Genomic DNA, 115,343 nt, shown 5'->3' on the forward strand with positions numbered 1-115,343 from the left:
GTTTTACCTCCTAAGAAACTTAAATAATATTGGTACTTCAAAGTATTTTGATTTTTATAGAAAGATGACAAAATACCCCTCAACTTATAAAGTGAAATTTGTCCTCTTTGGTAACCAGAATTTTTATTTTTTTATAGTATTTTTGAGTTTTAATGATTCATTTGAACATAAAAAGAGGACTTACGCTATTAAGCATAAATCCTCAAAAATAAAAAAATATTATAAAGTTTATATTATGGAGTATTCAAAAAAATACTATTCATAACTTCTCGTTTTTCTTGCGTGTTTATCATATGTCCCTCTTCTAATTTACTAATGTATGCATTTTCATAAATAAGTGAAATCAATCACTTTATCACAAACTGACTCTAAAAACTCAACATCATGGGATATTATTAAAATTAACTTATCTTCTTCTTTTACTTTCTTTATGTTTTTAGCTACTATTTTCATATTTCTATAGTCCAATCCACTAGTTGGTTCATCAAAAAATAGAATTTTCTTGTCTGATAGTAAAGCGGATAAGATAATTACTCTCTGTTTTTGTCCTCCTGACAAGGTGTGAGGATTACTATCACTGATATTTTTTAACTCCATATCTTTTAACCAAGTATCTAAAGCATTATCATCTTTAATATTTGATGTTAATACTATTTCATCTTTGACAGTGTCTGTGAATAACTGACAGTTCACTTCCTGCATAATAAGCAGGCTCTCACTTAGCCTACTTTTTATATTTAAATTCTCATCATCTTTTAAAATTTTGCCTTTATTTGCTTTGTATAAGCCACATATGATTTTTGCTAATGTAGACTTCCCAATTCCATTTTCTCCAACAATCCCAATAATATTCCCATAGCAAAATTTAAGATCCTCAATGGACAAAATTATTTTGGTATTTCTTTTGAAAATCAGATTTTTTAACTCTAATAAAGTCCCTTTATTTGAAGTTTCAAAATCATCAAATCTTTCAATAGCTTTATAATCAGAATGCCTAAGTCCTGTTCTCATTCGTTCATCTTCACTTAGATTTTCAATTTCGTCCATACTATATTCTCTGATGATTTTTCCATCCTCTAAGTATATTGCTCTATCAACAATGTCTTTTAAATACCACAACCTGTGTTCTGCAATAATAATAGTTTTTCCTAAAGATTTAAGCTTTTTTATTGTAAGCGATAGTTCTTTCATGGACTTTATGTCTAAGCTTGAAGATGGTTCATCAAGAATAAATATCTCAGGGTTTAATGCGTAAATGCTTGCTATAGCAATCTTCTGCTTTTCTCCTCCAGAAAGATTGAATATATTTTTATTCACCAAGTTTTCAAGATGAAGCTCTTTTTCAACTTCTTCAATCCTTTTGTTAATTACTTCTCTTTCTATGCCGTAATTTTCTAAACCAAAAGCAATTTCATCGGTTGTATTGGTTGTATAAAATTGTGTTTTGGGATTTTGAAAAACCGAGCCTACATTATTAGATAATTTATAAATTGGTGTGGTAAATGTATTCATACCATTGACCATAACGCTGCCAGAAATGTCCCCATCATAAAACTCAGGTATTATACCGTTCATAAGCTTTAATAGAGTCGACTTTCCGCAACCGCTCCTACCACACAGAAGAATGCATTCCCCTTTTTTGATTTTCAAATTTATATCTTTTAATGAGTAATCAGATCCTCCCTTATACTTAAAACTTAATTCTCTAATTTCAATCATAAGTCCCACCCTGATACTTTCATAAATATTACTATTGATAAAATTAAAATCATAATAATTAGAACACCAATATCATTTTTTCTAAACTTAATTAGGTGTCTACTTGTTTTGTTAACAGGAGCATCGAGTCCCCTTATAATGGCTGATTGAGAGAGCTCATCCCCAATTTCTATCACACTTACGAACAATGGCACAAAAAAATATTCCATAATTAATGTTGGTCTTATTGTTAAATTGATTAAGTTAAAATTAATTCCTCGAGTTTTCATCGCCATATTTATATGACTCCATTCGTCTTTAATAGTAGGCAAATATCTAAATATTACAGAAATCATTATGAGCGAGTCTTTTGAAAGTTTTAATTTTTGTAAAGTTGCCACTGCACTGGAAACAGATGTTGAATTTAAAATCCATTTACCCACGATAATACATGGCAGAAATTTTCTTCCAATTGCCAAGATAAATAAAATTAATTTCAAAAGAAAATTCATACTAAAATAGGCTAAAGATTTTTCCAATACTACACTTATTGCAAAAAATAAAATATACTTTATAGCGGATTTTTTATAACCATCGCTAATAATGATGACAAGGAAAAATAATGTAATAAGGCTTTGATAGATCCAATCAAACCCTAAAAAAATTAAAATATTCGCACCTATAAGTAAGATAAGTTTTGTTCTGAGGTCATATTTTGACCCCAGAACAAACTTTGAATTTTCCATTATAAAACTCCTGCGGATTCCAACTTTTTATTTAGTATTTTCTTTGTAAAATAAGAACCAATCAAAGAGAATATAAATGTTCCAATAATCATTACTGGTAACATCCATATTGGTGTCCATGCTCTTACTGTGTTACAAAAGCTTTGATCTAATTTACCTTTTATTAAACTTTCAAAAAATGCTTCTCTCATAAGCCAAATTGGTAAAAATCCTCCAAATAAGTTTAGAGAAAAAAACATATGACTAATTGTATTTTTCTTAAAGTCTGTATAATTCCCACCTTTTGCTATGAACATAGCAATTATTCCGGCAGGCACTGCCACTAATGGTGCAATTGGAATATGTCCAGTTGCAACTAATAAAATACTTGGTAAGATAGCTGCGATTACAATAGCAGTGGCTGACTTTGTCTTTGCAAGAAGCATATGGTAGGTTGGTGCAGCAAGTAGTGCTACAAGCATAGGCATTAGTAAAAACAAAACAGGGACAGGCATAGATATTACCCCAATAACTGCATATGTTACAAAGTAAAGTGCAATTAAAACACCGGCTGTAACTGCATTTTTTGATGATTTCTTTTGTGTTTTCATAAATTTCCTCCTTTAAAATTGATTGTCACTGTACAATCTTCCATTCTTTAGACTTTTCTTGATAATTCCATAAGTCTTTATATAGTCCTTCATTTTTTATAAGTTCTTCATGCTTCCCAACTTCCTCTACCTTTCCTTTGTTTAAAACAACAATTTTATCAGCTCCCATTACGCTCCTTAATTTATGAGCTACAACCACAACTGTTTTATTTTTAATTAAATTTGATATTGCTTCCTGTATAATAAGTTCATTTTCAGGATCAAGTGAAGATGTTGCTTCATCAAGCAGTATTATTGGGGCGTTTTTTAATATTGCTCTCGCTATTGATATTCTTTGTTTCTCACCTCCAGACAGAGTCGCACCTCCTTGTCCAATCATAGTGTCAAATCCATCATCTTTATTGACTATAAAGTCATAAGCTCCTGCCATTTTTGCAGCATTCATAATTTCATCTTTACTTGCATCTTCATTTCCAAATTTTATATTGTTATAAATTGTGTCTTTAAAAAGATACACATCTTGAAAAACAACAGAAAATTTATCCATTAATTTATCAGGGTCGGCTGTTAGCAAATCTACTCCACCAATTTTAATTGTCCCTTCATTAGGATCATAAAATCTGGAAATTAATTTAATTAGTGTAGATTTTCCAGAACCAGAGTAACCAACAAAAGCAGTTAATTCGTTTTCATTAATGTCTAATGAAACATTATCGATAACCTTAGATTCCTTGTAAGAAAATGAAACATCACAGATTTCAATTTTGTTACTATCGTTTAAATCGCAATTTCCTGACATAGGTTTAGCGTTAAGTAAGTTAATGATTCTCTCTCCTGAAACTGATGCCATTTGTAGACCTGTATAATTTACAAGTGCAAGCTCCAAGGGATCAAAAATCCTTGTGCCTACAAATAAGAACATTAAAAATGTATCAATTTCCAAAGATCCATTTATAAATAAATAGGAACCAACTAAACTCATCAAAGGAAGTCCTATTCTTAAAATCATACTTGCTATAGTAGTTAATGAACCAACCCCTTTCTCACTCTTAATATTTGCATTTCTTGAGTTATCTATATCTTCTTCAAGCTTTGTTAATGTATCATCTAAGCTGTTATAAGCTTTTAGAGTCTTAATAGCATCCAAATATTCGTTTATATCTTCTTCCTCTTTTATCCTAATTTTCTTTGTTTTCAAATAAATTTTTTTCTGAAAGTTTTTCATGAGTGTAAGAAGTAGAACAGAAATCGACAATCCAATAAGTGTTGCTATTCCCATTTTTACATTAATTATCAAAAATAATATTGAGCAAAGAACCGCTACACATATGCCGCTGAAAAATTGAGGTAATTGATGCGTTACTGCCGTTTCAACTTTGAAAAAATCATTCATTAATGTATCTAAGATCTCTGCTGAGCTTTTCCCTGAAATATAACCTATTGGCAGCTTTCTTATGTGGTCTGCAAGCTCTATTCTTCCATCTGCACTTGTCTTGTATCCAAGTTCATAGGTATATTTTGTGGCTAAATTTTCCAATAAGAATGTTACAAAGAAAAATATTGCCATTATCCCAAAATACTTCCATAAAAGGCTCGTATCTATATTATCTGCACCTCTATTTAAAAATAGTTTTTCTACAATTTTCGCCAAAGCAATAAATGGTATAAGGTTGGAAATAGATGCCAAAACATTTAAAATAATTGATTTTCTTATATTATTCATCTTTCCTAATGTAATATTTCTTATCATTCATTCTCACTCCCTTCTATATCCATTAGCCAAATATTTGTCTTCTTATAAATATCAAAGAGTCGCTTATATATTCCATCTGCAAGGATTAAATCTTCATGCTTACCTCTTTCTGCAATTTTTCCATCAGATATTACTAAAATTTGATTTGCATGCTCTATGGTATTTAACCTATGAGCAATCATGATAACCGTCTTATCTTTAACCAATTCAGATAAAGCTTCTTGCATAAGATATTCATTTTCAGAGTCTGCAAAACTTGTTGCCTCGTCTAATACTAATATTGGTGCATCCTTTAAAATCGCTCTTGCTACTGCAATACGTTGTTTCTCTCCGCCGGATAAATAAGTTCCTTTACCCAAAACAGTATTGTATCCATCAGGAAGTTTTACAATAAAATCATGACATCTTGCCTTTTTACAAGCTTTTATGACATCTTCTTTTGTAGAACCTGTCTTTGCCATAGCAACATTATTGAAGACTGTATCTGTGATAAGATCACTGTCTTGAAAAACAAATGCTATCTTGTCCATTAAGGCGTTTATCGGAATATTTTTTATATTAACTCCACCGATTTTAATAGAACCTTCTGAAGGATCGTAAAATCTCGGTATTAGCGTTCCAATAGTAGATTTACCTGCTCCCGAATATCCAACTAATGCTGTAACTTCTCCTTGTTTAGCACAGAAGCTTATATTCTTTAAAACCTCTTCATTTCCATAAGAAAAGCTTACATTCTCAAATTCAAGATCATGACCTTTTATCTCTTCCTCACTATTTTCAATTGCAAATTCTTTTTGATCTATAATTTCGTAGATTCTCAAAACAACTTCATTTAGTAAATTCATTCCTTCTGCAAAATCTCTCAGTTTTAATGCAGGTACGCTAATGGCAGGTGCAAGAATCAAATAGAAAATAAAGACTGTAGCAAAATCCAAGTTATTATTTCGTGACATTAAAAGTATTCCTACTGGAACTATGAATGTAGCAACAGATAGAATAAACATTCTAAATGAGACAAATCCTGGTCTTATCATTGATGTCATCGAACTTGTAAAATCTCTATATTCTCCTACTGACTTTGAAAAAGTTTTAAATGATTTTATTCCCGTTCCAAATATTTTCACTTCCGGCATACCTTTAACGTATTCAGTAGTTGCTGAATTTATTTGATCCAGAATTGCAAAGTTCTTCTCAAGTCCACCCGACTTTATAATCTTTGCCATGATTGCAATCTGAATTCCTAAACCAACAAATATAATTAACAAAGTCGTAAGACCTAATATTAAATTTATCTTCAACATAACAATTATCATTGCTAAAATTAGTACTAAAGTTGAAATTAAATTTGGTAATTGATGAGAAAAATATCCCTCAATTTGATTCATGTCCGATCCTAATACTTGCCTTATTTTTGACTTGTTGTCTCCGGTAAAAAACCCTAAAGGAAGATTTCCAATATGAAATAATATTTTCTTTTTTAAGTTAGCTATTAAAACATATGAAAACTTATGGCATAAAATACCTCCAATGTAAGTTAAGCAATATGACAATACCACTGCTGCAAGTCCATAGATGCAGAACTGTATTGTACTTTGTTCTAATTTTCCATATAAAAATAGAGATTTTATGACTTTGTATATCACCAAAATTGGACAAATACTTAATAGCATCCCAAGACTAACAAATAATATCCCTCCTACAAGTTGTCCTTTTTTTATTTCACTGTAGGAAATAATATCTTTGATTGATTTCTTCTTTTTCATCTAAAACATACCTCCTTACCGAACGAGTTCGTTCATTTGCCTTAAAACTAATACAAGGAAAACACCATTGATGTTTCCCTTGTAAAATACTTATATTTTATTTTTTTCTAATGAGGTCTTTGAAATAGTTCGCTTATTATTCCAAAGGCTTCACTTGAATTTGTTTTGTTTTCTCCCTTAATAATATAGTCATTATATATTGTTCCAACAGCTCCGTATAAAATAAAAGCTGCGAAACTTCTCACATTTTCTCTGTTTATTCCCATATTATTTTCTATTTTTTTATTTTCAATTCCTTCCATTATAAACTCTGAATAGACATCTATAAATTTCCCAATGTAATGAATCAATTCCCATAGCCTGTACGAGTTATCTGTAATTGAATTCTCTTTTGAAAAATTATATCTAGTCGTGAACTGACCGATATCTTTTACTATAAGTTCTCTTAGAATTTTTATTCTTTCTTCGTAATCTATTTCCTTGTTTTGAAGGATACCTAACTTATTTTTTAATTTTTCATCAAAGTAAGTTTCCATACACTCCAAGAAAATATCTTCTTTTGATTTGAAATAATAATAAAACATTCCCGGCGCTCCATTAACTTCTGCGAGAATATCTCTAACAGAAACTTTCTCATACCCATACTTTTCAAAAAGTCTGGATGCTATGTTTATAAGCTCCTGTTTTCTTTCTTCTGGATCTTTTACATTTCTCTTTGCCAAAACCTCACCACCTATTGACCGACACTCGTTCTTTAATAAAGATTATCATTTTCTTATACTTTTGTCAATAGTGCTCTGAATTTACATTCTGAGTATGGTATAATTTTATATACTATGAATAAAACGCTTAACGCTTATATATTTAATAGCAAGCACAGTAAGTGTACGGACACTTACGAAAAAATTAATGGAGCAGCCCTTTACGGAATGCTCCATTTTTTTAATTTTTACCTTGTTAGGGAGAACCCTAAGACCCCGAAATATATTTTATAAAGGAGAATAAAATGGCAAATAGATTTAGAAATGAAAGAATAGAAATAAAACTAACTAAAGAAGAAAAAGAAATTTTTTGAAAAGAAAATGAGACTTGCTAATTGCAAAACTATGTCCCACTTTCTTAGAAAATGTGTATTGGAAAAAGAGATTTATGTTGTAGATTTAGAACCATTTAGAAACCTACAATGGCTACTTTCAAATGCAACAAATAACATAAATCAGATTGCAAAAGCTACTAATACAACGGGTGTTATTTACAAAAAAGATATTGACTATATGAGAGAAAAAATAGAAAAATTGGCAAAAGAAATATGGCAGATCCATTCCCTGCTTCTTAATAAATCAAAAGAAAGTTCTGATGATTAGTATGGCAATTACAAAAATACATCATATTAGGATGGCTGATACACAAAACTTTTCACAGACCCACTACCAATTTGATCTTCTATAAAAGAAGATACAAGACCTTTTAGTCTTATGTATCTTCTTTTAATTTTATTATACTATAATTCACTCGCTGATTTTATAATAATCTCTTCTGATATCACTTTAAGTAATGGTATTTCCTTTAATAAGGCTTTAGAGTCTTTAAAAGGTTTATAAATTCCTCTTTCATTCAATCTAACTTCATTTGACTTGCTGTGAACAAGTGAATTTCTAGTTTTATATACTCTATTAGCCAACTTCTTAAATATATGTTTTTTGTCTCCTATTAAATCTATTGCATCTCCATTTGAAAAATTAACCTTATTGTTTTTATAGTATTCTATAATATCTTCATCAATTTCATTCAATTTTTCTATTATCTTTTCAATATCTATATACTTTCTTAATGTTAATTCCAGTGCTTCCAATTCACTTCCTGCTGTACTTTCAGTTCTCTTTTTATTAATTAAATCTACAAGTTTCATTATATCTTTTTTTCTTTTTGTAGAAAATCCCGGATCTAACAATATTTCCTTAACATTATTAATAACACCTTCTTTATATATTTCTTCATAAAAATATTCCATAATGTGATAAAATCCTATGAATTGTACAAACGGATCTTCTGAAGAAACCGCCATATGGTACTGTTCTGTTAAATCTTGTTTATATAATAATCTTGGTGCATCTAACTCTTCGCTTTTGTAAGAGCTATTTTTATTCCTATACCTAATATTTAATAATTCATCTAAGCTATTCATAATCCTGAAGGAATATCCATAGTTATAGCAAAAGTTAAATAAAAATGAATTAATATAATCATTAAGTTTATTTTTATCAATATCTTTTTTATATGAAACAATTAGTGAATAAGGATTTCTAAAACAAACTCTTAATAAATTAAATAAATTTTCGCCTTCATCTCCTCGCAATCTAGGAGGAAAAATCATAAAAGTTCTTTTTAAACTTTCCAAGTCTATTTCTTTAATAATATTCCATACCATTACATCTGATATTTCTTGAAATTTATATTCAATATTATTCATGGAGTCTTTAATATTAGTAGATACTATTCGTTCCTCAAGTTTATATGGCAATAGTCTTCGAACCATTTTATTTGTTTGATAAATAATAACTTCATAGCTATTATTAGTTAAAACTGTAAATTGCGACAAATCCGATTCCATTGCATCATTGGTAATATTATTATAGTCAGATTTACTAAATTCATAACTTTTTTCACCCACAGTATAGCTAATACTATCTTCGCTATAATCTATATTAAATTCTTTATTAAATCTTCTTAATATAAATTTTACTTTATCAATAAATTCATCCCATTCCATATTTACTCGTCTCCTTAAAAATTTGTATATTCTTATAATGTTGAATTTTTATTGCTTCTTCGTCCTTGATATTAGAATCATCTTACTTTATATAGGTTTAAACCACTTCTTTTATATAGTTTTCAATCACTAATAAAATTTTTTCTTTGCGGACTTTCCTTGTGCAATATATGATAGCTCCATTTTCAAACTCTTTGGTTTTTTCTGCTAATTTAATGCATCTACTACAAACGTTATAATGTTAATTCTTTTATGTGTCTCAATAAGATTTTGTTCATCTCCTTCAATACAACCTTTGAAAATTAAATCTTCGATAATACCTCCATATATTTCCTAATTTCATCTTCTATTTTAAATAGTCTACTGTATTTTATGAGTCGTCTTAGATTTTTATTTTGTGATTTAAAGTATCTTTTTATGGCTTCTGTAAAAATTTGCTTATCTATTTTTTCTCTGTCGATTATGATGTCACAAATTGTTCGATCTATATCGTAAACTGGAATAAGGTTGCCTTGTGGTGATTTTATTTCTGTCTTTCCAATTTCGTATAGGTCTTTTTTTACATAGTGAACTTGTAGATCTTCATATCTTTTCTTGATATGACTTGCATTGTAGCCTTGGGGAACAGATATATGAAATACATTTGGGGTCCTAACGGATAGGTCGTGGAGATATAGGGCTGTTTGATGGGAAAATATAATTCGATTACTATTAGATGATATTAAAATAAAATCGTCTATTACTTTTCCTTTTAATTGATATAGACCTGGTCTTAATCTTTCTAATTGTCCGATTTTGGTTAATTCTGATAGATTATGCCTAGTATATCCAAGTTCTTCTGCTTCTTTGTTGGTTATCACTAAATTTTCTTGTATATATTCTTGAAGTGTATTCATAGTCTACCTCCGCTCATATTCGCTTTTATTATATGTTATAAAAGCGAATATGTAAAGTTGTCTTGTGAGTGTTTTCTATTTTTAAAAAGGATGTAACGAATCCTTACACCCTTTCTAAAATTATTCTTTCTTAACTCAATATTCTAATTTAGTATATATCTCTAGTAATATGTGTTTACGGTTTTACATACTTCAACTTCTATTCTACTTATTTATTTCCAACTATACTGTCTACTTAATATTCTAATCTATTGTTCACATAAAATGTTCTGCTCCTGTATTTTGGTATAAGTTCTATATGGTATATACAATTCCTACATTGTATCAAGTATTACATACATATTTTCTACAATATAAAAGAGTAAGAAATTCTTACTCTTTTATACTATTATTCAATTTTAAATAATTTATCAGTTTGTGATAATTCCACAATAATATTCACTTTACTCAATAGATCTTCAGGCAACTTATCTTTCAATATTGAAATTACCAATTGAATGTCTTTTTTAATAACAAAATCCGAAACTTTCAACAATTGATTATCATGCATCAATTCTTTTTTATCATTTAATAAAAAATGCAAAGAGGATATTCCTTCTTCATCTGCAAACATTATATATGCCAAATCAAAACATAGAATTTCTCCTTGTTTTTTGCCTGAACTCATATTTGAGTTAAATGTACTAAATTTATATACTGGCTTATTTGTCTTTTTATTATTAATAATATCATATGTCAGAGCATATTTTTCTCCATATAACTCATATGATACCGAAGAAAAATATCTATTAAATTTCGTTATTTGTTTCTTAAGTTTTTCTTGAAAATCAGAAGAATATAAATATTGATCAATGTTTTTAAGTTCATTCTCTGTTGTTTCGAGAATTGAATCTACCTCGTTTATTTGTGAAATTGTATTTTCATACTCGCCTTTTAATCTATATTTTTCATTTATTTCAGAAATAATATTTTCTAAATCATTAAATGAATCACTCTTGGAAATTTTTATAGATAATTTTTTTTCATCATTTAACAATTCTTTTAAAGTTCTCTTCTCATTTTTAATTCTATCATTTAAAACAGGTAATTCTTTTGTTATAAATGAAATCTTCTCCACTATCATTTTATTGTGATATACAACTAAATCTTCAAATGTTTTATGCAAATTAGGGATATATTCTTTTGATTCACTATACAACAATCTTAATTGATCTAAATCAATTGTAGACACATCTTTTTCCATCTCATTTTTGGCTTCAATGATCATGTCCCTTCTTATTTCTAGTTTAGTAATAAGTGAACTTAAACTATTTATTTTATATTTTATTTCATTTAATTTATTTAAATCCTCTTCAAAATTTTCATTTATATTTAATAAAGATTTTTTGTTATTTAACTCAACTATTTCATCTTCAATTATAGCTAATGCAACCTCATATGAATTTTTCTTTTGTTTTTTTTCAAGCCTCTCTTTATATGCATTTTCCTGCTTTATCTTATTAGTAAGTGCTTGTTTATTGGCTCCACTATCAAATCCACATCCTAAAAGATATAAGTATAGAGTTTCATATTCAACATCAGTAGTAAAAGAATTTAATGTTTTTAATGTCTTATTAATACTATTGTCCTTATATCTAATATTATGAGATATTATTTGCTTAAAAGAAGGTTTTTCATTTTTATGTTCTGGAAATATTTTTGCTAATAGTTCATTTTCAAAATCTTTTTTCGATATCGATTTACCATTTATTTTCCTTATAGCATTTTTCCCTGATAGAAAATTACGCTCAATAACTAATCGTTCTTTTTCTTGCATGTTAAATCCATTTATAAGGGTTAATGTTATTAACACTTCCTGATTTATTAAAAAACTTTTGACCTCTTCATATACCTTATTTTTATTTTCTTCATCTGTGTAAATATCCTTACCTTCTCCTCCCAGGCAAAAATAAATTAATTTTAAAACTGTTGTTTTACCTACATTATTCCCTGTTGATTTTAAGTCATCTGTTAAAGGGGTGTCATCAATTATTAAATTCATACCTGTATGAAATTTCATCTCTCGAATTGTTTCATATTTAGTAGAAATTTTCAGTTTTTCTATAAACATTTTCTTACTACCCCCTTCTCACTTATTTGAGCTAATTGTATTAAATATAACCAGTCAAGACTCAATACGAACACGGAAAATGACATGTTATTTGACTTTTTTACATTATAGTATAATTCTAAAAGCATTTGTTCTGTTTTCTTCTCAAGCTCTGTTAAAATAACATAACCATTATAATAAATACTAAGTTCAGGATGAATATTATCTGGTAATAACATGATTATATCCCTCCGGATTATTAAATATTTTACATCTAATAAAAGCATCTACAACCAGTATATCCGTACACAATTGTAGTTCTTCCATCGGTATTTCTATATAATTACTACTTCCAATTATAACTTTCATAACACAATTAATTATTTCATAAAAAATGTCTGTAGGAGTATAATTTAATCTATTTAATTCTATATACCGCCTTCTAATCTCCTGTAATACAGAAAAACTTTTATTTTTACCCTCTCTATCAAACTCACTGTATATTTCATCAAGTCTGTGATAAAAAATTTTATACTCATCAATTATGTCTTTAGCATCTTCTAAATCATTAAATAAAATTTTATCCTCTATAGCAAAAGAGTTGATTTCTGGAGAACCAGCGTTAATATCAAGTGTTTCCTCTGCTAAAATGTTAATAACTTTGGCTAAATTTGACTCAATTTTAACGCAATCAACATCCTGCCCTAACTCAGCTTTTATAAAATCATATAAACACCTTTGCTTAGAAACTGTTTGATTTAAAGTTTTTTTAAGAAGTAACCCAATATCCCATATATCTTGTTTTGGATTAAATTGCATACTATATGGATTTTGAAAAGTTTTATTTTTTAGAGAAGAAGGTGCATTCTTAGAAATAGACATAAACTTGTAGTTATAATCTTTGTATTTAGTATATATGTTTTTGCTTAGAGAATTTTCAATTTTTGTTTTTGTACAGGTTGAAGAAACTTGAACAACAACTTTATTTTTATGATCTATTAAATCTATACCATCTATATTTTGGTATGAGAAATTTAAATTTTCTAATTCTAAACCAAAAATAATATTACACAAATTGGCGAAAAAATTTTCAGAATGGATATTAAGTTCCAAAAGGTTTAGTTTACTTCTCACTTCTATTCTATATGCTAGCGTATTTAATTTTTCTTCTATGTAATTAAAATAATTTGTCCTATTCACTTAATACCATCCTATTTCTTACTATTTATTCCTTAAATAATAAATATGGTTCTATATCTAAAGCATCAGCTATTTTTTGTACATTATCCAACGCAATGCTTCTTTTTTTACACTCTAATGCACTTATATATGTTCTATGCAATCCGGATTTTTCAGCAAAAGCTTCTTGTGATAAACCCATTTCATTTCGATATTTTTTAACGTTTTTAGAAAAAACTTCTATGATATCCATTATACACTACCTCTATTCTTTTAAAATTTTATCATTGTTGAATACAATTAGTCAACATACAATGAGTAACATGTTCTTACATAAGCAATCAAATTTTAAAATACTATCGTTCCTAATTTTCTCTTCAATCTCTTATTTCTTAATTTCTATATAGTTACATAATCAAGAAAATTATATAATTTAAACCTATAATGCTTAAATAATTTTATTAGACTTTTTTATTAAATTATATTAATGCATTTCTGACAGTTCTTATTTATCAAGTCTTTTTTCTTTATCACTATTTTATCTCATTTGAATGTGATAATCTCTTTATATGATTAAACCATATAAATCTCTTATTATTTTTCCGATAATACGCAAGTTCATTTTAAAATGTAGGTCTTTTTTCATCATTAAAATATAAACATAAAGTCCTGATCCAACCTTTGGTATTCTAATTGCAAAAAGAGCAGCCTTTTAAGCTACTCTTGTAGAAAGTACAAAATGAGTTAATTATATTTTTTGTGTTTCCTCATACCAGTTGCAAAACAACTCTTACATCCATGTAGTTTTTTTGAGTCTTTTTGATGTATCCTTCTTCATCTTTATCGAAGACAAAATGCTTATAAAACTGCTTAAAATGCAGGATTTCTAAATTTACATCTTTTGTATCAACGCTATAGCTTCCACGTGGTTCGTCCTTGGGAATTGGTCGACGCCATGGACGGATCTTTCCATATATCCGCATTCTCTAAATGTTTTGATATCTTCTACAAATGTCACTGGGTTGCAGGAGATATAGAGGATATTTTCTACGCCGAATTCTGTGATTTTTTCGATTGCTTTTTTCCCTATTCCTGCTCTTGGTGGGTCTACGACGATGATGTCGTATTTATTTTCCAATTCTTTTACTACTTCGTAGACGTCTCCTGGGATGAATTTTATATTTTTTAGTCCGTTTAGTTCTACATTTTCTCTTGCTGAGTCCACTGCTTCTTCTACGATTTCTACTCCTAGGGCTTCTTTTCTATTTTTGCCGAGGATGGATGTGATGGTTCCTGTTCCGCAGAATAGATCCAATAGGTAATCGCCTTTGTCTTTTAGGATTTTTTCTGCTTCTGTATACAGTACTTCTGCTGAGTAGGTGTTGGTTTGGAAGAATGAGAATGGTCCTATTTTAAATTCCATGTCCATTAATTTTTCCACTACGTAGTCTCTTCCATATAGTATGTGTAGTTCGTCTTTTACTACTGCGTCGGACATCCTATCGTTTATGGTGTGGAGGATTCCTTTGATTTCACTTTCGAGGTCTAGTTCTAGCATCGCTTTTACATAGTTTTCTGTGTCTATTTCTTCTTGGGACGATGTGACTAGGTTGATGAGCATTTCTCCTGATATGGTGCGTCTTAGGCTTAAATGTCTTAGGACTCCTTCATGGGTTTTTCTATTGTAAAATGAGGTTCCTTGGAAGTATTCTCGAGTTTTTATTCTTACTTTGTCAAAGTCTGGATGGACGATTAAACATTTATCCATGTCTACGACTTCATGGAAGTATCCTTTTTTGTGCAGTCCTAGCGCCAATGGTCCGTCTTTTTCTTCGTCGCCAAAGGTGTACTCCATTTTGTTTCTGTATTCTTTGTACTTTGGGCTTTTGATTAGGTAGAAGTCTTCTGCGTCGATGTCGTTTTCTCTTAGCAGTTTCTTTAGCATTTCTTCTTTGTAGGCTATTTCGTCTTCGTAACTGAAGTTTTGGTATGTGCAGCCGCCGCAGACTCCTTGGTACTTACAGTTTTCTTCTGTTTCTAGTGGCGATAGTTTCTCTACGTTTTTATATATTAATTTTCTTCTGTTTTTTTTGTAGAGTTTTACAACTTGTCCTAGTAGTCCGCCTTTAAATTTAAATTTTTTACCTTCTATCTCTACTGTAGATCTATTTGGGAAATCTACTTCTGTTATCTTTGCTATTATTTCTTTATTCATATTCACTCCTGTTCTTATTCTATCACATCGGGGCTTATGTTTTGAATGTTGAATCTTCTAGTTTTTATGTATATAATTTACTTGGTGATATTATGAAAAAGTTTATTATTATTGTATTTTTGGCTCTTCTTTCTGGGCTTTTATTTTTATATAGTTATGTGTTTATTCATAAGGTTTCATATGGTGATATCCCCATCTTGACCTACCACGGTATCGACAAAATGGACAATGAGTACTACTTGGATCCCGACAAATTCGAAGAGATGATTGCGGAGCTTAAGAAAAATGATTTTACTTTCATTACTGCGCAGGATCTCTACAAAATCTACAATAAGGAGATGACTCTGCCTGATAAACCTGTCATGATTACTCTTGACGATGGTTATAGGGACAATTATACCAACGCGTATAGAATTTTAAAGAAGTACGATGCAAAGGCGACGATTTTTCTTATCGGTGCTTTTGTCGATTCTAGTGATCAATTCTTGACTTGGAAAATGGTAGAGGAGATGGCAAACAGCGGCCTTGTGGATTTTGAAAGCCACACTTACAATTCTCATGATCTAAGGCTCGATGGTCCGCATAAAGGCAAGACTACTTTTTCCACTCCGTCTCCTGGTGAAAGCGACGAAGATTATTACAAGAGAATCTACGAGGATCTTGTGTGGAACAATAATCTCATCTATTCCCACTCTTCTGTTTTTCCTGTGGCTATTGCCTATCCTGGAGGTATGGCTGGGGACGAAATAGTATCTAAAGCGGTGAAAGAAAGTGGTCTGAAACTTGGTTTCTTAGGTGCGAAGAAAAATGCAAGCTCTATCTTTGATCTAGATCCTTACAAAATCAACAGGTTCAATATTAAAAAGAGCACTGATCCTAAACATTTCGTGAAACTTATCACGCCTAAAGATAAATAATATAAAACCAGAGACTTTTCTCTGGTTTTTTGCTTTGAATTTATAAGTGCAACAAAAAAGGGAGGTCTTGCCTCCCATTATTTTTATTCTGCTTCTGGAACTTTTCCTTCTTTTACTGCCTTTGCCATCATCTTTCCAAGATTTATTAAGTCTTCAAAGTCTTTTTCTGAGCCTGCTCCCATCACTTCTGGCATTAGTGGTAGCACGTTTAGTTTTTCGCCTTCAACAAATTCTTTTAATCCTTTCAGTCCGCCGCCGTTCCATGAATAGCTGCCTGCTATACCCCAGATGTTGTTCTTCATCTTTTGATGTTTTAGTTCGCTTGTTAAGAATGACATCGGTGGGAATAGTGCTTTGTCATATGAACATGAGATTAGGATAATTCCCTTGTATCTCCAGCAATCTGCTAGTAGGTAAGACTGTGGTGTCTTGGCTACGTCGTGCATCCTTATATTTGTAAGTCCTTCTTCTGCTACTCCCTTTGCAATAAGTTGTGCCATTCTTTCTGTGTTGCCGTAGATGCTTCCGAAGATGATAGCAACTCCGTCTTCAGTCTTTTGGTTTGCTAGGTCTGTGTAGATTTGGATTACTTTTTCTGTATTATTTCTCCAGATTGGACCGTGGTCTGGGCAGATCATCTTGATGTCTAGTCCGCCAAGTTTTCCAAGTGCTTTTAGCGCTTGTCCTGAATATTTACCAACGATGTTTATATAGTATCTAGACATTTCTTCTAGGTAGTATCTATCGAATTCTACTTCGTCATCATAGATTGCTCCGTCAAGAGTTCCGAATGCTCCGAAGATATCTTGTGAGAATAGTGTGCCTGTTTCTTCTTCAAATGATACCATTGATTCTGGCCAGTGTACCATTGGTGTGTGGTAGAATGTTAGTTTTGTGTCGCCAAGTTCTAGTGTTTCGCCATCGTCTACTATGATTAATTCGTCTTCTTTTATTCCATAGTAACTTTCAAGCATTTTAACCGCTCTCTTGTTGGCGATTAGTTTACAGTTTGGATATTTTAAAAGTAGGGTTGGGATTCCTGATGAATGGTCAGGTTCCATATGATGTACGATTATATAGTGAAGCTCTTCCCCTTCTAGTACTTCGTCTAATTTTCTTATACATTCCTCGATAGTTGTAGATTTAACTGAGTCAAGTAGTATGTTTTTTGAACCTTTGATTATATATGAATTATATGCTACTCCGTCTGGAAGTGGCCACATATTTTCAAACATCTCTGTGATTCTGTCGTTGGCACCGATGTAGTAGAGTTTATCGGTAATCTTTTGACTAAATTGTCTCATTTTCTCCTCCTATAAATTTAATTCCACGCTTACTGGACAGTGGTCTGATCCCATAATATTTTGGTGAATGGATGCTTCCACTATCTTATATTCTAAAACTTTTGAAACTACAAAGTAATCGATTCTCCATCCTATGTTTCTATCTCTTGCTTGTCTAAAATAACTCCACCAGGAGTATTCGTCTTCTTTGTCCGGATATAGGTATCTAAATGTGTCCGTATATCCCGCTTCCAATAGTTTTGTAAATTTATCTCTTTCTTCATCCGAAAATCCAGCGTTTTTTCTGTTGGATTCTGGGTTTTTAAGATCTATTTCATTGTGAGCAACGTTTAAATCTCCGCAGAGAACTATCGGTTTAACTTCATTTAATCTATTTAGATATTCTAAAAAAGCCTCTTCCCATTCCATTCTGTAATCGAGTCTAGCAAGACCTCTTTGTGAATTCGGGGTGTAGCAGGTGATGAAGTAGTAATCTGGATATTCTAGAGTAATAACCCTGCCTTCCTTGTCATGTTCTTCGATTCCAATACCATAACTTACGCTTAGAGGTTCCTCTCTTGTGAAGACTGCAGTGCCTGAGTAGCCCTTCTTCTCTGCGTAGTTCCAATACATATGGTATCCAGGAATTTCTAAATCAAGTTGACCTTCAGATAGTTTTATCTCTTGAAGTCCAATTATATCAGGATTTAATTCTTCAAAAGATTCCATAAATCCTTTTTTTAAAGCTGCTCTAATTCCGTTTACATTCCACGAAACAAATTTCTTAGTCATCATATCTCTCCAAAAATGAATGCTTGCCTAAATTATCTTTGAATCCTAAAATCGCACCCATGTTTACATTCTCCGTTGCACGCATGATATTTATGCCGACAACTTCGTTTTCTTTCTTAAGTTCTTTGATCAGTTGTTTTACATAGTCCCTCTTGGAACCGCCAGATTTCTTAGAAGTAACTGTGCATGCGCAATCCATTGCAGTAAGCCCAGTTGATTTCATAAATCTTATAATAGATTCCTCTTCAATTAGGTACATCGGTCTTATAAGTTCCATGTTTTCAAAATTTTGTGCCTTAAGTTTTGGCATCATGGTTTTGAAATCTCCTGCGAAGATGATATTTAACATGACAGTTTCTATGACATCGTCGAAGTGATGTCCGAGGGCAAGCTTGTTGCAACCAAGCTCCTGAGCCTTGGCATAGAGATTTCCCCTACGCATACGAGCACACATGTAGCAAGGATTCTCTCCCGCAATTCTCTCTGAAACTTCGAAAATATCTGACTGGTGAACCTTGACCGGAATTCCAAGTTTTTCGCAGTTGTAAAGCATCTGATCCAACTTTTCCTTCTTGTAACCTGGATCCATAGCAATAAATTCCAAATCAAAATCAAATTTCTTGTGTTTTTTTAGCTCTTGGAATAGTTTTGCAAGAGTTAGCGAATCCTTGCCTCCCGAGATGGCTACCGCAATCTTGTCTCCCTTTTCCACAAGCTCATATTCCTTTATTGCTCTAATAAATTTGGTCCAAATTCTCTTTTTATAAGTCTTAATAAGTGATCTTTCTATTTCTAATTGTGATTTTACCATTTTTTCTCCCATATAGATTTATTTTATCATATAGGTAGTTTTTATTCTATAATGCGTCACCACAAATAATTATTTTAGTTTGGATTATTTTTTTGTTTTGGGTGTAGCGGAAGCATTTTGCTTCCATAGCCGATAGGCTCTATTGAGAAAGTCTTAAGGAAGACAGTCACCCTGAGCGAAGACGGTGAAGCAAAGCGAAACCGTCGGAGTCGAATGGGTATAACCCTGGTGGGGTCAAACATTGTTTATTGATCTCAAATGCTATCTCGATATCATAAACAAAATCATTATTATTTCACTTGCCAAAACTAACTTAAATAGAGCTTATACCCGTTCGACTCACTTCGTTCGCTCAGGGTGACTGTAGTTGGGATGTTTTTTTCTGTAGAGATCCTTCGACTTCGACGGCAAGCCGTCTTCGCTCAGGATGACAAATTGGGAAAGTTTTTGCTCGATATTTATAAGTTATTTGCATAGTTTTGAGACTTCACGCCTTCGGCTGTGGAACCTGGAAGGTTCCGCTACGAGGATGAATTGAAATAAAGTTTGTCGTACGGGTTAAAGCCCTAGCCGAAATCTTTGATTTCGTAGCAGGTCTTATGCAAAGAGTTCCAAAGAAGCCGAATGAAATGAAGGCTGATTTGCAGAACTCGACTGCTCGGCTGAGGGAAAATAATTTAGTATCAAATTTAATGGAAGCTGGTTGCTTCCGCTACAGAAATGAATAATAAAAAGCTGAATTCGATTGAAGAAGAATTCAGCTTTTCTCTATGGATAGTATTTGTTTTTTGATAAATTTGCCGCAGACTCTTGCTATGGAGCTTGCCTTATCTATTTTTATAAAATCCGATCTGTAGATTTCTTTAGCGTTGTCAGTATGTCTGCCACTTATTATTGCGGCAATTTTTAGTCCTTTTTTCCTAAGGTCATTTATATTTTTCTTGGCATCTTCAACTCCAACTTCGTCTTGGTAAGGCTTGTTAAAGCTAAAGCCTTTGGTGATTAGTGGCTTTAAATCTTGTGGGTTTGCATCTGTTAAAATTAAGCTTAAGGTATTTTCTATGTCTTTATTCAGTATCGCCCTATAGGCACGAAAAACTAGCCCGTCTCTATTCCAGCCCATGGTTTTGAAACGAAAGATTTTCTTGATTTCAGCCTTCTCATCATAGTCTTTCAAAATGGTTAAAATTGTAAAATCTCCTACTGTTTGAAATGAAATTACTCTAACTAAGATAGAGTTGTTTTCTAGAGATTTAGAAAGGATATAGGCTTCGATGGCGACTTCTGATTCCTTATCAAGCAGAGATGCAGATCCGTCGATTAAAAGGTCCACCTTCATGGAAGGGTCAGTTACAAGATTTTTCTTTTTAAAAATCTTTGCCCTATCCGATATTTCTGCTTTGTAGGCAAGGCGGGGTACGAGTTTTCCCCTTGCACTTATATCTTCATCAAAGGAAGAAGTAAGATTAATTTTTAGTTTTATTTCCTTGGACAAAAGACTAATGGCTCTCATATATGATGCCTGGTTTGCCTTAAATTTCAAGAGGTGTCTTTCAATCGCTTTTTTATTTAAATCTTGGTCGAGGTACTTATCATTTTCTGTGATTCCTCTCGTATAAAAAAGTCTAGATTTTTTGTGTCCACCGGTGCACAGGTCTCTTTCTATTCCCAGTCTTATTTTTTCATCAAATAGCGATCTGCCAAAGGTTTTTTCTATGTAGTCTAGGCTTTCCCTTCTTTTTTTTATTTTAAAATTCAAGATAAATGCTCTTAAACCATGAGATTTTTGATTTTTGCCTGCAAAGCTTGCCGGCATAATTGACCTTTCAAGGCTTACCCTGCCTGCACTTTCAAAAAAGGAAAATTTAATGAATGGAATTCTACTAATAATGTCATTTTCCTTATAACCAAGATAGGTTTTAAAAAGATCAAGGACTCTTTCTTCTAAATTAGTCCTGTCTGTATCTTCTGGTAATCTTAGATTTTTATAGCGTTCTAAGTCTTTTTTAGAAATTCTCCCAGGTTTAACTCCTAAGATTTCTTTCATCCTGAGCATTTCAAGCCTATACATTTGATTTTGCCTTATGGCAAGGCTTCTCCTTTGGAGGTCGTACTTGTCGGCGAGAAATTTTTCTGCAAAATATTTTCTCAAAGACTCTAAAACTGGTCTTTTACCTAATTCTTTATTATATGCAAAGTCTTCAAGCATATAGATTAGACCAAGGTCATACTTCTCACGCCTTGGGTTATCGGTCCAAGAGTTAATGAGATTTTCAATTTCTCTATGTCCCAAGTATTTTACAGCAATGCCAATGATTAGGTTTAGATAAAAATCAGGATTGCCATCGATATTTTCGCCTATGATAAAATTATCAAAGTCATAACTCGTGGCTCCTGCCCATTGTAGGTTAAATATTCGATTTTCATAAATTTTATCTTGATCTTTATTCATTTGAAATGTCTTTTTGGTAAATATTTTCTGGGAAACGTGCCTTTAATAGGTCTTCGATTAGGTCAGCTTCATAATCATCGAAAATCTTATTTACCAGGCAAAGTCTCATAGCTTCCTTAAATTCAAGGCCTTCTTTTATTAAGTCCAGCCCGTCAAAAATACCCCTAAGATCTGGAGCTGAGTCAGAAATTTCATGGGCCAAAGCCTTATCTTTTAGGTCTTTAAAAAAGTTTGCAATGTCATTTATATAAGTTTCCTTAAGTTCTGGGTGATGAGTTTTGATTAAGTGTTTAAGGTCACTATCGGAAATTCTTGGCATTTTAATAATAGCAAATCTTGATAAAAGTGCTTCATTAAGATCGCGAGTGCCTTCGTAGCCATAGTTCATAGTTGCTATGAAGCGTGTGGCCGGATGAACATTTATTAATTTGTATCCAGGTATATCAATCCTTCTCCTGTAGTCAAGAACTGAGTGGAGTACTGCCATTGCTTCATTTTTTGCCATATTTATTTCATCAAGGACAGCAAAACCGCCATGGTTACTTGCAAGAGAAATTGGTCCTTCCCTAAAAATTACGTTGCCTGATTTTAAGGTGTCATCACCAATTAGACTTGATGCGTCGACACTTACGTGAAAGGAAATATTCCACATTGGGCGGGCAAAAAGATATGCCAAATGTTCTGCTAGGACATTTTTCCCGGTGGACTTATCTCCAACTAAGAGGATATTTTTGCCGGCAAGGATTGCAGCTATAGCCTCTTCTAAGATTGCATCTCCCATGTATAAGAACTTCGGATCTGGAATTCTGTTTTCAAATTCCTTTTCAATGGGATATTTATTTTTAAATTCATCTATTTTTTCATACAATTTTTTCATCTTATCTCTCGCCTTTTTTATTTCATTTACTATATAGGTTTTTAAAGACATCAATGCCTGATGTATTACTACTTTGTTTTATAGATACATTGTATCAGAAAAAGACGAGGATGTTTAGTTTCCTCGTCTTTTTTATATTGGGACTTTTAATATCCCTTATCTTAAATTTTTTATTTTAAATATCGATTTTATGGATTGAGCCTCTAGATACGATTACGTCTTCTCCTGTTAGTTCAAAGATCCAGTTACTGATGTATGGTTCGTGGGAGATTAGAATGTAGCATTTTTTTCTGCTAAGTTCTAGTCTATACATAAGTTCCTTGGTGGTGCATCCTCCTAGGTACTGTTTTATTGAGTATGGTTCTCCCAAGTATTCTGACAATATTTCTGCCGTTTCCATTGATCTTTGATAGGTGGAGCAGAATATTCTATAGTCGGTGATTCCTTCTTTTTTGAACTTTTTTGCAAATTTTGAGAATGTATCTTCTAGCTTCATCCTGCCTTCGAAGGTCAGCCCTCTCCTCTTGTCGTCACTTGCAAATGCTTCTGCGATTCCGTGTCTTATAAAGTATATTCTCATCTGAGATTGTAAAATGCTTCTTTGCCTGCATAAATTGCAGAGTCAAATAGCATATCCTCGATTCTTAGAAGTTCGTTGTATTTTGCAATACGTTCAGATCTTGCTGGTGCTCCGGTCTTTATAAATCCCGCATTTGTTGCCACCGCTAAATCTGCTATGGTTGTGTCTTCTGTTTCTCCTGATCTGTGGGAGATTATCGCAGTCATGTTGTGTCTTTTTGCAAGTTCGATTGCATCCATGGTTTCTGTTACGGTTCCTATTTGGTTTAGCTTGATTAGGATTGAGTTGCTTACTTTTTCTTTTATTCCTCTTTCAAGTCTTTTGGTGTTGGTTACGAATAGGTCGTCTCCTACTAGCATTATTCTCTTGCCTAGTCTTTCTGTTAGGAATTTCCATCCTTCCCAATCGTCTTCTGCTAGTCCGTCTTCTATGGATACTATTGGATATTTAGATACTAAATCTTCGTAGAAGTATACTAGTTCTTCTGATGTGAACTCTTTGTCTTCTGCGTTTAGGTAGTATGTTTTTTCTTCTGCGTTGTAGAACTCTGATGCTGCTACGTCCATTGCTAGTACTACATCTTCTCCTGGTACGTAGCCTGCTCTTTCGATGGATTCTACTATTACATTTAGGGCTTCTTCGTTGGATTTTAAATCTGGTGCGAATCCACCTTCGTCTCCTACTCCTGTTCCTAGTCCCTTTTCTTTCAATACATTTTTAAGACTGTGGTATACTTCTGATCCCATTCTAAGTGCTTCTTTAAAGGTAGGTGCTCCTACTGGAAGAATCATAAATTCTTGGATATCCACGTTGTTATCAGCGTGTTCACCACCATTTAGAATGTTCATCATTGGAACTGGTAGCACCTTGCCATTGGTTCCGCCAAGGTATTGGTAATAAGGAATGTTTAGTTCATCTGCTGCTGCACGGCTAACTGCGATGGAGATTCCAAGGATTGCATTTGCTCCTAGGTTCTTTTTATTTTCTGAACCGTCTTCTTTTATAAGGAATCTGTCTATTGATACTTGGTCCCTTACATCGAAGTAAGATAGTTTTTCAGATAGTTTATTTACATTTTCAACCGCTTTTAAAACGCCCTTGCCTAGGTATCTAGATTTGTCGTTGTCTCTTAATTCTACTGCTTCGTGTGCCCCTGTTGATGCTCCACTTGGCACAATTGCACGACCAAATCCGCCTGCTTCTGTAAGTACTTCTACTTCAACTGTTGGATTTCCTCTAGAGTCTAGCACTTCTCTAGCGTATACATTGGATATAAAACTCATATTTCTCCTCTATAATTAACTAATTTTACAAAATCTTCCACCTTTAGGGATGCTCCTCCCACCAGGCTTCCGTCAATATTTTCCATACTCATAAGTCCAGAAATGTTCGAAGGTTTAACTGATCCTCCGTACAATATTCTGATCTCATCTGCCGCGTGACCCATTTCTTTTAAAGTTTCTCGGATGTTTTTGCACATGGCTTCTGCATCTTCTGGGCTACAGGTCTTACCCGTTCCAATTGCCCAAATAGGTTCGTATGCCACAATAAACTCTCCCTTTAAATTTTCTGTGGAGTCTTTTAGCATTTTATTTACAAATTCATTTTGGCGACCCTCTTCTCTTACCTCCAAAGATTCTCCCACGCAGACTATAGGCACAAGTCCAAATTCGATTGCCTTTTCTGCCTTTAATCTTACTATTTCGGAACTTTCTTTGAAGTAGTCCCTTCTTTCTGAGTGACCTACAATTACATAGTCGCAGCCGAGATCTACGAGCATTTCTGCAGATATTTCTCCAGTCACCGCTCCTTCTTCTCTTTCAGAAAGATTTTGAGCTCCAAGTTTTATTTTGTCGCCAATAGTTTTTTTAAATCTATCTATTGCTGTAAATGGAGGACAGATCAGCGCTTCTACTTGATCGTCCAGGTTAATTTCCAATATTTCATTGGCAAATTCTTCTGCAAGTAGGGCAGATTTATTCATCTTCCAATTTCCAGCGATAAGTGGTTTTCTCATTCCGCATCCTCGATACAATCTATTCCAGGAAGAACCTTGCCTTCTAGAAGTTCAAGGCTTGCTCCTCCTCCAGTGGAAATGTGGGTCATCTTGTCTTTTAATCCCGCTTTTTCAATGGCTGCCACAGAATCTCCGCCGCCGATGATAGTGGTTGCTCCTTCAAGATTAGCTAGAGTCTTTGCAACTTCAAAGGTTCCATTTGCAAATTCTGGAATTTCAAATACTCCGCAAGGTCCATTCCAAACTACGCACCTTGCAGGTTCAAGTTTTTCTTTTATATTTGCAATAGTCTTAGGTCCGATGTCGAGACCCATGTATCCTTCTTCCATCTTGTCTCTATCGACAGTCTTGGTTTCTACTCCGGCTTTTAGTTCCTTAGCCATGACTACATCATCAGGAAGGACAAAGTTAACATGGTTTGTAACTGCCTTTGCCATAAGTTCACGAGCAAGATCTAGCTTGTCATCTTCAACGATTGAGTCTCCAATTTCAAGTCCCATGGATTTAAAGAATGTATAAGCCATTCCTCCCACCACGATTAGAGTGTCCACCTTTTCAAGCAAATTGTCTATTACATTTATCTTGTCTGAAACTTTTTTGCCGCCTAGGATTGCTACGAATGGTCTGTCTGGATTTTGTACCGCACCTTCTAGGTATTCAACTTCTTTTTCAAGTAAGAAGCCCATAGCTGATGGAAGGTACTTGGCAACTCCCACGTTTGAAGCGTGAGCTCTGTGGGATGTGCCGAAGGCGTCATTTACATATACATCTGCAAGGGATGCGAGGTCTTTTGCAAAATCATAGTCCAGTTTTTCTTCGCCTTTTACAAATCTTGTATTTTCAAGAAGGGCAACTTCGCCAGCTTTTAATTTTTTAATTTCCGATTTAACTTCGTCGTCTATGACTACCTTGCTCGCTACAAATTTTACATCCTTCTTAAGAAGTTCGCTTAGCTTTTTCGCAACGGGAGCGAGAGAAAATTCCTCTTTGTACTCTCCCTTCGGTCTTCCCAAGTGACTCATAAGCACAACGGATGCGCCATTTTCAAGCAGGTAGTTAATAGTTGGAAGAGATGCTTCGATTCTTGTGGTGTCTGTGATTAAATCTCCGTCCATTGGTACGTTGAAATCAACTCTTACAAGCACCTTTTTCCCAGCTACATCTATATCTCTTAATGTCTTTTTCATTATAGTGATTTCGCCACCATTTCTGTAAGGTCAAGCACTCTTAGTGTGTAACCCCATTCGTTGTCATACCAAGAAATAACTTTAACCATATTGCCCATTACGTGGGTTAGTTTTGCATCAAAGATTGAAGAGTGTGGATCTTGGATTATATCTGAAGAAACTAGATCTTCTTCTTGGTAGTCAAGGATTCCCTTCATTGTTGTTTCAGATGCTTCTTTTATTGCGTTATTTATTTCTTCTACTGTTGCTTCTTTTTCAATTTCAAAGGTTGCATCTACTAGAGAACCAGTAGGTACTGGAACTCTGATTGCGATACCTGTCATGATTCCGTTTAATTCTGGAATAACTTTTCCAACTGCTTTAGCTGCACCGGTGGTAGTAGGGATGATGTTTTCAGCTCCCATTCTTGCACGTCTCATATCTTTTTTGTGGATTGCATCGTGAATCATTTGGTCATTTGTATAAGCGTGAACTGTAGTCATAAGTCCTCTCTTGATTCCGAATTTATCTAAAATTACCTTTGCAACTGGAGCTAGACAGTTAGTTGTACATGATGCGTTTGAAATGATATTGTGTTTCTTAGGATCGTATAGTTCGCAGTTAACTCCCATTACTATGGTTATATCTTCGTTCTTACCAGGAGAAGTAAGGATTACCTTCTTCGCTCCCGCTTCGATATTTCCTTCAGCTTTTTCACGAGAAGTAAATGCTCCACTTGAGTCTACAACTATATCTACGCCAAGTTTTCCCCATTCCATTTCAGCTGGAGTCTTAGATTCGATAAATTCGATTTTGTGTCCGTCAACGTTTAAAATATTTCCGTCGAGTTCACATTTGCCAGGGTACTTTCTATAGATTGTGTCGTATTTAAATAGGTGAGCTCTTTGAGCTACGGTAGTTTCACAGTTTCTAACTGCAATATGAGTAATTTCAAAATCTTTTTCTTCTTTAAGAGCCCATGCTCTTAGAAAATCTCTACCAATTCTTCCAAATCCCATAATAGCTACTTTTGTCATTTAATTCCTCCTAATAATTTCCTTTGCCAACTCCCTATCAATTATAAGAGTTAGATCTTTTCTTAAACTGCAAATAGCCATGGTTGCCTCGGCTTTTTCCGCGCCACTTGCAACGGCTATAACTGAACCAATGTTTTTGTAATCAGAAAGGGATAGTCCTAAGCTTTTCTTTTTATAGACTATACCTCCTGTGGCAGAAAAATAATTGCCAAAGGCTTCTCCAACTGCACCGTCACGCAGAATTTTCTTCGTGACTATATCATCAAGTCCTCGCCTCTTCGCCATTACATCCGCCCTGCCAATTCCAAATATAAGTAGGTCTATCGATTTAAACTTATCCAGAAGCTCCTTGTATTCCGCGGAGTCCTTGATTGAGGATAGTAAATCTCTATTTGCAAAGTCTGGAACAGGCACTATGTAGGATTCCGATCCCGTCTTCTGAGCAAACTTAATCGCAACTGTGTTTGCTTGAAACTCAGATTTTATTCCTATGGAACCTCTTGCAGGAACGATCTTCAAATTCTTTTTGTCCGTTTCAATACTGTCTATGACCTTTGAAACAGTCTCTCCTCCCGTGACTCCGATGTGAAAATCATCTTCTATATAATCTCTTATAATCTTAGAAGCAAACTTCGCAAGTTCATCCTTGCCGCTGGAGTTTGAAATGTAGATATCTGAAATTCCCGCCACTTTCTTCACAGAATCCACCAGGTCTTCGTCAGAAGATTTAGAGGTAAGACTTAAGTACAAATCTTTAAAATCTTCTACATATTTAATACCCAATTTGGAAATCGAGATACCTCTACTGGTTACTTCGCAAAGACCATCATCTCTAAAAAAATCGACAGTGTCCCTTACGAATCTCTCAGACAAATTTAAATCTTTAGTTATGTTTCTTCTACCGACAGTAGATTTTTCTGAAATGTAAGAGAGCAAACTGTATTTTTTTAAGAAAATATCCTTTGCTTCATATACAAAATCTAAAAAATAATGTAGTTCCATGTTCACCTCTGGGAATAATTTGAACCCATATAATTTTGTTCCCGCTAACTATAATTTTAACATAAGTTAAAAATCGTCTCAATATATTCCTAAGCTTTTATAAGATTTAAATATTTTAAATATTAATTTGTGGTAAAGAAAAATATTTCTAGCTTCATAACATTTTAATTTCAAACAAAAAGCAGGTCACCCTGCTTTATATTAGATTTATTATTAAACTATACATTGTAATCGAAATTTTCTATCGACTTCTTTCTGTCGAGATCTTCTTCTGCTAAGAACTCCATCTTTTTAATACTATTAGCCTTTGCAACTATAGAGGTTGGAAATGACACAATCTCTTGATTTAGTATGCTGATATTGCCATTTACGATTCTCTTTGCCGCCGCCAATTTTTCATTTTCATCGTCGATTTCATCTTGCAAGCGTAGAAACTCTGCAGAAGATTTGAGCTCCGGATAAGCTTCTGCAAGGGCAAAGATTTCTTTAATCGCATCGTTTTGATGCTTAATTGCATCGTTTGATGATGAGATAGTGCCTTCCTGTCTAAGTTTAACGATGTTTGTAAACGCGTCTGTCTCATGCTTTGCAAAAGATTTTGCCACCTTGATCATTTCGGAGATGGTGTCATACCGCTTTGCCAGTGCAATATCCAAATTCCTCTTGGACTCATCTATCTTTACTAGATATTTTTTGAGTCTGTTTGAAGCGGAGATAAAATTTGATATGCATACTAAAACCGCTAAAATAGCTATCGTATATAAGTATTTCATAAATCCCCCTCTAAAATTTTTCTACTATAACATCCATAAGCGTATAAAAGTCTGAGAGTTTTTTTCTTATCTTTTCATACTCACCAGAAAGTGAAATCTCATTTACTCCACCTGGAGTATATGGCAAGGAAAATAGAAGACTATTCGACTCAAAAGCGATGGATACATATTCTTCATTCATGTAGATGGAAACATTCATTCTTTTCCCAATATCATTTAAAAGTTCAATAATCTTTGTATCCAAAATAAACTTGGCATTTAAATCATCTGTAGAAAAAATAGTGTATAAATCGTTGAATTCGATGGACTCGGTTTCCATTCTCTCTTCGCCATCTCTAATTTCTCCATAAGGTCTGTGGGAACCACCTTTACTAATCGGTGCCACTCTAATATGACCATTTATTCCCGTTTCTATAGGAGCAAAAAATACTTGTCCCATGAAGTCAGTCTCGTTTATTTCTCTTCCTTTTTTGTCTCTTCTATAATGATTTGCTTTTAAATTGCAAAACTCAGTCTTGTATTCGTCACCAAAAATTATGTGACAATTGGATTCATAGAATTCTGAATTTCTAACTAAATTTTTAAGAATATATAGATCCATGGTTCCAAAATAATCTATCTCTGTACCTGGTAAGATCTCTTTTAACACCGGCTCTAAAAAATTATTTGCGTATGTATTTCCAATATAAGATTTATTCGTCTGTGAATATTGGTACCAGTATTTATAGAGGAAAAAGCAGACAATTAGTCCATATATTTCAAAAAGATAGTATATAAAAAGCCCCGCTGCAAGAAGGATAAATCCAAGTATATAGGGTTTACTCACCCGATCTTGTAAATCTCTTTTCACATCGTCAAGCCTCTTCTTGGTCTCCGGCAAATTTTCGATTCTTTTAATCTCTTCGATAATGGATGAATCCGAAAATCTCTCCCTGGATTTCATTTAAAAGGACCTCCTTTAATTTTAATAAATAATTTCAATATTATTTTATCAAAAAATTTTTTTAGAAGGTATATTTTTTTGAAATTATATATCACTTAAAGAAGGGGGGTAATTTTAATAAAATATTTGCTATAAAAAACACCGGAGAATATTACCCCGGTGTTTTTATATGCATATGCTTATTTAAAAACCAGAAATTATTTGGATTTTTAAATTTCATTTTGATTTTATTTACCTGGTTCTATTGGTACTTCTTTTCCATTCATACAAAACTTTCCATCTATTATTTCGTATTTGTCGCCTTCATATAGTTTGTACCAATAACAGTTTACAAATGAAAATCTCTTTTTTTCGATTTTTACTGGATAAGTTACCTCTTTATCAGACTCGTCATATGTGGATGCTGTTACAGTTTTACCGTCTTTGCTAAATTTAAAGAAGACCAATCCGATATTTTCCATTACTGAAGTTTCTAGATTTAACTCTCCTACAGATCCAACGTATTTTATATCAGGTGCATCTGGGAATGGTTCTGTAAGTTTTTCTATATTAAGAGTTAATCCATTACAAGCATTTAAATATATTCCTTCGAATTTGATGTCTCCTGCTTTTGTTTCTTTCTTTTGTTCTTTCTTTTGTTCCTTTTTTTCTTCTTTCTTTGCTGGAGCCGCTTTACCGATTACTTCTTCTTTGAATTTTTTGGCATCGTATTTAGATGCGTCGCCTATTAGAACTACTCTGTTTTCTTTATCCCAGCCTACTTCTGTTCCTAGTGATTCACTTATAAATCTAACTGGTATAAAGGTTCTTCCATTTACTATTTTCGCTGCTGCGTCTAGTTTTTCTTCTTTTACATTTTCGTCTTTGTCATATAGTTTTGCAATGTCTGAACCGATTATAAGTTCAACCTTTTTTATTTCTGTGCCTTCTTTTTTGGTAGTGATGACTACTTTCTTTTCTTCTTTGAACCAATCAACTATGCTATCTAAGTTTTCTGAGATAAATCTGACTGGTACGAGTGTTCTTCCACTTTCGATAAATGGATCTGCATCTGTCTTTATGTATTCTCCATTTACTACAAGGTATGTCTTTTGACTTGCGTAGGTATTTAGGCTTAGTACTAATGCAAATACACTTATAATTACCATAATTTTACTTATTTTTTTCATTTTCTCACCTCTTAGTCTATCTTATAGTCTTATATCTTTTGTGTCAATATAGTATTGAAATAAATCAAAACAATAAAAAAGCGTAGTCACCTACGCTAAATTATTTTATATCTGATTTTACTACTAGAACTGATATTTTAGATGTGTTGATTACTTTATTGGATACGGAGCCTAATAGTGTTCTTGAGAATGCTCCCAAGCCTCTGTTGCCTACGATTATTAGGCTACATCCTCTTTCTTCTGCCACGTTTACTATTTGTTCTGCGGCATTTCCCATTGTGTGGAAGAGTTCTACTTTGTATGGATAGTCTTTTAAGGTTTCTTCCGCTTCTTTAAGTACATATTCTGCTCTTTCCACATTTGCCTTGTCTATTTCCAAGGAGTATGGAAAGTTGGTTGGATATTGTTCGAAGATGGATGTTTCGGATATTACTGTTAGGATTAGGAGTTCTGCTCCTAGTTTCTTGCCTATATCTTTTGCCACTTCTACTGATTTATTTGAACTCTTTGAGCCGTCTACTGGTACTAATATTTTCATACTCTACCTCCTAGTACATTTGTACCCAATTTTTTAACTTTAATTCAATGATGTGGTTATATAAAAAGAAGTGTCTCTTTTGAAACACTTCTCTATTTTTTATACCATCTTTCTTGGATCTACTATTTCGTCGAATTCTTTTTCTGTTAAATATCCAAGTTTTAATGTTGCTTCTTTTAATGTGGTTCCTTCTTTGTGGGCAAGCTTTGCAATTTCTGCTGCTTTTTCATAACCGATATGTGGGTTAAGTGCCGTTACTAGCATTAGTGATTTGTTTAGATTTTCTTCTATCTTTTCCATGTTTGGTTTTATTCCTACTGCGCAATTCTTGTTAAATGATATCATTGCATCTGATAGTAGTCTTGCTGATTGTAGGAAATTATATGCTATTAGTGGAAGGAATACATTTAGTTCAAAATTTCCTTGTGATGCTGCAAATCCTATGGCTGCATCGTTACCCATTACTTGCACTGCTACCATGGTTAGTGCTTCTGCTTGGGTTGGGTTTACTTTTCCTGGCATTATTGATGAGCCTGGTTCGTTTTCTGGTATGATTAATTCTCCAATTCCGCATCTTGGTCCTGATGCTAGTAGTCTTACGTCGTTTGCTATTTTTAATAGGTCTGCCGCAAGAGCTTTCATAGCTCCGTGAACAAATACGATTTCGTCCCTACTGGTTAGGGCGTGGAATTTATTTTCTGCAGTTACGAATTTATGTCCAGATTTTTTAGAGATTTCTTCTGCTACTTTAACTGCATAGTCCTTGTGGGTGTTAAGTCCTGTTCCTACTGCTGTTCCTCCAAGGGCGATTTCTCTAAGTGATTCTTTGGCTGTGGAGATGTAGTCTCTAGATCTTTCTAAGGATTTTCTCCATCCGCTTATTTCTTGTCCAAGGGTTATAGGCACTGCGTCTTGTAGGTGAGTTCTTCCTGTCTTGACTATGTCCTTGTATTCTTCTTCTAATTTTTTAAATGTTTCTATAAGTGTGTCTACTGCAGGGATTACCTTGTCTTCAACCGCTATTAATGATGCGATATGAAGCGCTGTTGGGTAGGTGTCGTTTGAACTTTGTGATTTATTTACGTCGTCGTTTGGATGTAGAAGGTGTTCTTTTGCGATTTCGTTTCCTCTGTTGGCTACAACTTCATTTACGTTCATGTTGGATTGGGTTCCTGAACCTGTTTGCCATACTACAAGTGGGAAATGTTCTTCTAGTTTTCCTTCTAATATTTCGTCGCAAACTTCTGTTATCAAGTCTTTTTTGTTGTCTGGTAGAAGTCCAAGGGCATTATTTGCTACTGCTGCAGAGTATTTAAGAATTCCAAATGCCTTTATTATTTCCTTTGGCATTTTTTCGTCGCCGATTACAAAATTTTGGTGAGATCTTTGAGTCTGTGCTCCCCAGTACTTGTCTATCGGTACTTGAAGTTCCCCAAAGGTATCATGTTCTATTTTGTACTTCATATTCTAGCAACTCCATCTTTTCTAGCTGCTTCTGCTACTGCTTCTGCTACTTTCTTAGATACGCTTAGATCGAATGCGTGTGGAAGTATATTGTCTTCGTCTAGAGTTTCAACTGAATCTGCAATTGCACGAGCTGCTGCAAGTTTCATGTTGTCAGTGATTTTCTTTGCTCTTACATCAAGTGCTCCTCTGAATAGTCCTGGGAATACTGATACGTTGTTTACTTGGTTAGGGAAGTCTGATCTTCCTGTTCCAACTACTCTAGCTCCTGCACGTTTAGCTTCGTCTGGATAGATTTCTGGAACTGGGTTTGCCATAGCTAGTACTATCGCATCCTTGTTCATGTTTCTTACCATTTCTTCAGTTACGATTCCAGGTCCTGATACTCCGATGAAGATGTCTGCTCCGTTTAGTGCTTCTGCCATTCCACCTTCGATTTTATGTGGGTTACATTCTTTTAAGATGTTCTTTCTGTATTCGTCTTCGTAGTAGTCAGCTCCGATGATTCCCTTTCTTCCTACGAAGATAACGTCCTTTGCACCTTCAAGTACAAGTAGGTTTCTGATTGCCATACCTGCTGCTCCTGCACCAGACATAACTATTCTTACGTCTTCCATCTTCTTGCCTACAAGTTTAAGAGCGTTTAAAACTCCTGCTAGAACTACGATTGCTGTTCCGTGTTGGTCATCGTGGAAAACTGGTATATCTAATTCTTCTGAAAGTCTATTTTCAATTTCAAAACATTTTGGTGCTGCAATATCTTCTAGGTTGATTCCACCAAATGTTGGTTCTAAGTACTTAACTGTTTTTATGATTTCTTCTGTATCTTTTGTGTTTAAACAGATTGGGAAAGCGTCTACATCTCCAAAGTTTTTAAATAGGATTGATTTACCTTCCATAACTGGCATACCTGCTTGGCCGCCTATGTCTCCTAATCCTAGTACTGCTGTTCCATCTGTAACTACTGCTACAAAATTCCATTTTCTAGTTAGGTTGTATGCTTCCTCAGGATTGTCCTTTATAGCTAAGCAAGCTTCTGCAACTCCTGGTGTATAAGCAAGTGCTAAATCTTCTGCAGTTTCTGTAGCTGCTCTAGATTTAATTTCTAATTTTCCTCTCCATTCTCTGTGGCATTTCATAGCTTTTTCTTTGTTATCCATTATTATCACCTCAGCTAACATTATAGCATAGTTTTTATGCAAATGTTTCTTCTATATATTCTTTTTTAAAATTTTAAGTGTCGATATAAATTAGGTGAAATCTTGATTTGCTTGACTTAATATAAAAAAAACAATAAACTTATATTATTAAATTTAATTGGTGATACATTGAAAATAAAATTTAAATATTTTACGATTTTAATACTTCTTCTCTTCCTCGTTGGGTGCAAGGGAAACTACTTAAAAGAAGCGAAGCTCTCCATGACTGAAAGGGTATATTCATTCTACACCTACGAGAGTACAGAGGATAAACTCCACAGCTTAGTGGAAAGCCTTGGCTATGACGATATAAATTTAAAACTTATAGACAAAACTATGAAGATCTTTGGATCAAAGGAATACATCGACGAACACGATGCGGCAATCTTTGAGATTTCCACCATCATCATGTACCTAAATCCTCAGCTAGATGAGATCTTAATCTGCGAAGATGACGGAGATTCCTTCGCCCTATCCAGAAATGTTTTTGAAGAACTCTTCTATGAGTTCGACAGAATAAGCGCGAAAAATCTGGAGTCACTTTTTAGATCCATAAGTCTTACCAGCAGATCAAAGATTGAACTTACTCTTGCAAAGTCAAAACTAAATTCTTCCTTTGAAAAGTACAAGTACTTGGAGGGTGACTGCGACTATTCTGCCCTTAGCTACAGCGTGGTGGGATTTATAAAGGAAAGCGGAATCTACAATTTCTATGTCTACTACAGATTTTCAAAATTTGATTTCACACCTTCTATATATGAGAAGAATCCTAGGGAGGCTCTCGTTAAGATCGGCATCAAATCCGACAGTCTTCTAAACTACGAAGAAGTTTCAAATGTGGTAATTTCAGAGAGGGACATGGAAAAGGAAATCACAAACACCACAGATTTAAACACCATCTCCAAGGAACTTACCAAGAAGAATCGAGATGCCGCTTACCAAGAATATAAGAGAATACATTCAAAAAATAATTAAACCTATGGTGCACTGCATCATAGGTTTTTATTTCTTCTTACATTTTTAAAAAATTTGCTTATAAGTTTGCTGCATTCATCTCCGTAAATGGAATATTCCACATTTACCTTGTGGTTTAAGCCTTCTCTATCTAAGATGTTTAGGTTTGATCCGGCAGCTCCCATGCGAGGACTCTTCGCCCCGATTATGAGTTTATCTATACGAAAGAGTATCATTGCTCCTGCACACATGGCACAGGGTTCAAGGGTTGTATACATCTTTGTCCCTTCCAAATGGTAGGTGCCAAGAGTTTTCGCAGCCATCTTTAAGGCGCGAAGTTCTGCATGCTCCGTGGCGTCGTTTAATGTTTCTTTTAAATTGTATCCATAGCCTACCACCTTGCCATGTAAAACTACCACTGCTCCCACAGGTATCTCTCCTCGCCTATAGGATTTCTTCGCCAGGTGTAGGGCGAGTTTCATGTACTTACTCGTATCTAAACTATTTCTTTCCAAGGTCTACCACCTCTTTTAGTACGTCTATTCCTCTCATCATCTTCTTTATATTTTTTACATCTAGAATAATTATCTCTTCTCTTTGAAGTTTCTCCTTCGATTCATCTGTCATAAGGGATGTATTTATAAATAGAACTGGAATTATGGTTTTGTAAATATTTGAAAACTCCCTTACCAATCTGTCTATTTCTTTTTGAGATAGAACTTCCACATTTTTGTACTTCTTCACCTCTACTGCAAACCTGCGTCTTCCTTTTTTGGCATAGAAATCGAATCCCATCTCAGTGTGGTCATAGGAATCGTCAAAGTCTTCCACCACATAATCGCACCTCAGTAGAGCCTTCTTCGCAAGCTCTTCCTCGGTCACTTCTTCGTTTAAAATTCTAAGGGATTTTAAAAGATTCTTCGGATATATTTTAAAGATGGCGGTACATTCTTCGTCTGTGTACTTGGTAGTTTTAAAATCAAAACCTATTAGCATCCCCTCAACCAAGGTGAAATAGCCATGGGCAATTGCGTTTCTAATGTGCCTAAGGAGACTGTTGGTGGTGGATTCGTCCTTGTACTTCGTGATAATTATCTTTTGAAAGTTTGGATCTACTTCATTTTTATAAAAATCGACCACCGATTTTGGAATATAATCAAGCACTGCCACATCTTCGTGACCAAGCTGCATATTCTTCTTCACCAGTTCGAAGGCAAATTCATCGAAGTCAAGAGACAGCGCCATATCATTCTTAGGCGACTGAATTGAGTCGATGTTTGGCACATACCAAAGGAGAGTTTCTACTATCGTATGCATCTCTTCTGTCATCTTAGGTGGATATTCTCTATGTAGAATCGAGTATTTAACTGGATTCTTTATTTTTTCAAACTTAAATACTGTGAATGATAGATCTGGTAAACCCATATTCCCTCCTTAAATTTAATTATAGCATATCGAAATTTAGATATCCTTTTCATTATTGATTTAATCGGGAATTTTTGCATTTTTTGAAATTTTTGATAAAATAAAACATGGAGGATTTATGAGAAAGAGAAAACCCAATATGTTCCTAAGAAGATTGGTATCACTTACCATACTTGGAATCCTTATTATGATGATTCCTGCCATGCTTCTAAACAATGGAACAGACACCATTGAACTAAAAGAAAATTACATAGAATCCACCAAGCCTTTGGCAATCAGTGTAGCGAAGAAGCACGGTCTCTTCCCGTCGGTTACCTTAGCCCAGTCGGCGCTGGAGAGTAACTTCGGAAGGAGCGAACTGTCTACTACATACAACAATTACTTTGGAATAAAAGCCAAAAGCGGTGGAGTTGAAATGGAGACGAAGGAATACGAAAACGGAGTGGAGAAGTCCGTCCTTGAGCCTTTTAAAAAATACGATTCGAAGAAGGCGAGTTTTAAAGATTACGGCAGACTTATCTCTACTGCTGCTCGTTACGAAAAGGTAAGAGATGCCAAGGACTACAAAGAGGCGATCACCCTTATTCAGTCCTGCGGCTATGCGACGGACCCTAACTACGCAAAAAAGGTCATCGATATTATTGAAAAATATAATTTGATGGAGCTTGATAATGAATAGAAATCTTGGTTTCAAAGTAAGAATTATGCTCCTTATGATTGCAAGCGGGATTTCAAACGCCTACTGTGTTATGAATTTCAAAACGCCTGTAACTCACCACACTGGTAACGCCACAGCCATTGCACTTTCCATAAGCGACAGTAAGAGGTTCATATTTCTTCTTGCCATCTTTGGACTATTTTTTCTAGGCTCTGTGGTGGGAACATATACTACCTATGAGGAGAATTTCCGCCGAGGCTTTCTATGTTTGGCGGTCCTTGCCATAATTTCTACCTTAATAGGAGAATACGCGGTGTACCTACTTACATTTATTTTTGGATTTCAAAATTCCCTTTTTTTAAAGTACGAAGGTGCCCTTATAAGGAGCACACATATTACTGGATACTTGACAGATAGCGCCACCATCATAGGCAAGTACTTAAGAACCAAGGATAGCTCCAGACTTCATGTGAGCATATTTTTTCTAATATCTATTGGATTTTTTATTCTAGGTGGTATATTATATTTTTATGTAAAAAGTTTTAGCCAAATCTTGGTAGCATTAATCTACCTTATCTTGGCTTGTATATGGAGGTAATTATGGTAGTTTGTGAACTAACACTAGTTCCAATAGGAACAGAAACCACATCAGTTTCAAAATATGTTGCAGGTGCTTTAGATAGCATAGCAGACATGAAAAATATTACATTTGCACTTAACCCAATGGGAACAGTTATAGAAGCTCCCGATTTAGATACTATGTACGAAGCAATCAAAAGGATGCAAGAATCCGTATTTCTAAATGGAGCAAACAGAGTCTACTCTGTTGTTAAGATCGATGACAGACGCGACAAAGAAAGATCCTTTATGGAAAAGATAGACTCAGTAGAAAGTAAAAGGAAGAAATGAGAAGATTTACAAGTCTAATCCTTGCATTAGTCATTTTATTTTCTCCTAGCGTATCTTTTGCAACGGAGAATGTTTCACAGAAAAAAACAGAAGTTTCTGAGCCTCAAGAGATTAGAAACCAAAACATCTTCGTACCAACTTCTCACGGAGTGGATAGGGCAACCTACGAAGAAGCAATTCTAGTAGCTGAGCTAGAAAAAAAATCTACCAACGAACTTGCAAAGACCTTTCTAATCGGAGACTATGCAACGGGAGAAATCTTAGAATTTAACGATATAGATGAAGTGGTAGCCATGGCTTCAACTTCTAAACTCGTGTCCGTATATGTGGTCCTAGACCAAATCAAAGCAGGCAAGTTGAAGCTAGACGATTTGGTGACAATTCCCCATGAAGCAGAAGTCCTACCAGGTTCTTCCTACAAAATAAAAGAGGGAGATACAAAGACTGTAAAAGAACTTCTAACAGCGGCGCTAGTCATATCTGGAAATGACGCCATCACTTCCCTTGCAATAAAGGTGGCAGGATCTACCCAAGCTTTCGTTGACATGATGAACAAGAAGTGTAAAGATCTAGGTCTTACAAACGCCCACATGATAAATCCAACAGGGCTAACAGATTATTCAATAGAAGATTATAATAAGATGACCACAAGAGAGATGTTTCTCCTTGCAAGATATATAATGAAGGAACATCCAGAAATCTTAGAATATACAAAGATGCCTGCCATCGTTGAAGCAGATAGAGAGTTTACAGCTTACTCAACCAATCCCATCTTAGGAGTAATTCCTGAGGTCCAAGGACTTAAAACGGGATACACTGGTGCGGCAGGAAGATGTCTTATAGCAACGGAACTAAAACCAGGAGATGGCAAGACCACCAAAGATCTAAGGCTTATCACAATCACCACCGGATCGAAATCCGATTGGTCAAGGTATGTAGTTTCGAAAAGAGTTGCAAATATTGCTCTAACCAAGTATGAAAATAGAATACTAGGAAACACTACTTCTCCTGTTACGACTATCGAAGCAGAAAATTCTCAAGAACCAAACTACAATGTATATCAAGAATCGGAAATAGCTTCTCTAGTACATCCAGAATCAAAGGTAGAAAGCGAAGTTCATCTCAATGAAATCGCAGCTCCTCTACCTAAGGACACTGTGGTGGGTTCAATCACCTACAAAGTAGATGGCAAAGAAGTGGGAGAATCAAAATTAATAATCAAAGAAGATATCCGCGAAAGGGGAATAATCAACAAGATTATGTCCATTTACAGAGAAATCTTCAAAAATATCGATAAAGATGCAGCATAAAAAATCCTTCAATCGAAGAAATAACTTTGATTGAAGGATTATTTTTTTGTATTTTCATTTTGAAGAAATTTCGACGAGTCTTATAATATCAAACTCGCGAATTTAATAAATTAATTTTTCTTTTTATTTAACAGATCTTCTATAAATTCAATGGCAAAATTTTCATTTACCACATATCTTTCGAAACCTTCCATCTTGTCCCCAAACTGTTCTTCAAGTTCCCTGTAGCCTTCTTCTCTAAAGTCGTAGTGGTACTCCTTAAGATCCTTGTCAATTACCACGATTATAGGTTTGTTTTCGTAGATATCGTAGAACATTCTGATGATTTCCATATTTTCTCTCTCGTTAATCTGAAGAATGAGAAGTGATTTATAGAGTTCCATGATTCTGTCGTCGTAGCCGCCCTTGAAAATTAATATTTTTTCTCTAAGTTCAACTAAGTCCACCACCACTCTCACCCTCGGAGGGTCAATCTTCATAAGTTCTTGGAATTTTTTGAAATCATTATTATAAAATTCGTCCAGAGTCTTTATCTCTTCCTCTACATTGCTCGGGTCTGTTAGGTAGATCATCGTGCCTTCCGGCTCCATGTGGTAGAGCATGTCGTAGATTACCTTTACCTTTTCTCCGCAGTGGGGACAGGTGTACTCAAATACATCGTAGTTTAGAACCTTCAGCTCCATCTCAGGATCCACCCGAGTGTTGATACTGGTGTAGATTTCTACGTCAAAGGGCTTGTTACAATGTCCGCATATCGCTTTTTCAGTTAGTTTTTCTGTCATTTGTCACCTCTATAAGCATCTTTTCAATCCTCTTCGCAAGATTTGCCCAGGATTTTCCATCGATTATATACATGATATCTTTGCCGATTTCTTCCTTCTTCTCAACCTTTTTTAGTTGAATTTCTATATTTTTCGCTAGCCTTTCCACATAGGCAGGCACTTCTTCTTCGCAAGGATTGTCCAAATCGTAGATGGTTGGAAGTTCTGTGTAGAGAATGAGTCCAGATTCATTTACCTTGTCACCAAGTTCTGCCCTCAAGCCTTCGATTTCAGATGTTACTGCGTAAAGTCCTGTCGCCATAGCCTCAATTGCAATAAGTCCCAATGCTTCGTAGTAAGAAGGTAGGACAAATACATCGCACTTCTTCAAATGTTTCGCCATGGTCACCTGATCTTCAGCGTCATAGACCTTGAAGCCTTCTAAATTTTCTGCCAAGTCGTATAGTCTTCTCTTTTCTTCATCAGAAGTTGCACCGATGATATGGTACTCTAGATTATCTATATTTTTCTTAACTAGAGGAAAACTTCTAGCGAGTTCGTAAACACCCTTAGATCTTGAAAGTTTACCCGCGTAGCAAACCCTAAGGATGCCGTCGTCTAACTTTTCATAATTTCTGTTGAAGATATTTTGGTTAAAACCACCGCCGACAAGTTTTATTTTGTCCCTGTCGTAGGAGAAAATTTCATGTATCTTTTCCGATTCATTTGGAGAAACGGTGAAAATCATGTCGAGATCCTTGATACTTCCGCATCTTTCTAAAAATCTTGGAAATCTTTCAAGTTGTCTAAGGTCGGTTCCGTGACAGAAAGAAACCACAGGAGTGTCCTTAAATACTTCTCTAACAAGAGATGAAAGGAAGAAGAGATGGTGAGTTATTACAAGGTCCACACCTTCAGTATCTCTAATCTTTTCCAAAACCTCTCTAAATACGCTAAGTTCTAGATCGATCATGTCCTCAGTCATCTCTGAATAGATGGTACTCTCGTAGGGCATGATGTCGCTCATCCCAGCGATTGGAAATGGAATCTTCTCAGATTTAAATTCCACTGGATAGTGCTTGCCTTCCACATCCACAGAGTATGGTGCCTGTACACCATAGAGCAGAATATTTTCGTGGCCTTTGGCATTTAATTCTTCAACCAAGTTTGAAAAATATACTCCGCTTCCCGTCTTCATCGGAAGTTGAGCCAAAACATTTAAAATCTTCATAGTTTCTCCTTCTTTATATCAATATTTATCTCATCATCTATCTTTAAATCCTCTGCGTTCATTGTAATTGCGGTTAAAATTCCAAATTCCGTATCCAAAATAACTTCTGTAAATGAACCTTTGAAGATAATATTTTTTATCTTTGCCTTGGTGCTTCCAGAGTTAATTGTGATGTCTTCGGGTCTTGCGTATCCTCCATCGAAAGTATTGGAACTACCGATAAAGTCGAGGACAAATTCATTTGCCGGATGCTCGTAGATCTCCTTCGCCTTACCAACCTGCATGATCTCTCCTTCATTTAGAAGAATGATCTTATCTGCAATTTCGAAGGCTTCCTCCTGGTTGTGGGTTACGAAGATGGTGGTGATGTCGAACTTCTTTTGAAAGTCTCTAATCTCCTGCCTCATAGATTTTTGAAGCTTCGCATCTAGACTTGACAGAGGCTCGTCAAGTAGGAGTAGCTCCGGTCCAACTATCATGGATCTTCCCAGGGCAACCCTCTGTCTTTGACCTCCAGAAAGTTCGTTAATCATCCTCTTTCCCAAACCTTCAAGACCGAGGGTCTTAAGCATTTCTTCTGCCATATCGTTTCTCTTACTTTTCGGAGCGCCGTTAAATTTAAGGCCGTACTTTATATTTTCAAGGACATTCATGTGTGGGAAAAGTCCCAATGATTGAAACACCGTTGCCACACCACGTTTTTCCGGTGGAGTGTGGGTGATGTCCTTTCCATTTAAAATAATATTTCCATCAACTTCTATAAATCCTCCGATGCTTTTTAAAATGGTGGACTTCCCACAGCCGGAAGGTCCGAGTAAACATAGGAGTTCTCCCTTTTCCAAGGAGAAATTTATATCTCTTATGGCATAGAAGTCGCCGTATTTTTTCGTTAAATTTTTTATTTCAAGAAACATTTTTCCCTCCAAAGAACATGTATCCGAGAGCGTTTATAGCTAGACATATAAGTATGATTATAAGGGCGATTACAGATCCAATATTGTATTTTCCCGATTGAATTACATCAAACATGACAAGGGTTAGGACCTTTCTTCCAGGATAGACTAGAAAAATTATGGAGCCTATGGTGGTCATAGTGGTGGTAAATCCATTGATAAATGAAACTTTGAGCCCTTCCTTGCTAAGAGGTAACACCACGTCGTAGAGGGCGTTCATATTATTTCCTCCGAGAGATTTAACCGAGTCCAAGGTCTCCCTGTCGATGGATTCCATTTGGCTGCTGCCGACTCTTGCCGAGAATGGTAGCTGTTTAAATACCACGTTTAACACTACAACTGCCGCCGTTCCAGTGATGGCTATCGGCGGATTCTTAAAGAATAGTAGGTATCCAAGACCGAAGAATGTTCCAGGAATTATATATGGAAGGTTGGCGATAAAATCCACCGCCTTCATAGCTTTTAGTTTTCTAATTTGTAAATAATATCCGATTAGTAGACCTATTATTGAACCGCCTACCGCAGAGATTAAGCTGTAGACTATACTTCTTATCATCGCACCGGTGATATATGGCTTCGTGTCGATTAAATTTTGTAGCGTAAATGTAAGTGAGCCGTCCTTCATGCGGGTAAATGCGGAAAATATTATGGTTACATATAGAACCGTCAGTGCAGAGATCAAAAGTAGCGAAATCACAGAAAAAATATAGTAGATAATTCCATTTCTCTTTATCTCCAGCTCAACCCTGTCAAAGCCAGAAGTTTCCGCCATGGCACTTAGATTGTTTTGGTAAAAAATAAAGATTAAGATTGACGGAATAAGTATCAAAATATTCATAGCAGAAGCCTTGGCAAGATTTCCTTCAGCAATTACTGCAAAGTAGGATTCCAGTGCGAGGACATTGAACTTCCCTCCGATGATGGCAGGCGTTCCAAAGTCTGCTATGGCCCTAAAGAATGAAAGAAGTATGACAGCCTTTAGACCAGCCTTAGCCTTTGGAAAGATAATATCCACTATAATATTGTCCGTCTTTGCTCCTAGGTTTCTCGCAGAATTTATGATATCTGGACTAAGAGTCTTTAGAAATCCGTAGATAAGTAGCACGTTTAATGAAAGGTGGGAGATGGTCTGCATCACTGCGATTCCCCACATTCCGTATACATTTAGTGAAAGTCCAAGAAGTCCATAGGTTATAAATCCCCTCCTACCAAATAGATTGATATAGGAAAGAGAAGTTACGAATGGCGGACTTATAAGCGTTATAAATAAAATTGCAAGAAGGATGCTCCTTCTTCTCTTCGGTGAAAGGTAGAGATAGATTGAAACGATTAGGCTTGCTGCAGAAGAAAGAATGGTAGACACAACACCTAAAACCAGTGTGTTCTTTATAAGTATTCTTCTCTTCGTAAGCAGGTATGTAAAGTTTTCAAGGGAGAGCCTTCCATCTACGAAGAAACTCTCTTTGAAAACAAAAATAAAAGGAAGTAGTATGAAGAGAATGGTCATAGCAAATAAACTCCCGATTATTAAATAGTCGATTATCTTACCAATATTTATTCTCTTCATAGCACTCCCCTAAAAATTATTATAATTATTGTTCAGCTTTGTCTTGAGCTATTTCTTTGAATTTGTTAAGCACTTCTTCTCTCATGCTCCCAAAAGTAGTTAGATCTTCTTTTATAAGCTTGTCCTTTGGAAGGCCAAGTGAAAGTCCTTCAACTCCTGGCACTACGATTTGAGCGCTGTCTTTTCCATCTACTTCTGCTATTATAGCTTGAGCTTCTGGAGTAAGCATAAAGTCAACGAAAGCCTTAGCAACATCTACGTTTTCAGAATCTTTAAAAATTGCAACTCCTTCTGGAACCCATGGAATCATATCAGGGTACACAACAGTAAGACCATTGTCTTTTGCAACTTCAAAAGCACCGTTGTCAACAGGGATAATTCCTATAGCAAATTCACCTTGAACAGTCTTTTCTTGAGGATCTTTACCTCTCTTAGAATAGAATTCAATGTTTTCGTTAAGAGCCTTTAGGTATTCCCATCCAGCTTCTTCTCCCTTAGCGTCAAGAAGTCCCTTTACAACAGCGTAGTTAGTTCCTGAAACAGCAGGGTTTGACATAATAACTAGACCTTTGTATTCTGGTTTAGTAAGATCATCCCAAGTCATAGGAACTTCAAGACCTTTTTCTTCAAGAATCTTGTTGTTTACTAAGAAACCTGCAACGGTAAGACCTTTTGCAATCCATGCTCCGTTTTCATCCTTGTAAGCAGGATCAACGTCTTTTGAGTTGTCACTTACATAGTGTTCTAGAAGTCCGTCAGCATCAGCTGCTAAAAAAGCGTCAAGTCCGCCACCAAACCATAGATCAGCCATAGGTTTTCCTTCAGCCTTAGTTCTAGAAATAACTTCTCCAGAACTCATAGAAAGGAATTCAACCTTAGCACCAGTTTGTTCAGTGAACTTATCGAAAAGTCCAACATACTTGTCTGAAGTAGCAACAACATTTAAAGTCTTGCCTTCAAAAGCCTTAGCTGCTTCTTCTGTCTTAGTTTCGTTTTTTGCGTTACTTGCTGGCGCATCATCTTTTTTGCCACAAGCTGTTAAAACAGCAGTGAACATAAGAATGATTGCCATTATTTTAGATATTTTTTTCATAATCTACCTCCATTCTCTAGTATAACATATTTTGACAAATATATAAATTTATAATATTTTTGTGGAAGTTATCGCATTTTCTTAAATAGTATTTAGAAAAATATAAAAAATTAACCGAAATTGGATGTTTTTTATTTTTGAATGTAACCATAATTACTAAATCATTTAATTGGGTAAATGTAATTTGAAAGGAGTTATTATGACAAAAGTTTCAATTTTAAATTTAATACCAAAATTCAAAGATGAAAGTCAAATGGATGCCGTGGGTAGAGCAGTTTCTTTGGCACAATTTGCCGACGACCATGATTTTTCAAGGTACTGGATCGCCGAACACCACAACAGTCCCGCAGTTTTGGGCGCTGCCACAGATTTAATGATTGGTCACGTTTTAAATAATACAAAGAGAATAACAGTTGGTGCTGGCGGAGTAATGCTCCCAAACCACACGCCATTTCAAGTTGTCGAAAGATATGCAACCCTTAATATTCTCCATCCTGGCAGGGTTGATATAGGTATCGGCCGGGCACCAGGCACAGATATGCAAACGGCAAAATTAATTTATAGAAATATTTATAGAAAAGAAGATTTTAAAAATGCAATTAAAGAAATGCAAATGTACATGTCTGATGAGGCATGGGATTTAGATGTCGCACCATTCCCAGGAGCAGGATCAAAAATTCCTCTAACCATACTCGGCTCATCGGAAACATCCGCTCACATAGCAGCAGAACTCGGTCTTCCATATTCTTTTGCCGGACACTTTGCACCGAATACCATCGGATATGCTCTTGGCATTTACAGAAATGAATTTAAACCTTCCAAGTATCTGTATAAACCGTATGTAATGCTTGGAACTTCCGTTAACATTGCAAAGACCAAGGAAGAAGCGGAAGTATTGAAGAAACACGCAGAAAATATATCCCTACAATTTATGAGAAAAGAGCGCAAGGAATTTATGAAACTAGATCCTGACAACGAGCCTGAACTAACCTCTATGGAAAAATTTATCCTTAGAACATCAAAAGGTCTAACCATTGAAGGCGACATCGATGAAGCCGCCAAAACTTGGAAGCACATCAAGGAAGAATACAAACCAGACGAATTAATCGGCGCGTCCTATATACCAGAAACAGATGTATTAATAGATAATTACAAGTACTTTGAAGACATAGTTTTAAACGGATAATATTAAATAATTTATGCACGCAAGAGCGTGCATTTTTTTCACTTAGATTATAAATTATTATTTGCATAGTCTAGGTTTTTAGAGGTCCCTACATGGAAAACCCAAAGGAAGACAGTCAACCTGAGAGAAGACGGATTTGCCGTCGTAGTCGGCAGTCAAGTTCAACAAATCAGCATTCACTTCGCTTGTCTTCTTTGGAACTATGCACAAGACCTGCTACGAAACAGGAGATTTCGGCTAGGTCTTTGACGCTCTGCACGGAAAACCTTAATGAAGGCAGTCACCCTGAGCGAAAGAGCCGAAGGCTCTGGAGTCGAATGGGTATAACCATGGTGAGGTCAAGTTTGTAGAACCATTTATTTTTGTAGCGGAAGCATTTTGCTTCCACAGCCGAAGGCTAAAAAGTCCTCACAACTACAGTCACCCTGAGCGAAAGAAGTGAGTCGAACGGGTATAACCCTGGTGATGTCAAGTTTATATGACCATTTATCCCCGTAGCGGAAGCATCCTGCTTCCATAGCCGAGAGGCTAAGAAGTCCTCACAACTACAGTCACCCTGAGCGAAAGAGCCGAAGGCTCTGGAGTCGAATGGGTATAACCATGGTGAGGTCTACTCCCCACCAACTGGTCATCCTGAGCGGAAAAGGCATTAGCCTTTGAAGTCGAAGGATCTGACCCATATTTAACCTACTTAAGACAAAAAAGTGAAATAATAAATGTAAATAAATATTCTACACTTCTCTATTCTTATTCTTTCTTCTTCAAATCTTTTTTTACGAGGGAGAGGGAGGGAATTAACGTCTCTCGAAAAAACCTACGGTTTTCTCTTCGAGACTCGCAGTTTCCTCCCTTCTCCCTCGAGCTCCCTCTTCCCACCTCGCATTGGGGAGGTTTTGGTAGTGATTTTTTTATCCGGCTAAAATTTTCCAAACTCGCTACGCTCAGACAGTGGAAAATTTCTTAACGCCGGAAGCAAAAATCACTTGTGGTGGCACAGGATTAAATCTGTAGTAGTCATTGAGTAAGGATTCTATGGAATAGATCGGAGGAATGTTCTGAATTTATTTTTAGAGAAAACTTATAAAAGATTTATTTTTGTAGCGTAAGCATTTTTCTTCCACTACAAAACATACAATACAGGAGTTTACTACCAAAAAAACAAAAACCCAAGGGATCTCCCTTGAGATATATTTTTAATTATAGCATCTCTACAAATGCTTCTAGTCTTGTATTTAACTGTCCTACGTCGTTGTTTGAGTAGTCTGTTTCAACCGCTACGTATGGCACTCCCAAAGAGTTTACAAATGTCTTTATTCCATGGGATTCTGATTGGAACGGTGTGCAGGTTTGAAGGTGCATATCCACTACTCCATCCACTTTATATTCTTTGATCAACCTTCCTAGAAGTTCTTTTCTATTGTCATTAGGGCTTATGCAAGCGCAACCGATATTTAGATATTTTTCTGCCATAGCTTGGATAATATCATCTGTATCTTCGTCAACATTTCTGTCGAGAGCCTTAGCTCCGCCACAGTTTTCATAACAAACTACTATGGCATCCTTTTGTTCAACTGCTTCGATTATTTTTTCTGTAGCCGCTCCTATTGGACATCCTGTAATTAAAATTCTTTTCTTGCCAGTGATCTTCTTTGAGTTTTTAAGCACCTCTTGTTTTAAATTTTTCATTATTGTTGGCACATCTTCTTTATAAAGATAGTAATTTGCACCGTTTAATGCGTGCCAAAGTTCAAGTCCTGTTATAGGGAGTTCATCGGTTTTCATTATTTCGTAGAAATCCTTGATAGAAGATCTGTATTCATTCATAATTTTAACTGCACGGCGAAGATCTTCATCAGATATCTTTCTTCCGAACTTGTCTTCTATCTTTTCCTTCATTTTTATTATTTCTGCCTTCCAAAGTGCCATCGCTTCTTTGGAAATCATGTTTGGAAGTTGCATTACATGCACGTCCTTGTATTCCTTTAGGTACTCAAACATCTTTTTCTTTCCGTCGCAGGTGGTTTCCCCTACTACTAGGTCTGAATAGAAAAAGTATGGGCATTTGTTAGTGATTGCAAAACCAAATGAACTTTTAATCAAAGGGCAGAGATTCGTTGGTAGAATCTTTTCCGCTTCACCTATAGTTTCGCCTGATGTTGAACATAGGGATACGGACACTGCTCCTGCAGCTATCGGAAGTTCTTGCGGAAAAAATGTGCAGTATGCGCCTACTATTGGTACTTTTTCTTCTTTTAATCTTACTAGCTCCCCTTGAGCTGCTCCTTTTATATATTGAAAATCTTCCAAAGTCTTCGGAAGATTTTCCAAATTTTCCATTACCATTTTATTCACCTCATAATAAAAATTTATACCCTTAACACTGTCGCTTCTAGATTGTTAACCACCTTATCTATTATAGCATAATATTATTCAATAAATAAATCTCCCAAAAATTTATGCCAATTGATTTGGAGATTTTTTATTTATTAAAACAAATTTTCTACAATGAAAGTTCCATAGTTTTTGGAAAACAACTTTTATTTAAGTGGTCGCAATCTCCACAATCATACCTTATATTTTTAACATCAATATCTGATTCTACAAAGCCTACCTTTTCATAGAAATCTGGCTCTTTAGCATTGAGATAAACTTTTGTTGCACCCCATTCTCTGAGTTCATCTATCATATTATCCATTAGATATTTTCCAACTCCTCTACCTTGATAAGGCTTAGAAATTGCAAATGTTTTAATTTGATAAATGTCTTTATTTCTGATTATTGAAGATGCTCCAACTACTTCATTAGATTTCTTGTCAAATAATTCAAAACACATTAGCAGTCCTTCTGGATTTTGTTCATCCAATTCTACATCTAATCCTGCTTCTTTGAATAGAGGTAGAAGTTTCTTATAGTCGAGTGATTTTCTTATGAAAAATTCATCGAAGGATGAAGTTTGACTAATCCTAGCTAAGAACTTTTTAGTTTTTTCGCTCTTAGCATTTTTAAATATTTGATTTGGTGTTCCTTCTTCTTCTATTATTCCTTCACTCATAAATACAATCTTATCGGACACTTCTTTTGCAAATTCCATTTCATGTGTAACGATAATCATCGTATAATGTTCGTTTGCAAGGCTTCTTATTACTTCGAGCACTTCTTGTTTCCAAGATGGGTCAAGTGATGAGGTTGGTTCATCGAAAAGAAGCACCTCTGGACTTGATGCAATTGATCTCGCAATGGAAACTCTTTGTTGTTCTCCACCAGATAGGGTAATTGGATAGCTGTCTACTTTATGAGCCATTCCTACTTTTTTTAAAAACTTTAGTGCTATTTCTTCAGCTTCTTTTTTACTATATCTCTTGGTTGAAATTAATGGCAGTGTTACATTTTGCATTACTGTTTTATTCAAAAATAGATTATAGTTTTGAAAAATCATTGCTGATTTAAGTCTTAATTTTTCTATATCTTGTTTAGTTGCTTTTTCTGCATCGAGAGTAACATCACCGATTGTTATGGTTCCTGAATCTGGTTTTTCAAGATAGTCAAGGCATCTTAAAAATGTTGATTTTCCTGTTCCAGACGTACCTATTATAGATACAACTTCTCCTTTATCTACTGTTAAATTAATACCTTTTAAAATTCGATTATTTCCAAAACTTTTGCTTAGATTTTCAATTTTTATCATATTATCCTACCTAACATTCCATACCATATTTTTCTTTTCTATTATCTTTTGTGCTCTTTCCATTAGGAATACTATTAACCAATACATAAGCATTAATGTTATATATGCTGAAAAATAATTAAATGTTACTGCAGCTCTTAAATTTGCAACCGCTGTCATTTCCATGACTCCTATGGTAAATGCAACTGATGTTCCTTTTAAAATATCTACAAGATTGTTAAATAGTGAAGGTATTGCTACCATAGCTGCTTGAGGAAGTATTATCTTAAACATGGTTTGCATACTTGACATTCCATGGGCATATGCAGCTTCTCTTTGTCCTTTTGGAACTGATAAAATAGCTCCTCTTACTACTTCCTTCATATATGCGGCTGCATTAAGCGTAAGTCCAACTATACAGATATATAAAGCAGGTATACTTCTCAATGAAGGAACAAATGTAGGTATCCCAAAGTACAACAAAAATAATTGTGGAATTAAAGGTGTCCCTCTAAAAAAGGAAACATATAATTCGAGAATTTGGTTTAAAACCGGGATTTTATAATAGTCAACAACAGCTATTAACACAGCTATTATAAGCGCTAATACAAAAGAAATGATAGTCATCCCCAATGTTAAAGGGATGACTTTTAATATCGCACTAAATACTTCTATACTAAATTCCATGATACTTTCCCATTATTTATGATCTGGTGTAGTGATATCCATACCAAACCATTTTTCAGAAAGTTCTTTTAATGTTCCGTCTTCTTTCATTTCTTTGATGGCATTGCTTGCTAATGCTGCAAGTTCTTTGCCTTTTTCAGTTTTTGCAAATGGATATGCGTTTGTTTCAAGTATATCTGTTACTCCCAAAATCTTTAAATTATCCATTTCCTTTACAGTTATCATTGAAGATGTTTCAGCTCTTGGCCATAGGTCACATCTTCCTAATGCTACGTCTTTTACAGACATGCCACTATAGTACATAGGTTTTAATTCTATTCCATATTTTTTATTTAATGAGTCTACAATTACTTCATCACTTGAATTTGTTTCACAAGAAATAGTCATACCTGTTTTTAAATCATCTAATGTGTTTAATTCAGGATTATCTTTTGCAGATATTAAGCAATAGTAGTTGTAAGCATATGGTTCAGTAAATTCGTATTTTTCTTTTCTTTCATCAGTCATTGAAATTTGTTCTCCAACTGTATCTAGACGACCATCTTCAAGCATTGGCCACATTCCATCCCAATCCATAACTTTGTAGTCAATTGTATATCCTATACGCTTTCCAATTTCTTGCCAAACTTCATAATCATATCCTGTAAGTTTTCCATCTTTATCAGTTTGAATCCAACCAGGTGTTGTAGCTTCACATCCAACTCTTATTACCTTTTCTTCGCCGTTACTAGCTTCAGCTGGTGCTTTGTCTTTGCTGCAACCAGAAAGACCTGCAACAAGTGCCATAACAAATAATGACATCAAAACTTTTCTTAAAATCTTATTTTTCATAATTTCCCTCCTAATTTTTATTTTCTCAATTGATCTTTTTGAAAAATATAAGAATTTTATTTAATAAGATTATAGCACAAAAATTTATAAAAATATAATTAAATAATATTTTTATAATCTGTTCACACTAAATATTGATAATTAGCCATATTTATCAAGAAAATAATCTTATTTTTCAAAATAAATTTTTGTAAACTGACTTCTATATCCTCAAAAAAAAGCCCAAGGTATTTCCTTGAGCTTCTTATATATCTTTTATTTTTTATTTTTCTATTGCTTTTACAAATTCTTCTTCTAGAATTCCTTTCATAGGCACTTTCATTTCTTTTAGTACTTCGTCTAGGTTTCTAAACATTTCTTTGAAGTCGTCAAAATCGATATTATTGCCCATGTGTCCGATTCTAAATGCACTGTGAAGGATGTCCGCCATTCCTCCGGAGATGATGATTCCTCTTTCTCTCATCTTTTCTAGAAGTTTAAGTGCGTCAAATCCTTCTGGTAGGAGGACTGTTGTTACTGTGTTTGCGAAATAATCTTTGGCATATAGTTCTAGTCCTGCTTTTTCTACTGCGATTCTCGTTGCTTCTGCATATTTTCTGTGTAGGGCTACCGTATCTCTTGATAGTACTTTGTCCACCGCCACATCCATTGCATGTACTAGGTTTTCGTTCATGGTGTATGGAAATGCGAAGGCTGCGTCTTTGTAATCGTAGAAGTTCTTGAAGTTTAGGTAGTAAGATGCTACTTTTTTCTTCGCGATTTCATCTTTTGCTCTTTCTGATAGTGTAATTGTGGTAAGTCCTGTCGGTGCTGATAGGACCTTTTGTGATCCTCCGATTAGCACGTCTATTTTAAATTCGTCGAAGTCTATATATTCTCCTCCGATGCCGCTTACTGAGTCGACGATGGATAAAATATTGTAGCTGTTTAGTAGTTTTCCTATCTTTTCGATGTCATTTGTGATTCCAAATGGTGTTTCGCAATGAACGAAGGTCGCTGCTTTGAAGTCGCTATCCTTTTCTAAGTATTCTTTTAGTTTTTCTACATCGATGCCCCTTCTGTAGTCAAATTTCAATTCTACTGGAGTTGCTCCTACATTTTCCACGTATTCGGAAAACCCCTTGCCGAAGTATCCGTTGTGAAGAACGAGCACTCTGTCGCCTCTATTTACTATGTTTATTACTGCTGCTTCCAGGCCCATTATCGCTTCTCCTAGCATTAGAAATGTGGTCTGTTCTGTGTTTAGTATCTTTGCAATTTTCTTTTCTACATTTCTGTGAAACTGTGTGTAGTTTGGATCTAGGTCCGGATTTGTGTGGATCTTGCCCATTTCTGCCATTACTTCTTTGGATATGGATGTAGGTCCTGCCGATAAAATTTTCAATTTTTCCTCCTATTCACTGTACTCTTCAAATAGTCTGTCGAATTTATTTGCTGAGGAGCCTTGGATCTTGTACCAGACTCCATCTATTGAAACAAAGGAATTTTTCCTAAGTATTTCAATCTTTGTGTTGTCTTTGAAATATATGTTTAAAACATTTATTGTTCCTGTATCTGATGCGTCTTTTGTAGATGGTTTACCCTTTATGGATTCTACTGCTGATGCCATCTTCCTGATAATTTTCGGTGTTGATGTCTTATTCAGTGTGTCTTCTTTAAATTTTATAAATTCCATGTAGGAGATTTCGTTGGTCTTAATCTTTATTAGTCTATTTGCATTGGAGATGAACTTTCCTGTGAAAAATAGTCCTAGTAGGATTAAAACGAGGAGGGTAAATCTTCTCTTTCTCTTTGTTTTTAGACGCCTTAATTCTCTTCCTGTCATATCTTTAGCACTCCCGTCAAAAATACAAATCCTTCTCCTGTTACTTTGATTTTATCACTTTCTTCTATATATTCTGCTGTTGCGTACCCTATTCTCCCGAAACTTACGCCTTGCACCGATTCAATTACATCCTTTGAAAGTCCTAGGTCCCTTAGGTATTTTAGTGTTGCAAGGGCTGATGTCCCTGATGCAGGCTCTTCTTCTATTCCCAGTCCTGGTGAAAATGTACGTGAATATACTCTTTCATAGTCACCAGTTGTAAATGCAAGGATCGATAGTGCATCTTCTCTCTTTACAATTTCATTTGCTAGATCATAGTTTAAACTAATTTTGCTTAGGGTTTCTCTATCTTTTACCGGCACAACGATGTCGCAAATCCCAGATGTAAGTTTCTTAATTGGTAGGTCTTTATTTTCTAAATCTATGTCCTCTTTAGAAATTCCAAGCACTTTTGCCATTTCTTCCTTGGTTACAGATGTTTCAAGCTCTCTACCTTCTAGAAACACGCTTATTCCCAACACTTCTTCGTTCTTGTATTCAATTTTTACAGGAATCTTACCTAAGCGGGAATGTTGGATGATGTCCACAGTACCCCTGTCGATGGGTATGATGTACTCTTCCTTTGCAAGGGCGTAGAATGTGGCGATGGTCGCATGACCACAGAGATCTATCTCACCTTTGTCTGTGAAAAATCTGGTGGAGTACCTATTTACATCCATCTTCTTTACAAAGACAGTCTCGTGTTGTTTTAGATCTTTTGCAATCTTTGACATTTCATCGTCTGTTAAGCCAACAGAATCTATGACAACTCCGGTTGCATTGCCGTTAAAGGCGCTATTTGTAAAGGCATTTACAATGTAGGTTATAAGTTCCTTAGTCAATCCAAATCCCCTCCCATTATAATAGAAGCTATTCTTTCTAGATCTTCGTCACTGTAGTATTCGATTTCTAGTTTTTTCACAGCTCCTGTGCCTTTTGAGTCAATTTTCGTGCCGAGATGAGAGCTCATTTTTTCAAGAAGGGCGTCGAGATACTTGTCCCTTACTACTTCTTTTCTCCTTCTCGGTCTCTTTCTCCTCATGGTAGTCACGGTAATGCTATCATTTTTAATCCTATTTGCTTCCCTTAACATGTCTTCTTCATTTTCAAGGGACAAAAGAATTTGACCATGGGAATAGGTTAGCTCTCCGGCTTCTATCATATTTTGAACCTCTTCTGGAAGCTTTAGAAGTCTAATTCTATTTCCGATAAACTGTCTACTCTTACCGAGGATATCCCCAACTTCATCTTGAAACATTCCATAGTTTTCAATTAGATTTCTATAAGCCCTCGCCTCTTCAATGGGACTTAAGTCCTCCCTTTGCACGTTTTCGATGATGGAAATCTTGTCCGCTTCAAAGTCACTTACATCTGCAACGATACAAGGAACTTCTTTTAGACCAGCCATAATAGAGGCGCGAAGCCTTCTTTCACCGGCGATTAAAAAGTATCTATTGCCCATTGGACGAACCATAAGCGGTTGCAAAACTCCAAGCTCTTCAATACTCTTAGAAAGCTCCCTAAGTATATCTTCGTCGAAATACTTACGAGGTTGGTCCGGGTTTGCAGTGATAAGCTCCACAGCAATATTTTTAAGACCGAAGTTATTTGGATCGTGAGTGTTGTTCACATCATTCAAATTATCTTCAGAAATAAGCGGAGTGGTCTTTTCGGTAATTATAGAATTTCCTACCAAAGTAGATTTTATCCTCTCGCCAGAATTATTTTTTTCTTCTATTATATTTTTTTCATTTGATTTATTTGAACTATCTTTATTTAAATCAGAATCATTCATAAACTCAGAAGTGATCTCTTCCTGTTGTTCCTTGCTTAAAAAGTTTGAGAAACCACGACCGAGCCCACGCTTCTTATAACTCATTTCTTAAGCACCTCCCTCGCAAATTTCTTGTATGAAAAAGCGCCAGCACTAATTCTATCGTATTTAAAAATATCCATGCCATAACCAGGAGACTCAGCAAGACGGACATTTCTAGGAATAGTTGTGTTAAACACAAGGTCCTTAAAGAATCCTCTCACTTCCTCAACAACCTGTTTAGAAAGTTTGTTTCTCCCGTCATACATCGTTAGAAGGACCCCAAGGATTTTTAAATCCGGATTGAAATTTTCCTTTATAAAATCGATAGATTCTATAAGCTGACTAACCCCTTCAAGGGCATAATATTCCGTTTGAACAGGAATAATGATACTATCGCTAGCAATAAGTGTCATAATAGATAAGACGCTTAGGCTAGGAGGACTATCGATTAAAATATAATCATAGTCGTCTTTTATTTTATTAACCTGATCTCTAAGTCTGTAATGCCACTCTGTATTTGCAAGCTCTAGATCGATTCCAGATAGCTCTTGATTAGAAGGAATGATATCTACATTCTTAGATTCAGTAGGTTTTATAACATCTAAATCCCCATTAATTAGTAGGTCATATATAATTTTATCTTGCTCTTTATTTAAACCAATGCCGGAAGTGGCGTTACCTTGAGGATCCATATCAATGATTAGGACCTTTTGTTTAAGGCGACCAAGACCAGCAGCCAAATTGATAACAGAAGTAGTCTTGCCTACCCCGCCTTTTTGGTTGAAAATTGAAATAACTTTTGCCATATTCACCTCGAACATATGTTCTTTTATCTATAATTTACTTAATTTATCTTTATAATACTATTATAGATTAAAATCAAAATCATTTAAAGATTAATTAAAGAATAAATTAAAAATTTATATTTTAATTTTAAATGCTATCCGGATAGCATGAAAGTAATATTAAGAAAATTTTTTAAAATAATTAATAGAAAACGAATAAAAATAGGGGTCAAAAAACAGGGAGGATTAAAAATTAATAGTAAGAAGTACAAGTATAAGGTTAAATTTGATAAATAAGTATGATGCTATCCAGATAGCATTTAGTTTTAATTTATGAATACAGTCACCCTGAGAGGCAGTCGAGTTCTACAAATCAGCCTTCATTTCATTCGGCTTCTTTGGAACTCTTTGCACAAGACCTGCTACGAAATCAAAGATTTCGGCTAGGGCTTCGAATGGGTATAACCTTGGTGAGGTCAAGTATTGATGTTTTATGTTCCATGCTATCCGGATAGCATTTAGTTTTATTTTGTTGTTCGCGCTATCTGGATAGCATTTACTTTTATTTTTATTGTTCGTGCTATCTGGATAGCATTTATTTTTATTTTATTTAATGAAGTTCAGTTGGGAAGACTTTCTCTTCGGAGGTTATACCCGTTCGACTTCAGAGCCTTCGGCTCTTCCGCTCAGGGTGACTGCAGTTAGGAAGTTCGCGCTCTGTTTAGAGCATTTGTTTTATTTTTGTTTCATGCTACACGTAGAGCTTTTTTTATTTTCCTCACTATAGTTAGATCCCTCGACTTCGCTCGGGATGACCAGAGAGAGGGTCTTGCTATCCGGATAGCATTTAGTTTTAATTTATTGTTCATGCTATCTGGATAGCATTTAGTTTTATTTTATCTGATGAAGTTCAGTTGGGAGTACTTGCTCTACAGATGTTATACCCGTTCGACTCCAGAGCCTACGGCTCTTCCGCTCAGGGTGACTGCAGTTGGTAGATTAATTTTTAAAGTTATGGAATTTTTCGCCGTAGAGAAACTAATTCAGTAATATCACTAATGATTTATGTTCCATGCTATCCGGATAGCATTTACTTTTATTTTATTGTTCGTGCTATACGTCTACACCTAACTTGGAGAACGTAGTGAGTCTTAGTAGGTGTGATGCAACCTGTTTCCAAGAGGCGTAGCCGATTGGCAGATACAGTCTGCTGATAGCATTTACTTTTATTTTTATTGTTCATGCCATCTGGATAGCATTTACTTTTATTTTGTTGCTCATGCTATCCGGATAGCATTTAGTTTTAATTTATCTGATTAATTTCAGTTGGGAAGACTTTCTCTTCGGAGGTTATACCCGTTCGACTTCAGAGCCTTCGGCTCTTCCGCTCAGGGTGACTGCAGTTGTGAGGTTCGCGCTCTGTTTAGAGCATTTGTTTTATTTTTGTTTCTTGCTACACGTAGAGCTTTTTTTTATTTTCCTCACTATAGTTAGATCCCTCGACTTCGCTCGGGATGACCAGAGAGAGGGACTTGCTATCCGGATAGCATTTTTTTTGTTAATGAAGACAGTCACCCTGAGCGAGCGTAGCGAGTCGAATGGGTATAACCTTGGTGAGGTTAAGTATTGATGATTTATGTTTCATGCTATCCGGATAGCATTTGGTTTTATTTTGTTGTTCATGCTATCCGGATAGCATTAAAAAAAGACTTCCTATTGGAAGTCTTTCTCTTTTTATATTTAATTATCTCCACTACAGTGGTTTTGATTTTGGTTTGCCGCCAGATCTCGGATATTTCTTCGGGGTTGGTTTTACTTTTTCAACCACGATTAGTGAGTGGAGGATTCCATCTGGAAGGGTAATCTCCATTACGTTTTTTATTTCTCCTCCCAAGACTTTGATTGCATTTTCTGCTTCTTTTAATTCCTCTTTGTACTCAGAACCCTTCATTGCAATCATAACTCCGCCAGGCTTTACGTAGGGCAGAGTGTACTCAGTAAGAGTCGCCATATTCGCCACAGCTCTTGATACTGACACATCGAAAGCATCTCGGAATTCTTTTTTTCTCGCAAACTCTTCCGCTCTACCGTGGTAAGTCGTGACGTTTTTCAAATCAGTTTCTTCTACGACTTTATTGAGAAAATTTATCCTTTTGTTCAACGAGTCGAGAAGTGTAACTTCAAGGTCCGGATTTTTTATCGCCATCGGGATCCCTGGGAATCCTGCGCCAGTGCCTACGTCTATTACAGATTTTTTCCCGTCAAGCTCTCCGGTCTTGAAGATGGTGAGGCAATCTAAGAAATGCTTCACGTCTATCTCTTCGTCATCGGTGATGGCGGTTAGGTTCATAAAACTATTCCACTCAAGTAAAATTTCTTTATATTTTTGTAGTTTGTTATTTTTTTCACTATCAAATTCTATTTCAAATTCTTTTAATAGTTCTTCTAGCCTAGTCATTTTTCTCACGTCTTTTTCTTTCTAAATATATTAGAAGCACGTTGATATCAGCAGGGGACACGCCTGTGATTCTCGCAGCTTGTCCGATGCTTTCTGGACGAATCTTTGTAAGTTTTTCCCTTGCTTCATTTCTAAGTCCTTGTACTTCTTCGTAGTTTAGATCTTTTTCAAGGTATCTCTTCTCAAGTTTTTTAAATTGGGAGATTTGAATGTTTTGCTTCTTTATATATCCACTGTACTTGATTTCGATTTCTACCTGTTCTATTATATCTCGTCTTAGTTCTGGTCTTTCTGGGTCCAGTTCTTTAACCGCATCGTAGCCTAGTTCTGGTCTACGGATGAGTTCTTCTAGACTTTGTGTGTTCTTTATCGGCGTGGTGCCAAGTCTTTCTAGTATTTCATTGTTTTCCGCCGTTGGATTTATCTTTATTTCTTTTATTCTCTTTAATTCATTTTCTATATTTTCTTTTCTATATAGGTATCTTTCGTATTTTTCTTCCGTCACAAGTCCTATGTCGTATCCCATTTGGGTGAGCCTCATGTCTGCGTTGTCCTGTCTTAGTGTAAGTCTGTATTCTGCTCTTGCTGTCATCATTCTATATGGCTCTCTTGTGCCTTTGGTTACAAGATCGTCGATCAATACTCCTATATATGCGTCGGATCTTTCGAGGATAAGTGGTTCTTTTCCTTCTACTTTTAACGCTGCGTTGATGCCTGCCATTAATCCTTGGGCTGCTGCTTCTTCGTAGCCTGAGGATCCATTGATCTGTCCTGCAAAGAATAGTCCAGAGATATCCATGTGTTCCAATGATCTATCGATTACTGTTGCATCGATGGCATCGTACTCGATTGCATATGCTGATCTCATGATCTTTGCATTTTCTAGTCCGATGATATTTTTGTAGATATCTATTTGCACTTCTTCCGGTAGGGAACTGGACACTCCTTGGATGTACATCTCTTCTGTGCTAAGTCCTTCTGGTTCTATAAATACTTGGTGGGAGGTTCTATCTTTGAATCTCATTACCTTGTCTTCGATGGAAGGGCAATACCTCGGTCCTGTGCCTTCGATATCTCCAAGATACATTGCGGATCTCATTATATTTTCTCTTATGATGTCGTGACATTTTTCTGTGGTGTAGGTGAGGTAGCAATTTACTTGGTCCTTAGACATATCCTTGTCAATATTATCAAAGGAGAATGGAACGACTCTTTCGTCTCCTGGTTGGACTTCCATCTTGGAAAAATCTATGGTAGAACGGAGCATCCTCGCTGGAGTTCCCGTCTTCATTCTGATAAGTTCTAGACCCATATCCTTTAGGGATTCTGAAAGATCTAGGGATGGTTTCATGCCATCAGGACCGGAACTATAATTTACTTCTCCCATAAAGATTCTGCCTCGTAGATATGTGCCCGTTGCAACTACTACAGCCTTCGCTTTATAAATTGCCCCAGTCTTTGTAAGGACACCCACGACTTTTGAATCTTCAAGAAGGATTTTTACTACTTCTGACTGTCTAAGGTCTAGGTTCTCGGTCTTCTCGATTACTTTTTTCATTTCATCGTGGTACCTTCTTTTGTCCGCTTGGGCTCTTAGGGAATGTACCGCTGGGCCTTTTGAAAGGTTTAGCATTCTTGATTGGATAAATGTCCTGTCTATGTTTCTCGCCATTTCTCCGCCCAATGCGTCGATTTCTCTAACTAGATGTCCTTTTCCAGTGCCGCCGACGTTTGGGTTACAACTCATGGCTACTATTGAATCTAAATTCATGGTTAGAAGAAGAGTTTTTCTTCCCATTCGTGCTGCAGCTAGGGCAGATTCTGTACCTGCATGACCTGCACCTACTACGATGACATCGTACTCTCCTCCAATATAATTTTTAATTTCTGCCATCTTCTATTTTATTCCTACTTTCCTATACAAAATTCCGAAAATACCTTGTCCAGTATATCTTCTGTGGTGGTTTCTCCAGTTATATTTCCAAGTTCGTCTAGGGCGCCCCTTAAATCAACTTCTATGCAGTCTAAGAACTCTCTCGTCTCTAGACCTTCTATGGCTGAATCTATAAACTTGGTCGCTTCTTTTAGGGCTCTTACATGGCGAAGATTGTTGATGTAGAATTCTTCCTTCGCCTTTAGATTTCCACTGAAAAACATGTCTTTTATCTTGTTTTCAATATCTAAGATGGTGCCTTTCTTTATGGAAACATTCATATAATCTCTATTTCCAAAGAAAGATTTAAGTTCATCTTCTGAGTTTTTACTTTCAAGGTCCGCCTTATTTACAAGTACTATGCTCTTCTTGCCCTCTAGAAGTTTTAAGATTTCCTCGTCGTTTTCGTCGAACTTTTCGCTTCCGTCAAAGATTGCAATTATAAGGTCCGCTCCTTCTATGGATTTAACCGCACGTCTAACTCCTATGGCTTCCACCTTGTCCTCTGTCTCTCTTATCCCTGCTGTGTCCGTAATCTTTAGAAGTATCCCGTCCAAATTTACATAGTCTTCTATTATATCCCTAGTGGTTCCAGGAATATCTGTTACGATTGCCTTTTCATACCTAAGCATCGCATTTAGTAGAGAAGATTTACCTACGTTTGGCTTGCCGAGGATAACGGTGTTTATTCCGTCCCGAAGAAGTCTACCTCTATTTGAACCTTCTATTAGAGTATTTATATTTTCCTTTACCTTGTTCGCATCCTTTAAAAGGGTTTCGTATTGGTACTCTTCCACGTCGTCTTCAGGGAAGTCTATGTTTGCGATTATAATTCCCATCATCTTGGTAACTTCGTCTGATATTTCTGTGATGATTCCAGTTAGAGAACCTTCCAGTTGCTTTATGCTTTGGTCAAAGGACTCATCGGTCTTCGCCTTTATGATGTCTATTACAGCCTCTGCTTGAGAGAGGTCAAGTCTTCCATTTAAAAATGCCCTCTTGGTAAACTCTCCAGCTTCTGCGATTCTCGCTCCATTGTCAAGAAGAAGATTTAAAACACGCCTTACGGAGATGATTCCCCCGTGGGTGTAAATCTCCACCATGTTTTCTCTCGTATATGTGTTAGGCGCCATCATCTTAACGATTAGGACCTCATCTATAACTTTTCCATTTTCATCTATTATATGGCCGTAGCTCATCATTCTATTCTTAATCTCAGTGAGATTTTTCTGTCCTATGTGACGAAATACTTTGTCTGCTATTTCTACTGAGTCTTCACCACTCATTCTCACTATTCCAATGCCAGCTTCACCAGTGGCAGTGGATATTGCAGCTATTGTTTCTTTCATATTTCACCTCAGATATATTATACATCATGTAGCTAAATTTTAAAATTTACCCATAATTTTGAAGATAATTCTATCACGATTTATAATAATTATCAAAAATAAGATGCAAATATATCAGTAGGATAAGTTTATTTATGATAAGATTATATGTAGGAATATTTTAGAAAAAGGTGAACTATGAATATAAGAAAAAGAGATGGAAGGGTTGTGGATTTCGACAGAGAAAAGATTTCTACAGCCATCAAAAAATCCTATATCGGTATTATGAAGCCCTTCGAGGATTCATATATAGATAGCATTACAGATAAGATCGTTTATAAAGTAGAAGATCTCTACAAGGATACCATTCCAACCGTTGAACAGATTCAAGACTTAGTAGAGCTTGAACTCATCGAAGAAAAGGAGATCGACGTAGTTAAATCCTACATCACCTATAGGGCTGCCCACTCAAAGGACAGACAGGTGCTCCGAGGCTTCAACGAATATTTAGAAGACGACACCCTCGTTTCTATAATAAGAGATGTGAGAAACGATTATTCAAGGGAACTCTATCCAATCGAATCCCTCTTCCACAAATTCAGCTCCTTCTGCAAAAAGGACATGAGTCAAGATGATTCAAGGGCCATGCTTATAAGAGCTGCATCAGAACTTACTACCAAGGAAGCTCCCGATTGGGAATATATCGCATCTAGATTCTATAGATACGATTTAGAAATCAAGATAAACGAAAATTACAAAGGCATAGATACTCTCTACGAAAAGATTAAAAATCTTACGGAGATGAACCTCTACGGAAAGTACATCCTTGAAAATTATACCAAGGAAGATATAGATAAATTGGAAAAAGAACTCGTACCTGAAAGGGACAAACTTCTTACCTATTCATCCCTAGATCTTCTTGTAAAGAGATACCTCGTTCGTAGCCACGACATGAAAGTTTTGGAGCGTCCACAGGAAATGTTCATGGGAATTGCGATGCATCTTGCACTTCCAGAAGGAAAGAACAAAGTAGAGTGGGCAACTCGTATCTACACAGTGCTTTCAAAACTTCAAGTAACTGTAGCTACACCAACTATGAACAACGCTCGTAAACCATTCTACCAACTTTCATCCTGCTTTATTGACACAGTTCCGGATACCCTTGAAGGAATATACAGAAGTATCGACAACTTCGCCCAAGTTTCTAAACACGGTGGAGGAATGGGACTATACTTTGGAAAGGTGAGAGCATCCGGTTCAGATATCAGAGGTTTCAAAGGAGTTGCCGGCGGAGTTATAAGATGGCTAAGACTTGTAAACGACACCGCAGTTGCAGTTGATCAACTGGGAGTTAGACAAGGATCCTGCGCAGTGTATTTAGACGCATGGCACAAGGACCTTCCAGAATTTTTACAAATCAGAACCAACAACGGGGACGACAGAATGAAAGCCCACGACATCTTCCCAGCAGTTTCTTATCCAGATCTATTCTTCAGACTTGCGAAGAATAATATAGATGCTGATTGGTACATGTTTGACCCACATGAAATCATGGTGAAGAAGGGCTACTGCCTAGAAGATTACTACGGCGACGAATTTGAAAAGAAATACTACGAATGTGTCCACGACGCAAATATTTCCAAGAGAGTAATCTCTGTAAAGGACATGGTTAGACTTATCATCAAATCTCTAACTGAAACTGGAACTCCATTTGCATTCTTTAGAGATGCGGTAAATAAAATGAATCCGAACAAACACAAGGGCATGATCTATTCATCCAACCTTTGCACAGAAATTATGCAAAATATGAGCGCCATCGAGACTGTTTCCCAAGAAATCGAAACAGAAGAAGGAGATACAGTGGTAGTTACAAAGACAAAACCTGGAGATTTTGTAGTATGTAACTTGGCATCTCTTGTAATCTCAAATATAAACTTAGAAGACGACGAAGAAGTTGAGTACGTGGTTTCCACAGCGGTTAGGGGACTGGACAATGTAATCGATTTAAACTACTATCCACTTCCTTACGCAAAGATCACCAATAGCAAGTACAGGGCAATAGGTCTTGGAACTTCTGGTTACCACCACGCACTTATAAAAGAAGGAATCGCATTTTCAGATGAAGAAGAACATTTGGAATTTGCAGATAGAGTGTACGAAAAATTAAATTACTACGCAGTAAAAGCGTCAAACGAAATCGCAAAAGAAAAGGGAGCTTACGAATACTTCAAAGGTTCCGATTGGGACAATGGAGACTACTTCGAACTTAGAGGCTACCACGGCAAAGAATGGGAAGACCTAAGGGCAAGCATCCACGAACACGGAATGAGAAACGGATATATTATGGCGGTTGCACCTACTGGATCCACATCCATAATCGCAGGTACCACCGCTGCAGTTGACCCTGTTATGAAGAGATTCTTCCTAGAAGAAAAGAAGGGAGCGATCATCCCGCGTGTTGCACCGGATCTAAACACTCGCACCTTCTGGTTATATGAACAAGCCCACGAAATCGATCAATCTCTAATCATAAAGGCAACTGGAGTAAGGGGACGCCACATCGACCAAGGTCAATCTGTAAACCTCTACATCACCAGCGACTTTACCATGAGACAGATTCTAAATCTATATATAAGAGCCATGGAAGAAGGACTAAAATCACTATACTATGTGAGAAGTAAGTCCCTAGAAGTAGACGAATGCGAAGTATGTCAAGCATAAGGAGGAAAAATGGAAGAACTTAAAAAAAGAGGTCTATTCAACGAAAACGGAGACATAGACCTACAAAAGAGAACCATAATAAATGGTAACACCACAAACTTAAATGACTTTAACAATATTAAGTACAAATGGACCAGCGACTGGTACAGACAAGCCATGAACAATTTCTGGATTCCTGAAGAAATCAATCTTTCTCAGGACGTGTTAGATTATAAAATTTTGGACGAAGCAGAGAAGAGAGCATTTGACAAAATCCTATCATTTCTAATATATCTTGACAGTATCCAAACTGCACAACTTCCAAACCTACAAGCGTATATTACAGCAAATGAAATAAATCTATGTCTTTCAATCCAGTCATTCCAAGAATCAATCCATTCTCAATCCTATTCATATATTCTTGACACCATATGCTCACCGGAAGAAAGAACGGAAATACTATACCAATATATAAATGACAAAACCTTGCTTGAAAGAAATAAATATATCACAGACCAATACGCAGGATTTTTAAATGACAAGACCAAGGGCAACCTAATGCATGCTCTAATCGCCAACTATATATTAGAAGGAATTTATTTCTATTCAGGATTTATGTTCTTCTACAATCTTGGAAGAAACGGAAAGATGCCTGGAACAGTTCAAGAAATCAGATATATAAACAGGGACGAAAACACACATCTATGGTTATTTAGAAGTATAATTCTAGATCTTAAGAAAGAACAACCAGAACTCTTCACAGAAGAAAAGGTAGAAGAGTATAGAGCACTTCTAAAATACGGAGTTGAAGAAGAAATCGCCTGGGGTAAGTATGTAATCGGCGATGATATCCAAGGACTAACCAGCAAGATGGTTGAAGATTATATCAAGTATCTAGGCAACCTAAGAGCAACCAACTTAGGCTTTGAGCCACTTTACGAAGGTTATGACAAAGAAGTAGAATCCATGAAATGGGTAACCCAATACGCAGACATCAACCTACTAAAGACCGACTTCTTCGAAGCAAAAGTAACAGCATACTCAAAATCAGCGATAATAGAAGACGACCTATAAAATAAAAGGCTAGGAAAAAATATTCCTAGCCTTTTTTTAATCTATATTTCTTATTCTATCCACAACACTGTTTTGGCTGTGTTTTTCATAGAACCTACCAGTAAATAGTATTCCAATTATAATATTTACACAGTTCACAAGTATAAGTGGCATGATTACAAATTTATAGGAAGTCCACTTAGTTTGTTCCATAAAATCTATCAAGATGTATTTATCTACAAGAAGCATAATGATGAAAGAAAATACTAAGCCACATAAAGAATAGATCAAATTCTTTTTCACCAAATATTTTTTAATATTTTTCTTTGTCATTCCAATTGCTTCAAGGATTGATAAGTTAACCATGTTTCTTAATATTTCAGTAGCAATAACGTTAATAAAGTTAAGCACAGATATTAAGAATAATACTATAGATAAACTATAACCCACAAATTCTATAAGATTTTTGAAATCTTTAAAAGACTTTATCTGAAGATCTCTTGAGTCATAGGAAAATCCTGGTTCATTTTCAAAAGTTTTTAATAACTTATCAAAATTTTCTTTTTCACTATCTTCTACATCAAATCCATAGGACATTATACTTTTATCTCCTGTGAGTTCTTTGTACAAATTAGGATTTAAATAAAAATATTCTAAATCTAACTCAGGGCTAGACTCATCAAATTGATTTTCCTGGATAATAGGATAATATCTCAATCCATCGGAAAAATTATAATTAATCTTTCCCATAATTTGGACTTCTTTAATGCTGTTTTTTACTTTGATCTTTATTTTATCGCCTGCTTTAAATGAAGATTTCTTATCGCTATCTTCACCTACAATGACATACGATCCGTTATTCCATTTATCTTTATCAAATTCTCCATCTATAAAATTTTGTTTGTTTATTAAATAGTCATCTATTCCCAATAATATTGGAGCAACTTTATTGTCTTCTATTTTTATATCTGGATAAGCGTATTCATAACCATAATAGTATAAAGCTCCCCCAGCTTTAAATCCCTTTTGATTTTCTATTTCGCCGATATACTTTTCATTAATACCGTCCTCACTTCCTGAGTACATATACCTAAAATATTTTGGGCTTGCTATATTATAGTCCGTTGCAATTACATCAGAAATCCCCTTTTCTAGATCAATATTGCCTGTATAAGTTAAGACACTATTCAAAATAACAGCAGAAAGGCTAATAGATAGAACTATGGATATAAATCTAAATTTATTTGAAAAAACCTGTCTTTTTGCAAGTTTTCCTAGTGAAATAGAATTACTTTTGTATTTCTTTTTTACTTGAGTTTCATTATATTTACTAGCATCTATTGGTGAAATTTTAGCTGCATATTTTGCTGGACTCATAACTGATAGAAAAACAGTTAATAAAGTAAATATGGTAGAGAAAAGTATAACTAATAATATTAAGGCTAATGATAGATTTATATTCGCTAGCATTACATTAGAAGAAAATATTTTATTTAAAATTATTTTACCAATAGAAATACCTATGGCATTTCCTATTATTATAGATGGGATAGAAACTATAAAAGATTCTAAATGAACAAGCTTTTTAACTTGAACTTTTGTCATACCAATTGTTTTAAGCAGTCCTATTAAATTTATATCTTCATTTACAGATATTTTAAATATATTATTGATAATTAAAAATCCTGCAATCATTACTAAAATTAATAAAAGTAATGCGGGTAAAAATATCAAAAAGTCTGCGTTATCACCTCTAGATAAAATATAAGCAAAATTAACACCAATTCTTATTTCTTTATCAGATAAATTTCCAGGGCTATCTGCTACTTTATATCCATTCCTCTCTGCTATTTTTAAGAGTTTATCTTTTATCATAAAAGAGTTTTTTAGCATTACTTCCAAATCTTTATTATTTTTTGGAAGGGATAATTTATCTACATAAGCTTTCGATAAGTAAATTTGTCCTACACCAACGTTGGAATCTATTGGACTTTGATATGTTCCAGATATAACAAAATTTCCCATTTTCTTTTCTATGATCTCTCCAGTGTAAGGTTTTTCTATATTAAATGGTACTTTTATTTTTTCTCCAACTTCACCTTTGTAGCCTAGTTTCTTTGCAGTGGTTATATCTATAAATACTTCATCTTCTCTTTCGGGATACTTTCCATTGACATTGTCAAATAGTGACCACTCAAATCCATTGTTATCTATATAGGATAGTTCTGCACTTATTTTTTCATCATCAAGAATACCAACTTTCTCTCTTATTGAAAATTCCTTTATATCTTTATCCTTGGATAAAACTTCTATATCTTTGTTAGACAGTTCTTTAAATGATCCGTGGCTGATCGACCCCACAGTTTTCATCGTTTGGGTTTCCATGCTTTTTCCTAAACCTAAGGCTACGGAAAATAGACTTGTAAATAGTATAGAAGTCAAAGCAATTGCTAATAAGAGAATATTTCTCCTACTTTTATTAGCATTTAAAATATTTTTTGCTAAACGTTTAATATAAGCTCTATTTTTGACTTTCATTTTTTCCCACCAGCTTTCCATCTTCTATCCTTAGAGTTTTTTCTGCAGCTTGAGCTACGGCATCATCGTGAGTAATCATAAGAATAGTATTTCCAAGCTCTTTATTAATCTTTTTTAGTAAGTAAACAACTTGGGATGATGATTTTGAATCCAAATTACCTGTAGGTTCATCAGCTAGTATTAAAGATGGTTTGGTAACCAAGGCTCTTGCTATGGCAACCCTTTGTTGCTGTCCACCTGATAATTCATTAGGCATTTTATATTTTTGATCACTTATCTCTAGAATGTCTATTACTGAATCCACATATTTTTTATCTACTTTGTCTCCATCAAGACCAAAGGGAATAATTATATTCTCATATACATTTAGCATGGGCAAAAGATTATATGCTTGAAAGACAAAACCAATATTTCTTCTCCTAAAAATGGTTCTCTCATCATCTTTCAATGCATAAATGTCGGTATCATCAATTAAAACTTTTCCGCTTGTAGGATAATCAAGTCCTCCTAATAAATGTAATAGGGTTGATTTACCAGATCCAGATGCTCCTATTATAGAAATAAATTCTCCTTTTTCCACATCGAAAGATACTCCGTCAAGAGCTCTTACTTCCACGTCATTTGTTTTATAATATCTTTTTAAATTTTCTACTTTTAGCATATCTATCACCTCTTCAAATTTAATATAACACTTATATCTTACAAAGTACTTACAAGACTTCTTACAGTTTTGTAAGAAAAAAGACTTCTCACAAGGGGAAGTCTACTGAAAATTTTATTCTATTTTCGTCTAAAGACGCTCTTATATTTCCGCCATGCTTTTCTATAATTTCTCTGGCTATAAATAGACCTAAACCCAAACCGTCCTTGGAAACTGAATTTTTTCCTCTATAAAATCTTTCAAATATCTTTGGCAAAGTTTCTTCTGATAGGTCTTTGCACTCATTTTCTATGTCTAAATTATAGTTTAGGTAAGATTTATAAACTGAAATATTAATTGTAGAACCATTTGGCGAGTATTTTATAGCATTATCTACTAGATTGTGAATGGCTTCTTTAAGCCATCTTTCGTCCAAATTGAAAATTAAGTCTTCGTCTTTTAAATTTATGCTTATACATTTTTCATTCAATATTACTTTAAATTCTCTCAAAACATCTTCTACTATGTCTTTTAAATTTGCTTGATGTTTTTGTAAGGAAATAATATCGGATTCTAGCCTAGAAGATTTTACTAGGTTTTGAATTAAAAATTCTGGTTTATTAAGTTCATACTTTATAATTTCAAGATACTCATCTTTCGGATCATCTTCTAAAAGACTAATGTATAATGAAAGGTTGGTAATGGGCGTCTTGGTTTGGTGTGATATATCTGCTATTAAATCTTTTGTTTTACTTTTTTCTGTATTTATTTTCGCTTCTTTTACTTGGCTGGCATATAAGAATTTAATGAGTTTTGATTTTATTTTAGATAATTCCTTTTCATCAAATTCTGTAATTTCTAAATTTCCATCCAAAGCCTTGTCAATATAGTCTGAGAGTTCACTCATCTCACTTCTCAAGACAATATATTTATATAAAATAATTCCAATTATAAGAGCTAAAAGACCTATTAAAAATTCCATTTATAACCAACTCCAAATACTGTTTCTATTGGGTCATAGGGTTTTAATTTGTTTCTTATTCTAGAAATGTTGACACTCAGTGTATTTTGATCAATAAATTCATCATCTATTCCCCAAACAAAATCAAAAAGTAACTCCTTAGTAATAACTTGAGACTTGTTTTTTATCAGGTAGTATAAAATTTTTGTCTCTGTTCTTGTGAGATCTATATTTTTATTATCTACATAGAAAGTATTTTCATTGAAATTAAAGTCTAAACCATCTTTCTTATAAAGATTTAAATCACTAGACACTATTTTTTCAAAAGCTCTTTTTATCTTTGCTTCTAATATTCCCAAAGAAAAAGGTTTTGTTAGATAGTCGTCTGCCCCTAAATTTATGGCTGAGATTATATATGCTTCTAGATCTATAGCCGATAAAACTATTATAGGAATCGATGAAGATTGTCTAGTATATTTTATTATTTCAAGCCCATCTCCATCCGGCAAATTCATATCGAGTAAAATCAAATCCGCATCATCAATAAAATTTTTAGCTTCACTAATTGTGTTTACAGAGAAAACCTCATAATCTTTATTTAAAGCTATAGAAAGTCCTTTATTTAAATTTTTGTCATCTTCAATTATTAATATCTTTTTCATATACCACCATAAATAAATCCAATTTGTTTATAATATTATATCATTTAATCATTCTTAGTAATTGTTATGAATCTTTTAAAATTTTTATACTTAATTTATGGTCTATAGCATAATGTTTTAAAGTTTTAAATTTTAATAATAAAATCTTACATAAAAATGGGCATTAAAAAAACCGGCTTAGCCGGTTTATTTATATTATCCTTCGAATTCTACTGAATTTTCCCAAAGTCCGTGAATGTTGCAGTAGCTTAGTGCGTATACTGTTGCTTTCTTAGGACATTTTACGTTTACAGTTACTTTTGGAACTGAAAATAGTTCTTCTTCACCATGAGCTTTAAATTCGTATGATCCTACTTCGATAGGGAATTTAGCTCCTTCTGGTTTTACAAATACTTTGATCCAAGAAATGTGATGTTCTAAAGTATTTGGGTGAGCAATATCTTCACCAACTTCTGCTACGATTTTGATTCCTTCTTCGCAACATCTTTCTACGTGTAGTGCTGGTACGTGTTTTTCGTTTTTCCAGTCACCTGATTGAATTGTTTCTGTTAATTTCAATTAAATTACCTCCTTTTATCCTCTCCCTGTATTAATACCCAGTTTTTTTCTTTTAACTCAAATATATTTTATGGTAATTTAATTATCTTTTGGCTGATTTCCTTCTTCAATCAGTTCGTCTAAATACTCTGTGGTTAGATCATTCATCTTTTCCTTAGGTATATTATGGACAGTTAAAGCACCTTTCCAATCCAGCGCCTCTCCATCTTCTTTTCTATTTTTTTCTGGAACTAGGATGATTGAATAACTCTTTATTTCTAGATGTGTCTTTTCCATGGTTTTGGATGCTTCTTGTAAATACTTTATAGCTATTTCTTTGGTTGGTTCTTCTGCATATCCAAATACATTTACCTCTACCCTAAAAGGAAAGTGGTCGAAGTCTACCTTTTCGTCTAAGGTAAGTTCATTATAATCTTTTTCATCTGATAAGATTAGATTTAGTTTAAAAGGAAGATTTTCCTTTTTAGCAAGTTCTTTGCCGTAATTTCGAAGCTCATCTTCAAATCTAAGCCAAGTGTTGAACTTAATATCAAAAAAACTATCAGATTTAAAGCGACCGAGGCTGTCAAACGCCACTTCGAACTTGGTGTCTTCGCTATTTTCATCCTGAAGCCTTACAGTATAGTATGCGGTTTTAAAGTTGTAGAAGATTTTATCTCTCTTTAATTTGTAATCCTTGTAGTTTTCGTCTATGTACTTATTCGCTGCTCTACTTGCCAAGGCTTTTGAAATTGGATTTCCAAAGAATGCATTTACAAAGAATAGCGCCACCCCAAGTAGAATTATCATTATTATTTTAATTAACTTGTTCATAGCTCCTCCTTTTTTCTATTTTAACATATATAACCATCAGTTTTTATTTTCTAAGGAAGATATACTTATCCTTCTTATTTTAAAATCTTAGACAATTTTAATCTAAAAATTTATTTCCAGAAAATTTCATAAAAAAAAGAGGCTTCTGCCTCTAATTTTAATTTTTATTATTTACTTTAAAACGTAAACTTTTACGTTTCTTCTGCCGAATCTAAGAGCCTCAGCATTTGAGTTAAAGAATAGGTCTATTCTCTTACCTTTTATCGCTCCACCTGTGTCTTCTGCAGTTGCGTATCCGTAGCTTGGCCATCCGTCCATTGATTCGACGTATAGTCTAGATCCAAGTTTTATAACTCTTGGGTCTACCGCCACAGCTCCCACTCTTGCTCTAGTTCCCATTGCGGTCTTTGAGCCTGCTGTTGGATCGTATGCTGTAGCTTCCATAATATAGACTGCTACTACTTCTTCGCCTTTAAATTCGCCTGCTGGAATTTGATCTTCAATAACTTTTGAACCTACTTCACGGACTTCTGTGATAGGTTCCACAACTACATCGCTTGATAGAATTTGTGAGCCTTCTGGCTTTCCATTTACATATGTAGTTTCGATTGTGTCGATTCTCTTTCCATCTACACCTGGAGTTATGACATTTGTCTTTCCTTTTTCAAGTTCTTTATTTAAGTTTTCAAGAACATCGAATGGAACTACTTCTTCAACCTGTTTGGTCTCTGTCGTAACTCTTGCTATTGTAATTTTATTATCTACTAATTCGTCAAGTTTTGGTTCAGTTCTGTCGAGCTTATTTAATTTGATTCCTAGATATTCTAGGACTTCTTTGGTGGTAGCACCTTGAGCTTCTTCAATAACTGTTTTGTTTCCATCGTATATTGTAATGGATCTTGGTGATTTGATATAAATAGTCATGCCTTCTTCGATTTTAGAAGACTTCTTAGGTTCAACCAAGTCTTTTTCTTTTAATTCAATTTTTTCTTTTGTAATTAGCTCTTCAACCGTCGCTGAATAAGTTAATAATGTTTTTTCTCGACCATTAATGTTCAAAATTACATTTTTCCCTTTTACTAATGAAGAACCCATGGTGATTGCCATAACAAGTAGCAAGGTCACTATGAGGAATCTCTTCACTGGCTTAGAAGAATGTGATTTGTTCATAATACCTCCTTCTTAGTTACCATTTTGTAACTAATTCTTTTTGAAGTATATATGATATTAATTTATATGTCAAATTTTTGTAACTCTTTTGTTACTTTTAGAAGTAATTTTAAAAATTTTCGCTATTTTAAGCCATTTTGTTCTGTAACAATATTTTTTTATTTTTATACAGCTTTTTTACAGTAACGCAAATAAATGGCTTGTTACAGCCATTCTTATTTTTATATTACATTTCCATTACATTTTGATAACAAAAAATCCGATCTCCGGATTATTCGTTTTTTAATATTTCTATAAAGGCTCTGGTCATCTTTGCGGTAAATCCCCAGATCAAATTATCTCCGTACTCATAGGTCTCCACAGTTTCAACTTCTAGGCGTCTTTTGTACTTCTTCGCCTCTGGAATTAGTTCGTAGGGAAATCCCGTGGTCCTTTCAATTTTAAGTTCGATGGGATAACTTTTCGGACTATTTTCCATGAGATATTTAAGTGGCACTGTAAAGATATATTCCACTTCATCTTTATTTGGAATTATTCTTTTGTAATCTTCCTTAATTATTCCAACATAGGTGTAGATAGTTAAGAGCTCTGGCTTCACAAGGTAGTCAGATCTTCCGATTATTTCTATCTTGTCTCTTCCTATGAGGAGTTCTTCTGATGTTTCTCTTATGGCTGCTTCTTTTGGGCTTTCACCAAAATCTATTGCTCCGCCTGGAAAAGACACTTCATAAGGTTGTTTTCTTAGAGTTTTCGCTCGTCTTTCGTAGAGTATGTGAAGCTCTCCATCTATTTCTATTAAAGGAATCAAAACCGAGTAGCTACTTTTGTTGTCTACCGGTTTTGGAAAGTGATTTTCAATTTTAGATTTTATTTTCTCAATGTTTTCCATTATTTAAGTTCTGATGTGCAATGTGGACATCTTGTAGCTTCTATAGGTATTTCACTCTTGCAGTAAGGGCATTCTTTTGTAGTAGGTGCTGCAGCTTCTTCCTCTTTCTTGCCTAAACTTTGAATCTTGTTTACATTTTTAATAATAATAAATATTACAAGTGCTATGATTAAAAAGTTTACAATATTTTGTATAAAGTTTCCGTAGGCGAATACTGCTGTGCTTTCCTTTGCCTTTGCAAGACTTTCATAGGTGTTGCCATCTAGTGCAATATACTTTTGAGTGAAGTCAACTCCACCTGTTATTACTCCTATTAGTGGCATAATTATATCATCTACTAGAGAAGATACGATTTTACCAAAGGCACCCCCGATGATTACCCCTATTGCTAGGTCTAGCACATTTCCTCTCGCTATAAATTCTTTAAATTCTTTTATAAAATTTTTCATATCTTACCTCCCAATAATCCTATACCCCTATTTCATGTTTACTAATTTTATTTTGTTGTTTTTGATTAATTCTAGGGCGTATTCGTCCACTCTGTAGTCGTCTTTATAGTAGATTTCTGTTATGCCTGCTTGGAGTAGAGCCTTGGTGCAATTTAGACATGGAAAATGTGTTACATAGCATTTGCAACCTTTGACGCTGATGCCTTCCTTTGCACAATAGAGAAGAGCATTCATCTCTGCATGGATGGTGGCGATGCAGTGGCCATCCCTCATGGTGTGACCGATCTCGTCGCAGGATTTATTTCCTGATAGGGATCCGTTATAGCCTGTGGACACGATTCTATTGTCCTTATTTACTAAGATGCAACCTACAAAGGCTCTGTCGCAGGTGCTTCTCGTGGCTACCATCTCTGTTATTTCCATAAAATATTCATCCCAAGATTTTCTCATTTTGCCTCCTTCGCCAATTTATCCACCAGTTCGTTGTAATAAACTCCTGTATGGGCATCGACTTTTATAAACTTAACTTCCATTTTATTTTTGATTTCGTCGTAGGTCTTCTTGTATTCTCTCGTTAAATCCAGATTCGTCTTCCAGTTCCCAAGTGCCCAATCCTCTATGCCTCTGTAGTCGTAGTGAAGGTACATTTTTTTGTATCCAAGCTCCACACCTCTTTTCATGGCGATGATTGCGCCTTTTAATTCTCCTGAGACATTTCTAGATTTTGCATTTTCTTCGTCGAAAAATCTAGCACTATACTTTTCTTCTACGCCTTCTGAGTAGAGGTAGACTCCGTAGGAATAGGAATGGTCTTCCTTTCTATAACTTCCGTCCACATAGGCTAAGATTTCGTCACTCTTTAGCTCATCTATATCTTTTATCTTTATTTCTTCTTCTATAATTCCTAAATAGCTTTCTGCTTCTTCAAAAGTTTTGAACTTTTTGTAGGCTGCACCGCTAAAACCTGTAACTTCTCTCTTACATTCATCCCAGGTGGAATAGATCCCTGGGTTTCTTCCATTTTTAACTGCGTAGTACATTCTTCACCTCAAGATTATTCTATCAATTAAACCTTTAAATTTAAAGGGTAGAGGTTTAAATAAGACTCTTCAAAATTAATTTTTTAATTTCTGTAATCTGATAATCGCATGGATTTTGTCTAACTCTTTATAAAAGATATATTTCCGTATAAATTTTCAAAAAAATAATTTTGCACAAATTTCCAAAAATTTTGCATAAAAAAAGGAAGACTTTCGCCTTCCTAATCGTTTATTACATCATTCCTGGCATACCGCCCATTGGTGGCATTGCAGGTGCTTCTTCTTTAATTGGTCCAACTGCTGCTTCTGTTGTAAGAATCATAGCTGCTACTGATGCTGCGTTTTGTAGTGCAGATCTAGTTACCTTAGTTGGGTCTACGATTCCTTTTTCAATCATGTTTCCATATTCTTCGTTTAGAGCGTCAAATCCAATTCCTTCAGCTTCTGATTTTATCTTTTCAACGATTACTGATCCTTCAAGTCCTGCGTTTGCTGCGATTTGTCTAACAGGTTCTTCTAATGCACGAAGTACTATTTCTACTCCTGTCTTTTCATCGCCAACGGATGCTTCTGCTACTTCTTTTACTTTTTTCATTGAGTCGATAAGAACGGTTCCGCCTCCTGGCACGATTCCTTCTTCAACTGCTGCTCTTGTAGCTGATAGAGCATCTTCTATTCTAAGTTTTCTTTCTTTTAGTTCAACTTCTGTTGCTGCTCCTACATGGATAACCGCAACTCCGCCTGCTAATTTTGCAAGTCTTTCTTGAAGTTTTTCTTTGTCAAATTCAGATTCTGTTTGTTCGATTTGGCTCTTAATTTGTGCGATTCTCTTATCGAGTTCATCCTTGTCTCCGCCACCGTTTACGATTACTGTAAGTTCTTTTTCACATCTTACTTTGCTTGCGTGTCCAAGCATATCAACGGTTGCTTCTTTTATATCCATTCCTAAGTCTTGAGAGATTACTTGTCCACCAGTTAGGATTGCAATATCTTGAAGCATTTCTTTTCTTCTGTCGCCATAGCCTGGAGCCTTTACTCCTACTATGTTTAGAGTTCCACGAAGTTTGTTTAGAACAAGTGTTGCTAGTGCTTCGCCTTCGATGTCGTCAGCGATAACCAATAGTGGTCTTCCTTCTTGTAGAACTTGTTCTAGTAGTGGAAGTAAATCTTGGATATTTGTGATCTTTTTATCTGTAATAAGGATGTATGGATCTTCTAGATTTGCTACCATCTTATCTGGGTCTGTTGCCATGTAAGGGGATAGGTATCCTCTGCCAAATTGCATACCTTCTACTACATCTAGTTCTGTGCCCATGGATTTAGATTCTTCAACGGTTATAACTCCGTCTCTTCCTACTTTTTCCATTGCTTCAGAGATTAGTCTACCGATTTCTTCATCTGCTGCTGAAACTGATGCAACTTGTGCTATTGCTTCTTTAGTTTCAACTACCTTTGAGAATCCCTTTATGCTTTCAACCGCAGCTTCAACTGCCTTTTTAATTCCTTTTTGAAGGATCATTGGGTTTGCTCCTGCTGCTAGGTTTCTCATACCTTCTGTGATTATTGCTTGTGCAAGTAGGGTTGCTGTTGTAGTTCCATCCCCGGCAACATCGTTGGTCTTAGTTGCTACTTCTTTTAGAAGTTGTGCACCCATATTTTCAAATACATCTTCTAAATCTATTTCACGAGCGATTGAAACTCCGTCGTTTGTAATAAGTGGAGCTCCGAATTCCTTACCAAGGATTACATTTCTTCCCTTAGGTCCAAGTGTTACCTTTACTGTATTTGCAAGTTTGTCGATTCCATTTATCATGGATTCTCTTGCGTCTTCTCTAAATTTAATTTCTTTTGCCATTTCTACCTCCTATTATTTTACAACTGCAAGTAGATCTTGATATTTAAGGACTATGAATTTTTCTCTTTCTAGTTCAACTTCTGTGCCAGCATACTTAGAAAATAATACTTTGTCCCCAACTTTTATTTCATCTTTGGTCTTGTCATCATCAAGTATTTCTCTTCCTATTGCTATTACTTCTGCAATATTTGTTTCTTCTTTTGCTGAAGATGGAAGAACTATTCCAGATACTGTCTTTTCTTCCAATTCAATTTTTTTGATTACGACTTTGTCGCCTAATGGTTTAAGTTCCATAAGTCCCTCCTTGTATAATAAAAATTATAAACTATTTAATTAGCACTCGGTCTCTTTAAGTGCTAATAGTATTATAGTATCATTCTATTTTTTTTGCAAGTCATAAAGATAACTTATTTTCATATCTTTTATATTTATTGTAAGCTTTTGTTTGTCTTAAAAATTTTTATATGACGAAAAATATCTTTTTATTTTCTACATAATTTTTTCATTAAAAAAGGTGCGACTCGCGCACCTCTTATTACTAATTTATTTATTTTTCTTTGAAGTAGCTTACGCCGCTTTCAAATATTTCTTGGATATCTGAATCGATATTTTTGTAAAGATCGTCTGTAACTCTTTCTGAGTGACCCATCTTACCTAGGATCTTTCCATCCTTTGACATTATGGCTTCTATTCCGTAGTAGGATCCGTTTGGAACTACTTCGTATTGGGCTACAACCTGTTCATTTTCTAGAAGTTCTCTTAATTTTTCTTCATTTACTATGAATCTTCCTTCTCCATGGGAGATTGGAATCTTGTAGCTGTCCTTTTTAAGTTTACTTAACCATGGTCCGTTCTTGGTTAGCATATTTGTACTTACAAATCTTGCTATATGTCGAGATGAGTTATTGAAGGTCAAGGTTGGATCGTCTTCTTCTATCTCTTTGATCTTTCCATATGGAAGAAGTCCGGTCTTTATAAGGGCTTGGAATCCGTTGCAAATGCCGACTATAAGTCCGTCGTTTTCTTCTAGCATATATTCTATGGATTCTCTTATCTTTTCATTTCTTAGAACATTTGCGATGAACTTACCAGAGCCGTCCGGTTCGTCTCCCATTGAAAATCCTCCAGGAACTGCAAGGATGTTTGCTTTTCTAATTTCCTTAGCAAATTCGTCTATGGATTTTTTAATTTCTTCTTCATTTCTATTTTTAAATAAGACGATCTTCGCTTCTGCTCCTGCGTCTTCAAGGGCTTTTCTAGTGTCATATTCACTATTTGTACCTAAGAATGCAAGGACAAGCGCATTTACCTTAGTAACTTTATTCTTGGATTTAAGTCTTCTTTCCACCTTTTTATTTTCAATCTTAGCAGGTTTTTCTTCTATTGCTCCTTTGAAGACTGAATCAAGAGTGTGTAGGTAGGCATCTTTTAAATCTTTAGAATTTAATTTTTCGCCGTTAACTGTGATTTCTTCTTGGAACTTACCGATTTCTTTTATAAATTCTCTATCTTCTTTAAATTCTACGACGAAGCTTGCAAATTTATTGGTGTATAAATCTTCTAGCTTAACATCAAACCCTGTGTTTCCAACAGCCATTTCATAAATAGTTGGCAGAATTCCCTTGCTACAAACCTTTATAGAAATAATATTTTTACTTCTAATTTCTTCGTAGATCTTTTCGTAGTTTGATTTTAATCTATTTAGATCTAGGGTTCCATTTTCATCGTAGTCGATGTCGATTAAACCGATCTTACCTTCATTTTTAAATTCTGGGCTCACGATATTTTCCACGTCTTCTGTGGTCACTGCAAATGAAATAAGTGTCGGTGGCACGCTTATATGTTCAAAGGTTCCGCTCATGGAGTCCTTGCCGCCAATCGGTGGAGTTTCGAAAAATGATGATACTTCAAATGCTCCTAGTAGTGATTTAAGTGGCTTTGACCAAGATTTTTCGTCTGTTAATTTTTCGTAGAATTCTTGGAATGAAAGTCTAACTTTGTCTGTTTTTCCTCCTGCTGCAACGATCTTTGAAAGGGATTCAACCACCGCATAGTAACCGCCGAGGTAGTTACTTTCTTCGCTTAGGTATGGGTTAAATCCGTAACTCATAATAGATGCGGTCTTGGATTTTCCTTCTAGGGTTGGCACTAGGGCAACCATTGCATCTACTGGGTTTATGCTTTCTTTTCCACCAAGCGGATGAAGTACGGTTCTTCTTCCAACTGAGGAGTCAAATAGTTCGATTAAATTTCTCTTGGAAGTTATATTTAAATCTCCAAGATATTTATTTAAATTCTTTGGATCTTTATCATTTGATTTTAAAGTTTTAGGGAAGTTTTCAGAAGTAACTTCAACATTCATATGCCTACTTGCACCGTTTGTATTTATGAAGTCGTAGCAAAGATCTGCGACGATTTTGTCCTTGTAGTACATCCTCATCCTGTTGGTGTCTGTGATGTTTGCAACAATATTTGTATCTAGATTTTCTTCGTGGGCGTATTTCTCAAACTCTTCTACATCGTTCTTACTTAGAACTACCGCCATTCTCTCTTGTGATTCGGAAATTGCGATTTCCATTGGAATTAATCCTTCGTACTTAAGTGGAACATTTTCTAGGAATATATCCACGCCGTCGTGAAGTTCTCCAACTGCGACGCTTACTCCGCCTGCGCCGAAGTCGTTACATTTTTTGATAAGTCTTGTCGCTTCTTCACGTCTAAATAGTCTTTGAATCTTCCTTTCTTCCGGTGCATTTCCTTTTTGCACTTGGGCAGATTCTGTAACGATTGAAGTGGTGCTGTGGGATTTTGATGAGCCTGTCGCTCCGCCGATACCATCTCTTCCAGTTTTGCCTCCGAGTAGAACTACCACATCTCCCGCTTCTGGTTCTAGTCTTACCACATTTTCCATTGGTGCTGCAGCTATTACAGCTCCAGTTTCCATTCTCTTGGCAACATAGCCTGGATGGTAGATTTCGTCAACGAGTCCTGTTGCTAGTCCGATTTGATTTCCGTAGGAAGAGTATCCGTGGGCTGCTTCTGTGGTTATCTTCTTTTGAGGAAGTTTACCCGCCATAGTATTTTTATCCCTTGGATCAGCGGCTCCGGTTATTCTCATTGCTTGGTAGACGTAACTTCTTCCGCTTAGTGGGTCACGAATTGCTCCGCCGAGACAGGTTGATGCACCACCAAATGGTTCTATTTCTGTTGGATGGTTGTGGGTTTCATTTTTGAACATAAGGAGGTAATCCCTTAGTTCTTCCTTGCCACCAATGTCGATTCTAGTCTTAATCTTTACGGAGCAGGCGTTGATCTCGCTTGAAACTTCTAGATCTTCTAGTCTTCCTTTGGCTCTTAGATACTTGGATAGAATTGTTCCAAAACTCATTAGGTTTATCGGTTTTTCAATCTTTAGTTCTTCTCTTATCTTTATATATTCGTCGAAGGAATTTTTAATTATTCTATCAAGCTCTGTCTTTTCGTCAAAATTAATATCTAAAAATGTGTTGAAAGTGGTGTGTCTGCAGTGGTCTGACCAATATGTGTCGAGGATTCTGATTTCAGTTTCGCTCGGATCTCTATTTTCAGATTTGAAATAATCTCTTATACATTTTAAATCGTCAAGATTCATCGCAAGAGATTTTTCTTCTAGGAAGTTTTCTAATTCTTCTTCGCTGAAATTTATAAATCCTTCATAGGTTTCGTTCTTGTCTGTGGTCTTAAGTTCTTTTTTAAGGGTTGTAGGGATGTTTAGAAGCTCAACTCTGTGAGAGTCCACAGGGTTTACCAAGAATTTTTCAATTTTCTTTAGTTCTTCCTTGGTTGCTCCTTTTATTTCATAGACTTTTGCACATTTAGCCGCGATTTTTTCATCTGTAACTAAACTTACAGTGTCTAGGATTCCTTGTTCCCTTTGGTCGAATTGACCTGGAAGGTATGCCACAGCAATGGTATCTTCCATCTTGCTTTGAAGTTCCATAGCATCTTCGAAATACGCATCGTCTACGACTTTTTCGCTAAGAATGGTGTAGAGAATCTTTTCGATGCCTTCCTTTGACATTTCAAGGTCGTACCTATTGTAAACCTTTAGTCCTTCTAGTTTTATTCCAAGAGAATTTTCGATTTCACTTTGGATTCCTTTGGATTCGTGGTCAAATTCATCCTTCTTCGCAACGTAGACCCTCTTAACTCTAGGACCGATGTCCTTTCTATATTCCATATTTTCAAATGAAACTTCTTTTACATCGGAGTAAACTGTTTCTATTACTTCGTCGAAATCATCTCCAGAGTAAACGAGGTTTAAAACTCTACCGCCACTGGTCTTTTGAACTCCGTCTTCAAGTTTTGTTCCGCAGTAGTAGATACTACTCTTGGTAGGTCCAATGTGGATTTCTTTGCCATTTTCGTAGGAGCCTGGATAACCGCCACTTGCAAGGACTAGGCAAAGTGCCTTTTTATTATTTACTTTTAAATCTACTTCGTCTAATTTTCCTTCGGAAGTTTTTTGAAGAAGTTCTAGTAGGTCATTATCTATAAGTTCTAGGATTACTTGGGTTTCTGGGTCGCCGAATCTCACATTAAATTCTAGTACTTCGATCTTTTCATCGGTAATCATAAGTCCGATAAAGAGAGCTCCTCTGTAATCCATATTTTCTTTTTGAAGTCCTTTTAAAATCGGATTTAAAATTTCTTCTTTTATTCTAGGCATAAAAGATTCTGCCATTAAATTCGGTGCGTAGGTTCCCATGCCGCCGGTGTTAGGTCCGATTTCTCCAGTATAGGCTCTCTTGTGATCGCGAGAAGTTGGTAGAGGAAGGATGGTCTTCGTGTCAGTTAGGCAGATTAAACTCATTTCAAATCCTTCTAAGAATTCTTCCACCACCACTTTTTTGTCACCGTAGACTCCGTTAAATACATCTTTTAAGAATGATTGTGCATGGGATTTATCTTCGGCAATGAACACTCCTTTGCCTGCAGCTAAACCATCCGCCTTAAGTACGACTTTTCCATCTCTTGTAAGTAGTTTTTCTGCAAACTCATAGGCGCTCTTTTCGTCGTCAAATTCGCCATATTTTGCAGTTGCTATATTATATTTTTCTAAAAATTTCTTTGTATATGATTTACTTGCTTCAAATTTGGATGGGAGTTCTTTTGGTCCGAAGATCATCTTTCCATTTTCTTCAAACTTATCTACGATTCCCAAAGTAAGAGGAAGTTCTGGACCGACAACTGTGTAGTCAATATTATTTTCTAATGCAAATTTTAATAGTCCATCTATATCATCTACTTTTATACCAGTATTTTCTCCAAGGTTTAAGGTGCCTCCATTGCCCGGTGCAAAATAGAGTTTTCTGTCCTTATGTCCTTTTAGAATATTGTGTCCAAGAGCGTACTCTCTTCCGCCGCTTCCAACAATAAGTATATTCATCATTACCTCCTACATACTTATCCACTTTCAATTTATTTCTCTCTAATCAAAATATTACCACATATATAGAAAATTTTGTGAAATTTCGGGTGTATAAATCTATATTTTTTCAACCATTTTCTGATGCTTCTTTTTATTTTTAAATACCAAAATCAAGAGAAATTATCCTCCTATTATTTTTTATTATTTACGAAAAACATATAAATTTTTACAACAAAAAACCAGACTTTCGCCTGGTTATATTCTTATCCCCATATTGCTCCGAATAAAATTCCAAGAAATATAGCAGGAATCATATTTGCACTTTTAAAATCTCTTATCCTTAACATGGTAAGCCCAATTGCAAGGATTAGTATCCCTCCAACACCGTTTATGTTTGCCATAATCGCAGGTGTGAAGAAATCTTTTAAGTATCTTGCTAGGAAGAATATTCCTCCTTCATAAATCATAAGTGGCACTCCGGAAAACATAACTCCAACTCCTAGTGTGCTCGCTAGAATAAATGCGGTTATCCCGTCGAATACAGATTTGGTTATAAGAAGTGAGTTATCTCCCATAAGTCCTGCGTTTAATGCTCCGATGATGGTAAGAGATCCTACACATAGAATAAGTGAACCACTTACAAATCCTTCCACGAAGGTTGAGTCTCCTTCTTTTTTGCTTACAACCTTTTGAATTTTATTTCCAAGGGATTCAATTCTCTTTTCTATATCTAAGTAGGTTCCTATGGCAAGTCCTATGACCATGGCAAGGATTATTTGGATAAAATTTTCTCCCTTTAGGGCAGATTCCATACCTACCACAAAGATTGAAAGAGATAGCCCTGACATGATTTGGTCTTTGTACTTAGAGCTAAGTCTTGAACCTACAAAGTTGCCGGAAAGACCGCCTATTAATATTGCCACAAGGTTTATAATAAGTCCCTTCATCACTTAACCCCCAATTTATTATCTCTTCCATAGAAGAATAGGTACTGTTGCGCAAAGCCTGCAGATTTTCCAAAATACTCTCTACCGAGTATCGCCACTTCAGACTTCTTAACTTCCTTTTTAAAATATAATTCTTCCATAACTCTTTTGATCCACACATCCACAGGGAATGATTCGCTCCTTTTAAATGCAAAGAGTAGGATGCAGTCGCAGACCTTTGGACCGACTCCAGGAAGTTTCATCAGTTCTTCTCGTGCAAGTTCCAAATCCATGGTAAAGAGAGGTTCGATTTCAACTTCTCCATTTAAAATCATTTGAGAAGCCTTTACGATTCTTTCGTCTCTAAAACCAACCTTTGCAAACTCACGAAGATCCTTTGGATCAGCCTTGGAAAGAGCTTCTACAGTTGGAAAAGCGTAGTATTCTCCATATGGATTTTCTATCTTCTTCCCATACATTCTGCTTATGTCCCTAATGGAATTTTTAATTCTCTTAATATTATTATTTGCAGAAATTATAAATGTGATTATGGTTTCAAAAGGCTCTTGGTTTAGGATTCTAATTCCTTCGCCGTAGAGCATGGCTTCCTTTAGAGTTTCATCCTTAGAAAGATGAGCCTTTATATCTAAATAGGATCTATTTAAATCAAAATAATCCACCAGGTGAGCGTTGTAAAATTCCTCGTCCACTCCTTCTAGATGGATGTCATCTCCATCTCTATACACTCGAAAGACTCTGTTAAATGCCACATTTATAAATGAACCGTCCTCCAACTCGTCCCAGCGGAAGGCTTGACCACATTTAAAGATGTGCTCTGGTTCAAATGAATCTATATTTTTTAAAATTGTTTCATCAGATGTAAAAATTGTTTCCATAGCATGATTTTACCATTAAAATCTAAAACTTTCACTAAGAAAATCACTATTTTATAATCTTTGGCGCCGCTTTAAAGGACGTCGCTTTTAAATTAAAAAAGAAGACCGAAGTCTTCTTAGTTTTTCGTTTAATTATTTTACTTCTATTCTATAAATCTTTTCTAGATTTATAGGAACGGAGCTTTCCGGCTCAGTATTTTTAATTTCTCCCCCGAAGTAGACTTCAACAGTTTTGCCTTCTAGGCCTTCTGTGGTAGTTTTGCCGTCCTTTTCATTTTTTAAATTTTCTATGGATAGAGATATCGGTTTAGTAAGTAGATCTTTGAAATAAAATCCATCTTCAATTTCTGTCGCTTCTACCATAATCGAATCTTCTTCTGTATTTATAACTTTAGCTGTGAAATGAGCAACCCATTTTGGAATTTGTCCATCATCTTTTAGTTCAACATCTCTAAATAGAATCCATCTACCTTCTATCTCTACATTGATATATCCCTTTTCCCAAACTTGGTAGCCGTATCCAGTGCCGAAGTTAGATTCATCGTTGTTTTCTGGCATACTCTTACCATCAACTGAGGTCTTTATCTCTCCATCAGCAGTTCCACAGGTGACCATTGCGTTTTCATAACCTGTGTCCGTATAGGTAGTTCCATCGACTTTAACCATTGGCGGATAAGTTTTATCTACTTCGCTTGTTTTCGTATCTGACTTGCTACAAGCGGTAAATACTACCATGATGGCTGCCATTAAAATTAAAATAGATTTTTTCATACTTCCTCCTATTTTATGTATTTTTATCTAGCATCTATCTAAAATTATTATATATTACTATTTAAATTTTGAGATAAATTGCGGGTAATTGTAACTTATTTTTAAGTTTTTTGTAACTTCCTTTTCAACCTACATTAAGTTATAACAAAAAAAGAAGACCGAAGCCTTCTTAATTTTCGTTTAAATCTTTATTTGTTTTTTAAATAATATCCAAGTGTTAATAGTGAATCTTTTAGTCTTACATTTTCAACTACTGCCTTATCTGTGGTTATATCCAAAGGAGCAAAGTTCCATATTCCTTTTATTCCATGTTTCAAAAGTCTGTCTACTACATCTTGGGCAACATCTTTTGGAACGGCAACAATTCCTATGTCTATTGGATGTTTTTCTAAGTAATTTTCTAGTTCTTTATATGGTTTTATCTCCATCCCATCAACTTCAGAACCAACTTTTTCTCCTGTATCAAATAAAGCCTTTATAGTAAATCCAGAATCTGAGAATCCTTGATAGCTTGCGATGGCAGTTCCTAAATGTCCAACACCGATTAAAACTGCAGTATATACCTTATCTATTCCTAGTATCTTATCTATTTGATCTCTCAACGCCTGTGTATTGTATCCATAACCTTGTTGGCCAAACCCTCCAAAGTTATTTAGGTCCTGTCTGATTTGGGAAGCAGTAAAACCGGTTAATTTTGAAAGTTCGGAAGAAGATATTCTCTCAATTCTATCGTCGATTAATTCTGTTAAGTATCTGTGATAGATTGGAAGTCTTCTGATTACCGACTCCGATATTCTCTTTTCCATATTCGCCTCCTCATTATGTTATTATTATAACAAAAATTCTTGTTTTATAAAAGCTTTCATTTACTAAAATAGTTTTATCTCTTCACAAATTCAAACGCTTTAATAGATAGAAAAAATGTGTTAATATTTATCTGAGGTGCAATATGGCAATACTTAATATTTCAAATTTAAAAAAATCATTTATTGAAAGAGTGATCTTTGACGGAGCATCTCTAATAGTAGAAGATAATGATAAGGTGGGTCTCATCGGAAATAACGGAACCGGCAAGACCACATTATTTAATATAATTACGGATAAAATTTCCTATGACGACGGGACTATTATAAAGACCAAGGATTTAACCATTGGATATTTAAAACAAAATCCCTTCGAGGATTTAACAAAGAGTATCTACGAAAGTGCAGAAGAAAATTTCGAAGAGGTGTTCGCCCTTGAGAGAAGACTTCGCGAGCTTGAAGGTGAGATGCACGACGAGGAGAAACTATCCGATGTAATGGAAGAGTACCAAAAGATAAGTGATCAGTACCAAAAGCTTGATGGATACAGTGTAGGATCTAAGATTAGAGGCACTTTAATAGGGCTTGGCTTTTCTGAAGATGAGTTCGACAAAAAGATTTCTGAACTTTCAGGAGGACAAAAATCTAGACTTTCCCTTGCGAATTTAATCCTTAAAAATCCGGATCTTTTACTTCTAGATGAACCGACGAACCATCTCGATATTGAATCTATAAATTTCTTGGAAAGAGCCCTAAGAGATTATAAAAAAGCTGTTATAATCATCTCCCACGACAGATATTTTCTAAATAATATCGTAAATAAAATCGTGCTTCTAGATGAACTAAAACTTACAACCTTTAATGGAAACTACGAATACTACGCAAAAGAGAGAAAGAAACAGCTTGAAATTAGAAAAAGTCAGTACGAAAATCAACAGAAAGAAATAAAAAGACAAGAACAGATCATCGAAAGATACCTGGGACTTGGTCGTGCAAGATTTATAAGACAGGGCAAGAGCAGGCAAAAGATGCTCGACAAGGTTAAGAGGATCGAGGCTCCAGAAGAAAATCAAGTGGTGGATATCAAATTTCCTGTGGAGAGAGTCTCAGGTAGAGAAGTGCTAAGCGTAGAAAATCTATCTAAAACCTACGATAGAGAAATCTTTAAAAACATTTCTTTCAATGTACAAAAAGGCGACAAAGTCGGTCTAACGGGACCAAATGGAATCGGTAAGTCCACAATCTTTAAAATAATAACTGGCAAAATAAAAGATTTCGGCGGCGAATTTAAGATTGGAACCAATGTGGACATCGGATATTTTGACCAAGAGATGAGAGATCTCGACCTAGACAACACAGTGCTAGACGAAATATGGGACGAATATCCAAAATTAAAATATTCAGAAATCAGAAAATACTTGGCACAGTTTCTCTTTATAGACGATGATATTCTAAAGACCATTAGGGAACTTTCTGGTGGAGAAAAGGCGAGGGTTGCCATTTTAAAAATAATTTTAAAAGGCTCCAACTTTTTACTTCTTGACGAACCGACGAACCATTTAGACATAGATTCGAAGGAAGCCCTTGAGGATGCGCTCCTTCAATATGAAGGCACAATCCTTGCAATCTCCCACGACAGATATTTTCTAAACCATGTAATAAACAAACTTCTCTACATGGAAGAAGATAAAGTGACGGAATACTTAGGCGGCTACGATTACTTCTTGGAAAAGACCACCGCAGAAGAAGAGGAAGAAGAAGTATATATTTCCAAAACAGAAAGAGCGCAAATAAAAAAAGAAGAGAGACAGAAAAGAGAAGAAAAAAGAAAGCGTGAGAAAGAATTTAAAGAGTTGGAAGATCAAATTGTGGAAATCGAAAATAAATTATCCACAATCGATGAAGACCTCTCAAATGCAAGTCTTGATGGAGATTTTGAAACTATAAATAAACTTAGCATTGAGCGAGAAAACTTAGTAAATAAGCTAGATAGCGCATATGAAAAGTGGATGGACTTTTAAAATTATTTTAAAATCCATCCACATTTTTTATCAACAGTTATAAACGCTGTAATTACCTTATCCCCAATCTTATCCACATTATCCACAATTTTACAAACATATATTTTGTGTAAAACTCATGTAAAGATTATAGATCTTCGTAAGAAATATTTATAACGTCCCTAGAAAGAAGTTTCAACTCTTCTGCTGCTCTTATATAGTTTTTCATCATGTACTTGGTCTTTGGAGCGGAAATATTTACCCTGTAAGCGCCCTCTTCGTCCTTTCCACGGATGACCAAGGTATCCTTATCTTCAAAAATATTATTAATCGTAGAAAATCTAAATTTATTTATCCCAACCACAAGGCCACCTTCATAAATCCCAGCAAGGACATCCACCTTTTCACGACCATTTCTAAATGGAAGCTTGTCACTTACATCATAGAGGGTCACATTGTCCTTCTTCGTAATCTTTGGAAAGATTCCGCTGTATAGATTTATAAAAAATGTTAGTAGTACCATCACCATAAGTATTGGATTTGCAAGCCTTGAGATGATTACATTGTCCCTTGTGTATAGATTGTAGAGAAAGTATGCGTTAAAAAACACAATCGCTGCGTAGTAGGTGAGAAGATTTAAATTTAACCTCGTCTTTCTCATGGTAAGACCCTTTAGAGTCATGATCGGCGTGTAGTTTGCAATGAGTTGGTAGGTGGTAGTTAAAAACATATAGTTTACAAACATCCACAAAATCATCATAAGAGTCGTACTTTCCATATAAGGGCTCTTGCCGAAGTAAAACTCTGCACCTATCGGAATAAGTATGGAAATCACACCGAAGGTCAGGTTGCTCTTTCTCGAATTTTCTTTTTCTTTATTTATTTTTTCTAAAGATTTATTAGATTTATTATTATTTTTCATAGTAACCTCCAATATTATTATTAATATTATATCATGACTTATCCAAGTTTGAAGACATGAACTCTTAAAGTGTTTTGTGTTACCGTGTATTGACGCTGTAATAGAAAATGCTATAATATATTTAAGGGGGGGGATACTATGTCAAGTACAACTATAAGTATAAGGGTAGATTCAGATTTAAAGAATGAGGCAGATAAATTATTCAATGAACTTGGACTCAATCTATCAAGTGCAGTAAATATATTTTTAAGACAGGCGATAAGAGAGCAATCAATTCCTTTTAACATAAGTCTAAATAGTGAAGACAGAATTTTAAAAGATGCAGAAGAATTCGTAGATGAACATATCTTGGCATTTAAGGAGCTTGCAAGTGGTGAAATGACCAAGGAAGATTTTAAAACTTTTATAGAAAATAAAATAATAAATGACTGACAACCATAAAGGTTGTCTTTTTTATTGAAATGTTATTAAATAAATATATTAATAATAATCTGGAGGATTTATGAAAAAAGATTTTACAAAAGAAATAGAAAATTTAGACGAAGTATCCTACAAGGTTACTCAAAATAATGGCACTGAAAGACCTTTTACCTCACCACTTAACGACGAGTTTCGCGACGGAATCTATGTGGACATCGTCTCTGGAGAAGTGCTATTCTCCTCAAAGGACAAATTCAATGCAGGTTGCGGCTGGCCATCTTTTACCAAGCCTGCAAAAGGCGTAGAACTTGAAGAAGTCCTAGACGAAAGATACGGAATGAGAAGGACAGAAGTTAGATCCAAAGAAGCTAACTCTCACCTAGGTCATGTGTTTCCAGATGGTCCGATTCTCTCAGGCGGACTTAGATACTGTATAAATGGTGCGAGTCTTCGTTTTATAAAGAAGGAAGATATGGAAAAGGAAGGATACGGAGATTATTTAGATCTAATATAATCTCATTTAACTATTAAACCCAAGTTATTTTTATAATTTTGCTATGTTATAATTTTAAATGAGGTGTTATATGAAGAAAATTAGCTTAATTAAATTATTTCTTACATTTTTTAAAATAAATGCACTTACCTTCGGCGGCGGCTACACCATCGTTCCAATAGTAAAGGACGTCTTTGTAGAAGAACTGGAAGCCATCTCTGAAGATGATATGCTTGATATAGTCGCCTTGGCACAGGGTGGTCCTGGCGCTATGGCAATCTCCACATCAATACTTACCGGATACAAAGTATGTGGTCCTGTGGGAGCAGTGGTGGCACTAGTAGCATCCACCCTTCCATGTTTAATAACCCTATCCTTGGTGGCGAAATTCTACACAGAATTTAAAGAAAATTTCTTCATCTCATCCGCCCTTCTTGGCATAAGCGGCATCATCTCCGCCGTACTATTTATAACCGTCCTTAGAATGGGCAAGACAGCCTACAAGAAACATCCTTTGTTTTCATCGGTAGTCATGGCGATAATATTCCTTTTGGGCATGTTTACAAAGGTGGACACAGTTTATTTAATTATATTTTCAGCACTATCAGGAATAATAGTCTTTGGAATAGGGAGTAGAAAATGATTTTAAAACTTTACCTCATATTTTTAAAGATTGGAATGATGGCATTCGGCGGAGGATACGCAGTCATTCCACTTATAAATGAATTCGTAGTAAAACAAAATGGTTGGATGAATCCTCAAGAGTTCTTGGATCTAATCTCCATTTCTCAGATGACTCCAGGACCTATTGCAATAAATTCCGCGACCTTTGTAGGACAAAAGGTGGGAGGCATAATCGGCAGCATATTCGCCACAGCAGGAGTTGTCACATTTCAATTTATACTTATGATGATACTTGGATACTTTTTATTTTCCAAGAAAAAAACCTTTAAGCTTCTCGACTGGATGTTAAATGGAATCAAGGCTGGAGTGGTATCACTTATATTAATCACTGCCATATCACTATTTTCTCAGTCTGTATTTCCAAATGGATATGGTCTTACAAATATCAGCATCCCCGCAGCGGTGTGCTTCGTCCTAGGTCTAGTTCTATATTATAAAAAGGTAGACCTTCTAAAACTCATAGGCATGGGTGCAGTGCTAGGAATCGTACTAAATTATTTTATAAAGTAGGTGACAAATGAAAGTAGCAGTAGTTGGTCTAGGTCACATGGGCAAAGCCTTGGCAATTGGACTTGCAAATAGAGGCCCAGTGTCCGTTTACAATAGAAGAAAGAATAAATTTAGCGGTGAAAATATAAGAGTCTATGAAGATTTAAAAGAAATCGTAAGAGATAGCGACGTCATCGTTCTTGCAACGCCACACACATCCTACCCAGAGATTTTAAAATCAGTAAAAGAAGAAAAATCTGGCAAGATATTTATCTCCGTAGCGCCTCAGATAGGATCTAAGGAACTAAATAAGCTTCATGACAAATTTATGATTCTTATTCCAAATACACCGGTTGCCATAAACGACGGTGTAATGGGCGCAACAAATGTAAATCTAAACGAAGAAGAGTATAGAGAAGTTATTAAAACATTTGAAGTCTTGGGAAAAGTTTACGACTTAAAAGAAGAAGACACCATGCTTCTATCTGTCATGGCAGGATGTCTTCCAGCATACTTCTACATGTTTATGGAAGCAGCAGCAGACGGAGCAGTACTAAGAGGAATGGAAAGAAACCTCGCCACAGATTTGATGACTCGCACCGTAAGAGGATGCTGCGACGTAATACTAGGCGACGTGGAGGAACTCGGAAAATTAAAAGGAAAATCCACCACCCCAGGAGGTCTCACCATCAAGGGAGTCCACGCATTAGAACGCGGCGGATTTAGAAACGCAATAATCGATGCAATAAATGAAAGTAAATAGATATAAAAATTTAAGCGGCTGAGCCGCTTTTTTTTGTTTGTTTTAATTTATTCATGCTCTACGTAGAGCATGGGAAATAAAATAAAAATATATAAATATCTTATGAATAACCAAACCTTATTCTTTCTCCTTCCAATTTTCTTTTACGAGGGAGAGGGAGGGAATTAACGTCTCTCGAAAAAACCTACGGTTTTCTCTTCGAGACTCGCAGTTTCCTCCCTTCTCCCTCGAGCTCCCTCTTCCCACCTCGCATTAGGAGGTTTTGGTAGTGATTTTTTTATTCGGCTAAAATTTTCCAAACTCGCTACGCTCAGACAGTGGAAAATTTCTTAACGCCGAAAGCAAAAATCACTTGTGGTGGTATAGGTTTTATCTGTACTAAGATTGTTAGTAAGAATTATATGGGCGTGCATATAAATTTTTGTTGTTTTACGCCTAACGGCCAAGTTAAATTAATTTAATATCAAGGCTGATGGAAGCAGATTGCTTCCGCTACAAAGATAATTATTTTATAAGTTTTCTCTAAAAACAAATACAAAACTTTCCCTATGACCTATTTAGTAAAATCCTTATTTCTGATTCATATTTCTATAAAATAAAATGCTCAAAAGGAGATCCGTCTGAAAGAAACTCGTCAAAATTCAAACCTAAGGAGACCGGCTATAAATCGCACTGTTTGAGCGTAGCGAGTTGCGATTTATAGGTCGACGTGGTTTAGAATTTTAGAGTTTCTGTAATCTTGATCGACTTTGAGCTTTTATTTTTGATGCTATCCAGATAGCATTTCCAATTAAAAAAAAGCTCCAGATTTCTCTGAAGCTTTTCTTTAATTTAATTTTTATGCGTTTGGATTTACATCTAGTTTTAATGTTTGATATTCGTTAAGTGTAGATTGAACTACTTTGTAAAGTCCGATTACCCCGATTACGTTAGGGATTACCATCATTGCGTTAAACATATCTGCAAGTTCCCAAACTAGGTCTACTTCGAACATAGTTCCTAAGAATATAAATACTAGTGCTAGTATTCTGTATGCTCCTATTCCGCTTTTACCAAATAGGTATCTTACGTTTGCTTCTCCATAGAAGTACCATCCGATGATAGTTGAGAATGCAAAGAAGAATAATGCTACTGCTATAAATGCTACACCTATATGTCCTATTCCTAGTTCAAATGCTTTTTGTGTAACTTTGATTCCTTTTAGTCCGTCGATTTGGTTTGCGCCAGTTGCTATTATAACTAGTGCATTGATTGTAAGAACTACGAATGTATCTATAAATACACCTACGATTGCTACTAGACCTTGGTCACATGGATGGTTAACTTTTGCTATTGCGTGAGCATGTGGTGTTGAACCCATACCAGCTTCGTTAGAGAATAGTCCACGTGCAACCCCGTATCTAACTGCTTGACGTACTGTAACCCCTGCAGCTCCACCTAGTACAGCTTGAGGATTGAATGCTCCTACAAAGATTTGTCTAAATGCGTCTGCTGTCGCTCCGCCGTTTTTAATAAGGATGATAAGTCCACCTAGTATGTAGAAGAATGCCATTACTGGAACTATTTTTTCTGTTACAGATGCGATTCTACCAACTCCACCGATGAAGATAAATCCAGAGATTACTACTATTACAAGTCCAACTACCCATGTAGGAACGTTAATAACGCTTGAGAATGCTTGTCCTATTGAGTTAGCTTGTACAAGGTTACCTACTAGTCCTAGTGCTATTGTAATAAATATTGCAAATAGTGCTGCTAGTACTTTTGAATGGATACCATTTCTTAGGTAGTAAGCTGGTCCACCAGTTACTTGTCCGTCTTTAACAACTTTGTACTTTTGTCCTAGTACTGCTTCTGCGAATATTGTTGCCATTCCGAAGAAAGCACTGATCCACATCCAGAATATTGCTCCAGGTCCCCCTGAAATAATAGCTGTTGCTGATCCTGTTAAGTTACCAGTACCAACTTGTCCTGCGATTGCTGTTGCTAGTGATTGGAAAGAACTCATTCCGTCAGCGCCAGCTTTTTTTCCTTTTAAACTGAAGCCGGAAAAAGCTTTCTTAAATGCTAATCCAAAGTCTCTTACTTGGATTCCTCTTAATGCTAGTGTATAAAAAATACCGCATCCTACGAGGATTACCATCATTGGAACGCCCCAAAGCACTCCATTAATAGATTTTACTATTGCTAATAATTTGTCTTCCATGTCTTCCTCCTTATTATTAAGATAACTTAATTATACCTTTATCATGTTAAATTTTCAACGATAAAGTAAAAGGTTTTCATAATTTTTTTGCAGTTTTTGTTTTTAAGTAATTTTTTCATACTATCTTTCGCTATTTTAATCAATTACAGGTCTTTAGAATAAAAATATTTTATTTTATTATTTTTTTAGAATTTTTAAAGTTTAATTTATTTTATAAGTTTTTACAACGATTTCATAAAAAAATCGGCACATCTTAATGCCGATTGATTTTAATTTAAAATTTTATAAATTGACTTATAAAGATTACTATTATAACTACTGGTGAGATATATTTTATACTTACTTTCATCCAGGTTCTTATAAATTTATTCTTTATATTTGCAGCGTCCATCGCTTCTTCTATTCCCCAAACATATCCTGTGAAGATTGCTATTAAGAGTACTCCTATTACTAAGATGTAGTTTGATTCTACATTGTCTATAAAGTTAAAGAATGCATCGTTATTAACTGATACATATGCGATTGCTGCTACGATTATAAATGCTATAAGGAGAGCTTTTTTTCTAGAAATATTAAACTTTTCACTAAATTGTCCTGTCACTGCTTCTAGTACTCCTACTGAAGATGTAAATGCTGCTATATAAAATCCGAAGTAGAATAGTATTGCAAGTACATTTCCATATGGAATTACATTAAATGCATTTGGTAGAGTTAAAAATGTAAGTGAAACTCCTTCTCCCGGTGTAAGTCCTGTTGCAAATACTATTGGTAGTATCATCATTCCTGCGAATATTCCTGCAAGGACTAAGGCACTACATATAATAGTAGAAGTTTTAAATATATTTTCATCTTTTTGTTTTATATATGATCCAAATACCATGGAGCCGAGCATCGCAAGTCCCAGTGCAAAGAACGCCTGACCTAGGCATGTGATTACTGATTTAATTGAAAATTTGCTTGGGTCTGGTGTAAATAGAAATCTTAATCCTTCTCCACTGGTATCAAGACTTATTGCATAGAATATTATTACAGCCATTATTGCAAATAATATTGGCATAAGTATCTTGGATAGTCTTTCGATTCCGTTTTGAATTCCAAATATAATTACCACAGCATTTAGAACTAAATTTATCATAAAGAATAGGTAGACCATATTCTTATCTGCGTTGAAATCATTAAATAGACTCACTATCATATCCTTATTAAGACCTGTGAATCCTCCAGTTAAGGATAGAGAAATATATTTTAAAATCCAAGCGTAGATTGGTGATGTATATCCAACTATTAGTATCGCTGCTAATGTATGTAGATATCCTGCGTAGTACCATTTTGTTTTTGGACTTAGAGTTTTGTATGCATCTATGGCAGTCCTTTGGGTTTTAAATCCGATAGTTACCTCTGCGGTCATAAGTGGAATTCCTATTACAAGTATTATTGCTATATACATAAATATGAATATGGCTCCACCATTTTCTCCAACTACGTATGGAAATCTCCAGAGAGATCCGATTCCTAGGGCAAGACCAATAGCCACCATTATAAAACCGACTATCGAGCTGAAGCCTTCGTTGTTTTCCTTCATAAAAAAACCTCCTTTTAATAATTATATACTAAAGGAGGCGTTTTTGAATACTTTTGTGAAAATTAATTTCACATTGTTTCTTTTTCTATTTTATTTTCATAAAGAGTAAATATTACGTTTATCAAAATTCCTACAATCGCTGCGAGTGATAGTCCTGATAGGCTTACCATGTCAGTTATTTTTATTCCTATATTAAGTCCCGCATTTGGTCCAAGTCCGATTATTATAATAGTTGCCATGGTGATTATATTTTTTAAATTATATTCCATTTTTGAATTCTTTATGGTTTTGAAACCTACAAGGGCAATCATTGAGAAGAGTATAACTGATATACCACCCATGACTGCGGTAGGAATAGTTTGTAAGAATCCTCCTATATATCCGACGCAGCCGAGAATTATTGCAAATACTGCGGCAAGTCTTAAAATAGATGGATCATAATTTTTTGTAAGGGCAAGTACACCTGTGTTTTCTCCGTAGGTTGTGTTTGCCGGTCCACCGATCATCCCCGCCATGACAGTTGCAAGTCCATCACCAAGTAGAGTTCTATTAAGTCCTGGATCTTCCATAAAGTTTTCTCCAACTACTTGAGAATTGGTTGTGATATCTCCAATATGTTCCATAAATACAGCTATGACAACTGGAGCAATGGTAAAGATTGCACCAAGGCTGAACTTAGGAAGAGTGATTGGAGGAAGATTTAAAAATTCTGCACTCTTAAGAGGAGCAAGGTCTACGATTCCAAGTTTTAAACTTAGAAGATATCCAACAGTTACAGAAATTATAATCGCAAGTTGTTTTGTAAAACCTTTTGTAAAATTGCTTAATAGGATGCATGCGGTAAAGGTTACTATTGAAACTGTGAAGTTTGAGCTTGCCATAGAAACTGCAGTAGGTAGAAGATTAAAACCTATAACTATAACCATTGGACCAACCACTTGTGCTGGAAAATATTTTGTAATTCTCTTAACCCCAATCCTTTTAATGAATAAAGATAGGATTACATAAATAAAGCCTGCCACGACGATCCCACCTTGAGCGTATGCCAAAGAACCATAGGATTTAGCGACAGACTGAATAACTGGTATAAAAGCGAAAGATGAACCTAAAAAAACAGGTACCTTCTTTTTCGTACAAAAGTGAAAAATAAGAGTACCTATCCCTGCGCACATCAGTGAAGTTGAAACATTGAACCCTGTTAAAAGGGGAACCAAAACAGTAGCACCAAACATTGCAATCATATGTTGCAAAGCTAGAGTTACTTTTTTAATAGATTTTGTAATTTCTAATGATTTGGAACTTGAATATGATTTTTCCATAATATCCTCCTTATATTCTTGACATTTTTATTAATTTTACGCCTCTTCGTGATAAATTGCAATAGTAAATTTTATCAAATTACCATGGTCTTTTTTTGTGGTATACTTAATTTGAGGCGGATACTTTATTTATTTACCATATGGAGGTAATTATGAAATTTAGAAAAGTAGTATTTGCTCTTCTAATAATGCTTTCATTAATTACTACAAGTTTAAATATTGATGCAAGAGAATTTGATAGTAAATCTATCAAAAACGACAAATCAAAAGGCGACATATATGTAGTTAACGGTGAGTACAAAAGGTTTGAGCAAATCAAGAAAACATATGGAAAGGACTTTGACTATCCAGGAGCCATCGACTATGATGACGGACAGGTAAAAGGAACTCTCCATGCGATATGCATAGACTATGACAACTTTTATGTCAATGGAACAGTAGAAGTAACCTATAGAGGTGAAGTTACTTGGTATGAAGGCTATCCAAAAGACGGTGCTTTTAGTACTGAAGATTTAAAAGCCTTAAAGGGATACTATTTAGTATTTATTAATTCATAAAAGATATCCGCCTCACTTTTTATATTTAAAAAAAGACCCCGAAGTCTTGCTCCGGAGTCAAGGTGAATTATTTTTCTATTTTATCTTTTCTATTATTCTAAATTTGGTTTCAAATCCTTCTGTTGTTCCTGTAAATGAGGATTCTTCCTTAGCTAGTCTGCTCATTTCATCTACAATTTCTTTAAATTCTGGAAGCTCTCTAGTCTTATTATCCAGTTCGTCTATTCCCTTTTGTTTAAATTCTTGTAGTTTTTCGCTAAATGTCTTCATAGCTGTATCTATCTCTACACTTCCATTTTCAAGTTTTATAGTTCCATCACTTAGTGTGTGTATGCCATCGTTTATTTTCCAAATTCCTTCCCTCATTGGTGAGATTCCTTCTGTCTTTAGTCTTGGAAAATCATTTAACATCTTAGATTTTTCTTTGAATTCATGAAGACCATTAGAGAGTTCACTTGCTCCCGAATTTAATTTTTCGGAATTGCCATCTAGTTCATTTATTGCTGAAGCAAGTTTTTCTACTCCTGCTTCACTTTCTTCTGTGCCTGCTCTTAGCTTTTGGGATCCTTCTTTTAATTGTCCTGTTGCATCATCTAATTTTACTAGAGATTCTCCAAGTTTATTTAATTCAGATAGGTCCATTCCATTTGTAACTTCTCCCATTCCTTGATCTAAGGATGCATTTACTTGACCAAGTCCTCCGGAGATTCTGCCTGCTCCAGATTCCAATTCATTTAGACTTGAAGAAAGTTTTTCCATTCCTCCATTTATTCCATTTGAAGCTGTTGCAACACTATTCATATTGGTTTTTAATACTTTTATTTGTGAAGAAATATTTCCGAGGCTTCCGCTTAGGTTTTGAAGTGATTCTAGCTTAGATCCTACACTTTTTGTAGATTCTGCGATGCCTTGTGCGTTTGCTCCTATATTTTGAGATGCTCCTGCAAGAATTTGTATTGCTTCTTGTACTTGTTCCGTAGGATTTTCCACTTGACTTAGGATTGCTATCGCATTTTGTACTTCTGCCAAGTTACTTCCTATGGATCCTGCACCTGCTCCTATATTTTGTAAATCAGAAGATACGTCTAGGTTTTGCATGCCTGCTAAATCTGCTCCAGTTATACCTTGAACTTTTGAGTTCATTTCTTGGATTGCTCCATTTAATGTCGCATTGTTTTGAGCGAGTTCATTTGCTCCTTGTGATGCTTGTTTTAATCCTTGGTGAAGACTACTTGCCCCAGTGCTCAACTCACCTATTCCAGCTTTTAATTCCATTAATTTCTTGGTAAGATTGTCCTTTAAGTCGTTTACTTTTGAAAGTTTTGATGAGCCTTCTCTAAGCTGAGAGGTTGCAATTTTTAGTTTTCCCAATCCTTCATCTAATTCTCTTGAGCCTTGTGCAAGTTTGCCTGCTCCTTCTACCATCTTGCCTGTATTTTCATTCATCATGCCCACAGCTTCTGTGTATTTTGAAATTCCTGAAGTCAGTTTAGATCCTCCATCATCCATCTTAGCTGCATATTCTGGTACTGGCTTTATCTTTTCTATTACTTCGTTAAACTTGTTTTCGAGTTCGCCAGATTTATCGTAGAGTTCTTTTGAACCATCTTCTAGCTTCTTGGCTCCGTCTCCCATCTTTGCTATTCCATTATTTAGCTCACCTTGAGCTTTAGATAGTTTTACAGATGCATCTACAAGCTTTTGGGAATTGTCTTCTAATTCTCTTACTCCGTCACGAAGTTTGTCTATGGATTCTATATCCAGTTTATTTTGGAATAGTTCGTTTGAAATCACCACATAGGCTTCTATTGGTTCATAGTCCTTTACATCCATTTCTATGGTAGAACTATTTCTAAATTCTTCCATCTGTCTTTCTTCCAATATATTTTTAAAGTTTTCTCTGAGTCCAGGAGTTAAGACAGTGGTTACTATTTCATTCTTGCCATCCTTTACGACTTTGGAATCTTTTGCTTCTATATTATATGCGATTTCTGAATCGAAACTCATGGCACTTAAAACTGTGTATGGCGCATAGATTTTTTTGTTTTTTCCACCTATCTTTTTAACTGCAAACTCTTTATTTTCTGCTGAGATTTCTATCTTTAAATGGCCTGATTTTCCTTTGAGCTCACTGGATTTCATCTCTTTTCCATCCAAAAAATATTTTATATTTACATCAATCGGAAGATCTTTCTCACTCTTTCCTTGGTAGTAAATATCCTTCTTATCTTCGTCCCATTCAATAAATCCGCCCTTTGAATCTATTTTTTCATCAGTCTTTAAATTCTTAATATCTTCAAGGTTTGTCCTGTCCTTTGTCCTTATATTTTCTTCTGAATTAAGCCAAACAGATACGGTCTTATCCCTTATCTCACCATTATTTTTAATTACATATACTGTTTCAGATTTATTTATATTGTTAGCTGCGAATGCTGTACTAGGTAGTAGCATTGAAAATACCACAGCTCCCGCAACCACTCTTTGTAAATTCTTTTTCATTCTATTCTCCTTTTAATTTAATCCCTTTGTCGTCTTTTTAATAAATGGAAATGTTACCGATATAATAGCTGGTAAAAGAAGTATTATTACCGTCATACTTATAATTGCACCTCTTGCAAGGAAGGTACAAATAGTTGAAACTATCTCCATCTTTGAATAAATTCCAACTCCAACTGTTGCAGCCATAAATGAAAGGGCTGATGTAACTATGGATTTGGAAGTTTCTTTAACTGCAATTCTAAGAGCATCATCCACTTCTCCACTTAATTCGTATTCATGTAAAAATCTATTGGTAAGAAGTATTGAATAGTCTATAGTGGATCCAAGTTGGATAACCCCGATTATTATAGAAGTTATAAATGGTATGGTTTGATTTAAATAGAAAGGAATCCCCATATTTATTTGAATTGCAAGTTCAATTGCAAGTATCAAGACTATTGGAATTCCTATGGATTTAAATACCAAAGCTATAATTAAAAAAACAATTGCAATAGATGCAATGTTTACAACCTTGAAATCCTCTGCAGATATATCGGTCAGATCATCTGTAAGCACAGCTTCTCCAGTTAAATAACCTTCCTTATCATACTTTTTGATTACATCTCTCATACTTTTTATCTGTTCTCTTACCTCATCAGAAGCGGTTTGATACTTAGAATTTGCCATTATCATCTCATATCCGCCCTTTGAGAAATTATCTCTCACCTTGTCAGGAAGCATATCCTGTGGAAGCATCACTCCAGTTACAGAATTTGTGCTTAGGACTGAATTTATACCATCTATATCTTTTAATTCATCTATAAGTCCATTTAAATCTGAATTGGAAAGATCATCTTTTACAACTATAAAATGTGTAGTTGCCATATCGTAGTCTTTTTTCATTTTATTTAGCGCAACTATTGAATCCAAATCCTGTGGAAGAGATCTATCCAAGTTATAATAGAGCTTTGTGTTTCTAGCTCCATAGACTGCAGGTATAAATAAAATTACAAACACAAGTGCTAAAACTTTTTTATGTCTAATATTGAAATCTGCAAGTTTCTCAAAAGAAGGTAAGAGTACCTTGTGGTTATATCTATTTACAAGATTTTCAACTATCAAAAGCATGGCAGGAAGAAGAGTTACCGTTACTATAAGCCCTATTAATACTCCCTTACTCATGACAAGTCCTATATCTTTTCCAAGACCTAACCTCATTAATATAAGAACGATAAATCCTGCAAAAGTGGTAAGAGAAGATGCAAATAGTGATGAAATAGTCTTTTGAATAGCCACATCCATTGCATCATATTTGTTGTCGGTTAAAGCTTTTTCTTCAACATACCTATGATATAGAAATATTGAATAGTCCATGGTTACTGCCAGCTGAAGTACCGCCGCAATTGCCTTTGTAATATAGGAAATCTCTCCTAAAAATATATTCGTTCCAAAATTATATAAAACTGCATATCCTATTGTAATTATAAATACAAATGGTATCACAGTGGATTCATTTGTAAGAGCCAATATAATAATTCCTAGCGCAACAGCTAATAGAACATATATAGGAGTCTCGTTATCTATAATTTCTTTAGTATCTTTAACTAGGGATGAAATCCCACTTAAATATTTTTGATTGGACTCTATATTTTTTATTTGATCAATTGCAGACATGGTCGTAAAAGAAGATGCGGACTCGCTAAATTTTACTATCATAAGGGTAGATCCATTGGCATAGAAAACATTTTGTAAATCTTCTGGCAGAAAATCTTTTGGAATCATATCTCCTAAAGTAGAAGATTTAGATATGACATCCTCAACACCATCGATCTTTAAAATCTCTTCTCTTAGAGCATCTGCCTCATGGTCAGTACCTTCCAATATAAGCATACCAGTGGCTGCATTTTTAAACTCGCTATCTAAAATTTTTTGACCCTGTGTAGACTTTAGATCGTCAGGAAGGTAGGTCAAAATATCATAATTTACTCCCGTCAATTTATAACTGATAAAAGAGGGAATAAGAAGAAAACTCATCACTAAAAATACAATTTTCGGATGATGAGATATAAATTTTGTAAATTTTTTCATTTAATCACTCTATCTAAATATTTTTTCTAGTATTTTAAAAAGTATTGGTTTCATCTCGTCTATAGTTAAGACTGAGTCTTCGTTTAAAGAAGATTTACAAGTTGAAAGCACTATATGAAAAGTAAGAGAGATTATAAAAATCTGCTCAGATTCAGAAAGTTTAACATTGAATAGAGAATCGAATCTGTTAAGTATAAACTTCAAAGTGTTTTCAGCTTCTTCAAATCTGCTATCATTTTCTACTTTGGCATACAGTGCCCAGTTCGCATTTTTTGAAATGAGCTCTAGTTCGAGAGGGTCTTTTAAGAGCTCATCTATAAGATAGCTTACAAAAGAAATATATCTGTCAGATGCATTTTCTTCTTTACACTGGACTTCTGCCTTGTAGATTAAATCCGTAAGAATATCTAGTACTATCTTTTCTTCGAGACTATTCTTGTCATTGAAGTACAGATAGAAAGTTCCTAGACCAAGTCCAGATTCACTCATAATATCTCTAATGGAAGTCTTGTCTATTCCTTTTTCTCTAAAGGACTTAAGAGCAGCATCCATGATAGTTTTTTCTTTATTTTTTTCTTTTCCATAATAACCTCCAATCTAATGAACATAGTTCAGTTTTATAATATATTACTCTTTCCGTGAACAATGTTCAATATACTTTATTATATTTCAAAAAAATTTCACATATTTATATTTTTCCATTTAAATTATCTAAATATCCCTAAATCTTCTTATTTCATAAGCTTTTCATTGACAAATTATCATTTCATTGTATATAATTTTAAGATGGGAAAGGAGGGAAAATAATGAAGAGAACTTATCAACCAAAAAACAAACAAAGAAAAAGAGAACACGGCTTCAGAGCTAGAATGAGAACTAAATCAGGTAGAGCTGTAATAAGAGCTAGAAGAAGAAAGGGAAGAAAGAAACTTTCAGCATAATGCAAGAAATTTTAAAAAAAGATAGGGATTTTCAAAAGGTCTATAAAAAAAAGAATGTAACTGGAAATAGAGTCTTCACCATGTTTTTAAATAAAAATAACCTTCCTATTACTAGGGTCGGTTTCGTCATTACCAAGAAGTTTGGCAATGCGGTCACTAGAAACAAATTTAAGAGAAGACTTAGAATGATTTTAAGAGATTATGATCTAAAACCGGGATATGATGTTATCCTAATTTTAAAAAAGGATAAGTCCTACATAGATTATAGTGAGCTTAAGAGATCTTTTGAACATGTTCTTAGAAAGAAGGGTCTTATTTGAATAAAATAGTTCTTTTGATGATTAAGTTTTATCAAAAGGTTATATCGAAGTATCTACTGCCAGGAAGGCACTGTAGATTTGAACCCACATGTTCCGAATATGCAAGACTTGCTTTTACGAAGTATGGTTTTTTTAAAGCCTTATATCTTAGTACTTATCGTATACTTAGATGTAATCCATTTTGTAAAGGTGGTTATGATCCCCTTCCATAAGGAGAATAAATGAACACAATTAGTACAATTTTAGGTATCTTTTTTAGATTTATCTACGATGTTCTTTCTAAAGGATTTCCAGAACCTAAAAGCATTTCTTTCTTTGCTATTACGATTATCATATCCACTTTTATCATTAGAGTTTTGATGCTACCTATTGGTATTTCTCAAATGAGAAACCAAAAGAAGATGGCAGAGTTACAACCAGAACTTGAAAAGATCCAAACAAAATACAAAAGTGATCCTCAAACTTTGGCTGCTAAACAAAGACAACTCTACAAAGATGCAAACTACAATATGCTTAGTGGATGTCTTCCTATGATCGTTCAAATGATGGTTCTTATTGGATTTTATAGAGTATTCTATGATCCAGCGACCTATGTGTTTAAAGAACCTGGACTATACGATAGCATTGCAAAGAATTTTTTCTATATTAAAGATATAGATCTTAAAGATACAACCCTTATTCTGCCAATAGTTGCAGCTGTTACTACATTTTTATCTTCATGGATAACACAAAACTCAACAGCTAATAAAGCAAGTCAAACAGCACAATCTCAATCAATGATGAATACTATGACTTTAGTTATGCCTGTTATGATCTTTATGATGGGTAGGAACTTTGCATCAGCATTGGTCCTTTATTGGACAGTTTCTAACTTATTCCAAGTTTTACAACAACTGATTCAGAATGTTATCATCAAGCGTGAAGTGGAGGGTGTATAATGAATTATGTAATTACTACAGGACGTAGTGTAGATGAAGCAGTAGAAGATGCTCTTAAAAAGCTAAAACTAAAAAAAGAGGATGTAACTGTAGAAGTTCTACAAGAAGCTTCCAAAGGTTTCTTAGGATTTGGACAAAAGGACGCTGCAGTTAAGGTATCTAAAAAAGAAGATACAGAAGATATTTTAAAAGAGATTTTTAGCGAAGAATTTGAATCCGAGAAGAGCAAAAGTTCTAAATTTGAAAACAAAACTAGAAATAAGGTAAAATCTGAACCTAAATTTTCTAAATCTGAAGAATTAAGTAACGATAAACCTGAAGTTACAGAAGAAGTTAAAGTAGAAGTTCATGAAGTTAAATCTTGTGATACTTCTAAAGCTTTAGATGAAAAAGTAGAAACAGAAGATTCAGAAAATATCGAAGAAGCTGAAGCTAACTTTGATATAGAAAAGTTTACCGAAATTTCTAATGAATTTATCGATAAAATATTAAAACCACTTGAAATTAAGTACGACACAGACATTACTATGGATAAAAATGTACTTAATGTAAATATTCTAGGTAATGAAAAAGATCTTGGAATAGTAATTGGAAAAAGAGGTACAACCCTTGATTCAATCCAATATATTCTAAGTCTTATTATAAATAAACATTCCGACAGTTTCGTAAGAGTTATAGTTGACTCCTCTGGATACAGAGAAAAGAGAAAGAACACTCTTATAAGCCTTGCAGAAAAGACTGCCAACCGTGCTTTAAGAACCGGAAGACCAGCTAAACTTGAACCTATGAATGCACACGAAAGAAAGATAATCCACGAAGCCCTAAAGGATTTCGAAGGAGTATTTACTCATTCAGAAGGTCAAGAACCTAATAGAAGAATAGTGGTACAAATAAAAAAAGAATATTGAGATAATTTTTATATTCCCTGGATTTATCCGGGGAATTTTTTTATATTTTTTTATATATTTTTTATGTTTTTTTAAATTTTTTTAAATATTTTTTCCACATCTTAAAGTTTTACATTGTTGATAACTTACCATTTATTTGATAAAATATACATAGTTATAAGAAAAAGTTGTGGATAGAAAAATTACTTGTTGATATTGCGGAGTTATTAACAAATTGTGTATAAAATGTTAATAAACTCCTTTTTTAAGCTTAATATTTTTATTTTTTTAGATTTTATAAGGAATATTCATATTATTTTTCCACAGTTTACTTATAAACAGCTGTTGATATTTTAAATTATACACAATTTAGTACACATCTGTGGATAGGTTTTTAACAGTTTTTTTATCAACAGGTAAAATTTTTAAATGGAGGAAGTATGGAACAAGATATTTCAAAAATTTGGGAAAATTTTATGAAGCTTTTGAGACAAAATTCTAGAAGTGAAATTTCATTTTCTACTTGGTTTCAAAGAATGGTACCCAAAGAAATAGACAAGAATAATAACAAATTTATTATTACTGTACCTAATGAGTTTATAAAAAACTATCTGTCTAATTCTGATTTGAATATGAAACTACTTTCTAAATGTATGTATGAAGCATCCGGCATAGCTTATGAAATAGAGATTCTTGCAGGAGACGACGAAGATCCTAGTAGTTCTCTTCCTATTGAAGATGCTTTTGAAAAATCCAGACTCAACCCTAAGTATATTTTTGAGAATTTCATAGTTGGAAAGAGCAATGAATTTGCCCATGCAGCTTCACTTGCTGCTGCAGAATCCTACGAAAATCCTGAGGCTGCTCATTCCAATCCGCTTTTTATCTATGGTGGTGTAGGTCTTGGTAAGACTCACCTTATGCAGGCTATAGGTCATTTTGTACTACAACAAGACATTTCAAAAAAAGTTTTGTATGTAACTTCTGAACAGTTTATGAATGAACTTATAGACTCTATAAAAAATGGTAGAAACGAAGAATTCAGAAGAAAATATCGCTCAGTAGACCTACTTTTAATCGACGACATCCAATTTATTGCGGATAAAGAATCTACTCAAGAAGAATTTTTCCATACATTTAATGCACTTCACGGTGCAAATAAACAGATAGTTCTAACTTCAGATAAACCGCCTAAAGATATAAAATCCTTGAAAGAAAGGCTGGTATCTAGATTTGCATGGGGACTTGTGGTAGATATTGGACCACCGGATTTAGAAACTAGGATTGCAATTTTAAGAGCAAAATCAGATAGTGAAGGATTCGATGTACCTGAAAATGTAATTAACTACATCGCAGAAAATGTTAGAAGTAATATTCGTGAACTTGAAGGCGCTCTTACTAGGGTCAAGGCATTCTCAAAACTTACAAAAGGTGTAATCACAGAAGATATTGCTAAACAGGCGATAAAAGATATTTACAAGGTAAAAACTGTAAGAGTTGTAGATGCGAAGAGAATAAAAGAAGTAATCTCTAAAAATTACAACATTACTATCGACGATATACTCTCTTCTAAGAGAACTGCAAATATAGCATTTCCAAGACAGATTGCAATGTATCTAACGAGGACTCTTACTGATCTTTCACTACCGATGATTGGACAGGAATTTGGCGGTAGAGATCATACTACAGTTATGTATGCCATAAATAAAATTGACACTAGAATTAAAAAAGATGCGGAATTTAGTATAGAGGTTCAAGGTCTTATAAAAGAGATCAAAAAATAGTTTTGTGGATAGATTTACATCTTATTAAAATTCTTTCCACAACTTATTAAATTGAATTTGTTAATGAATAGAGTGGCTAGGTATAGTTTTCCACATACTAACAGCTACTACTACTAATACTAATAATTTATATATTATATTGGAGGAAATATGAAATTTAGAGCTTCGAAACAAGAATTATCTAAACATATCCAAATTGCACAGAGAGCAGTTTCATCGAGAACTACTATGCAAATACTAGAAGGGCTTCTTCTAATTGCAAAGGACAATACCCTTACACTTATAGGAACTGACACAGATTTAACTATCATAAGTACCATGGCTTGTATAGTTGAAGAAGAAGGTGAAGTGGTAGTAAACTCTAGACTATTTGGAGATATCATTAGAAAACTAGAAGATTCATTCGTAGATATTACACTTAAAGATTTAAACTTAAATATAGTTTGTAAAAATTCAGATTTTAACATCAACTGTCAAAGTTCCAAAGAATTCCCTAGAAATCTAAACTTTGAAGATAAAGGTTCATTTACTATGAAGGAAGAAGATTTAAAAGAGGCTATTAGAAAGACTACTTTTGCAGTTTCAATAGAAGAAACTAGAAAGATCTTCACAGGAGTATTTATGGATTGCAAGGAAGATATATCCTTTGTAGCACTAGATGGATTTAGAATGGCAAGGGAAAGAATAGCAATTTCTACTGAACCTTCTGAATCTATAATCCCTGCAAACCACTTAAATGAACTTCAAAAAATTCTAGGTTCTGGAGATGTTAAGATAACTATCGGTGAAAGAAAGATACTTTTTGAAACAAATAATACAAAAATCTACTCAACACTATATAGTGGAGAATATTTCAATTACAAAGATTTAATTAGAAAAAGTCACACCACAGAAGTAAAGATAAATAGAGAAATGTTCCAAACTAGTATTGAAAGAGCATCTCTTCTAGCTAAGGAAGAAAGATCCAACTTAATTAAGTTAAATATTGCTGATAACAGGGTTAAAATCTCATCTAATACAGAAATCGGAAATGTAGAAGAAGTATTGGAATGTGAAATAAACGGTCCTGGACTAGATATAGCATTTAACTCAAAATACCTACTAGATGGTATAAAGATTATGGATGAAGATGAAATCGTACTAAACTTCACAGATTCAATAAATCCACTAATAATAAACGAAAAATCCTATACCTACCTAGTACTTCCTGTAAGGCTTGCAAATTGACAAATATAACATTAGAAGAAGAATTTATAAAACTGGATTCTCTACTTAAAATCACCCTTGGAATTACTGGAGGAATGGCAAAAAATATAATTCAAGACGGTGAGGTTAAAGTCGATGGTGAAGTTGAGACGAGAAGAGGAAAAAAGATTTATAAAGGAAGCACAGTAGAAGCATTAGGAGAAGTGTTTGTAATAGAATGAAGCTAAAATCTCTTCAACTTATAAATTTTAGAAATTACGAAGATTTAAAACTAATCCCAAGCGAGACTCTAAACCTATTTGTAGGTAAGAATGCTCAGGGCAAGACCAATTTAATAGAATCTATAGCAGTCTCTATAAGTGGATCTTCTTTTAGAACTTCAAAAAATGCGGAGATGATTGAACTTGGAAATATAAGCTCCAATATAATTTCTGAAATTGAGAAGAAGGGACGATTGGAAAAGAGATCTATCTACATAGATTCTTCGGGAATTAAACATTCCATAAATGGCAAAATCACAACCCTAAAAGATTTTACAAAGAGTTCCGCTGCTGTAATCTTTAAACCTGATGATCTATATATAATTAAAAATTCTCCATCTGATAGGAGAAGGTACTTAGATGATATAATTTCAAATTTGGATTCTATATACAGGTACAATTTAAATTCCTACAAAAAGGTACTCTACGAAAAAAACAAAGCTTTAAAAGTAAATAATAACGACACTTTACTTGATATTTACGATAGGCAACTGTCTAAATTTGCCTCTGAAATACTAATAAAGAGGTTAAATATTATTAAAATTTTAGAAAGTTATGCAAAAGAGTACTACAAAACCCTTTCTGGATGCGATTTTAAAATAACCTATCTGTCTACCATAAATCTAAAGAAGACTAGAGAAGAATTGGTAGAAGAATTTTTAAATGCACTTAGATCAAGAAGACATATAGATAAGAGAAAATTATACACAAGCATAGGACCTCATAGGGACGATATAGATTTTAAAATAAACGACAAATCCGTCAAGAGTTTTGGATCCCAGGGAGAGATAAGGTCTTCCATATTGGTTCTAAAACTAGCGGAGCTAAAATATATTTTAAACGTATTAAATATAACTCCTGTACTACTTTTAGATGATGTGCTTTCAGAACTTGACAGCACAAGAAGGGATGCCCTTCTCACATCTATTGAAGGAATACAGACATTTATCACAAGTACAAATTCGGAGATCATCGATTCATATATAGATGATAATTCAAAAGTATTTATGATTGAAAATGGAAAATATAAGGAGATAAAATGACGAACAACAGGCATTATGGAGCTGGTGATATCCAAGTCTTAACAGGTCTTGAACCAGTAAGATTAAGACCAGGGATGTACATCGGTTCAACAGGTCCAAAAGGACTCCACCACTTAATCTATGAAGTGGTAGATAACTCTATCGACGAAGCACTACAAGGAATGTGCGACACCATAGAAGTTACAATTTTAAAAGATGGTTCCGTGTCCGTTAGCGATAATGGATCAGGAATTCCAGTAGAAAAACATCCTCAAACTGGTAAGAGTACCGTTGAAACTGTACTTACAATACTCCACGCTGGAGGTAAGTTTAAAGAAGGAGCATACAAAGTTTCCGGAGGACTTCACGGTGTAGGGGTTTCAGTTGTAAACGCACTATCTACCAAACTTGTAGCAGAAGTAAAGAGAAATAAAAAATTATATAGACAAGAATTTTCTAGAGGTGTTCCTCAAACTGAACTTGAAGTTGTAGAAGAATTAAAAGAAGATGTAACTGGAACTACTATAATATTCCATCCAGATCCAGAAATATTCGAAACTGTAGAGTTTGAATTTGAAGTTTTGGAAAAGAGATTTAGAGAAATGGCATTTTTAAATAAGAATGTCAAAATAATCTTCACAGACGAAAGAGTGGACAGACAAGAAATCTTCCACTACGAAGGTGGAATCAAATCCTTTGTAGAATATATAAATAGAAAAAAGACCAAGATTCACAAGGATGTAATCTACTTTGAAGAATTATCTGAAAACACTCAAGTAGAAGTAGCTATCCAATATACAGATTCATATTCAGAAAATGTACTAACCTTTGCAAACAATATAAATACTGAAGAAGGTGGTACTCACCTAAGTGGTTTTAGAGCATCTGTTACTAGAACTATAAATGACTACGGTAGAAAATATAATATTATAAAGGAAAAGGAAGAAAATCTATCTGGAGACGACGTAAGAGAAGGAATGACTGCAATAATTTCAGTTAAGATTCCAAATCCACAGTTCGAAGGACAAACCAAGTCCAAACTCGGTAACTCTGAAACGAGAGGAATAGTGGATGGAGTAGTTTCTAACGGACTTACAGCGTACTTAGAAGAAAATCCAAAAGTAGCTAAGATTATACTTGATAAAGCTCTCCAAGCTAGACGTGCAAGAGAAGCAGCTAGAAAGGCAAGGGATTTAACTCGTAAGAGATCCATCCTAGATTCTATGACCTTACCAGGAAAATTAAAGGACTGTCACGAATCAGATATTTCTGTAAACGAAATATTCTTAGTCGAAGGGGACAGTGCGGGTGGTACAGCAAAGGACGGAAGAGATTCCAACATTCAAGCAGTACTTCCACTTAGAGGTAAGATTATGAACGTTGAAAAGGCAAGACTTGATAAAATTCTAAACTCAGACGAAATAAAAGCGATGATCACAGCCTTTGGAACTGGAATCGACAAAGAATTTGATATAAATAATCTAAGATATGGAAAGATTATAATTATGACGGATGCCGACGTAGACGGTGCCCACATAATGACACTTCTTTTGACATTCTTCTTTAGACATATGAAACCACTTATTGAACATGGTCATATATATGTAGCTAAGCCACCTCTTTATGGAGTTAAGAGAGGAGAAAAAGTTATAAGATACTGCTATGACGATGAAGAACTAGAAAGTGCTTTAAATGAACTTGGAAGAGATAAAAACTATAAAATAGCTAGGTACAAAGGTCTTGGGGAAATGAACGCAGAACAACTTTGGGAAACTACCATGAACCCGGACAGCAGAATTCTATTAAGAGTAAATATAGAAGACGTACTAGATGCGGACGATGTATTCTCAACCCTAATGGGAGTGGATGTAGAACCTAGAAGAGAATTTATTGAAGAAAATGCAAAATATGCAGAAAATATAGACGCGTGAGGTAACTATGATAGAAAATGTAAATGAAAATGGAATAATAGACGTAGATATATCCAAGAAGATGCGTAGTTCCTATCTTGACTATTCAATGTCTGTAATAGTTTCTCGTGCACTACCAGATGTAAGAGATGGTTTAAAACCCGTACACAGAAGAATAGTATATGGGATGCAAACCCTTGGAATAACTCCGGATAAATCATATAGAAAATCAGCTACCCTAGTAGGGGAAGTAATGGGGAAATTTCACCCTCATGGCGATTTAAGTATCTATGATGCTGCAGCTAGACTTGCACAGGATTTCAACATCAGGTACACATTAGTAGATGGTCAAGGTAACTTCGGAAACGTGGACGGAGATAGTCCAGCAGCTCCTCGTTATACAGAAATGAGAATGAGCAAAATCGCTCAAGAGATGCTTAGAGATATAAATAAAGACACCGTGGATTTCGTACCAAACTACGATGAAAGAGAAGTAGAACCATCAGTACTACCATCAAGATTTCCAAATATACTTGTAAATGGTTCAGCTGGTATCGCAGTAGGTATGGCAACCAACATGGCTCCACACAATTTAGGAGAAAGTATATCAGCGGTAATCGACTATATAAATAACGAAGACATAGAAATAGAAGAACTTATGAAATCTATAAAGGGTCCAGACTTTCCAACAGGAGCAATAATTCTAGGTAAACAAGGAATTATTGATGCCTACAAGACAGGAAGAGGAAAAATCCAAGTAAGGGCAAGGGCTGAAATAGAAGAACATAAGGGTAGGTACAAAATAGTAATTACAGAAATTCCATACCAAGTTAACAAGACCAATCTAATAGTAAAAATAGCAGACTTAGTTAAAAATAAGAGTATAGAAGGAATTTCAAATATAAGAGACCTATCTTCCCACAAAACAGGGATAAAGATAGATATAGATCTAAAGAGAGATGCAAATCCAAATGTAGTTTTAAATAATCTCTATAAAAATACTCAAATGCAAATAACATTTGGAATTATAAATCTATGCCTTGTAAATGGTGAACCAAAAGTTCTAAACTTAAAAGAAATCATTAAATACTACGTTGATCACCAAAGAAATGTAGTTAGAAGAAGAACTCAGTTCGACCTAGAAAAGGCAGAAGCGAGAGCTCACATCATAGAAGGACTAAAAATTGCTCTTGATAATATCGACAGAATTATAAAGATAGTTAGAGAATCATCAGACGACCAAGAAGCAAAGAACAAATTTACAAAAGAATTTGGGCTTACAGACATACAAGGTCAAGCGATTCTAGATATGAGAATTAGAAGACTTACAGGACTAGAAAGAGAAAAACTAGAACAAGAATACCAAGATCTTATAAAACTCATAGCAAAATTAAAATCTATCCTTGAAAATAAAAAACTACTAGACAACACAATTATAGAAGAACTTGAAGAAATAAAAGAAAAGTATTCTGATCTAAGAAGAACAGTGCTTGCACCAGATGAGGGAGATATAGACTCAGAAGATTTAATCGAAGAAGAAGATGTAGTCATAACTCTAACAGAATTTGGTTATATTAAGAGGATGCCTGAAGGAACCTACAAACCACAAAGGCGTGGCGGCACAGGTATATCAGCACTTACAACTAGAGAAGAAGACTTCGTAAAAGATATCTATATAACATCAACCCACGATACAATTCTATTCTTTACAAACTTCGGAAGAGTTTATTCACTAAAGGCTTATGAAATACCAGAATCAAGTAGACAAGCAAAGGGAACCGCAATAATAAATCTTCTAAATCTTGAAGGGGATGAATTTGTAACAGCAGTTATCCCAGTTAGAAATGTGGATGAAAATGCAAACCTAGTCATGGCTACAAAGAATGGACTTATAAAGAAGACTTCTTACAGCGAATTCGAAAAGATTAGAAAAAATGGTTTAATTGCCATAACTCTAAATGAAGGCGACAACCTAATAGGAGTTAGACTTACTTCAGGAAGAGATGAAATAATGATCGTAACCAAGAACGGTATGGCCATCAGATTCTCAGAAAGTGATGTGAGAAACATGGGTAGAACCGCAATGGGAGTTAAGAGTATAGACTTAAAAGACGATGATGAAGTAGTAGCATTTGAAATACCACAGGATGACAAGTATCTTCTAGTAATATCTGAAAATGGATTCGGAAAGATGACGAAGATGACAGAATATAGAAAACAAAATCGTGCAGGTGTGGGACTTTTAACTTATAAGGCTACAGAAAAATCTGGTAAACTCGTATCTGCAAAAGTTATAGATAAGTCAGATGAAATCATGATCATAACCGTATCTGGAATAATCATAAGAATCGGTTGCGAAGGAATCAGCGTCATGGGAAGACATACCACTGGAGTAAAACTTATGAATATCAAGGATTCAGAAGTAGTTTCAGTAGCAAAATATATAGGAGAAGAAATATAATGGCATTTGAAATACACTCAAAGGTAGAAGATAATTTAAAGATATTTCCAGCAGGAGAGCTAGATATTTACCAATCTGAAAACTTCAAAAACGAAGTACTTTCCCTATACAAAGAAAACCCAATGGATATAGTATTTGATTTTGAAAATCTAGAATACATCGACTCAACAGGACTTGGAGCTCTCATATTCATCTACAAAAGCGTATACGAAAACAACAAGGTAAAGATAGAAAATGTAAAGCCAAATATCAAAAAACTATTTACCATTACAAAGCTCGATACCATGTTTATGATAGGTGATTAGATGAATAGATTTAAACTGATAATTCCCGCTTGCAGCAAGTATTTTGGATCAGTAAGACTTTTTGTATCTGGAATACTATCCGTAGAAAACCTATGTTTTGATGCCATAGAAGATTTAAAGATGGCTGTGACAGAAGGACTAAATATTTTGATTCTAGACGGGAAAAAAGAAAATATCGAGTTGGAATTTATTTTAGAAAATAAAACCATGACAGCTATAATTAATAACTTCGATATAGAGAGAGATGATCAAAACGATATGGCATTTATGGTACTTAGATGTCTTGTGGATGAAGTTACATTAGAAGATAATAAACTTCTAATTAAAAAGACTTGTAATGAATAAAGACGAAAGAAAAAAAGAGAGGGATAGAAAAAGGAGAGACTTCGAAGAATACAACAAAACGAGGGATCCAGAGCTTAGAGAAAAACTAATAGAGGACAATCTCTATATAGCAGAAATCCTCGCTAAAAAATACTACGGAAGGGGAATCGACTACGACGATATCTACCAAGTAGCATCCATCGGACTTATATATGCAGTGGATAGATACGACCCTTCCAAAGGATTTGAATTCTCTTCATTCGCCACACCTACAATCATAGGTGAAATAAAAAAATACTTTAGAGATAAAGGTTGGACCATAAGAGTACCGAGAAGGATCCAAGAATTATCAAAAAAAATAAACAATGCTAGAGTATATCTTGCACAGAATCTTCAAAAGGCTCCAACGGTATCAGATATTGCAGAATATTTAAACACCACAGAAGAAGAAGTACTAGAAGCCATAGAAGCATCGAGGGTATATCAACCACAATCCTTGGACATCAGCTACGAAAGTCAAAGCGATGACAAGGAAGTAAATCTTGCAGATATAATAGGACAGGATGAGGAATACTTTGAAAAAATAGAAATGAACGATCTAATGGAAAGTCTTTTTAAAAATCTAAACGAAGTGGAAAAAACCATATTGGTAGAGAGATACTTCAATAGAAAGACTCAAGTAGCAATAGCAGAGCAACTAAATATATCTCAGATGACC

The 115,343-nt window shown here is 34.8% G+C and carries 105 protein-coding genes and 1 pseudogene (1 of these 106 running past the window's edge); 32 read left to right on the forward strand and 74 right to left on the reverse strand.

What is annotated here, in order from left to right; genetic code table 11:
* A partial coding sequence (locus tag HMPREF1252_RS09985; RefSeq protein WP_036747197.1) for a hypothetical protein occupies positions 1 to 265 on the forward strand: 265 nt, incomplete at its 5' end.
* A 62-nt stretch (positions 266 to 327) separates the two neighbouring features.
* Here the strand turns inward: HMPREF1252_RS09985 and HMPREF1252_RS08540 are convergent.
* The 6 genes from HMPREF1252_RS08540 to HMPREF1252_RS08565 all read right to left on the reverse strand — a co-directional run bounded on the left by HMPREF1252_RS08540 (position 328) and on the right by HMPREF1252_RS08565 (position 7,272).
* Positions 328 to 1,719: an ABC transporter ATP-binding protein gene (locus tag HMPREF1252_RS08540; RefSeq protein WP_023060294.1), complete on the reverse strand. Its 1,392-nt coding sequence runs from the start codon at positions 1,717 to 1,719 to the stop codon at positions 328 to 330.
* Positions 1,716 to 2,444: an energy-coupling factor transporter transmembrane component T gene (locus tag HMPREF1252_RS08545; RefSeq protein ID WP_023060309.1), complete on the reverse strand. Its 729-nt coding sequence runs from the start codon at positions 2,442 to 2,444 to the stop codon at positions 1,716 to 1,718. Before HMPREF1252_RS08545 ends, HMPREF1252_RS08540 begins: the two co-directional genes overlap by 4 nt.
* Entirely contained in the window at positions 2,444 to 3,034 is a 591-nt protein-coding gene (locus HMPREF1252_RS08550) for an MptD family putative ECF transporter S component (protein WP_023060275.1), read from the reverse strand. Before HMPREF1252_RS08550 ends, HMPREF1252_RS08545 begins: the two co-directional genes overlap by 1 nt.
* Before the next feature lie 25 nt (positions 3,035 to 3,059).
* Complete coding sequence (locus HMPREF1252_RS08555; RefSeq protein WP_023060316.1) at positions 3,060 to 4,784, reverse strand: ABC transporter ATP-binding protein; 1,725 nt, start codon at positions 4,782 to 4,784, stop codon at positions 3,060 to 3,062.
* Positions 4,781 to 6,550 (reverse strand): ABC transporter ATP-binding protein, encoded by a 1,770-nt coding sequence (locus tag HMPREF1252_RS08560; protein WP_023060312.1) that lies wholly within the window; start codon positions 6,548 to 6,550, stop codon positions 4,781 to 4,783. Before HMPREF1252_RS08560 ends, HMPREF1252_RS08555 begins: the two co-directional genes overlap by 4 nt.
* 107 nt (positions 6,551 to 6,657) lie before the next feature.
* Positions 6,658 to 7,272, reverse strand: a complete 615-nt coding sequence (locus HMPREF1252_RS08565) for a TetR/AcrR family transcriptional regulator (RefSeq protein ID WP_023060302.1) — start codon at positions 7,270 to 7,272, stop codon at positions 6,658 to 6,660.
* A gap of 284 nt (positions 7,273 to 7,556) precedes the next feature.
* On the opposite strand from HMPREF1252_RS08565, the pseudogene mobC reads away from it, so the two are divergent.
* A pseudogene (gene mobC, locus HMPREF1252_RS08570) lies at positions 7,557 to 7,914 on the forward strand (plasmid mobilization relaxosome protein MobC).
* A 137-nt stretch (positions 7,915 to 8,051) separates the two neighbouring features.
* Here mobC and HMPREF1252_RS09395 read toward each other — a convergent pair.
* The 7 genes from HMPREF1252_RS09395 to rlmD all read right to left on the reverse strand — a co-directional run bounded on the left by HMPREF1252_RS09395 (position 8,052) and on the right by rlmD (position 15,699).
* Positions 8,052 to 9,320: a hypothetical protein gene (locus HMPREF1252_RS09395; protein WP_023060272.1), complete on the reverse strand. Its 1,269-nt coding sequence runs from the start codon at positions 9,318 to 9,320 to the stop codon at positions 8,052 to 8,054.
* Positions 9,321 to 9,622: 302 nt separating this feature from the next.
* Positions 9,623 to 10,216 carry a type IV toxin-antitoxin system AbiEi family antitoxin domain-containing protein gene (locus HMPREF1252_RS08580; protein ID WP_023060255.1) on the reverse strand — a complete coding sequence of 198 codons (594 nt, stop codon included), beginning with the start codon at positions 10,214 to 10,216 and terminating at the stop codon, positions 9,623 to 9,625.
* Positions 10,217 to 10,604: 388 nt separating this feature from the next.
* Positions 10,605 to 12,326 (reverse strand): DUF2326 domain-containing protein, encoded by a 1,722-nt coding sequence (locus tag HMPREF1252_RS08585; protein ID WP_023060261.1) that lies wholly within the window; start codon positions 12,324 to 12,326, stop codon positions 10,605 to 10,607.
* Positions 12,317 to 12,544 carry an ABC-three component system middle component 6 gene (locus HMPREF1252_RS08590; RefSeq protein WP_036747199.1) on the reverse strand — a complete coding sequence of 76 codons (228 nt, stop codon included), beginning with the start codon at positions 12,542 to 12,544 and terminating at the stop codon, positions 12,317 to 12,319. Before HMPREF1252_RS08590 ends, HMPREF1252_RS08585 begins: the two co-directional genes overlap by 10 nt.
* Positions 12,528 to 13,505 carry an ABC-three component system protein gene (locus tag HMPREF1252_RS08595; RefSeq protein WP_023060266.1) on the reverse strand — a complete coding sequence of 326 codons (978 nt, stop codon included), beginning with the start codon at positions 13,503 to 13,505 and terminating at the stop codon, positions 12,528 to 12,530. The genes HMPREF1252_RS08590 and HMPREF1252_RS08595 overlap by 17 nt, the downstream gene beginning before the upstream one ends.
* A 25-nt stretch (positions 13,506 to 13,530) precedes the next feature.
* Positions 13,531 to 13,737 (reverse strand): helix-turn-helix domain-containing protein, encoded by a 207-nt coding sequence (locus HMPREF1252_RS08600; protein WP_023060298.1) that lies wholly within the window; start codon positions 13,735 to 13,737, stop codon positions 13,531 to 13,533.
* 639 nt (positions 13,738 to 14,376) lie between these two features.
* Positions 14,377 to 15,699, reverse strand: a complete 1,323-nt coding sequence (rlmD, locus tag HMPREF1252_RS08605) for a 23S rRNA (uracil(1939)-C(5))-methyltransferase RlmD (protein ID WP_023060325.1) — start codon at positions 15,697 to 15,699, stop codon at positions 14,377 to 14,379.
* Positions 15,700 to 15,791: 92 nt separating this feature from the next.
* Here rlmD and HMPREF1252_RS08610 point away from each other — a divergent pair, with 92 nt between their 5' ends.
* A complete protein-coding gene (locus HMPREF1252_RS08610; protein WP_036747200.1) occupies positions 15,792 to 16,616 on the forward strand; it encodes a polysaccharide deacetylase family protein in 825 nt (274 codons plus the stop codon).
* Positions 16,617 to 16,699: 83 nt separating this feature from the next.
* Here HMPREF1252_RS08610 and HMPREF1252_RS08615 read toward each other — a convergent pair whose 3' ends face one another.
* The 17 genes from HMPREF1252_RS08615 to HMPREF1252_RS08695 form a co-directional block, all read right to left on the reverse strand.
* Positions 16,700 to 17,920: an FprA family A-type flavoprotein gene (locus HMPREF1252_RS08615; protein ID WP_023060257.1), complete on the reverse strand. Its 1,221-nt coding sequence runs from the start codon at positions 17,918 to 17,920 to the stop codon at positions 16,700 to 16,702.
* Positions 17,921 to 17,929: 9 nt separating this feature from the next.
* The gene (locus tag HMPREF1252_RS08620) at positions 17,930 to 18,694 is read right to left on the reverse strand and encodes an exodeoxyribonuclease III (RefSeq protein WP_036747202.1); all 765 of its coding nucleotides are present in this window, start codon (positions 18,692 to 18,694) and stop codon (positions 17,930 to 17,932) included.
* The gene (locus tag HMPREF1252_RS08625; protein WP_023060323.1) at positions 18,684 to 19,502 is read right to left on the reverse strand and encodes an ATP-binding protein; all 819 of its coding nucleotides are present in this window, start codon (positions 19,500 to 19,502) and stop codon (positions 18,684 to 18,686) included. Before HMPREF1252_RS08625 ends, HMPREF1252_RS08620 begins: the two co-directional genes overlap by 11 nt.
* Before the next feature lie 757 nt (positions 19,503 to 20,259).
* Complete coding sequence (locus HMPREF1252_RS08630) at positions 20,260 to 21,954, reverse strand: vWA domain-containing protein (protein ID WP_023060278.1); 1,695 nt, start codon at positions 21,952 to 21,954, stop codon at positions 20,260 to 20,262.
* Complete coding sequence (locus HMPREF1252_RS08635; RefSeq protein WP_051338904.1) at positions 21,947 to 22,831, reverse strand: AAA family ATPase; 885 nt, start codon at positions 22,829 to 22,831, stop codon at positions 21,947 to 21,949. Before HMPREF1252_RS08635 ends, HMPREF1252_RS08630 begins: the two co-directional genes overlap by 8 nt.
* A 175-nt stretch (positions 22,832 to 23,006) precedes the next feature.
* Entirely contained in the window at positions 23,007 to 23,411 is a 405-nt protein-coding gene (locus HMPREF1252_RS08640; protein ID WP_023060343.1) for a histidine phosphatase family protein, read from the reverse strand.
* Positions 23,408 to 24,694, reverse strand: a complete 1,287-nt coding sequence (gene eno / locus HMPREF1252_RS08645; RefSeq protein ID WP_023060279.1) for a phosphopyruvate hydratase — start codon at positions 24,692 to 24,694, stop codon at positions 23,408 to 23,410. Before eno ends, HMPREF1252_RS08640 begins: the two co-directional genes overlap by 4 nt.
* The gene (tpiA, locus tag HMPREF1252_RS08650) at positions 24,691 to 25,428 is read right to left on the reverse strand and encodes a triose-phosphate isomerase (RefSeq protein ID WP_023060267.1); all 738 of its coding nucleotides are present in this window, start codon (positions 25,426 to 25,428) and stop codon (positions 24,691 to 24,693) included. The genes eno and tpiA overlap by 4 nt, the downstream gene beginning before the upstream one ends.
* On the reverse strand, positions 25,425 to 26,618 hold the full coding sequence (gene pgk / locus HMPREF1252_RS08655; RefSeq protein WP_036747205.1) for a phosphoglycerate kinase: 1,194 nt from the start codon (positions 26,616 to 26,618) through the stop codon (positions 25,425 to 25,427). Before pgk ends, tpiA begins: the two co-directional genes overlap by 4 nt.
* Positions 26,615 to 27,631, reverse strand: coding sequence for a type I glyceraldehyde-3-phosphate dehydrogenase (gap, locus tag HMPREF1252_RS08660; RefSeq protein WP_023060310.1), 1,017 nt, complete (start codon positions 27,629 to 27,631; stop codon positions 26,615 to 26,617). The genes pgk and gap overlap by 4 nt, the downstream gene beginning before the upstream one ends.
* Positions 27,632 to 28,633, reverse strand: coding sequence for a sugar-binding transcriptional regulator (locus HMPREF1252_RS08665; RefSeq protein WP_023060296.1), 1,002 nt, complete (start codon positions 28,631 to 28,633; stop codon positions 27,632 to 27,634).
* Positions 28,634 to 28,851: 218 nt separating this feature from the next.
* Positions 28,852 to 29,406, reverse strand: coding sequence for a LemA family protein (locus tag HMPREF1252_RS08670; RefSeq protein WP_023060299.1), 555 nt, complete (start codon positions 29,404 to 29,406; stop codon positions 28,852 to 28,854).
* A gap of 10 nt (positions 29,407 to 29,416) precedes the next feature.
* Entirely contained in the window at positions 29,417 to 30,349 is a 933-nt protein-coding gene (locus HMPREF1252_RS08675; RefSeq protein WP_023060326.1) for a DUF3137 domain-containing protein, read from the reverse strand.
* 227 nt (positions 30,350 to 30,576) lie between these two features.
* Positions 30,577 to 31,518 (reverse strand): copper amine oxidase N-terminal domain-containing protein, encoded by a 942-nt coding sequence (locus tag HMPREF1252_RS09400; protein WP_023060295.1) that lies wholly within the window; start codon positions 31,516 to 31,518, stop codon positions 30,577 to 30,579.
* Positions 31,519 to 31,618: 100 nt separating this feature from the next.
* Complete coding sequence (locus tag HMPREF1252_RS08685) at positions 31,619 to 32,056, reverse strand: universal stress protein (protein WP_023060317.1); 438 nt, start codon at positions 32,054 to 32,056, stop codon at positions 31,619 to 31,621.
* 99 nt (positions 32,057 to 32,155) lie between these two features.
* Positions 32,156 to 33,520 carry a class II fumarate hydratase gene (gene fumC, locus HMPREF1252_RS08690; protein WP_023060341.1) on the reverse strand — a complete coding sequence of 455 codons (1,365 nt, stop codon included), beginning with the start codon at positions 33,518 to 33,520 and terminating at the stop codon, positions 32,156 to 32,158.
* On the reverse strand, positions 33,517 to 34,680 hold the full coding sequence (locus tag HMPREF1252_RS08695; RefSeq protein WP_023060304.1) for an NADP-dependent malic enzyme: 1,164 nt from the start codon (positions 34,678 to 34,680) through the stop codon (positions 33,517 to 33,519). Before HMPREF1252_RS08695 ends, fumC begins: the two co-directional genes overlap by 4 nt.
* Before the next feature lie 168 nt (positions 34,681 to 34,848).
* Here HMPREF1252_RS08695 and HMPREF1252_RS08700 point away from each other — a divergent pair, with 168 nt between their 5' ends.
* Positions 34,849 to 35,694, forward strand: coding sequence for a hypothetical protein (locus HMPREF1252_RS08700; RefSeq protein WP_023060314.1), 846 nt, complete (start codon positions 34,849 to 34,851; stop codon positions 35,692 to 35,694).
* A 17-nt stretch (positions 35,695 to 35,711) separates the two neighbouring features.
* Here HMPREF1252_RS08700 and tadA read toward each other — a convergent pair whose 3' ends face one another.
* Both tadA and HMPREF1252_RS08710 read right to left on the reverse strand, forming a co-directional pair.
* On the reverse strand, positions 35,712 to 36,188 hold the full coding sequence (tadA, locus tag HMPREF1252_RS08705; RefSeq protein WP_023060273.1) for a tRNA adenosine(34) deaminase TadA: 477 nt from the start codon (positions 36,186 to 36,188) through the stop codon (positions 35,712 to 35,714).
* Entirely contained in the window at positions 36,175 to 37,098 is a 924-nt protein-coding gene (locus tag HMPREF1252_RS08710; protein WP_023060252.1) for a restriction endonuclease, read from the reverse strand. The genes tadA and HMPREF1252_RS08710 overlap by 14 nt, the downstream gene beginning before the upstream one ends.
* A gap of 118 nt (positions 37,099 to 37,216) precedes the next feature.
* Between HMPREF1252_RS08710 and HMPREF1252_RS08715 the strand changes: the two genes are divergently transcribed.
* The 4 genes from HMPREF1252_RS08715 to HMPREF1252_RS08730 are packed head-to-tail and all read left to right on the forward strand — an operon-like array spanning position 37,217 to position 39,975.
* A complete protein-coding gene (locus tag HMPREF1252_RS08715; RefSeq protein ID WP_023060346.1) occupies positions 37,217 to 37,777 on the forward strand; it encodes a glycoside hydrolase family 73 protein in 561 nt (186 codons plus the stop codon).
* Positions 37,770 to 38,354 carry a YoaK family protein gene (locus HMPREF1252_RS09405; RefSeq protein WP_023060330.1) on the forward strand — a complete coding sequence of 195 codons (585 nt, stop codon included), beginning with the start codon at positions 37,770 to 37,772 and terminating at the stop codon, positions 38,352 to 38,354. The genes HMPREF1252_RS08715 and HMPREF1252_RS09405 overlap by 8 nt, the downstream gene beginning before the upstream one ends.
* A gap of 2 nt (positions 38,355 to 38,356) precedes the next feature.
* Complete coding sequence (locus HMPREF1252_RS08725; protein ID WP_023060258.1) at positions 38,357 to 38,665, forward strand: MTH1187 family thiamine-binding protein; 309 nt, start codon at positions 38,357 to 38,359, stop codon at positions 38,663 to 38,665.
* Complete coding sequence (locus HMPREF1252_RS08730) at positions 38,662 to 39,975, forward strand: D-alanyl-D-alanine carboxypeptidase family protein (RefSeq protein ID WP_023060349.1); 1,314 nt, start codon at positions 38,662 to 38,664, stop codon at positions 39,973 to 39,975. Before HMPREF1252_RS08725 ends, HMPREF1252_RS08730 begins: the two co-directional genes overlap by 4 nt.
* 110 nt (positions 39,976 to 40,085) lie before the next feature.
* Here the strand turns inward: HMPREF1252_RS08730 and HMPREF1252_RS08735 are convergent, their stop codons facing one another.
* From HMPREF1252_RS08735 to HMPREF1252_RS08755, 5 genes are read right to left on the reverse strand one after another with little or no spacing between them, the layout of a single operon-like run.
* Complete coding sequence (locus tag HMPREF1252_RS08735; RefSeq protein WP_023060297.1) at positions 40,086 to 40,757, reverse strand: CpXC domain-containing protein; 672 nt, start codon at positions 40,755 to 40,757, stop codon at positions 40,086 to 40,088.
* Entirely contained in the window at positions 40,738 to 41,967 is a 1,230-nt protein-coding gene (locus tag HMPREF1252_RS08740; RefSeq protein WP_023060271.1) for a glycosyltransferase family 4 protein, read from the reverse strand. Before HMPREF1252_RS08740 ends, HMPREF1252_RS08735 begins: the two co-directional genes overlap by 20 nt.
* The gene (locus HMPREF1252_RS08745) at positions 41,964 to 42,881 is read right to left on the reverse strand and encodes an ABC transporter ATP-binding protein (protein WP_023060350.1); all 918 of its coding nucleotides are present in this window, start codon (positions 42,879 to 42,881) and stop codon (positions 41,964 to 41,966) included. The genes HMPREF1252_RS08740 and HMPREF1252_RS08745 overlap by 4 nt, the downstream gene beginning before the upstream one ends.
* Positions 42,871 to 44,487 carry an iron ABC transporter permease gene (locus HMPREF1252_RS08750; RefSeq protein ID WP_008901237.1) on the reverse strand — a complete coding sequence of 539 codons (1,617 nt, stop codon included), beginning with the start codon at positions 44,485 to 44,487 and terminating at the stop codon, positions 42,871 to 42,873. The genes HMPREF1252_RS08745 and HMPREF1252_RS08750 overlap by 11 nt, the downstream gene beginning before the upstream one ends.
* 25 nt (positions 44,488 to 44,512) lie before the next feature.
* A complete protein-coding gene (locus HMPREF1252_RS08755; protein ID WP_023060265.1) occupies positions 44,513 to 45,580 on the reverse strand; it encodes an ABC transporter substrate-binding protein in 1,068 nt (355 codons plus the stop codon).
* Between the two features lie 199 nt (positions 45,581 to 45,779).
* Here HMPREF1252_RS08755 and HMPREF1252_RS08760 point away from each other — a divergent pair, with 199 nt between their 5' ends.
* On the forward strand, positions 45,780 to 46,766 hold the full coding sequence (locus HMPREF1252_RS08760) for an MsnO8 family LLM class oxidoreductase (RefSeq protein ID WP_023060353.1): 987 nt from the start codon (positions 45,780 to 45,782) through the stop codon (positions 46,764 to 46,766).
* A 1,197-nt stretch (positions 46,767 to 47,963) separates the two neighbouring features.
* Here HMPREF1252_RS08760 and HMPREF1252_RS08765 read toward each other — a convergent pair.
* The 12 genes from HMPREF1252_RS08765 to mnmE all read right to left on the reverse strand — a co-directional run bounded on the left by HMPREF1252_RS08765 (position 47,964) and on the right by mnmE (position 62,153).
* The gene (locus tag HMPREF1252_RS08765) at positions 47,964 to 49,109 is read right to left on the reverse strand and encodes a double-cubane-cluster-containing anaerobic reductase (RefSeq protein ID WP_023060277.1); all 1,146 of its coding nucleotides are present in this window, start codon (positions 49,107 to 49,109) and stop codon (positions 47,964 to 47,966) included.
* Positions 49,110 to 49,266: 157 nt separating this feature from the next.
* Positions 49,267 to 50,451: a GNAT family N-acetyltransferase gene (locus tag HMPREF1252_RS10110; protein WP_023060320.1), complete on the reverse strand. Its 1,185-nt coding sequence runs from the start codon at positions 50,449 to 50,451 to the stop codon at positions 49,267 to 49,269.
* A 6-nt stretch (positions 50,452 to 50,457) separates the two neighbouring features.
* The gene (locus tag HMPREF1252_RS08775; RefSeq protein ID WP_023060305.1) at positions 50,458 to 51,117 is read right to left on the reverse strand and encodes an amino acid ABC transporter permease; all 660 of its coding nucleotides are present in this window, start codon (positions 51,115 to 51,117) and stop codon (positions 50,458 to 50,460) included.
* Positions 51,118 to 51,129: 12 nt separating this feature from the next.
* Positions 51,130 to 51,948, reverse strand: a complete 819-nt coding sequence (locus HMPREF1252_RS08780; protein ID WP_023060321.1) for a transporter substrate-binding domain-containing protein — start codon at positions 51,946 to 51,948, stop codon at positions 51,130 to 51,132.
* Positions 51,949 to 52,210: 262 nt separating this feature from the next.
* Positions 52,211 to 53,332 carry an alanine--glyoxylate aminotransferase family protein gene (locus HMPREF1252_RS08785; protein ID WP_023060276.1) on the reverse strand — a complete coding sequence of 374 codons (1,122 nt, stop codon included), beginning with the start codon at positions 53,330 to 53,332 and terminating at the stop codon, positions 52,211 to 52,213.
* Positions 53,333 to 53,341: 9 nt separating this feature from the next.
* The gene (locus HMPREF1252_RS08790) at positions 53,342 to 53,773 is read right to left on the reverse strand and encodes a hypothetical protein (protein ID WP_008901230.1); all 432 of its coding nucleotides are present in this window, start codon (positions 53,771 to 53,773) and stop codon (positions 53,342 to 53,344) included.
* Positions 53,770 to 54,654: a PhzF family phenazine biosynthesis protein gene (locus tag HMPREF1252_RS08795; RefSeq protein WP_023060351.1), complete on the reverse strand. Its 885-nt coding sequence runs from the start codon at positions 54,652 to 54,654 to the stop codon at positions 53,770 to 53,772. The genes HMPREF1252_RS08790 and HMPREF1252_RS08795 overlap by 4 nt, the downstream gene beginning before the upstream one ends.
* Positions 54,651 to 55,691, reverse strand: coding sequence for a ParB/RepB/Spo0J family partition protein (locus HMPREF1252_RS08800; RefSeq protein WP_023060292.1), 1,041 nt, complete (start codon positions 55,689 to 55,691; stop codon positions 54,651 to 54,653). The genes HMPREF1252_RS08795 and HMPREF1252_RS08800 overlap by 4 nt, the downstream gene beginning before the upstream one ends.
* Positions 55,688 to 56,434 (reverse strand): ParA family protein, encoded by a 747-nt coding sequence (locus HMPREF1252_RS08805; protein ID WP_023060342.1) that lies wholly within the window; start codon positions 56,432 to 56,434, stop codon positions 55,688 to 55,690. The genes HMPREF1252_RS08800 and HMPREF1252_RS08805 overlap by 4 nt, the downstream gene beginning before the upstream one ends.
* A gap of 1,732 nt (positions 56,435 to 58,166) precedes the next feature.
* Complete coding sequence (gene rsmG, locus HMPREF1252_RS08810; RefSeq protein WP_023060318.1) at positions 58,167 to 58,871, reverse strand: 16S rRNA (guanine(527)-N(7))-methyltransferase RsmG; 705 nt, start codon at positions 58,869 to 58,871, stop codon at positions 58,167 to 58,169.
* A complete protein-coding gene (gene mnmG / locus HMPREF1252_RS08815; RefSeq protein WP_023060344.1) occupies positions 58,864 to 60,765 on the reverse strand; it encodes a tRNA uridine-5-carboxymethylaminomethyl(34) synthesis enzyme MnmG in 1,902 nt (633 codons plus the stop codon). The genes rsmG and mnmG overlap by 8 nt, the downstream gene beginning before the upstream one ends.
* A 14-nt stretch (positions 60,766 to 60,779) precedes the next feature.
* Positions 60,780 to 62,153, reverse strand: a complete 1,374-nt coding sequence (gene mnmE / locus HMPREF1252_RS08820; protein ID WP_023060327.1) for a tRNA uridine-5-carboxymethylaminomethyl(34) synthesis GTPase MnmE — start codon at positions 62,151 to 62,153, stop codon at positions 60,780 to 60,782.
* A 177-nt stretch (positions 62,154 to 62,330) separates the two neighbouring features.
* Between mnmE and HMPREF1252_RS08825 the strand changes: the two genes are divergently transcribed.
* Both HMPREF1252_RS08825 and HMPREF1252_RS08830 read left to right on the forward strand, forming a co-directional pair.
* Complete coding sequence (locus tag HMPREF1252_RS08825; protein WP_023060300.1) at positions 62,331 to 64,853, forward strand: ribonucleoside-diphosphate reductase subunit alpha; 2,523 nt, start codon at positions 62,331 to 62,333, stop codon at positions 64,851 to 64,853.
* A gap of 9 nt (positions 64,854 to 64,862) precedes the next feature.
* Positions 64,863 to 65,906: a ribonucleotide-diphosphate reductase subunit beta gene (locus HMPREF1252_RS08830; RefSeq protein WP_008901220.1), complete on the forward strand. Its 1,044-nt coding sequence runs from the start codon at positions 64,863 to 64,865 to the stop codon at positions 65,904 to 65,906.
* 36 nt (positions 65,907 to 65,942) lie between these two features.
* Here the strand turns inward: HMPREF1252_RS08830 and HMPREF1252_RS08835 are convergent, their stop codons facing one another.
* From HMPREF1252_RS08835 to HMPREF1252_RS08920, 18 genes are all read right to left on the reverse strand, one after another.
* Positions 65,943 to 68,444, reverse strand: coding sequence for an ABC transporter permease (locus HMPREF1252_RS08835; protein WP_023060332.1), 2,502 nt, complete (start codon positions 68,442 to 68,444; stop codon positions 65,943 to 65,945).
* Complete coding sequence (locus tag HMPREF1252_RS08840; protein WP_036747208.1) at positions 68,407 to 69,084, reverse strand: ABC transporter ATP-binding protein; 678 nt, start codon at positions 69,082 to 69,084, stop codon at positions 68,407 to 68,409. The genes HMPREF1252_RS08835 and HMPREF1252_RS08840 overlap by 38 nt, the downstream gene beginning before the upstream one ends.
* A gap of 88 nt (positions 69,085 to 69,172) precedes the next feature.
* Complete coding sequence (locus HMPREF1252_RS08845; RefSeq protein ID WP_023060347.1) at positions 69,173 to 70,045, reverse strand: sensor histidine kinase KdpD; 873 nt, start codon at positions 70,043 to 70,045, stop codon at positions 69,173 to 69,175.
* Positions 70,033 to 70,686, reverse strand: coding sequence for a response regulator transcription factor (locus HMPREF1252_RS08850; RefSeq protein WP_023060306.1), 654 nt, complete (start codon positions 70,684 to 70,686; stop codon positions 70,033 to 70,035). Before HMPREF1252_RS08850 ends, HMPREF1252_RS08845 begins: the two co-directional genes overlap by 13 nt.
* A gap of 195 nt (positions 70,687 to 70,881) precedes the next feature.
* Positions 70,882 to 71,244, reverse strand: a complete 363-nt coding sequence (locus HMPREF1252_RS08855) for a class II SORL domain-containing protein (protein ID WP_008901215.1) — start codon at positions 71,242 to 71,244, stop codon at positions 70,882 to 70,884.
* 78 nt (positions 71,245 to 71,322) lie between these two features.
* A complete protein-coding gene (locus tag HMPREF1252_RS08860; protein ID WP_023060288.1) occupies positions 71,323 to 72,057 on the reverse strand; it encodes a hypothetical protein in 735 nt (244 codons plus the stop codon).
* 171 nt (positions 72,058 to 72,228) lie between these two features.
* Entirely contained in the window at positions 72,229 to 73,227 is a 999-nt protein-coding gene (locus HMPREF1252_RS08865) for a 3D domain-containing protein (protein ID WP_023060290.1), read from the reverse strand.
* 271 nt (positions 73,228 to 73,498) lie between these two features.
* The gene (locus tag HMPREF1252_RS08870; RefSeq protein WP_023060283.1) at positions 73,499 to 74,116 is read right to left on the reverse strand and encodes a CoA pyrophosphatase; all 618 of its coding nucleotides are present in this window, start codon (positions 74,114 to 74,116) and stop codon (positions 73,499 to 73,501) included.
* Positions 74,116 to 74,565, reverse strand: a complete 450-nt coding sequence (mscL, locus tag HMPREF1252_RS08875) for a large conductance mechanosensitive channel protein MscL (RefSeq protein ID WP_008901211.1) — start codon at positions 74,563 to 74,565, stop codon at positions 74,116 to 74,118. Before mscL ends, HMPREF1252_RS08870 begins: the two co-directional genes overlap by 1 nt.
* A 27-nt stretch (positions 74,566 to 74,592) precedes the next feature.
* On the reverse strand, positions 74,593 to 75,015 hold the full coding sequence (locus tag HMPREF1252_RS08880) for a cytidine/deoxycytidylate deaminase family protein (protein WP_008901210.1): 423 nt from the start codon (positions 75,013 to 75,015) through the stop codon (positions 74,593 to 74,595).
* Positions 75,012 to 75,605, reverse strand: coding sequence for a viroplasmin family protein (locus tag HMPREF1252_RS08885; protein WP_008901209.1), 594 nt, complete (start codon positions 75,603 to 75,605; stop codon positions 75,012 to 75,014). Before HMPREF1252_RS08885 ends, HMPREF1252_RS08880 begins: the two co-directional genes overlap by 4 nt.
* 232 nt (positions 75,606 to 75,837) lie before the next feature.
* The gene (gene groL / locus HMPREF1252_RS08890) at positions 75,838 to 77,460 is read right to left on the reverse strand and encodes a chaperonin GroEL (protein WP_023060315.1); all 1,623 of its coding nucleotides are present in this window, start codon (positions 77,458 to 77,460) and stop codon (positions 75,838 to 75,840) included.
* Between the two features lie 12 nt (positions 77,461 to 77,472).
* Positions 77,473 to 77,754 carry a co-chaperone GroES gene (locus HMPREF1252_RS08895; protein ID WP_008901207.1) on the reverse strand — a complete coding sequence of 94 codons (282 nt, stop codon included), beginning with the start codon at positions 77,752 to 77,754 and terminating at the stop codon, positions 77,473 to 77,475.
* A 253-nt stretch (positions 77,755 to 78,007) separates the two neighbouring features.
* Positions 78,008 to 82,888, reverse strand: coding sequence for a phosphoribosylformylglycinamidine synthase (locus tag HMPREF1252_RS08900; protein ID WP_023060264.1), 4,881 nt, complete (start codon positions 82,886 to 82,888; stop codon positions 78,008 to 78,010).
* Positions 82,889 to 83,133: 245 nt separating this feature from the next.
* Positions 83,134 to 83,817 carry a DUF554 domain-containing protein gene (locus HMPREF1252_RS08905; RefSeq protein WP_023060335.1) on the reverse strand — a complete coding sequence of 228 codons (684 nt, stop codon included), beginning with the start codon at positions 83,815 to 83,817 and terminating at the stop codon, positions 83,134 to 83,136.
* Positions 83,817 to 84,692 (reverse strand): DNA-3-methyladenine glycosylase, encoded by an 876-nt coding sequence (locus tag HMPREF1252_RS08910; protein WP_023060319.1) that lies wholly within the window; start codon positions 84,690 to 84,692, stop codon positions 83,817 to 83,819. Before HMPREF1252_RS08910 ends, HMPREF1252_RS08905 begins: the two co-directional genes overlap by 1 nt.
* Before the next feature lie 132 nt (positions 84,693 to 84,824).
* Positions 84,825 to 85,463: a hypothetical protein gene (locus HMPREF1252_RS08915; protein ID WP_023060289.1), complete on the reverse strand. Its 639-nt coding sequence runs from the start codon at positions 85,461 to 85,463 to the stop codon at positions 84,825 to 84,827.
* A gap of 188 nt (positions 85,464 to 85,651) precedes the next feature.
* On the reverse strand, positions 85,652 to 86,269 hold the full coding sequence (locus tag HMPREF1252_RS08920; RefSeq protein ID WP_023060256.1) for a redox-sensing transcriptional repressor Rex: 618 nt from the start codon (positions 86,267 to 86,269) through the stop codon (positions 85,652 to 85,654).
* Between the two features lie 143 nt (positions 86,270 to 86,412).
* Here HMPREF1252_RS08920 and HMPREF1252_RS08925 point away from each other — a divergent pair, with 143 nt between their 5' ends.
* Positions 86,413 to 88,287: an ABC-F family ATP-binding cassette domain-containing protein gene (locus HMPREF1252_RS08925; protein ID WP_023060333.1), complete on the forward strand. Its 1,875-nt coding sequence runs from the start codon at positions 86,413 to 86,415 to the stop codon at positions 88,285 to 88,287.
* Between the two features lie 127 nt (positions 88,288 to 88,414).
* Here the strand turns inward: HMPREF1252_RS08925 and HMPREF1252_RS08930 are convergent, their stop codons facing one another.
* Positions 88,415 to 89,188 carry a hypothetical protein gene (locus HMPREF1252_RS08930; protein ID WP_023060259.1) on the reverse strand — a complete coding sequence of 258 codons (774 nt, stop codon included), beginning with the start codon at positions 89,186 to 89,188 and terminating at the stop codon, positions 88,415 to 88,417.
* A gap of 138 nt (positions 89,189 to 89,326) precedes the next feature.
* Between HMPREF1252_RS08930 and HMPREF1252_RS09655 the strand changes: the two genes are divergently transcribed.
* The 5 genes from HMPREF1252_RS09655 to HMPREF1252_RS08955 all read left to right on the forward strand — a co-directional run bounded on the left by HMPREF1252_RS09655 (position 89,327) and on the right by HMPREF1252_RS08955 (position 92,037).
* Positions 89,327 to 89,620: a type II toxin-antitoxin system RelB/DinJ family antitoxin gene (locus HMPREF1252_RS09655; RefSeq protein ID WP_023060262.1), complete on the forward strand. Its 294-nt coding sequence runs from the start codon at positions 89,327 to 89,329 to the stop codon at positions 89,618 to 89,620.
* Between the two features lie 70 nt (positions 89,621 to 89,690).
* Positions 89,691 to 90,122 carry a peptide-methionine (R)-S-oxide reductase MsrB gene (msrB, locus tag HMPREF1252_RS08940; protein ID WP_023060328.1) on the forward strand — a complete coding sequence of 144 codons (432 nt, stop codon included), beginning with the start codon at positions 89,691 to 89,693 and terminating at the stop codon, positions 90,120 to 90,122.
* Between the two features lie 70 nt (positions 90,123 to 90,192).
* On the forward strand, positions 90,193 to 90,744 hold the full coding sequence (locus HMPREF1252_RS08945; protein WP_023060308.1) for a chromate transporter: 552 nt from the start codon (positions 90,193 to 90,195) through the stop codon (positions 90,742 to 90,744).
* Positions 90,741 to 91,295, forward strand: coding sequence for a chromate transporter (locus tag HMPREF1252_RS08950; RefSeq protein WP_023060354.1), 555 nt, complete (start codon positions 90,741 to 90,743; stop codon positions 91,293 to 91,295). The genes HMPREF1252_RS08945 and HMPREF1252_RS08950 overlap by 4 nt, the downstream gene beginning before the upstream one ends.
* A 7-nt stretch (positions 91,296 to 91,302) precedes the next feature.
* Positions 91,303 to 92,037 (forward strand): pyrroline-5-carboxylate reductase, encoded by a 735-nt coding sequence (locus HMPREF1252_RS08955; protein ID WP_023060269.1) that lies wholly within the window; start codon positions 91,303 to 91,305, stop codon positions 92,035 to 92,037.
* Positions 92,038 to 92,875: 838 nt separating this feature from the next.
* Here the strand turns inward: HMPREF1252_RS08955 and HMPREF1252_RS08960 are convergent.
* The 3 genes from HMPREF1252_RS08960 to HMPREF1252_RS08970 form a co-directional block, all read right to left on the reverse strand.
* Entirely contained in the window at positions 92,876 to 94,243 is a 1,368-nt protein-coding gene (locus HMPREF1252_RS08960; RefSeq protein WP_023060338.1) for a sodium:alanine symporter family protein, read from the reverse strand.
* 274 nt (positions 94,244 to 94,517) lie between these two features.
* The gene (locus HMPREF1252_RS08965; RefSeq protein ID WP_023060301.1) at positions 94,518 to 95,825 is read right to left on the reverse strand and encodes a sodium-dependent transporter; all 1,308 of its coding nucleotides are present in this window, start codon (positions 95,823 to 95,825) and stop codon (positions 94,518 to 94,520) included.
* Positions 95,826 to 95,893: 68 nt separating this feature from the next.
* Positions 95,894 to 97,144: a uracil-xanthine permease family protein gene (locus HMPREF1252_RS08970; RefSeq protein ID WP_023060254.1), complete on the reverse strand. Its 1,251-nt coding sequence runs from the start codon at positions 97,142 to 97,144 to the stop codon at positions 95,894 to 95,896.
* A gap of 152 nt (positions 97,145 to 97,296) precedes the next feature.
* Between HMPREF1252_RS08970 and HMPREF1252_RS08975 the strand changes: the two genes are divergently transcribed.
* A complete protein-coding gene (locus HMPREF1252_RS08975; protein WP_023060352.1) occupies positions 97,297 to 97,701 on the forward strand; it encodes a hypothetical protein in 405 nt (134 codons plus the stop codon).
* Between the two features lie 75 nt (positions 97,702 to 97,776).
* On the opposite strand, the gene HMPREF1252_RS08980 is transcribed toward HMPREF1252_RS08975, so the two are convergent.
* The 3 genes from HMPREF1252_RS08980 to HMPREF1252_RS08990 are packed head-to-tail and all read right to left on the reverse strand — an operon-like array spanning position 97,777 to position 102,819.
* Complete coding sequence (locus tag HMPREF1252_RS08980) at positions 97,777 to 100,200, reverse strand: hypothetical protein (RefSeq protein ID WP_023060291.1); 2,424 nt, start codon at positions 100,198 to 100,200, stop codon at positions 97,777 to 97,779.
* A 12-nt stretch (positions 100,201 to 100,212) separates the two neighbouring features.
* Complete coding sequence (locus HMPREF1252_RS08985; RefSeq protein WP_023060284.1) at positions 100,213 to 102,267, reverse strand: RND family transporter; 2,055 nt, start codon at positions 102,265 to 102,267, stop codon at positions 100,213 to 100,215.
* 9 nt (positions 102,268 to 102,276) lie between these two features.
* On the reverse strand, positions 102,277 to 102,819 hold the full coding sequence (locus HMPREF1252_RS08990) for a TetR/AcrR family transcriptional regulator (protein ID WP_023060282.1): 543 nt from the start codon (positions 102,817 to 102,819) through the stop codon (positions 102,277 to 102,279).
* A 254-nt stretch (positions 102,820 to 103,073) separates the two neighbouring features.
* Here HMPREF1252_RS08990 and rpmH point away from each other — a divergent pair, with 254 nt between their 5' ends.
* The 14 genes from rpmH to HMPREF1252_RS09060 all read left to right on the forward strand — a co-directional run.
* Positions 103,074 to 103,208: a 50S ribosomal protein L34 gene (rpmH, locus tag HMPREF1252_RS08995; RefSeq protein WP_008901184.1), complete on the forward strand. Its 135-nt coding sequence runs from the start codon at positions 103,074 to 103,076 to the stop codon at positions 103,206 to 103,208.
* Positions 103,208 to 103,528 (forward strand): ribonuclease P protein component, encoded by a 321-nt coding sequence (gene rnpA / locus HMPREF1252_RS09000; protein ID WP_023060324.1) that lies wholly within the window; start codon positions 103,208 to 103,210, stop codon positions 103,526 to 103,528. Before rpmH ends, rnpA begins: the two co-directional genes overlap by 1 nt.
* Positions 103,525 to 103,740 (forward strand): membrane protein insertion efficiency factor YidD, encoded by a 216-nt coding sequence (gene yidD / locus HMPREF1252_RS09005; RefSeq protein WP_081695970.1) that lies wholly within the window; start codon positions 103,525 to 103,527, stop codon positions 103,738 to 103,740. The genes rnpA and yidD overlap by 4 nt, the downstream gene beginning before the upstream one ends.
* Positions 103,741 to 103,749: 9 nt before the next feature.
* Entirely contained in the window at positions 103,750 to 104,466 is a 717-nt protein-coding gene (locus HMPREF1252_RS09010) for a YidC/Oxa1 family membrane protein insertase (protein WP_023060348.1), read from the forward strand.
* A complete protein-coding gene (jag, locus tag HMPREF1252_RS09015) occupies positions 104,466 to 105,374 on the forward strand; it encodes an RNA-binding cell elongation regulator Jag/EloR (RefSeq protein ID WP_023060337.1) in 909 nt (302 codons plus the stop codon). Before HMPREF1252_RS09010 ends, jag begins: the two co-directional genes overlap by 1 nt.
* A gap of 419 nt (positions 105,375 to 105,793) precedes the next feature.
* The gene (gene dnaA / locus HMPREF1252_RS09020) at positions 105,794 to 107,137 is read left to right on the forward strand and encodes a chromosomal replication initiator protein DnaA (protein WP_023060263.1); all 1,344 of its coding nucleotides are present in this window, start codon (positions 105,794 to 105,796) and stop codon (positions 107,135 to 107,137) included.
* A 150-nt stretch (positions 107,138 to 107,287) separates the two neighbouring features.
* Entirely contained in the window at positions 107,288 to 108,364 is a 1,077-nt protein-coding gene (dnaN, locus tag HMPREF1252_RS09025) for a DNA polymerase III subunit beta (protein WP_008901178.1), read from the forward strand.
* A complete protein-coding gene (locus tag HMPREF1252_RS09030) occupies positions 108,361 to 108,564 on the forward strand; it encodes an RNA-binding S4 domain-containing protein (protein WP_023060253.1) in 204 nt (67 codons plus the stop codon). The genes dnaN and HMPREF1252_RS09030 overlap by 4 nt, the downstream gene beginning before the upstream one ends.
* Positions 108,561 to 109,646, forward strand: coding sequence for a DNA replication/repair protein RecF (recF, locus tag HMPREF1252_RS09035; RefSeq protein WP_023060251.1), 1,086 nt, complete (start codon positions 108,561 to 108,563; stop codon positions 109,644 to 109,646). The genes HMPREF1252_RS09030 and recF overlap by 4 nt, the downstream gene beginning before the upstream one ends.
* On the forward strand, positions 109,643 to 111,556 hold the full coding sequence (gyrB, locus tag HMPREF1252_RS09040; protein WP_023060336.1) for a DNA topoisomerase (ATP-hydrolyzing) subunit B: 1,914 nt from the start codon (positions 109,643 to 109,645) through the stop codon (positions 111,554 to 111,556). The genes recF and gyrB overlap by 4 nt, the downstream gene beginning before the upstream one ends.
* A 7-nt stretch (positions 111,557 to 111,563) precedes the next feature.
* Positions 111,564 to 113,996 carry a DNA gyrase subunit A gene (gene gyrA, locus HMPREF1252_RS09045; protein ID WP_023060270.1) on the forward strand — a complete coding sequence of 811 codons (2,433 nt, stop codon included), beginning with the start codon at positions 111,564 to 111,566 and terminating at the stop codon, positions 113,994 to 113,996.
* Entirely contained in the window at positions 113,996 to 114,301 is a 306-nt protein-coding gene (locus tag HMPREF1252_RS09050; RefSeq protein ID WP_008901173.1) for an STAS domain-containing protein, read from the forward strand. The genes gyrA and HMPREF1252_RS09050 overlap by 1 nt, the downstream gene beginning before the upstream one ends.
* On the forward strand, positions 114,302 to 114,646 hold the full coding sequence (locus HMPREF1252_RS09055) for a hypothetical protein (protein ID WP_023060345.1): 345 nt from the start codon (positions 114,302 to 114,304) through the stop codon (positions 114,644 to 114,646).
* Positions 114,639 to 115,343, forward strand: the 5' portion of a protein-coding gene (locus HMPREF1252_RS09060) for a SigB/SigF/SigG family RNA polymerase sigma factor (protein WP_008901171.1). Its footprint extends 78 nt past the window's final position; the window shows 705 of its 783 coding nt (coding positions 1-705); it begins with the start codon at positions 114,639 to 114,641; its stop codon lies beyond the right edge, outside the window. Before HMPREF1252_RS09055 ends, HMPREF1252_RS09060 begins: the two co-directional genes overlap by 8 nt.

The sequence above is a fragment of the Peptoniphilus sp. BV3AC2 genome, from assembly GCF_000478945.1.
Classification (GTDB): Bacteria; Bacillota; Clostridia; order Tissierellales; family Peptoniphilaceae; genus Peptoniphilus_B; species Peptoniphilus_B duerdenii.

Bases quoted from the DNA above. Each gene is read 5' to 3' on its own strand.
- HMPREF1252_RS08540 (WP_023060294.1), bottom strand. From the start codon at position 1,719: ATGATTGAAATTAGAGAATTAAGTTTTAAGTATAAGGGAGGATCTGAT.
- HMPREF1252_RS08545 (WP_023060309.1), bottom strand. From the start codon at position 2,444: ATGGAAAATTCAAAGTTTGTTCTGGGGTCAAAATATGACCTCAGAACA.
- HMPREF1252_RS08550 (WP_023060275.1), bottom strand. From the start codon at position 3,034: ATGAAAACACAAAAGAAATCATCAAAAAATGCAGTTACAGCCGGTGTT.
- HMPREF1252_RS08555 (WP_023060316.1), bottom strand. From the start codon at position 4,784: ATGATAAGAAATATTACATTAGGAAAGATGAATAATATAAGAAAATCA.
- HMPREF1252_RS08560 (WP_023060312.1), bottom strand. From the start codon at position 6,550: ATGAAAAAGAAGAAATCAATCAAAGATATTATTTCCTACAGTGAAATA.
- HMPREF1252_RS09395 (WP_023060272.1), bottom strand. From the start codon at position 9,320: ATGGAATGGGATGAATTTATTGATAAAGTAAAATTTATATTAAGAAGA.
- HMPREF1252_RS08580 (WP_023060255.1), bottom strand. From the start codon at position 10,216: ATGAATACACTTCAAGAATATATACAAGAAAATTTAGTGATAACCAAC.
- HMPREF1252_RS08585 (WP_023060261.1), bottom strand. From the start codon at position 12,326: ATGTTTATAGAAAAACTGAAAATTTCTACTAAATATGAAACAATTCGA.
- HMPREF1252_RS08590 (WP_036747199.1), bottom strand. From the start codon at position 12,544: ATGTTATTACCAGATAATATTCATCCTGAACTTAGTATTTATTATAAT.
- HMPREF1252_RS08600 (WP_023060298.1), bottom strand. From the start codon at position 13,737: ATGGATATCATAGAAGTTTTTTCTAAAAACGTTAAAAAATATCGAAAT.
- rlmD (WP_023060325.1), bottom strand. From the start codon at position 15,699: ATGAATAAAGAAATAATAGCAAAGATAACAGAAGTAGATTTCCCAAAT.
- HMPREF1252_RS08610 (WP_036747200.1), top strand. From the start codon at position 15,792: ATGAAAAAGTTTATTATTATTGTATTTTTGGCTCTTCTTTCTGGGCTT.
- HMPREF1252_RS08615 (WP_023060257.1), bottom strand. From the start codon at position 17,920: ATGAGACAATTTAGTCAAAAGATTACCGATAAACTCTACTACATCGGT.
- HMPREF1252_RS08620 (WP_036747202.1), bottom strand. From the start codon at position 18,694: ATGATGACTAAGAAATTTGTTTCGTGGAATGTAAACGGAATTAGAGCA.
- HMPREF1252_RS08625 (WP_023060323.1), bottom strand. From the start codon at position 19,502: ATGGTAAAATCACAATTAGAAATAGAAAGATCACTTATTAAGACTTAT.
- HMPREF1252_RS08630 (WP_023060278.1), bottom strand. From the start codon at position 21,954: ATGAATAAAGATCAAGATAAAATTTATGAAAATCGAATATTTAACCTA.
- HMPREF1252_RS08635 (WP_051338904.1), bottom strand. From the start codon at position 22,831: ATGAAAAAATTGTATGAAAAAATAGATGAATTTAAAAATAAATATCCC.
- HMPREF1252_RS08640 (WP_023060343.1), bottom strand. From the start codon at position 23,411: ATGAGAATATACTTTATAAGACACGGAATCGCAGAAGCATTTGCAAGT.
- eno (WP_023060279.1), bottom strand. From the start codon at position 24,694: ATGAGTTTTATATCCAATGTATACGCTAGAGAAGTGCTAGACTCTAGA.
- tpiA (WP_023060267.1), bottom strand. From the start codon at position 25,428: ATGAGAAAACCACTTATCGCTGGAAATTGGAAGATGAATAAATCTGCC.
- gap (WP_023060310.1), bottom strand. From the start codon at position 27,631: ATGACAAAAGTAGCTATTATGGGATTTGGAAGAATTGGTAGAGATTTT.
- HMPREF1252_RS08665 (WP_023060296.1), bottom strand. From the start codon at position 28,633: ATGGAACTACATTATTTTTTAGATTTTGTATATGAAGCAAAGGATATT.
- HMPREF1252_RS08670 (WP_023060299.1), bottom strand. From the start codon at position 29,406: ATGAAATACTTATATACGATAGCTATTTTAGCGGTTTTAGTATGCATA.
- HMPREF1252_RS08675 (WP_023060326.1), bottom strand. From the start codon at position 30,349: ATGAAATCCAGGGAGAGATTTTCGGATTCATCCATTATCGAAGAGATT.
- HMPREF1252_RS09400 (WP_023060295.1), bottom strand. From the start codon at position 31,518: ATGAAAAAAATAAGTAAAATTATGGTAATTATAAGTGTATTTGCATTA.
- HMPREF1252_RS08685 (WP_023060317.1), bottom strand. From the start codon at position 32,056: ATGAAAATATTAGTACCAGTAGACGGCTCAAAGAGTTCAAATAAATCA.
- fumC (WP_023060341.1), bottom strand. From the start codon at position 33,520: ATGAAGTACAAAATAGAACATGATACCTTTGGGGAACTTCAAGTACCG.
- HMPREF1252_RS08695 (WP_023060304.1), bottom strand. From the start codon at position 34,680: ATGGATAACAAAGAAAAAGCTATGAAATGCCACAGAGAATGGAGAGGA.
- HMPREF1252_RS08710 (WP_023060252.1), bottom strand. From the start codon at position 37,098: ATGGGTTTACCAGATCTATCATTCACAGTATTTAAGTTTGAAAAAATA.
- HMPREF1252_RS08715 (WP_023060346.1), top strand. From the start codon at position 37,217: ATGAGAAAGAGAAAACCCAATATGTTCCTAAGAAGATTGGTATCACTT.
- HMPREF1252_RS09405 (WP_023060330.1), top strand. From the start codon at position 37,770: ATGAATAGAAATCTTGGTTTCAAAGTAAGAATTATGCTCCTTATGATT.
- HMPREF1252_RS08725 (WP_023060258.1), top strand. From the start codon at position 38,357: ATGGTAGTTTGTGAACTAACACTAGTTCCAATAGGAACAGAAACCACA.
- HMPREF1252_RS08730 (WP_023060349.1), top strand. From the start codon at position 38,662: ATGAGAAGATTTACAAGTCTAATCCTTGCATTAGTCATTTTATTTTCT.
- HMPREF1252_RS08735 (WP_023060297.1), bottom strand. From the start codon at position 40,757: ATGACAGAAAAACTAACTGAAAAAGCGATATGCGGACATTGTAACAAG.
- HMPREF1252_RS08740 (WP_023060271.1), bottom strand. From the start codon at position 41,967: ATGAAGATTTTAAATGTTTTGGCTCAACTTCCGATGAAGACGGGAAGC.
- HMPREF1252_RS08745 (WP_023060350.1), bottom strand. From the start codon at position 42,881: ATGTTTCTTGAAATAAAAAATTTAACGAAAAAATACGGCGACTTCTAT.
- HMPREF1252_RS08750 (WP_008901237.1), bottom strand. From the start codon at position 44,487: ATGAAGAGAATAAATATTGGTAAGATAATCGACTATTTAATAATCGGG.
- HMPREF1252_RS08755 (WP_023060265.1), bottom strand. From the start codon at position 45,580: ATGAAAAAAATATCTAAAATAATGGCAATCATTCTTATGTTCACTGCT.
- HMPREF1252_RS08760 (WP_023060353.1), top strand. From the start codon at position 45,780: ATGACAAAAGTTTCAATTTTAAATTTAATACCAAAATTCAAAGATGAA.
- HMPREF1252_RS08765 (WP_023060277.1), bottom strand. From the start codon at position 49,109: ATGGTAATGGAAAATTTGGAAAATCTTCCGAAGACTTTGGAAGATTTT.
- HMPREF1252_RS10110 (WP_023060320.1), bottom strand. From the start codon at position 50,451: ATGATAAAAATTGAAAATCTAAGCAAAAGTTTTGGAAATAATCGAATT.
- HMPREF1252_RS08775 (WP_023060305.1), bottom strand. From the start codon at position 51,117: ATGGAATTTAGTATAGAAGTATTTAGTGCGATATTAAAAGTCATCCCT.
- HMPREF1252_RS08780 (WP_023060321.1), bottom strand. From the start codon at position 51,948: ATGAAAAATAAGATTTTAAGAAAAGTTTTGATGTCATTATTTGTTATG.
- HMPREF1252_RS08790 (WP_008901230.1), bottom strand. From the start codon at position 53,773: ATGACAGGAAGAGAATTAAGGCGTCTAAAAACAAAGAGAAAGAGAAGA.
- HMPREF1252_RS08800 (WP_023060292.1), bottom strand. From the start codon at position 55,691: ATGAGTTATAAGAAGCGTGGGCTCGGTCGTGGTTTCTCAAACTTTTTA.
- HMPREF1252_RS08805 (WP_023060342.1), bottom strand. From the start codon at position 56,434: ATGGCAAAAGTTATTTCAATTTTCAACCAAAAAGGCGGGGTAGGCAAG.
- rsmG (WP_023060318.1), bottom strand. From the start codon at position 58,871: ATGACTAGGCTAGAAGAACTATTAAAAGAATTTGAAATAGAATTTGAT.
- mnmG (WP_023060344.1), bottom strand. From the start codon at position 60,765: ATGGCAGAAATTAAAAATTATATTGGAGGAGAGTACGATGTCATCGTA.
- mnmE (WP_023060327.1), bottom strand. From the start codon at position 62,153: ATGAAAGAAACAATAGCTGCAATATCCACTGCCACTGGTGAAGCTGGC.
- HMPREF1252_RS08825 (WP_023060300.1), top strand. From the start codon at position 62,331: ATGAATATAAGAAAAAGAGATGGAAGGGTTGTGGATTTCGACAGAGAA.
- HMPREF1252_RS08830 (WP_008901220.1), top strand. From the start codon at position 64,863: ATGGAAGAACTTAAAAAAAGAGGTCTATTCAACGAAAACGGAGACATA.
- HMPREF1252_RS08835 (WP_023060332.1), bottom strand. From the start codon at position 68,444: ATGGAAAGCTGGTGGGAAAAAATGAAAGTCAAAAATAGAGCTTATATT.
- HMPREF1252_RS08840 (WP_036747208.1), bottom strand. From the start codon at position 69,084: ATGCTAAAAGTAGAAAATTTAAAAAGATATTATAAAACAAATGACGTG.
- HMPREF1252_RS08845 (WP_023060347.1), bottom strand. From the start codon at position 70,045: ATGGAATTTTTAATAGGTCTTTTAGCTCTTATAATTGGAATTATTTTA.
- HMPREF1252_RS08850 (WP_023060306.1), bottom strand. From the start codon at position 70,686: ATGAAAAAGATATTAATAATTGAAGATGACAAAAATTTAAATAAAGGA.
- HMPREF1252_RS08860 (WP_023060288.1), bottom strand. From the start codon at position 72,057: ATGAACAAGTTAATTAAAATAATAATGATAATTCTACTTGGGGTGGCG.
- HMPREF1252_RS08865 (WP_023060290.1), bottom strand. From the start codon at position 73,227: ATGAACAAATCACATTCTTCTAAGCCAGTGAAGAGATTCCTCATAGTG.
- HMPREF1252_RS08870 (WP_023060283.1), bottom strand. From the start codon at position 74,116: ATGGAAAACATTGAGAAAATAAAATCTAAAATTGAAAATCACTTTCCA.
- mscL (WP_008901211.1), bottom strand. From the start codon at position 74,565: ATGAAAAATTTTATAAAAGAATTTAAAGAATTTATAGCGAGAGGAAAT.
- HMPREF1252_RS08880 (WP_008901210.1), bottom strand. From the start codon at position 75,015: ATGAGAAAATCTTGGGATGAATATTTTATGGAAATAACAGAGATGGTA.
- HMPREF1252_RS08885 (WP_008901209.1), bottom strand. From the start codon at position 75,605: ATGTACTACGCAGTTAAAAATGGAAGAAACCCAGGGATCTATTCCACC.
- groL (WP_023060315.1), bottom strand. From the start codon at position 77,460: ATGGCAAAAGAAATTAAATTTAGAGAAGACGCAAGAGAATCCATGATA.
- HMPREF1252_RS08895 (WP_008901207.1), bottom strand. From the start codon at position 77,754: ATGGAACTTAAACCATTAGGCGACAAAGTCGTAATCAAAAAAATTGAA.
- HMPREF1252_RS08900 (WP_023060264.1), bottom strand. From the start codon at position 82,888: ATGAATATACTTATTGTTGGAAGCGGCGGAAGAGAGTACGCTCTTGGA.
- HMPREF1252_RS08905 (WP_023060335.1), bottom strand. From the start codon at position 83,817: ATGAAGGGACTTATTATAAACCTTGTGGCAATATTAATAGGCGGTCTT.
- HMPREF1252_RS08910 (WP_023060319.1), bottom strand. From the start codon at position 84,692: ATGGAAACAATTTTTACATCTGATGAAACAATTTTAAAAAATATAGAT.
- HMPREF1252_RS08915 (WP_023060289.1), bottom strand. From the start codon at position 85,463: ATGAAAAAATCTATTTTAATTTTAATGGCAGCCATCATGGTAGTATTT.
- HMPREF1252_RS08920 (WP_023060256.1), bottom strand. From the start codon at position 86,269: ATGGAAAAGAGAATATCGGAGTCGGTAATCAGAAGACTTCCAATCTAT.
- HMPREF1252_RS08925 (WP_023060333.1), top strand. From the start codon at position 86,413: ATGGCAATACTTAATATTTCAAATTTAAAAAAATCATTTATTGAAAGA.
- HMPREF1252_RS08930 (WP_023060259.1), bottom strand. From the start codon at position 89,188: ATGAAAAATAATAATAAATCTAATAAATCTTTAGAAAAAATAAATAAA.
- HMPREF1252_RS09655 (WP_023060262.1), top strand. From the start codon at position 89,327: ATGTCAAGTACAACTATAAGTATAAGGGTAGATTCAGATTTAAAGAAT.
- msrB (WP_023060328.1), top strand. From the start codon at position 89,691: ATGAAAAAAGATTTTACAAAAGAAATAGAAAATTTAGACGAAGTATCC.
- HMPREF1252_RS08945 (WP_023060308.1), top strand. From the start codon at position 90,193: ATGAAGAAAATTAGCTTAATTAAATTATTTCTTACATTTTTTAAAATA.
- HMPREF1252_RS08950 (WP_023060354.1), top strand. From the start codon at position 90,741: ATGATTTTAAAACTTTACCTCATATTTTTAAAGATTGGAATGATGGCA.
- HMPREF1252_RS08955 (WP_023060269.1), top strand. From the start codon at position 91,303: ATGAAAGTAGCAGTAGTTGGTCTAGGTCACATGGGCAAAGCCTTGGCA.
- HMPREF1252_RS08960 (WP_023060338.1), bottom strand. From the start codon at position 94,243: ATGGAAGACAAATTATTAGCAATAGTAAAATCTATTAATGGAGTGCTT.
- HMPREF1252_RS08965 (WP_023060301.1), bottom strand. From the start codon at position 95,825: ATGAAGGAAAACAACGAAGGCTTCAGCTCGATAGTCGGTTTTATAATG.
- HMPREF1252_RS08970 (WP_023060254.1), bottom strand. From the start codon at position 97,144: ATGGAAAAATCATATTCAAGTTCCAAATCATTAGAAATTACAAAATCT.
- HMPREF1252_RS08975 (WP_023060352.1), top strand. From the start codon at position 97,297: ATGAAATTTAGAAAAGTAGTATTTGCTCTTCTAATAATGCTTTCATTA.
- HMPREF1252_RS08980 (WP_023060291.1), bottom strand. From the start codon at position 100,200: ATGAAAAAGAATTTACAAAGAGTGGTTGCGGGAGCTGTGGTATTTTCA.
- HMPREF1252_RS08985 (WP_023060284.1), bottom strand. From the start codon at position 102,267: ATGAAAAAATTTACAAAATTTATATCTCATCATCCGAAAATTGTATTT.
- HMPREF1252_RS08990 (WP_023060282.1), bottom strand. From the start codon at position 102,819: ATGGATGCTGCTCTTAAGTCCTTTAGAGAAAAAGGAATAGACAAGACT.
- rpmH (WP_008901184.1), top strand. From the start codon at position 103,074: ATGAAGAGAACTTATCAACCAAAAAACAAACAAAGAAAAAGAGAACAC.
- rnpA (WP_023060324.1), top strand. From the start codon at position 103,208: ATGCAAGAAATTTTAAAAAAAGATAGGGATTTTCAAAAGGTCTATAAA.
- HMPREF1252_RS09010 (WP_023060348.1), top strand. From the start codon at position 103,750: ATGAACACAATTAGTACAATTTTAGGTATCTTTTTTAGATTTATCTAC.
- jag (WP_023060337.1), top strand. From the start codon at position 104,466: ATGAATTATGTAATTACTACAGGACGTAGTGTAGATGAAGCAGTAGAA.
- dnaA (WP_023060263.1), top strand. From the start codon at position 105,794: ATGGAACAAGATATTTCAAAAATTTGGGAAAATTTTATGAAGCTTTTG.
- dnaN (WP_008901178.1), top strand. From the start codon at position 107,288: ATGAAATTTAGAGCTTCGAAACAAGAATTATCTAAACATATCCAAATT.
- recF (WP_023060251.1), top strand. From the start codon at position 108,561: ATGAAGCTAAAATCTCTTCAACTTATAAATTTTAGAAATTACGAAGAT.
- gyrB (WP_023060336.1), top strand. From the start codon at position 109,643: ATGACGAACAACAGGCATTATGGAGCTGGTGATATCCAAGTCTTAACA.
- gyrA (WP_023060270.1), top strand. From the start codon at position 111,564: ATGATAGAAAATGTAAATGAAAATGGAATAATAGACGTAGATATATCC.
- HMPREF1252_RS09050 (WP_008901173.1), top strand. From the start codon at position 113,996: ATGGCATTTGAAATACACTCAAAGGTAGAAGATAATTTAAAGATATTT.
- HMPREF1252_RS09055 (WP_023060345.1), top strand. From the start codon at position 114,302: ATGAATAGATTTAAACTGATAATTCCCGCTTGCAGCAAGTATTTTGGA.